Origin of the sequence: Streptomyces sp. NPDC001787 (assembly GCF_040297465.1) — a bacterium.
In the GTDB taxonomy this organism is placed as follows: Bacteria; Actinomycetota; Actinomycetes; order Streptomycetales; family Streptomycetaceae; genus Streptomyces.
In genome coordinates this window covers 343,255-441,116 of the sequence record NZ_JBEOZE010000004.1, presented here as the reverse complement: position 1 = coordinate 441,116, position 97,862 = coordinate 343,255, and the positions used below count along the sequence as shown (strand labels likewise).

At 70.9% G+C, this 97,862-nt stretch carries 79 protein-coding genes, 2 tRNA genes and 1 pseudogene (1 of these 82 running past the window's edge); 17 read left to right on the top strand and 65 right to left on the bottom strand.

The features are described from left to right. Positions 1–212 precede the first annotated feature (212 nt). On the top strand, positions 213–614 hold the full coding sequence (locus ABT170_RS08750; RefSeq protein ID WP_329943943.1) for a hypothetical protein: 402 nt from the start codon (positions 213–215) through the stop codon (positions 612–614). A 156-nt stretch (positions 615–770) separates the two neighbouring features. On the opposite strand, the gene ABT170_RS08745 is transcribed toward ABT170_RS08750, so the two are convergent. The 3 genes from ABT170_RS08745 to ABT170_RS08735 form a co-directional block, all read right to left on the bottom strand. Then, on the bottom strand, positions 771–998 hold the full coding sequence (locus ABT170_RS08745; protein ID WP_329943944.1) for a DUF6243 family protein: 228 nt from the start codon (positions 996–998) through the stop codon (positions 771–773). 229 nt (positions 999–1,227) lie between these two features. Beyond that, positions 1,228–1,431 (bottom strand): hypothetical protein, encoded by a 204-nt coding sequence (locus ABT170_RS08740; RefSeq protein ID WP_329943945.1) that lies wholly within the window; start codon positions 1,429–1,431, stop codon positions 1,228–1,230. A gap of 127 nt (positions 1,432–1,558) precedes the next feature. Next, positions 1,559–2,941 carry a glycine--tRNA ligase gene (locus tag ABT170_RS08735; protein WP_329943946.1) on the bottom strand — a complete coding sequence of 461 codons (1,383 nt, stop codon included), beginning with the start codon at positions 2,939–2,941 and terminating at the stop codon, positions 1,559–1,561. A 220-nt stretch (positions 2,942–3,161) separates the two neighbouring features. Between ABT170_RS08735 and ABT170_RS08730 the strand changes: the two genes are divergently transcribed. The 4 genes from ABT170_RS08730 to ABT170_RS08715 all read left to right on the top strand — a co-directional run bounded on the left by ABT170_RS08730 (position 3,162) and on the right by ABT170_RS08715 (position 6,500). After that, positions 3,162–4,175: a metal ABC transporter substrate-binding protein gene (locus ABT170_RS08730; protein WP_351865225.1), complete on the top strand. Its 1,014-nt coding sequence runs from the start codon at positions 3,162–3,164 to the stop codon at positions 4,173–4,175. A gap of 140 nt (positions 4,176–4,315) precedes the next feature. Beyond that, entirely contained in the window at positions 4,316–5,098 is a 783-nt protein-coding gene (locus ABT170_RS08725) for a metal ABC transporter ATP-binding protein (RefSeq protein ID WP_329943948.1), read from the top strand. Next, on the top strand, positions 5,098–5,997 hold the full coding sequence (locus ABT170_RS08720) for a metal ABC transporter permease (protein WP_329944143.1): 900 nt from the start codon (positions 5,098–5,100) through the stop codon (positions 5,995–5,997). Before ABT170_RS08725 ends, ABT170_RS08720 begins: the two co-directional genes overlap by 1 nt. Before the next feature lie 68 nt (positions 5,998–6,065). Then, positions 6,066–6,500: a Fur family transcriptional regulator gene (locus ABT170_RS08715; RefSeq protein WP_329943949.1), complete on the top strand. Its 435-nt coding sequence runs from the start codon at positions 6,066–6,068 to the stop codon at positions 6,498–6,500. Positions 6,501–6,626: 126 nt separating this feature from the next. On the opposite strand, the gene ABT170_RS08710 is transcribed toward ABT170_RS08715, so the two are convergent. The 4 genes from ABT170_RS08710 to leuA form a co-directional block, all read right to left on the bottom strand. Beyond that, positions 6,627–7,442 (bottom strand): isoprenyl transferase, encoded by an 816-nt coding sequence (locus tag ABT170_RS08710; RefSeq protein ID WP_329943950.1) that lies wholly within the window; start codon positions 7,440–7,442, stop codon positions 6,627–6,629. 21 nt (positions 7,443–7,463) lie between these two features. Beyond that, positions 7,464–8,210 carry a DNA repair protein RecO gene (gene recO / locus ABT170_RS08705; protein WP_329943951.1) on the bottom strand — a complete coding sequence of 249 codons (747 nt, stop codon included), beginning with the start codon at positions 8,208–8,210 and terminating at the stop codon, positions 7,464–7,466. A 116-nt stretch (positions 8,211–8,326) separates the two neighbouring features. Next, a complete protein-coding gene (locus ABT170_RS08700) occupies positions 8,327–9,031 on the bottom strand; it encodes a TerB family tellurite resistance protein (protein WP_351865220.1) in 705 nt (234 codons plus the stop codon). A gap of 204 nt (positions 9,032–9,235) precedes the next feature. Beyond that, positions 9,236–11,026 (bottom strand): 2-isopropylmalate synthase, encoded by a 1,791-nt coding sequence (gene leuA, locus ABT170_RS08695; RefSeq protein ID WP_329943953.1) that lies wholly within the window; start codon positions 11,024–11,026, stop codon positions 9,236–9,238. Positions 11,027–11,319: 293 nt separating this feature from the next. Between leuA and ABT170_RS08690 the strand changes: the two genes are divergently transcribed. Then, positions 11,320–12,396, top strand: a complete 1,077-nt coding sequence (locus ABT170_RS08690) for a M4 family metallopeptidase (RefSeq protein WP_329943954.1) — start codon at positions 11,320–11,322, stop codon at positions 12,394–12,396. Between the two features lie 40 nt (positions 12,397–12,436). Beyond that, entirely contained in the window at positions 12,437–12,703 is a 267-nt protein-coding gene (locus ABT170_RS08685; RefSeq protein WP_351865252.1) for a protealysin inhibitor emfourin, read from the top strand. Positions 12,704–12,768: 65 nt separating this feature from the next. Here the strand turns inward: ABT170_RS08685 and era are convergent, their stop codons facing one another. The 10 genes and pseudogenes from era to ABT170_RS08635 form a co-directional block, all read right to left on the bottom strand. After that, on the bottom strand, positions 12,769–13,743 hold the full coding sequence (gene era / locus ABT170_RS08680; RefSeq protein WP_266930531.1) for a GTPase Era: 975 nt from the start codon (positions 13,741–13,743) through the stop codon (positions 12,769–12,771). A 61-nt stretch (positions 13,744–13,804) separates the two neighbouring features. Then, positions 13,805–14,797 carry a WxL protein peptidoglycan domain-containing protein gene (locus tag ABT170_RS08675; protein WP_329943955.1) on the bottom strand — a complete coding sequence of 331 codons (993 nt, stop codon included), beginning with the start codon at positions 14,795–14,797 and terminating at the stop codon, positions 13,805–13,807. Between the two features lie 105 nt (positions 14,798–14,902). After that, the gene (locus ABT170_RS08670; protein WP_502970492.1) at positions 14,903–15,967 is read right to left on the bottom strand and encodes a WxL domain-containing protein; all 1,065 of its coding nucleotides are present in this window, start codon (positions 15,965–15,967) and stop codon (positions 14,903–14,905) included. Positions 15,968–16,194: 227 nt separating this feature from the next. Next, complete coding sequence (locus tag ABT170_RS08665) at positions 16,195–16,548, bottom strand: cytidine deaminase-like protein (RefSeq protein ID WP_329943956.1); 354 nt, start codon at positions 16,546–16,548, stop codon at positions 16,195–16,197. A 49-nt stretch (positions 16,549–16,597) separates the two neighbouring features. After that, positions 16,598–16,723: pseudogene (locus ABT170_RS08660) on the bottom strand (XRE family transcriptional regulator); the annotation flags it as partial. A 167-nt stretch (positions 16,724–16,890) separates the two neighbouring features. Beyond that, positions 16,891–17,244 carry an MmcQ/YjbR family DNA-binding protein gene (locus tag ABT170_RS08655; RefSeq protein WP_329943957.1) on the bottom strand — a complete coding sequence of 118 codons (354 nt, stop codon included), beginning with the start codon at positions 17,242–17,244 and terminating at the stop codon, positions 16,891–16,893. Continuing rightward, positions 17,241–18,524 (bottom strand): hemolysin family protein, encoded by a 1,284-nt coding sequence (locus tag ABT170_RS08650; RefSeq protein WP_329943958.1) that lies wholly within the window; start codon positions 18,522–18,524, stop codon positions 17,241–17,243. The genes ABT170_RS08655 and ABT170_RS08650 overlap by 4 nt, the downstream gene beginning before the upstream one ends. Beyond that, positions 18,521–19,018 carry an rRNA maturation RNase YbeY gene (ybeY, locus tag ABT170_RS08645; RefSeq protein WP_329943959.1) on the bottom strand — a complete coding sequence of 166 codons (498 nt, stop codon included), beginning with the start codon at positions 19,016–19,018 and terminating at the stop codon, positions 18,521–18,523. Before ybeY ends, ABT170_RS08650 begins: the two co-directional genes overlap by 4 nt. 12 nt (positions 19,019–19,030) lie before the next feature. Then, entirely contained in the window at positions 19,031–21,124 is a 2,094-nt protein-coding gene (locus ABT170_RS08640; protein WP_351865213.1) for a PhoH family protein, read from the bottom strand. A gap of 132 nt (positions 21,125–21,256) precedes the next feature. Continuing rightward, positions 21,257–22,360, bottom strand: a complete 1,104-nt coding sequence (locus ABT170_RS08635; protein WP_351865211.1) for a carbohydrate kinase family protein — start codon at positions 22,358–22,360, stop codon at positions 21,257–21,259. A gap of 410 nt (positions 22,361–22,770) precedes the next feature. Between ABT170_RS08635 and ABT170_RS08630 the strand changes: the two genes are divergently transcribed. Then, on the top strand, positions 22,771–24,129 hold the full coding sequence (locus ABT170_RS08630; protein ID WP_329943962.1) for an MFS transporter: 1,359 nt from the start codon (positions 22,771–22,773) through the stop codon (positions 24,127–24,129). On the opposite strand, the gene ABT170_RS08625 is transcribed toward ABT170_RS08630, so the two are convergent. The 7 genes from ABT170_RS08625 to hrcA all read right to left on the bottom strand — a co-directional run bounded on the left by ABT170_RS08625 (position 24,093) and on the right by hrcA (position 30,905). Beyond that, positions 24,093–25,085, bottom strand: coding sequence for an adenosine deaminase (locus tag ABT170_RS08625; protein WP_351865207.1), 993 nt, complete (start codon positions 25,083–25,085; stop codon positions 24,093–24,095). The genes ABT170_RS08630 and ABT170_RS08625 overlap by 37 nt on opposite strands. Before the next feature lie 116 nt (positions 25,086–25,201). Next, positions 25,202–26,110 carry a ribonuclease Z gene (locus ABT170_RS08620; protein WP_351865204.1) on the bottom strand — a complete coding sequence of 303 codons (909 nt, stop codon included), beginning with the start codon at positions 26,108–26,110 and terminating at the stop codon, positions 25,202–25,204. 14 nt (positions 26,111–26,124) lie between these two features. Next, positions 26,125–26,484 carry a histidine triad nucleotide-binding protein gene (locus ABT170_RS08615; protein WP_329943965.1) on the bottom strand — a complete coding sequence of 120 codons (360 nt, stop codon included), beginning with the start codon at positions 26,482–26,484 and terminating at the stop codon, positions 26,125–26,127. A 316-nt stretch (positions 26,485–26,800) separates the two neighbouring features. Continuing rightward, positions 26,801–27,547: a 16S rRNA (uracil(1498)-N(3))-methyltransferase gene (locus ABT170_RS08610; RefSeq protein ID WP_351865201.1), complete on the bottom strand. Its 747-nt coding sequence runs from the start codon at positions 27,545–27,547 to the stop codon at positions 26,801–26,803. Beyond that, positions 27,544–28,617, bottom strand: a complete 1,074-nt coding sequence (locus tag ABT170_RS08605) for a nitronate monooxygenase (protein ID WP_351865198.1) — start codon at positions 28,615–28,617, stop codon at positions 27,544–27,546. The genes ABT170_RS08610 and ABT170_RS08605 overlap by 4 nt, the downstream gene beginning before the upstream one ends. 131 nt (positions 28,618–28,748) lie before the next feature. Then, positions 28,749–29,888, bottom strand: coding sequence for a molecular chaperone DnaJ (gene dnaJ / locus ABT170_RS08600; RefSeq protein WP_266930555.1), 1,140 nt, complete (start codon positions 29,886–29,888; stop codon positions 28,749–28,751). Next, positions 29,889–30,905, bottom strand: a complete 1,017-nt coding sequence (hrcA, locus tag ABT170_RS08595) for a heat-inducible transcriptional repressor HrcA (protein WP_266930557.1) — start codon at positions 30,903–30,905, stop codon at positions 29,889–29,891. A 164-nt stretch (positions 30,906–31,069) separates the two neighbouring features. On the opposite strand from hrcA, the gene ABT170_RS08590 reads away from it, so the two are divergent. From ABT170_RS08590 to ABT170_RS08580, 3 genes are all read left to right on the top strand, one after another. Beyond that, entirely contained in the window at positions 31,070–31,801 is a 732-nt protein-coding gene (locus tag ABT170_RS08590; RefSeq protein ID WP_351865194.1) for an MBL fold metallo-hydrolase, read from the top strand. Positions 31,802–31,842: 41 nt separating this feature from the next. Continuing rightward, positions 31,843–32,661, top strand: a complete 819-nt coding sequence (locus ABT170_RS08585) for a DUF3097 domain-containing protein (RefSeq protein ID WP_329943969.1) — start codon at positions 31,843–31,845, stop codon at positions 32,659–32,661. 121 nt (positions 32,662–32,782) lie between these two features. Next, entirely contained in the window at positions 32,783–35,683 is a 2,901-nt protein-coding gene (locus tag ABT170_RS08580; RefSeq protein WP_351865191.1) for a type 1 periplasmic-binding domain-containing protein, read from the top strand. Between the two features lie 100 nt (positions 35,684–35,783). Here the strand turns inward: ABT170_RS08580 and hemW are convergent, their stop codons facing one another. The 4 genes from hemW to lepA all read right to left on the bottom strand — a co-directional run bounded on the left by hemW (position 35,784) and on the right by lepA (position 43,520). Next, on the bottom strand, positions 35,784–37,025 hold the full coding sequence (hemW, locus tag ABT170_RS08575; protein ID WP_329943971.1) for a radical SAM family heme chaperone HemW: 1,242 nt from the start codon (positions 37,023–37,025) through the stop codon (positions 35,784–35,786). A gap of 179 nt (positions 37,026–37,204) precedes the next feature. Beyond that, positions 37,205–39,148, bottom strand: coding sequence for a SpoIIE family protein phosphatase (locus tag ABT170_RS08570; RefSeq protein ID WP_351865187.1), 1,944 nt, complete (start codon positions 39,146–39,148; stop codon positions 37,205–37,207). A 257-nt stretch (positions 39,149–39,405) separates the two neighbouring features. After that, positions 39,406–41,295 carry an AMP-dependent synthetase/ligase gene (locus ABT170_RS08565; protein WP_351865184.1) on the bottom strand — a complete coding sequence of 630 codons (1,890 nt, stop codon included), beginning with the start codon at positions 41,293–41,295 and terminating at the stop codon, positions 39,406–39,408. Between the two features lie 350 nt (positions 41,296–41,645). Further along, a complete protein-coding gene (lepA, locus tag ABT170_RS08560; protein WP_329943974.1) occupies positions 41,646–43,520 on the bottom strand; it encodes a translation elongation factor 4 in 1,875 nt (624 codons plus the stop codon). A gap of 215 nt (positions 43,521–43,735) precedes the next feature. Here lepA and rpsT point away from each other — a divergent pair, with 215 nt between their 5' ends. Next, positions 43,736–44,002, top strand: coding sequence for a 30S ribosomal protein S20 (gene rpsT / locus ABT170_RS08555; RefSeq protein WP_030077886.1), 267 nt, complete (start codon positions 43,736–43,738; stop codon positions 44,000–44,002). Positions 44,003–44,441: 439 nt separating this feature from the next. On the opposite strand, the gene holA is transcribed toward rpsT, so the two are convergent. Then, positions 44,442–45,428: a DNA polymerase III subunit delta gene (gene holA / locus ABT170_RS08550; protein ID WP_266930570.1), complete on the bottom strand. Its 987-nt coding sequence runs from the start codon at positions 45,426–45,428 to the stop codon at positions 44,442–44,444. A gap of 83 nt (positions 45,429–45,511) precedes the next feature. On the opposite strand from holA, the gene ABT170_RS08545 reads away from it, so the two are divergent. Further along, on the top strand, positions 45,512–45,757 hold the full coding sequence (locus ABT170_RS08545) for a hypothetical protein (protein ID WP_329943975.1): 246 nt from the start codon (positions 45,512–45,514) through the stop codon (positions 45,755–45,757). Here the strand turns inward: ABT170_RS08545 and ABT170_RS08540 are convergent. From ABT170_RS08540 to ABT170_RS08460, 16 genes are all read right to left on the bottom strand, one after another. After that, entirely contained in the window at positions 45,754–46,296 is a 543-nt protein-coding gene (locus ABT170_RS08540) for a hypothetical protein (RefSeq protein WP_351865177.1), read from the bottom strand. The two genes, ABT170_RS08545 and ABT170_RS08540, sit on opposite strands and share 4 nt — an antisense overlap. Positions 46,297–46,360: 64 nt before the next feature. After that, complete coding sequence (locus tag ABT170_RS08535; RefSeq protein WP_329943977.1) at positions 46,361–47,245, bottom strand: YceI family protein; 885 nt, start codon at positions 47,243–47,245, stop codon at positions 46,361–46,363. A 219-nt stretch (positions 47,246–47,464) separates the two neighbouring features. Further along, positions 47,465–50,176, bottom strand: a complete 2,712-nt coding sequence (locus ABT170_RS08530) for a ComEC/Rec2 family competence protein (protein ID WP_351865174.1) — start codon at positions 50,174–50,176, stop codon at positions 47,465–47,467. Next, positions 50,173–50,898 carry a ComEA family DNA-binding protein gene (locus tag ABT170_RS08525; protein ID WP_351865171.1) on the bottom strand — a complete coding sequence of 242 codons (726 nt, stop codon included), beginning with the start codon at positions 50,896–50,898 and terminating at the stop codon, positions 50,173–50,175. Before ABT170_RS08525 ends, ABT170_RS08530 begins: the two co-directional genes overlap by 4 nt. Positions 50,899–51,674: 776 nt before the next feature. After that, a complete protein-coding gene (locus ABT170_RS08520; protein WP_329943980.1) occupies positions 51,675–52,520 on the bottom strand; it encodes a DegV family protein in 846 nt (281 codons plus the stop codon). 147 nt (positions 52,521–52,667) lie between these two features. After that, a complete protein-coding gene (locus ABT170_RS08515; RefSeq protein WP_351865168.1) occupies positions 52,668–53,441 on the bottom strand; it encodes a hypothetical protein in 774 nt (257 codons plus the stop codon). A gap of 228 nt (positions 53,442–53,669) precedes the next feature. Further along, the gene (gene leuS / locus ABT170_RS08510) at positions 53,670–56,543 is read right to left on the bottom strand and encodes a leucine--tRNA ligase (protein WP_351865165.1); all 2,874 of its coding nucleotides are present in this window, start codon (positions 56,541–56,543) and stop codon (positions 53,670–53,672) included. Positions 56,544–56,865: 322 nt separating this feature from the next. After that, positions 56,866–56,938 (bottom strand) — tRNA-Ala (locus ABT170_RS08505). Between the two features lie 125 nt (positions 56,939–57,063). Further along, positions 57,064–57,297 (bottom strand): hypothetical protein, encoded by a 234-nt coding sequence (locus tag ABT170_RS08500; protein WP_073216832.1) that lies wholly within the window; start codon positions 57,295–57,297, stop codon positions 57,064–57,066. Between the two features lie 427 nt (positions 57,298–57,724). Continuing rightward, positions 57,725–57,797, bottom strand: a tRNA-Ala gene (locus tag ABT170_RS08490). Positions 57,798–57,914: 117 nt separating this feature from the next. After that, positions 57,915–58,568 (bottom strand): histidine phosphatase family protein, encoded by a 654-nt coding sequence (locus ABT170_RS08485; RefSeq protein ID WP_329944146.1) that lies wholly within the window; start codon positions 58,566–58,568, stop codon positions 57,915–57,917. Next, entirely contained in the window at positions 58,565–58,996 is a 432-nt protein-coding gene (gene rsfS / locus ABT170_RS08480) for a ribosome silencing factor (RefSeq protein ID WP_053563007.1), read from the bottom strand. Before rsfS ends, ABT170_RS08485 begins: the two co-directional genes overlap by 4 nt. Positions 58,997–59,135: 139 nt before the next feature. Then, complete coding sequence (locus tag ABT170_RS08475) at positions 59,136–60,986, bottom strand: LCP family protein (RefSeq protein ID WP_351865160.1); 1,851 nt, start codon at positions 60,984–60,986, stop codon at positions 59,136–59,138. Between the two features lie 19 nt (positions 60,987–61,005). Continuing rightward, positions 61,006–61,623, bottom strand: a complete 618-nt coding sequence (nadD, locus tag ABT170_RS08470) for a nicotinate-nucleotide adenylyltransferase (protein WP_266930586.1) — start codon at positions 61,621–61,623, stop codon at positions 61,006–61,008. Between the two features lie 38 nt (positions 61,624–61,661). Beyond that, on the bottom strand, positions 61,662–61,823 hold the full coding sequence (locus ABT170_RS08465) for a hypothetical protein (RefSeq protein WP_266930587.1): 162 nt from the start codon (positions 61,821–61,823) through the stop codon (positions 61,662–61,664). Positions 61,824–61,907: 84 nt separating this feature from the next. Next, positions 61,908–62,060 (bottom strand): hypothetical protein, encoded by a 153-nt coding sequence (locus ABT170_RS08460; protein WP_198953220.1) that lies wholly within the window; start codon positions 62,058–62,060, stop codon positions 61,908–61,910. 111 nt (positions 62,061–62,171) lie between these two features. Here ABT170_RS08460 and ABT170_RS08455 point away from each other — a divergent pair, with 111 nt between their 5' ends. Then, positions 62,172–63,278, top strand: coding sequence for a M48 family metallopeptidase (locus tag ABT170_RS08455; protein ID WP_329943985.1), 1,107 nt, complete (start codon positions 62,172–62,174; stop codon positions 63,276–63,278). Here ABT170_RS08455 and ABT170_RS08450 read toward each other — a convergent pair. From ABT170_RS08450 to rplU, 12 genes are all read right to left on the bottom strand, one after another. Beyond that, on the bottom strand, positions 63,211–64,341 hold the full coding sequence (locus ABT170_RS08450; RefSeq protein ID WP_351865155.1) for an SCO2583 family membrane protein: 1,131 nt from the start codon (positions 64,339–64,341) through the stop codon (positions 63,211–63,213). The genes ABT170_RS08455 and ABT170_RS08450 overlap by 68 nt on opposite strands. Positions 64,342–64,558: 217 nt before the next feature. Continuing rightward, positions 64,559–65,179, bottom strand: a complete 621-nt coding sequence (locus ABT170_RS08445) for an SCO2584 family spore wall biosynthesis protein (protein ID WP_351865152.1) — start codon at positions 65,177–65,179, stop codon at positions 64,559–64,561. 321 nt (positions 65,180–65,500) lie between these two features. Continuing rightward, entirely contained in the window at positions 65,501–66,784 is a 1,284-nt protein-coding gene (locus tag ABT170_RS08440) for a glutamate-5-semialdehyde dehydrogenase (protein ID WP_329943988.1), read from the bottom strand. An 80-nt stretch (positions 66,785–66,864) separates the two neighbouring features. Further along, positions 66,865–67,353: a DUF8830 family protein gene (locus ABT170_RS08435; RefSeq protein WP_329943989.1), complete on the bottom strand. Its 489-nt coding sequence runs from the start codon at positions 67,351–67,353 to the stop codon at positions 66,865–66,867. A 130-nt stretch (positions 67,354–67,483) separates the two neighbouring features. Next, complete coding sequence (proB, locus tag ABT170_RS08430; protein ID WP_351865245.1) at positions 67,484–68,602, bottom strand: glutamate 5-kinase; 1,119 nt, start codon at positions 68,600–68,602, stop codon at positions 67,484–67,486. 214 nt (positions 68,603–68,816) lie between these two features. Next, positions 68,817–71,567 carry a CDP-glycerol glycerophosphotransferase family protein gene (locus ABT170_RS08425; RefSeq protein ID WP_329943990.1) on the bottom strand — a complete coding sequence of 917 codons (2,751 nt, stop codon included), beginning with the start codon at positions 71,565–71,567 and terminating at the stop codon, positions 68,817–68,819. Positions 71,568–71,915: 348 nt separating this feature from the next. Then, entirely contained in the window at positions 71,916–73,154 is a 1,239-nt protein-coding gene (locus ABT170_RS08420) for a glycosyltransferase family 2 protein (protein ID WP_329943991.1), read from the bottom strand. A 227-nt stretch (positions 73,155–73,381) separates the two neighbouring features. Next, entirely contained in the window at positions 73,382–75,439 is a 2,058-nt protein-coding gene (locus tag ABT170_RS08415; protein ID WP_443034317.1) for a hypothetical protein, read from the bottom strand. 226 nt (positions 75,440–75,665) lie between these two features. Continuing rightward, positions 75,666–77,165 (bottom strand): SDR family NAD(P)-dependent oxidoreductase, encoded by a 1,500-nt coding sequence (locus tag ABT170_RS08410; protein WP_351865145.1) that lies wholly within the window; start codon positions 77,163–77,165, stop codon positions 75,666–75,668. A gap of 347 nt (positions 77,166–77,512) precedes the next feature. Next, the gene (gene obgE / locus ABT170_RS08405) at positions 77,513–78,949 is read right to left on the bottom strand and encodes a GTPase ObgE (RefSeq protein WP_351865142.1); all 1,437 of its coding nucleotides are present in this window, start codon (positions 78,947–78,949) and stop codon (positions 77,513–77,515) included. A 145-nt stretch (positions 78,950–79,094) separates the two neighbouring features. Then, positions 79,095–79,352, bottom strand: a complete 258-nt coding sequence (rpmA, locus tag ABT170_RS08400) for a 50S ribosomal protein L27 (RefSeq protein WP_124268213.1) — start codon at positions 79,350–79,352, stop codon at positions 79,095–79,097. A gap of 14 nt (positions 79,353–79,366) precedes the next feature. Next, entirely contained in the window at positions 79,367–79,687 is a 321-nt protein-coding gene (gene rplU, locus ABT170_RS08395; protein WP_073723125.1) for a 50S ribosomal protein L21, read from the bottom strand. Positions 79,688–80,025: 338 nt separating this feature from the next. Here rplU and ABT170_RS08390 point away from each other — a divergent pair, with 338 nt between their 5' ends. Beyond that, on the top strand, positions 80,026–80,628 hold the full coding sequence (locus ABT170_RS08390) for an acyltransferase (protein WP_329943994.1): 603 nt from the start codon (positions 80,026–80,028) through the stop codon (positions 80,626–80,628). A gap of 80 nt (positions 80,629–80,708) precedes the next feature. Next, complete coding sequence (locus tag ABT170_RS08385; RefSeq protein ID WP_329943995.1) at positions 80,709–81,863, top strand: acyltransferase family protein; 1,155 nt, start codon at positions 80,709–80,711, stop codon at positions 81,861–81,863. 137 nt (positions 81,864–82,000) lie between these two features. Here the strand turns inward: ABT170_RS08385 and ABT170_RS08380 are convergent, their stop codons facing one another. Continuing rightward, positions 82,001–83,608 carry a glycosyltransferase family 4 protein gene (locus ABT170_RS08380; RefSeq protein WP_329943996.1) on the bottom strand — a complete coding sequence of 536 codons (1,608 nt, stop codon included), beginning with the start codon at positions 83,606–83,608 and terminating at the stop codon, positions 82,001–82,003. A gap of 173 nt (positions 83,609–83,781) precedes the next feature. Between ABT170_RS08380 and wecB the strand changes: the two genes are divergently transcribed. Further along, positions 83,782–84,873 (top strand): non-hydrolyzing UDP-N-acetylglucosamine 2-epimerase, encoded by a 1,092-nt coding sequence (gene wecB, locus ABT170_RS08375; protein ID WP_266930608.1) that lies wholly within the window; start codon positions 83,782–83,784, stop codon positions 84,871–84,873. A gap of 102 nt (positions 84,874–84,975) precedes the next feature. Here wecB and ABT170_RS08370 read toward each other — a convergent pair whose 3' ends face one another. The 7 genes from ABT170_RS08370 to ABT170_RS08340 all read right to left on the bottom strand — a co-directional run. After that, positions 84,976–87,588, bottom strand: a complete 2,613-nt coding sequence (locus ABT170_RS08370; RefSeq protein WP_329943997.1) for a glycosyltransferase — start codon at positions 87,586–87,588, stop codon at positions 84,976–84,978. A gap of 46 nt (positions 87,589–87,634) precedes the next feature. Continuing rightward, positions 87,635–88,918: a nucleotide sugar dehydrogenase gene (locus ABT170_RS08365; RefSeq protein WP_329943998.1), complete on the bottom strand. Its 1,284-nt coding sequence runs from the start codon at positions 88,916–88,918 to the stop codon at positions 87,635–87,637. Then, positions 88,915–90,543: a glycosyltransferase family 2 protein gene (locus ABT170_RS08360; protein WP_329943999.1), complete on the bottom strand. Its 1,629-nt coding sequence runs from the start codon at positions 90,541–90,543 to the stop codon at positions 88,915–88,917. Before ABT170_RS08360 ends, ABT170_RS08365 begins: the two co-directional genes overlap by 4 nt. After that, a complete protein-coding gene (locus ABT170_RS08355; protein ID WP_329944000.1) occupies positions 90,540–91,565 on the bottom strand; it encodes a Gfo/Idh/MocA family protein in 1,026 nt (341 codons plus the stop codon). Before ABT170_RS08355 ends, ABT170_RS08360 begins: the two co-directional genes overlap by 4 nt. Then, positions 91,562–92,680, bottom strand: a complete 1,119-nt coding sequence (locus tag ABT170_RS08350) for a DegT/DnrJ/EryC1/StrS family aminotransferase (protein ID WP_351865131.1) — start codon at positions 92,678–92,680, stop codon at positions 91,562–91,564. Before ABT170_RS08350 ends, ABT170_RS08355 begins: the two co-directional genes overlap by 4 nt. A gap of 330 nt (positions 92,681–93,010) precedes the next feature. Beyond that, positions 93,011–96,976, bottom strand: a complete 3,966-nt coding sequence (locus tag ABT170_RS08345) for an Rne/Rng family ribonuclease (RefSeq protein ID WP_351865128.1) — start codon at positions 96,974–96,976, stop codon at positions 93,011–93,013. A 227-nt stretch (positions 96,977–97,203) separates the two neighbouring features. Next, a protein-coding gene (locus ABT170_RS08340; RefSeq protein ID WP_329944003.1) for a TIGR03936 family radical SAM-associated protein crosses the window boundary here: on the bottom strand, positions 97,204–97,862 show its 3' portion. The gene runs 124 nt beyond the window's last position; only the last 659 of its 783 coding nucleotides appear in the window; its start codon lies beyond the right edge, outside the window — the gene reads right to left on this strand; its stop codon occupies positions 97,204–97,206.

The following is a 97,862-nucleotide window of genomic DNA, read 5'->3' as shown; positions in this document are numbered from 1 at the left end:
CGGCTGGACCACCACCGACAACGGCCAACTCTCCCCCTACAACCAACCCCAATACCCCGGCATGCTCGCCTCCCTCCTCATCCGCCAACTACGCGACGTAAAAGTCGTCGAACACCCGTAGCCCGTGAGCCCCAACCCCACGAGTCGCCCCCACGACCCCACACCCTGGGAGGAGAAAGCCTGTTGCTCGGCCTGTGTCAGTGCGCTGCGGCATGATGACCGCCGTGGAAACTGAGATACTGATAGATGTCTGGCAGCGGATTCTCGTCGACCCCCGCAAGTCCTGGGTGCTCTTCGAGCAGGGCACCTGTGTCGTGCTGACCGCTCCAAGTGGAGAGCTCGCTGAGCAGGCCACCGAGATCCTGAAACAGTTCGGCCAGGTGCGTGCCGGATCTCCGGCAGGAGACTTCGGAGTGATCGACCTCGCGGACACCGAGGGATGGGTCGTCACCGGTCACCACAACGACGTCCTCACCTATGTCGGCCCTGATGAGCCTCAAGACCGGTCCGAGATCGCCGTCGGACTGCTGGGACGCTCCAAGCGCCACCGGGACGGCACCGAACTCCACGTCGTCCACGTCGAGGACAGGCGAGGCCCGGCGGACTCGGCGTGAGTGCCTGCGCCCCGCTCATCGGCTGAGCACTCGGCGGTGACAGACGTGGGCCCGGAACACCTGAGTGAGGTGTTCCGGGCCCACGGACGTACGGGGACTCGTACGGGAACTCGTTCCGGATTCCTTACCGGAACCCGTACGGGAGTTGAGAGCGCGTCAGCTCGCGTCGGACGACGACGCGGACTCGCCCTGGGCGGGCTGGTCCGACTGGTCGGCCTGACCGGCGCCGGCGCGTTCGCGCATCTTGCGCAGCAGTTCCTGCTTCTTCTCCTCGGCCGTCTTGCGGTCGGCATTGCGTGCGGGGCCCGCACCCTGCTGTTCGGCGCGGGACAGCTTCTTGCGCTGCCCGCCGACGCCGAGGAGGTTGTTGCGGCTCTTGGCCACGGCGTTCTCCCATCATGGTGAGAAGTCAGGAATGAACTGATCTGAATCGATCCGGTGAGCGGCGGGAGGTCGTGCCCGCCGCGCTCTCACTCGTAGATCTGGAAGAACGACGACATGAGGGAACCGTACCTCGGCCGCACGGTGGCCAGCACCCGATTTCCCGCCGCACCGGGGTGTCCGGACACGCCGCCGAGTGGCCCGGCGGCCCGTTTGACCTGGTGGGGAGCGTTCAGACCGTCGGGTCGACCGTCGCCCGATGCTCCTGCGCCAGGTGCTCCTCGGCCTTCAGCCAGGGCAGGAACTGCGCTCCTCTGCGCCATCCGCAGGTGCCGCAGATCAGCTGCCGCTGCATCCCCGACTTGCTCACCTGGACGGTGTGTTCACGGCCGTGCTGGTCCCATCTGCTGACCTTGCTCGTGGTCATGGACGGCATGCGTGCCTCCTGGGGGGAGCGTGGGCCCCAGTGTGCAACGAAGCCCCCGGCTCCGTACACGGAACCGGGGGCTTCGCCGCTGTCGCGCGTGGGCATGCCGCCCGGGTGCCGGGGGCGTGCCCGGGGATCAGCAGCCGAGCAGACGGGCGCCCAGGTAGGACTGGATCTGGTCCAGGGAGACGCGCTCCTGCTGCATGGTGTCGCGCTCACGCACGGTCACCGCGTTGTCGTCCAGGGTGTCGAAGTCGACGGTGACGCAGAACGGCGTACCGATCTCGTCCTGGCGGCGGTAGCGGCGGCCGATGGCGCCCGCGTCGTCGAACTCGATGTTCCAGTTCTTGCGCAGGTCGGTGGCCAGGCCCTTGGCCTTCGGCGAGAGCTGCGGGTTGCGGGACAGCGGCAGGACCGCGACCTTGACCGGGGCCAGGCGCGGGTCGAGACGCATCACGGTGCGCTTCTCCATGACGCCCTTGGCGTTGGGCGCCTCGTCCTCGATGTAGGCGTCCAGGAGGAAGGCCAGCATCGCGCGGCCGACACCGGCCGCCGGCTCGATGACGTAGGGGGTCCAGCGCTCGCCGGCCTCCTGGTCGAAGTACGACAGGTCCGTGCCCGAGGCCTTGGAGTGCGCCTTGAGGTCGTAGTCCGTGCGGTTGGCGACGCCTTCCAGCTCGCCCCACTCGCTGCCGCCGAAGCGGAAGCGGTACTCGATGTCAGCGGTGCGCTTGGAGTAGTGGGAGAGCTTCTCCGCCGGGTGCTCGAACCAGCGCATGTTCTCCGGGCGCATGCCCAGGTCCGTGTACCAGTTCCAGCGCTGCTCCATCCAGTATTCCTGCCACTGCTCGTCCTCGCCCGGCTTGACGAAGAACTCCATCTCCATCTGCTCGAACTCGCGGGTGCGGAAGATGAAGTTGCCCGGAGTGATCTCGTTCCGGAAGGACTTGCCCATCTGCGCGATGCCGAACGGCGGCTTCTTGCGCGAGGTCTGCTGGACCTGGCCGAAGTTGGTGAAGATGCCCTGCGCGGTCTCGGGACGCAGGTAGGCGATGGAGCCGGAGTCCTGGGTCGGGCCGAGGTGCGTGGAGAGCAGACCCGAGAACTGCTTGGGCTCGGTGAACGTGCCCTTGTTGCCGCAGTTGGGGCAGTTGAGGTCGGCCAGGCCGTTGACCGGGGGCTTGCCGTGCTTCTCCTCGTACGCCTCTTCCAGGTGGTCGGCCCGGTAGCGCTTGTGGCAGGAGGTGCACTCGGTGAGCGGGTCCGAGAAGGTGGCGACGTGGCCGGAGGCGACCCAGACGTCGGGGGCCAGGATGACCGACGAGTCGAGACCGACCACGTCCTCGCGCGAGGTGACCATGTAACGCCACCACTGGCGCTTGAGGTTCTCCTTCATCTCCACGCCCAGCGGCCCGTAGTCCCAGGCGGCCTTCTGACCGCCGTAGATCTCACTGCAGGGGTAGACGAAGCCACGGCGCTTGCTCAGGCTGACGATGGTGTCGATCTTGTCGGCGGCCACGGTGCTCTCTTCATTACGACGGTGAAATTGGACAGGGGCGGCGCGGAGCGCCTCGATGGGGTGGTGCTCGTGTATCGGGCGCGGGCGAATGCCCAAGATTACCGGCGGGCGCACCCCCCGGATCAAATCGGTGGGGGGGTCCAGCGATCTTCCGGCACCGTTCCGGTCATCTCATCAGCCTTGTTGACAATCGTTTCCACTTTTGTTGAAAATGACTGTCATGAACGTACGCCGCCTCATACCCACCGCCGCCGTCGCCGGCGCAGTCGCCCTCGGCCTGACTGCCCTCTCGGCCTGCTCCACCTCCGATGCCGCGGACGGGAGCAACGACGGCAAGCTGAAAGTGACGGCGTCGTTCTATCCGATGCAGTTCCTGGCCGAGCGGATCGGCGGCGAGCACGTCGCCGTCACCAGCCTGACCAAGCCCGGGGTCGAGCCGCACGACCTGGAGCTCACCCCCCGCCAGATCGGCTCCATCAGCGACTCCGACTACGTCCTCTACCTCAAGGGCATCCAGCCCGCCGTGGACGACGCGATCAAGCAGTCCGGTGTGAAGAACACCGTCGACGCCGCGACCCTCACCACGCTGGAGAACCACGGGGCCCAGGTCAGCGGCCATGATCACGAGGGCGAGGAGGAGCACGGCCACGAGGGCGAGGAAGCCCACGGGGAGCACGAGGAGGGCGACGGGCACAACCACGGCGAGGAGGGCGGCGCCGATCCGCACATCTGGCTGGACCCGGTGAAGTACGCCGAGGTCGCCAAGGGGGTCGGGAAGTCCCTGCAGAAGGCCGACCCCGACCACGCCGCGGACTACGCCCGGAACACGACCGCCCTGGTCGACGAGCTGGGCGCGCTGAACACGGCGTTCGAGGCGGGCCTGAAGAACACCGCCACCAAGACCTTCATCACCACCCACTCCGCCTTCGGCTATCTCGCCGAGCGCTACGGGCTCACCCAGGAGGGCATCGCCGGCGTCGACCCCGAGGCCGAGCCGAGCCCCGCCCGGATCCAGGAGATCCACACCGTCGCCGAGAAGAGCGGGGCCACCACCGTCTTCTTCGAGACGCTCGCCAGCGACCGGACCGCCAAGACCCTCGCGAAGGACACCGGGCTGAAGACCGGCGTCCTGGACCCGCTGGAGGGAATCACCGGCAAGTCCAAGGGCGCTGACTACACCGAGGTCATGGAGTCCAATCTGGCGGCGCTCCAGAAGGCACTCGGCGCGAAGTGACAGACGTCACACTCGCCGTACCCGCTTCATCCGCCCCACCCGCCCCCGCCCTGTCCATCGCATCCGCTCCACCCGTCCGACCCGACTCACCTGTCCCATCCGACTCACCCGTCCCATCGACAGCCGCATCGGAGGCGCTCATGCCGGAGCCCGGGAGTACCGCAAAAGAAGCCGTGATCAGCCTGCGCGGCGCCATGGCCACCCTCGGCGCGCGCCCCGTGCTGCGGGGGGTCGACCTGACCGTCCACCGCGGTGAGGTCGTCGCCCTGCTCGGCGCCAACGGTTCCGGCAAGTCCACCGCCGTACGCTCCGTGATCGGCCAGGTCCCGCTCACCGGCGGCACCGTCGAGCTGTTCGGCACCGAGCTGCGCCGCTTCCGCCAGTGGGGCCGCGTCGGCTACGTACCCCAGCGCACCACCGCGGCGGGGGGTGTCCCGGCGACGATCCGCGAGGTCGTGGCCTCCGGGCGGCTGTCCCGTACGAAGCTGCGGCTGCCCGGCAGGGCGGACCGGGCGGCCGTCGACCGGGCCATCGAGCTCGTCGGGCTCACCGACCGCGCCAAGGACTCCGTGAGCGCCCTGTCCGGCGGCCAGCACCAGCGGGTCCTGATCGCCCGTGCCCTCGCCTCCGAGCCGGAACTGCTGATCATGGACGAGCCGATGGCCGGGGTCGACCTGGCCAGCCAGGAGATCCTCGCCTCGACCCTGCGCGCGCAGGTCGCCGCCGGCACCTCCGTCCTGCTCGTCCTGCACGAGCTCGGCCCGCTGGAGCCCCTGATCGACCGGGCGATCGTGCTGCGCGACGGCTGTGTGACGCACGACGGGCCGCCCCCCGAGGCCCTGGGCCAGCACGCGCTGCCCGGCCACGACCACGTACACCCCCACGCGGCTTCCGAGCCCGTCCGGACGGGACTGCTGACCTGATCATGCTGGAATTCCTGAACCCTCCCTTCATGCAGCGGGCCCTGATCGCCGCCGTCCTGGTCGGCATCACCGCCCCCGCCATCGGCATCTTCCTGGTCCAGCGCCGCCAGGCCCTGATGGGCGACGGCATCGGCCATATCGCGATGACCGGGGTCGGCCTCGGCTTCCTGCTCTCCACCAGCCCCGTCTGGATGGCCACGGCCGTCGCCGTGGCCGGCGCGGTCGTCATGGAGCTGATCCGCTGGTACGGACACACCCGCGGCGACATCGCCCTGGCCATGCTCTTCTACGGCGGCATGGCGGGCGGCGTGATGCTGATCAACATGTCCGACACCGGCTCCAACGCGAACCTGATGTCGTATCTCTTCGGCTCCCTCTCCACGGTCTCCGAATCGGACGTCACCGCGATCTGCGTCCTGGCCGCCTTCGTGATGCTGGTGACGGTGGGGCTGCGCAGGCAGCTGTTCGCCGTCAGCCAGGACGAGGAGTTCGCCCGGGTCACCGGGCTGCCGGTGCGCGCGCTGAACCTGCTGGTCGCGGTCACGGCCGCGGTCACCGTCACCGTCGCGATGCGGGTCGTCGGCCTGCTGCTGGTCAGCGCCCTGATGGTGGTGCCGGTCGCGGCGGCGCAGCAGATCTCGAAGTCGTTCAAGGTGACGTTCGTGCTGGCCGTCGTCATCGGCACGGTGGTGACCCTGGCGGGAACGGTGACGACCTACTACCAGGACGTTCCCCCCGGCGCCACGATCGTGCTGATGGCCATCGCCGCGTTCATCCTGCTGACCGCGCTCGCCACACCGCTCGCGAAACGGCGTGCCCGCGCGAGCACCGCGGACGAGGACGGGTGCACCCTGGAAGTACCGGCCGCCCGACCGGCATCGGACGACGTGCCGGTCTGACCGTGTCAGCGGGCCGGACTGGCACAATGGCCCGACGACACATGTACGGGCGACACGAGGAGGCACCAGTGGCCACGGCGCCGATCAGTGGCACGAACGCAGCCCCGGTACGCGGCCGGTCCACCCGGCAGCGCGCAGCCGTCGCGGCGGCGCTCGACGGGGTGGACGAGTTCCGCAGCGCACAGGAGCTGCACGATGTACTCAAACACCGCGGCGACTCGGTGGGGCTGACCACGGTCTACCGCACCCTGCAGTCCCTCGCCGACGCGGGCGAGGTCGATGTGCTCCGCACGACGGAGGGCGAGTCGGTGTACCGGCGGTGCTCCACCGGCGAACACCACCACCATCTGGTGTGCCGGGTCTGCGGCAAGGCCGTCGAGGTCGAAGGACCCGCTGTGGAGCAGTGGGCCGAGACGATCGCCTCCCAGCACGGGTATGTGAACGTCGCACACACCGTGGAGATCTTCGGGACCTGCGCGGAGTGCGCGCGGGCGAAGGAGTAACGAACCGACGAGGGGCGGGTCCGGGGTGCACCACACCCCGGACCCGCCCCTTTCTGTCACTTCCGGCCCGTCACTTCGGGCCCGTCACTTCGGGCCCGTCGCCTCCGGCCCGTCACCCGTGAGGTGTCACTTCTGGGGCGTCGCCTCTTCCGCCCCGCCGAAGCGGCGGTCCCGCTGCGCGTACTCCAGGCAGGCGCGCCACAGGTCCCGGCGGTCGAAGTCCGGCCACAGGACGTCCTGGAAGACCATCTCGGCGTACGCGCTCTGCCAGATCAGGTAGTTGGACGTGCGCTGCTCGCCGCTGGGGCGTACGAAGAGGTCCACGTCCGGCATGTCCGGGTAGTAGAGGTACTTCGCGAACGTCTTCTCGTTGACCTTCGACGGGTCGAGCTTCCCGGCCGCCACGTCCTCGGCGATGCGCTGCGCGGCGTCGGCGATCTCGGCGCGACCGCCGTAGTTGACGCAGAAGTAGAGCGTCATCCTGTCGTTGTCCTCGGTCTGCTCCTGGGCGACCTGGAGTTCCTGGACCACGGACTTCCACAGCTTCGGCATCCGGCCCACCCAGCGGATGCGGATGCCCAGTTCGTCCATCTCGTCGCGGCGCCGGCGGATGACGTCCCGGTTGAAGTTCATCAGGAACTTCACCTCGTCCGGCGAGCGCTTCCAGTTCTCGGTGGAGAAGGCGTACAGCGAGAGGTTCTTGACGCCCATCTCGATACAGCCCTTGAGAACGTCCATGACGACGCCCTCACCGACCTTGTGGCCCTCCGTGCGCGGGAGACCGCGCTCCTTGGCCCAGCGGCCGTTACCGTCCATCACGACGGCGACGTGCTTGGGCACCAGTTCGCCGGGGATCTTCGGGGGCGTCGCGCCGGAGGGGTGCGGCTCGGGGGTCTTGTAGGTGCGCCGGTTTCGGCCGCCGAGGATCCCGCGTACTGCCATGAGCTTCTCAGTCTCCCTGTGTCACTTCTCTACGTACCGCAGCGAGCGCAGTCCGCGCTCCAGATGCCAGTGCAGATAGGCGGACACCAGCCCGCTCCCCTCCCTGACATGACGCGCCTCGCACGCGTCCGCCGTCTCCCAGTCACCGGTGAGCAGCGCACTCAGCAGTACGAGGGCCTCCGCCGAGGGTACGACGCTCCCGGGCACCCGGCAGTCGCCGCATATGACGCCACCCGCCGCGACGGAGAAGAACCGGTTCGGTCCGGGCATTCCGCACTTCGCGCAGTCCTCGAAGCTGGGGGCGTAGCCGTTGACCGCGAGGGAGCGCAGCAGGAACGCGTCGAGGATGAGGTGGGGTGCGTGTTCGCCCCGGGCCAGGGTGCGCAGCCCGCCGACGAGCAGCAGGTACTGCTGGACCGCGGGTTCGCCCTCGTGGTCGGTGAACCGCTCGGCGGTCTCCAGCATGGCGGTGCCCGCGGTGTAGCGGGCGTAGTCGGCGACGATGCCGCCACCGTACGGAGCGATCGTCTCGCTCTGGGTGCACAGCGGGAGGCCGCGGCCGATCAGTTCGCTGCCGCGGGCGAAGAACTGGATGTCCACATGGGAGAAGGGTTCCAGGCGGGCGCCGAACTTGGACTTGGTGCGGCGCACCCCGCGGGCGACGGCGCGGACCCGGCCGTGGCCGCGGGTCAGGATCGTGATGATCCGGTCGGCCTCGCCCAGTTTCTGTGTGCGCAGCACGACGCCGTCGTCCCGGAACAAGCTCATGGCCCCATTGTCGCCCACCCAGGAGGCGCGGCGGGCGGGCGGTGGCCGCGAAGGGGCGCGGGCGGCCCTGCGAAGGCGTGCGGGCGGCCCTGCGAGGGCGTGGACGGGGCGGGGGGTTACGAAGGCGTGCGGGCTGCGGCGGCGAGGAGACGGGCGGTGTCGTCGGCGCGGAGCTGGAGCGCGCTGCCCACCGTGGTCAGCACCTCACGCTCCGCCGGGCTGTACGGGCCGTCGGCCAGCGCGATCCTGGCGCCCTGGAGCAGCACCGATTCCCGCCCGGCGGTGGCCAGGTGCGGCGCGAGGGGGCCCAGGACCTCGTGCAGCTCGATGGCGAGGGTGGCACCGCAGGCCTCGGCCGCGGGGTCGGCGCCGGGGCCGTGCCCGGTGTCTGCGGCGAGCACCTCGACGATGGTGAAGAGCTGTTCCTGGGTGCAGTCGTCCAGCCCGGCCTCGCGCACCGTGGCGACCGCGGTGTCCAGGACCGTACGGGAGGTGGTGCCACCGGCCGCGAGGACGCCCAGCGTGACCGTGTGCACGGCCTCGCGGAGCATCGCGGAGAACCGGGTGGTGGTGGGGTGGTCGAGGCTCTCGGTGGCGAAGTGCTCCCGGCAGACGGTGCATTCGACGACGGGGCCCGCGCTGCCGCGCCGCAGCAGCGGCACACCGAGCACGGTGAAGCGCCGACGCCCGTTCAGGCGACGGTAGTTGCGGTCGCCACCGCAGCCGGGGCAGAAGAACTCGCCGTCGCCGACGGCCTCCCAGGCGGTGCGGATGCCGTAGATGAACGGCCTCAGAGCGCGTTGTCCTTTGGCTGACCGCACGTCGCACACCTCCGTAACGCTCCGGCAACATTGCCGTGTGTTGGACGTGATGTTAGCCACATGCGTGATGTGACGTCAGCCTCCGGAGGCCACAACCCCCGGATATGGCCGAACCCCGCCCACCCTGGTCGGGTGGACGGGGTTCGCGGACCATACCGTTACGGGATCAAAGCGGACTCCCGTACGGGGGGTACGGAGACGGCGTCAGCGGGCCGCGCGGTTGACCGCGGAGACGACCGCCTTGAGCGAGGCGCGCGTGGTGTTGGCGTCGATGCCGATGCCCCACAGCACCTTGCCGTCGATCGCGCACTCGATGTACGAGGCCGCCTGGGCGCTGGCGCCCTCGCTCATCGTGTGCTCGGTGTAGTCCAGGAGCCGGGCGTCGATGCCGATGGCCTGCAGCGCTTCGAAGAACGCGGAGATCGGGCCGTTGCCGGTTCCGGTGAGCACGGTGTCCGCGCCGTCGACGGTGGCCTCGACGGTCAGTGTGTCCCTGCCGTCGGTGTCGGTCACGGTCTGACCGGAGCGGATCTGTACGCGGCCCCAGGCGTTCCGCGGGTTCGGCAGGTACTCGTCCTGGAACGTGGACCAGATCTGGGCCGGGGTGACCTCGCCGCCCTCGGCGTCGGTCTTGGCCTGAATGATCCGGGAGAACTCGATCTGCATCCGGCGCGGCAGGTCCAGCTTGTGGTCGTTCTTCAGGACGTAGGCGATTCCGCCCTTGCCGGACTGCGAGTTGACCCGGATGACGGCCTCGTAGGAGCGGCCGACGTCCTTCGGGTCGATCGGCAGGTACGGCACCGCCCACTGAATGTCGTCCACGCTCCTGCCCTGGGCGGCCGCGTCGGCCTCCATGGCGTCGAAGCCCTTCTTGATGGCGTCCTGGTGGGAGCCGGAGAAGGCGGTGTAGACCAGGTCGCCCGCGTAGGGGTGGCGCGGGTGGACCTCCATCTGGTTGCAGTACTCGCTGGTGCGCCGGATCTCGTCGATCTGCGAGAAGTCGATCTGCGGGTCGACGCCCTGCGAGAACAGGTTCATGCCCAGCGTGACCAGGTCGACGTTGCCGGTGCGCTCGCCCTGTCCGAACAGGCAGCCCTCGATCCGGTCCGCGCCGGCCATGATGGCCAGCTCGGCGGCGGCGACGGCGGTGCCGCGGTCGTTGTGCGGGTGGACCGACAGACAGACGAACTCGCGGCGGGACAGGTTGCGCGACATCCACTCGAACCGGTCCGCGTGCGTGGACGGCGTCGAACGCTCCACGGTGGCGGGCAGGTTCAGGATGATCTCGCGGCCCTCCTCGGGCTGCCAGACGTCACAGACGGCCTCGCAGACCTCCAGGGCGAAGTCCAGCTCGGTGTCGGTGAAGATCTCCGGGCTGTACTGGTAGCCGAAGATCGTCTCCGGGCCCAGGATCTTCTCGGCGTACTCCATGACCAGCCGCGTGCCGTCCACGGCGATCTGCTTGACCTGCTCCTTGGAGCCGCGGAAGACCACGCGCCGGAAGGTGGGGGCGGTGGCGTTGTACAGATGGACGGTGGCCCGGCGCGCGCCGACCAGCGACTCCACCGTGCGCTCGATCAGCTCCTCGCGGGCCTGTGTCAGAACGGAGATCGTCACGTCCTCGGGGATCGCGCCCTCTTCGATGATGGAGCGGACGAACGCGAAGTCGGTCTCGCCGGAGGACGGGAAGCCGACCTCGATCTCCTTGTAGCCCATGCTCACGAGCAGGTCGAACATCTCGCGCTTGCGGGCCGGGGACATCGGGTCGATCAGCGCCTGGTTGCCGTCGCGCAGATCGGTGGACAGCCAGCGGGGCGCCACGGTGATCCGGCTGTCGGGCCAGGTGCGGTCGGGGATGTCCACGGCGTCGTAACCGGCGTACTTGTGGACCGGCATCCCGGACGGCTTCTGCAGCTGCGTCGCGTTGGTGACGGGCGTGGGGCGGCCGACGGAATTACCGGAATCGGCTTCACCGGAGATGTTCGTGGCGGTCATGGCGTAGGGCTCCTCGGGTCCGGCAAGGGGAACGGCCGACTGTGTCGCTGCAGCACCAGACTCCGCGGGGAGGGGGTCGGCCTACGACTACAGGCCCTCGCCGCGGCAGCTAAGGAGAAGCAGCCCGAAACGCATGATGCGACGAGAGTAACCGGGAGACACCCGGGGCGTCGGCCCGTATCAGTATGCGGGACCGGGCATCCATGACGGGTAAACAGTGACTCATCACTCCATTTCGTCAATCACCGTCGCAACCAGTGACAGGGCGATCACAAAGTGCCACAGTCGTTTCCATGCAGCCCCGAACCGACGACGGGTTCCGCCCCGTCTTCTGCACCATCGTGCCGCCCCACCTCCTCGACAAGCTGTCGCAGTCCGACGACCCGCTTCTCGCCGATCCGGCCCGCCGCACCCTGGAGGCCGACGGATCCCGGCGCACCCGGCGCCGGATGGCCGCGCTGGCCGCCGCCCCCGTCGCCCCGCCCACCGCGGGAGCCGTGCCCACCAAGCCCGACCGCACCGTGTACGACTGCCGCCACGGCACGAACCTGCCGGGCCACCGGGTCCGCGCCGAGGGCGGGGAGCCCACCCAGGACGCCAGCGTCAACCGCGCGTACGCAGGACTGGGTGCCACGTTCGAGCTGCTGCTCACGGCGTACGGGCGCAGCTCGATCGACGGCAAGGGCCTGCCGCTGATCGGCTCCGTGCACTACGACGAGAAGTACAACAACGCGTTCTTCGACGGCGAGCAGATGGTCTTCGGGGACGGCGACGGCGAGATCTTCCTGGACTTCACCGTCGCCATCGACGTGATCGCCCATGAGCTGGCGCACGGTCTGACGCAGTACACGGCCAATCTGACGTACGAGGGCCAGGCCGGCGCGCTCAATGAGTCGGTCTCCGATGTGTTCGGCTCGCTGGTCAAGCAGTACTCCCTGGGCCAGACCGCCGAGCAGGCCGACTGGCTGATCGGCGCCGGGCTGCTCGCGCCCCGGGTCAGCGGGGTGGCGCTGCGCTCGATGAAGGCCCCGGGAACGGCGTACGACGACGATGTGCTCGGCAAGGACCCGCAGCCCGCCTCGATGGAGGACTACATCGAGACGGACGAGGACAACGGCGGGGTGCACCTCAACTCCGGCATCCCCAACCGTGCCTTCTACCTGCTGGCCACCGCACTCGGCGGCAACGCCTGGGAGCGGGCCGGCCAGATCTGGTTCGACGTGCTGACCGGCGGTGAGCTGTCGGCCGGCGCGGACTTCGCGGAATTCGCCCGGCTGACCGTGGCGGCGACGACCGAACGCTTCGGGGAGGGCGACGAGCACGAGGCGGTTCTCAAGGCCTGGTCGGAAGTGGGCGTGCCGACCGCTTGAGTCTCTCCCCCGCCCCGGCTAGACAGGACCCATGGACCCGATGCGCATCCAGGTGAGCCGGACCGGCGGATTCGCCGGCACCGCACGGCACCGTGAGGTCGAGACCACGGGCCGGCCGGACGCGGCCGAGTGGGAGGCCCTGGCCGAGGCGGCACTCACGGGCGGCCGGGACAGCCCGCCGGCCGGAGTGCCGGACGGATTCCGGTACCGCATCACGATCGGTGACCGGACCGTGTACTGCGCTGACCCCGATCTGACCGGGGCGCAGCGCACGCTGATCTCACGCATCCTCAAGGAGGGTGCGTGAGATCGGCCCTCCGCTGACAGCGGCATGCCCGGCGGGGCCTCCCGGCGGGAGCTTCCCCGGCGGGGTCAGAACCCCAGCTTGCGCAGCTGCTTGGGGTCGCGCTGCCAGTCCTTGGCGACCTTCACATGCAGGTCCAGGAAGACCGGCGTACCGAGCAGCGCCTCGATGTGCTTGCGCGACTTGGTGCCGACTTCCTTCAGCCGCTTGCCCTTCGGGCCGATGATGATGCCCTTCTGGCTGGGGCGCTCGATGTAGACGTTCGCGTGGATGTCCAGCAGCGGCTTGTCCGCCGGGCGGTCCTCGCGCGGCAGCATCTCCTCGACGACGACCGCGATGGAGTGCGGCAGCTCGTCGCGTACGCCCTCCAGCGCGGCCTCCCGGATCAGCTCCGCGACCATGACCATCTCGGGCTCGTCGGTGAGGTCGCCCTCCGGGTAGAGCGGGGGGCTCTCCGGCAGGAGCGGGGCGATCAGGTCGGCGAGCAGGCTGACCTGCTGGTCCTTGACCGCCGAGACCGGGACGATCTCCGCCCACTCGAAGCCGAGCTCCTCACCGAGGCGGGAGACGGCGAGCAGCTGCTCGGCGAGCGCCTTGGAGTCGACCAGGTCGGTCTTGGTGATGATCGCGATCTTCGGGGTCTTCTTGATGCCCGCGAGTTCCTTGACGATGAACTTGTCGCCGGGGCCGAGCTTCTGGTCGGCGGGCAGGCAGAACCCGATGACGTCGACCTCCGCCCAGGTGGTCCGCACGACGTCGTTCAGCCGCTCGCCGAGCAGGGTGCGCGGCTTGTGGAGGCCTGGGGTGTCGACCAGGATCAGCTGCGCGTCGTCGCGGTGCACGATGCCGCGCACGGTGTGCCGTGTGGTCTGGGGACGGTTGGAGGTGATCGCCACCTTCTGACCGACGAGAGCGTTCGTGAGGGTGGACTTGCCCGCGTTGGGGCGGCCCACGAAGCAGGCGAAGCCGGCCCGGTGGGGGGCGTTGTTCTCCGCGTGCTGCGCAGCAGCTTCTGGGTTCGGTCGAGCGCTCATGGCGACCATTCTCCCCGATCCCGGCGGCCCCGCCGCACAGCGGTCCGCGGCGGGGCTTGTCGCGGACGCCTCAGGAGGTACGCGCACGGCTCCGGCGGGCCCGTGTCCACAGCCCCGCACCGGCCGCGGCGATCACGCCCAGAGCCGCCACGACCAGCCAGGGAAGCGCGAAGTACGAGGCGGTCGCGGACTCCCGCGTGTCCCGGGCGGTGGCGGTGAGGCGGACCTCACCCCATTCCAGCTGGGGCGCGCCGGCCCAGGTCTCCGTCAGCCGCACCTGCTGGCGGGGCAGCAGTTCCGAGGGAATCCGCTTCAGGTCGCGGGCGAGCAGGGTGCGGCCGAAGAGGCCCTCGGCCCTGAGGGCGACCTGGGGGTTGAGGGTGACGTTGCCGCGGTTGCGCAGGGTGTACGAGATCACGGCGCGGCTCTTCCCGGTGCCGGGGACCAGTGGCCGGCTGTGTTCGACGCGGACGTCGTCGACGGAGAGCGCGGGCATGGTGGGCCCGTTGACCCGCAGATGGATCCGGGCGCCGACGGCCTGGCGGATGCCGACGGCGACGGAGCCGTCCCCGGCGGGGTCGACCCGTTCGTCGAGGGCGACGAGGGCGCCCGGGTGGTCGCCGGGTTCGGCGTCCTCGGGGACGGTGATGGTGACCGGGAGGGTGACCGAGCCGCGCGCCTTCACGGTGACCCGGTCGCGGTCGGTCTTCGCCCAGGCGCCGATGGAGCGCTGCTTCTCGTTCTGCGCGCGGACCGCGAACCCGCCGTCACGGGCGGTGTTGTACGCGTCGGCCGCGTACAGCCGGAAGGTGAGCGGCCGGTCGGTCTTGTTGGCGACGGTGACCCGGTCGGTGAGCGTGGCGCCGGGGTCGGCGGAGAGGTAGAAGTACGGCCGCACGGCGGAACGGGAGGCGGCCGGGTAGACGGACCAGCTGCCGTTGTCGGCGGCGTGGGCGCCGGGCGCGGCGGCCGTCGGCAGGGCGACCGCGACGGCGACGGCGACCGCCAGGAGCGGCACGGAGAGCCCGCGGGCGGGAAACGTGCGTACGGAGAGCTTGCGCACTGGGCGGAACCCCCAGGGTGGTGGTGGGCTGCGGTGGGTCGCGGACGGCGGTGGACGGTCCGGGTGCGTTCCCGGGCCGCCCACCGGTGGATCAGTACCGCGCCCTCAGGTGAGGGTGAGCGTCAGCACTCCGGAGTACGCGCCGGTGGCGGTGTACGCCGGTATGTTCAGCGCGAGCCGCGCGTCGACGGTGAACTCGCCTCCGGTGAAGGCCCCGTCCGGGGTGGACGCGAGCGTGGCGCCCGCGCCGCCGACCGTGCCCGCGGAACCGGCCGCGCAGGTGCTCGGGCTGCCCGGCTTCGTCGCGCAGACCGGGGTCCAGCTCAGCGCGCCGGCGCCGACGCTCGCGCCGCCGGGGCCCCGGAAGTCGGTGACCTTGCCGGTGAGGGACCAGCCCGCGGGGCCGCCGCGGTAGTCCTCGACCGTCACCGTCCGCAGGGAGCCGCGGGAGACGCCGCCCCGGCCGAAGTCGACCGCCGACATCTCGACGGCGTCCCCGTCCTGGACCATGGAGAGCGTGCCCGCCCGCACGGACGCGGTGAGCCGCTGGCTGCCGTCGGGGGTCCCGCCGCCGCCGTCCGTGGCGGTGATCGTCAGTGCGACGGGGGCGGGCGGATCGGTCACCGTGCAGGGGGTGTCCAGCTCCATGATGTAGCTGGTGTGGATGTTGTAGTCGCCGGGCGACAGCGTGATCTCACCGGGAGCGGTGACCAGGAACGTGCCCGTCATCGAGAACGACGGGAACGCTCCCTTGCCGGGAACGGGGTCGTTCTTCTTCGGCCCGGCGACGCTGACCTCGGCGGCCTGCGCACCGGCGACGGTGACCTTCCCGCTCGGCGTCATGATGTCGGCGGGCAGCGCGAGATCGACGGGGTTGCTCGCGGCGGGCTCGGCCACGGTGTACGTCACCGTGACGGTGTCCCCCACCTTCGGCGCCGCGTTGTCGACGGTGATCCGGGCGGTGGTCGTGCCGTCGATGGCCGGGATTCCGGCGATGGGCGGCGGGATGCAGTGGGTGGGGAAGTCCACCGCCGCGGCGGCCGTCGCGGTGGCCAGCGCGGGGCTGCCGAGCGCCCCCGTCCCGGCGACGACGAGTGCGGTGACGCCCAGCGCGGCGGCCCAGCGGCGCCGTGGGGCGGGGGTTCTTCGCCTGATTGCTCGTACGAACACGGGTGCCCTCCTGCGGGATACGGCGCAGCGGCTCTTCCGCGCCGGCAGGGGGCCATTGACGGGCCCGGCCGAAAAGAAGTCAATGGAGACGAATCGCGCCGACTGATGGCCCATCAGATGCTGGCATGATCCCGTGCCTCCGCCCGGCCCCGGCGGCGCGGGCGCACATTCCGGAGCGCGGGCGCACCTCCTCAGGCGCGGCACCCGCGCGCCGCTCCCCCGCGGGGTCAGCCCGCCGACACCCTGACCCGTACGGTGCCGTCGGGTCCGGCGAGCAGTACCGGGGTGTCCGGCCCGCCCAGGTCCCGTACGGCCGCCCGGTCCGCGTCCGAAGGGGTCTCGGCGGCGGAGACGACCGCCGCGGCCTCCAGGGAGGTGGCACCGCTGGCCACGGCCATCGCGACGGCGGTCTGCAGGGCGCTCAGCTTCAGCGACTCCAGCGCCACCGTGCCCGCGACATACGTACGCCCCGTCTCGTCCCGTACGGCCGCGCCCTCCGGCACACCGTTGCGGGCGCGGGCGCTGCGTGCCAGCGTGACGATCTTGCGGTCCTCGGGGCCGAGGTCGGTGGTCTCAGTCATGGCACGAGCATACGAAGGGTGCGGTCCCGGGCGCGGCGACGGGGTGTCCTCATCCCGGGACCGGGTACATCGAGCCGCGCCGGCCCTCCGGCGAGGCCGGCCACCGGAGCTTGCGCTCCGTGCCGGTGTCCGGCGGCGGGATGTGCAGCACGATCGCCAGGTCGGGGCGGGCCGGCGGCAGGGTGCGCGGGCGGTAGGACGGCGTGCGCGGGCGGGGCGGCGTGCGCGGGGCACGCGACCACCGCGCCCGGCCGCCGCATCGCCGGACGGGCCCGGTCCGTGGCTCTCGTGCCACGGACCGGGCCCGTCCCCTGCTCTGCGTGTCCCGCCCGTCCGCCCGGTCTACGGCCGGTCCAGCCGCAGCCGTTCCGCTCTCGGCAGGCCCGCCACGACCAGGTCGTACGAGTCCTCGATCAGCTCGCGCAGCATCCGGTCCGGCACACCGGAGACCGTCACCGTGTTCCAGTGGCGCTTGTTCATGTGCCAGCCGGGCACGATCGCGGTGTGCTCCTCGCGCAGCCGTACCGCCTCGTCCGGGTCGCACTTCAGGTTGACCGTCAGCGGACGCGCGTCCAGCGTGCTCAGCGCGAACATCTTGCCGAGCACCTTGAAGACCGAGGTCTCCGGGCCGAACGGGAACTCCTCCGCGCTCGCGTTGAACTCCAGGCAGAACGCCCTCAGCCGCTCCGGTGTCATTCCGCTCGCATCCCTTCGGGCTCCACCAGCACCGTGACGATCTTGTTCCGGCGGCCCGCCGGGGACTCCGCGGTCAGCCGGAGCTTCCGTCCGTCGGGCAGGTCGACCGGCGCCGAGGCTCCGGCGATCGGGACCCGGCCGAGCGCCTTGGCGAGGAGGCCGCCGACCGTCTCCACGTCCTCGTCGTCGTACTCGTCGATCCCGAACAGGTCGCCGAGGTCGCCGATGTCCAGGCGCGCGGTCACCCGGTAGCAGCCGTTCTCCAGCTCCTGGACGGGCGGGAGTTCGCGGTCGTACTCGTCGGTGATCTCACCGACGATCTCCTCCAGGATGTCCTCGATCGTGACGATGCCCGCCGTGCCGCCGTACTCGTCGATGACGACCGCGACATGGCTGCGCTCCTGCTGCATCTCCCGCAGCAGGTCCCCGGCGTTCTTCGTGTCCGGCACGAACGCCGCGGGCCGCATCGCCGTGGAGACCTGATCGGCCTCCGACTCCCGGTTGATGTGCGTCTTGCGGACCAGGTCCTTGAGGTAGACGATGCCGACGATGTCGTCCTCGTTCTCCCCGGTGACCGGGATCCGCGAGAAACCGGAACGCAGGGCGAGCGTCAGGGCCTGACGGATCGTCTTGTAGCGCTCGATGCAGACCAGGTCGGTGCGCGGCACCATGACCTCGCGTACGAGAGTGTCGCCGAGCTCGAAGACCGAGTGCACCATGCGGCGCTCGTCGTCCTCGATCAGCGACTCCGCCTCCGCGAGGTCGACCATCGCCCGCAGTTCGGCCTCACTGGCGAACGGGCCCTTGCGGAAGCCCTTGCCGGGCGTCAGCGCGTTGCCGAGGAGGATCAGCAGCTGGGGAATCGGGCCCATCACCCTGGCCAGCGGCAGCAGGACGTACGCCGCCGCCGTCGCCGTGTTCAGCGGGTGCTGACGGCCGATGGTGCGCGGGGAGACCCCGATGGCGACATAACTGACCAGGACCATCACCCCCATGGCGACGGCCAGGGCCTCCCAGGTCTCCGGGAATTCCTTCAGGCAGGCGTAGGTGACCAGCACCCCGGCCGACATCTCGCAGGCCACCCGCACCAGCAGGGCGACATTGAGATAGCGGGTCGGGTCGGCCGCGACCTGGGCCAGCTTGGCGCTGCCGCGCCGACCCGCCCGGACCGCCTCCGCAGCCCGGAAGCTGGAGGTGCGGGCGATGCCCGCCTCCGCGCAGGCCGCCAGCCAGCCGCCGACGACCAGCAGTACGGCGCCGGTGATGAGTGGGACGCTCACGAGACGGTGGGGGCGGGCGACGCGCCGGTGAGCCCGCGCTCACCGCGCCAGCCGTCGACGATGGCCGCCTGAAGGCCGAACATCTCGGCCTTCTCGTCCGGCTCCTCGTGGTCGTAGCCCAGCAGATGCAGCACTCCATGGACGGTGAGGAGCTGGAGCTCCTCGTCCATGGAGTGCTGTGTCTCCGCCTCTTCGCCCTGCTTCTTCGCGACCTCCGGGCAGAGCACGATGTCGCCGAGGAGCCCCTGCGGGGGCTCCGCGTCGTCCTTGGCCGGCGGACGCAGTTCGTCCATCGGGAAGGACATGACATCCGTCGGACCGGGGAGGTCCATCCACTGGATGTGGAGCTGCTCCATGGCATCGGTGTCCACCACGATCACCGAGAGCTCGGACAGCGGGTGGATCCGCATCCGGGCGAGTGCGTAGCGGGCGATGTCGAGGATCGCCTGCTCGTCGACCTCGGTTCCGGACTCGTTGTTGACATCGATCGACATGGTGCGCTGCGACTACTTCCCGTTGTGGCTGTCTCGGCTGTCGTACTTCTCGTACGCGTCGACGATACGGCCGACCAGCTTGTGCCGGACGACATCCTGGGAGGTGAGCCGGGAGAAGTGCACGTCCGGGACGTCCTCCAGGATGTCCTGGACCTGCCGCAGACCGCTCTTCGTGCCGCTCGGCAGGTCGACCTGGGTGACGTCACCCGTGACGACGATCTTCGAGTCGAAGCCGAGCCGGGTCAGGAACATCTTCATCTGCTCGGCGCTGGTGTTCTGCGCCTCGTCGAGAATGATGAAGGCGTCATTGAGGGTGTTGTGCGTCAGCAGGTAGTCCTGCGTGACATAGAGCGAGTCCTCGGCCGCCACCTGGATGCAGACGGCCTCCTCACGGCCCGCCGGCTCGATGCTGTCGATGAAGCGCATGGGCTGTCCGCCGCCCCCGGCAGCGTGGTACTTCTCCGCCTTGCGGGCGAGACGGAAGGGCTCGATGCCCTCGGGAAGGCGGATGTCGATGACATGGGCGTCGTAGCGGTGGTGCGTCTCCCCTCCACCGGCGGGCCCCGGTACCCGCCCTTCGGCGGCCCGGCGGGTGGACGCGACACCGCCCAGCGAACGCACGAGGGCGATCACATCGTCACGCAGCACGATCGACGCCGTCGTGTACTGGACACGGCAGGTGCGGTCCTCCTGCGGGACCGGACCGCCGTCGGCGTCGAGAAGGCCCTGGAGCAGTGCGAGCCGCACCTCGGCGGAGTTGTGCAGATAGCCGTCCGGGACGAACGTGGAGTGCGCCCGGGTCCCGAGGAGGTCCAGCTGCCGCAGGACCCGGGTGACCGGGTTGTCCAGCGTGACCACGTCGCCCGGCTCCTCGATCCGGTTCAGCGCGTCGCCCGGCCCGTCCCGGTGCCGCAGGGTGACGCCGGGGAGAGCGCCCTCCAGCGCTTCGGCCGGCTCCGTGTCCGCCGTGACGAACGAGGGCGTGGTGGATCCGGTCAGGCATCCGCCGCCGAGCAGCAGCCCCAGCGCGTACGGGTCCATCGGGACCTCGCGCTCCGGGAGGCTCACCGGTGCGGTCAGCATCGGCAGCTCGTAGCGGAGGGCGTGCCCGGCGCGGACGTTGCCGATCATCTCCTTGGTCTCCAGGACCCGCCACGGCTCGTCACCGCGGCGGTCGGAGGCCGCACGGACCGTCCACAGGTGTTCGCCGCAGCACAGGGTCCAGGACCCGTCCTGGGCGCTGACGCGGTAGATGTCCTTCTCACCCTGCGGGTAGACGCCGAGGACCGGGGTCGGCTCACCGTTGGAGCCGATGACCAGGTCGCCCACCCGAAGGCTTCCGATGGGGCGCCAGCCGTCCGGTGTGAGGACGTTGGTGAAGACCGGCTGCGCGCGCCCACGCATATAGGCCAGCGGCGCCACCTCGATCGTGCCCGCCGCCATCAGCCGCGGGATCGAGTCGGGGTCGAGCATGTCGTGCAGGGCGTCGTAGAGCGGGCGCAGATACGGGTCGATCTTGTCGAAGAGCGTGCCGGGCAGGAAGCCGAGCCGCTCCCCCGCCTCGACGGCGGGCCGGGTCAGGATGATCCGGCTGACCTGCTTGGACTGGAGGGCCTGGACCGCCTTCGCCATGGCGAGGTACGTCTTGCCCGTACCGGCGGGACCGATGCCGAAGACGATCGTGTGCTTGTCGATCGCGTCGACGTACCGCTTCTGGTTGAGGGTCTTGGGGCGGATGGTGCGGCCGCGGCTGGAGAGGATGTTCTGGGTGAGCACCTCGGCGGGTGTCTCGCCCTGGGGGTCTCCCTGTCCGTTGCCGCTCGCCCGGAGCATGGCGATCGACCGTTCCACTGCGTCCTCCGTCATCGGCTGCCCGGTGCGAAGCACCAGCATCATCTCGTCGAACAAGCGCTGGATCAGGGCGACATCGGCCGCCTCGCCCGTGGCACTGATCTCATTGCCCCGGACATGGATGTCGGCCGCCGGGAACGCCGTTTCGATCACGCGCAGCAGCGAGTCGCCCGATCCCAGGAGCATCACCATGGGGTGTGCGGCCGGAATCCTGATCTGGGCACGCGCCTGCGGCTGTGTGGGTGTCTGAGTCATGGGCCGGCCCTCGGGCCTGCGCATACCTCCCGTTGCAGGGTTCTCGCTGCTCGACAACCTCTGGATTACCAAGCCTACGACTCACCACCGACAACACCGAGAGGTTTTACCGCGCGTGGGAGGAGCGCCGGTTCACTGACGGAAGCCGATCGTCGGAACCGCCCGGCGCAGCGGCCAGGCGCGGGTGGCCGCGGGCAGCAGTTCCTCAAGGAAGGCGTACCGCTCCAGCGCGACCGGGTCCTGGTCGGCGCAGGTGCGCACCTGCTGCCACCACGCGGCGACCTCCGCCCAGCCCGGCGCGGACAGTGAGCCGCCGAACTCCTGGACCGAGAGGGCCGCGGTCAGCCCGGCGAAGGCCAGCCGGTCGGCCAGCGGCCAGTCGGCGAGGGTCCCGGTGACGAATCCGGCGACGAAGACGTCACCGGCCCCGGTCGGGTCGAGCGCGGCCACGGCGATGGCGGGCACCTCGGCGGCGGTGCCGGTCCGCGCGTCGATGGCGTAGGCGCCCTCCGCCCCCAGGGTGACCACGGCCAGGGGTACGCGTTCGGCGAGGGCGCGGGCGGCGGCGCGCGGGCAGTCGGTGCGGGTGTAGCGCATCGCCTCCTCGGCGTTGGGCAGGAAGGCCTCGCAGTGCTCCAGGTCGGGCAGGCTGTCCAGGTCCCAGCGGCCGGTCTCGTCCCAGCCGACGTCGGCGAAGATCCGGGCGCCGTGCCGGGCGGCGGCGGCCACCCAGGGTTCGCCGCGGCCCGGGGTGAGTGAGGCGACGGCGGCTCTGGCGCGCGGCGGGCAGTGCGGGAACGTCCGGCCGGGCACGGTGGCCGCGGCGGGGGCCGGGGCCTCGTGGCCGTGCGAGACCATCGTCCGCTCGCCCTCGTAGGCCATGGAGACGGTGACCGGCGAGTGCCAGCCCGGGACGGTGTGCGACATCGACAGGTCGATGCCCTCGCCCTGTTCGAGGGCGTCCCAGCAGTACTCCCCGTAGTGGTCGTCGCCGAAGGCCGCGGCCAGTGATGTGCGCAGCCCGAGCCGGGCGAGGGCGGTGGCCATGTTGGCCACGCCACCGGGGCTGGAGCCCATGCCGCGCGCCCAGGACTCGGTGCCGCGCACCGGGGCGCTGTCCAGCCCGGTGAAGATGATGTCGAGGAAGACCGTGCCGGTCAGGAAGACGTCGCAGGCGGGATCCTGCGGGGCGCGGAGCGCCAGCAGCGGGTCGATGCCTGGAATATCTGTGCTCACCGTGCGCTCCCCGGCCGTGGCGGATCTGGTCGCTGCGATTACCTGTGCGATCCGGCCAGTGTGCCCGATTCGCTCCTGTGAGCGGAGCGTCCGCGCCGCACTGCTCACGGCAACCCTGACCTGCATAAACATGCGCTGTTACCCGGCCCGGAAACGCATAAACACATATGTGACTCAGATCACATCGAAGTGGCTTTCGGTCGACTGGGAGCACTTGATACAAATTGGCCCGCGAGCACCGTTGGCGTCTGATTACCGACGAGTGCCCCATCTCCGCTCATTCCCCGCGTTGCCCTCCCCTGCTCCACCTCTGTCTTCACCCCTCGGCTCCGCCGTCGCGCTCCACCTCTGTGTCTTCACCCTCCCCGTATCGCCTCCCTGCCTTCTCAGGCATGTCTTCAGGAACGCCCATGTCCTCGCGCCCTCGCGCCGCGTGGCCCCTGGTCGCCGTGTTCACCGCCGGTTACCTCGCCGCCTATCTGCTCCCCACCATCGTCGGCCGGCTCAGCGTCTACCTGGGCCTGAGTGCCGCCCAGGCCGGCCTGGTCGGCAGTGCGCTGCTGCTGAGTTCGGCCTCCGCCGGTTTCACCCTGGCGGGCCGCGTCGAGCGGTGGGGGGCGCGGAGACCGGCGCGTATCGGACTGGTCCTGGCGATGGCGGGATTCGGCTGCGCCGCGCTGGCCGGGTCCGTCCCGCTGGTGGTCCTGGGCGCGATGGTCGGCGGGCTCGGCTCCGGTACGGCGACCGCGGTCGCCGCGGCCGGGATCGCCGCCCAGCGCGACCCGCACCGGACCTCGTCGCTCGGGCTGCTCACCGTCTCCGCCACCGCGGGCGCCCTCTATCTGACGATCCCGCACCTGGGCGGCGGTCACCGGCTGCCGTTCGCCTCGATCGCACTGGTCGCCCTGCTCGTCTGGCCCGCCACCGCCCGGCTCGGCGGCGACACGGCCGAGCTGAGCCCGGCACAGACCTCGGGGCGGCTGCCGCACCGGCGCTCCGGACTGGTGCTGGCGGGCGGCATGCTCATCTGGTCCATGGCGCAGAACGCCCTGTGGGGAGTGAGCAGCCGGATCGGTGTCGCGCAGGTGGGGCTGTCCGAGGTCACGGTCGGCGCGGTGTTCGCCGCCGCGCTCGGTGCGGGACTGCTCGGGGTGATGGGAGCCGGAGTGCTGGGGGCCCGGCTCGGCCGCGCGGTGCCGATCGGTCTCGGCACGATGATCATCGCGATGAGCATCGTGCTCAGCTCCTCGGCGCGGGACCTCGGTTCGTTCGCGGCCGGCGAGATCCTGTGGAACACCTTCTACCCGGTGGTCCTGTCGTATCTGATCGGCCTCGCCGCGTCCCTGGACGTGCGCGGGCGCTGGGCGGTCCTCGCGGGCTCCGCCTCCTCGGTCGGGGTGGCCTGCGGCCCGCTCCTGGGCAGCGTGCTCTCCGAACAGGCCGGGTACGCGGTGATGGGTCTGATCCTGGGGGCGGCCACGCTCCTGGTGGCCGCCCCGGTCACCGCCGTCGCGCTGCACACCGGTGGACGTCCGCTGGTGCCCGGTTCGGTCCGGCGGCGCGGCGGTGCCCCGGCGGCCCTGCTCGCCGCGACCACCGGTGGCCTGCCCGGCGCCGTGCCCAAGCTCGGCTCACCGGAACAGGCCGTCACGGAGATCGCGGTGCCCGCCCTGCGCCGCAGACGCCTGGGCCGCAACGCGTTCCGCGCGGCCGGTCCGGCGGGCGGTTCGGGTCAGTCGAACGCGTACGCCTCGACCTCGGAGAGGTAACGCGCCCTGCGCTCCTCGTCGTGGTCGAGGAAGGCCGCCTCGAAGGAGTTGCGGGCCAGCGTGCGCAGGTGCTCGTTGTCCAGGGCGAGCGCCTCGTGGACCGCGTGGAAGGTGTCTCCGACGTACCCGCCGAAGTAGGCGGGGTCGTCGGAGTTCACCGTGCAGAGCAGCCCGGCGTCCATCATGGCCCGCAGGGGGTGCTCCTCCAGGAGGTCGATCGCGCGCAGCCGTACGTTGGACAGCGGGCAGAGCGTGAGCGGCACCCGGTCCGCGGCCAGCCGCCGCACCAGCTCCGGGTCCTCCATGCAGCGCAGACCGTGGTCGACGCGCTCGACGCCGAGGATGTCCAGGGCCTCCCGGATGTACTCCGGCGGGCCCTCCTCCCCCGCGTGGGCGACCTTGCGCAGCCCGAGGGCTCCGGCGGCCTCGTAGACCTCGCGGAACTTGGCGGGCGGGTGGCCGGCCTCCGCGGAGTCCAGGCCGACGGCGCTGATCCGGTGCAGATAGGGCTTCGCGGCCTCCAGGGTCTCCAGTGCCGACGCGGCGGACAGGTCGCGCAGGAAGCACAGGATCAGCTGGGTGGAGATGCCGTGCGTCTCCTCGCTGCGCTCCAGCGCCCTGCCGAGGCCCTCGATCACGGTCCCGATCGGGACACCGCGCGCGGTGTGCGCCTGCGGGTCGAAGAAGATCTCCGCGTGCCGGACGCCCTGGGCGGCGGCTCGGGTGAGGTAGGCGTCGGCGAGCTCGGTGAAGTCGTCCTCGGTCCGCAGCACCGCCATCAGCGCGTGGTAGAGGTCGAGGAAGCTCTGGAGGTCATCGAAGAGGTAGGCGGTGCGCAGCTCTTCCGTGGTGGCGTACGGCAGCCGTACCCCGTTGCGTTCGGCGAGCGCGAAGGCCAGCTCGGGTTCGAGGGTGCCTTCGATGTGGAGGTGGAGTTCTGCCTTGGGGAGGTGCACGTCGTCTCGCTCACAAATGGTGGTGCTGATGTGTTCCGGGGACCGGGGGCGCCGGACTGTGTTCCGGGCCGGGTTCCGGGGCGCCGGGCCGTGGTCCGGAGGTGCCGGGCCGTGGTTCAGAGGTGCCGGGTGGGCACCGGGACCCTGATCAGGTCCCGGGCGACGGTCAGTTCGCCCTCGAACCCGGCGGCGCGGGCCTGGGTCTCGAAGAGCCCGGGGTCGTTGTACCGCTGCGAGAAGTGGGTCAGCACCAGGTGCCGTACGCCCGCTTCCTTCGCGACCCGGGCCGCCTGCCCGGCGGTCAGGTGGCCGTGGTCGGTGGCGAGCCGTTCGTCCTCGTCGAGGAAGGTCGACTCGATGACCAGCATGTCGCAGCCCTCGGCGAGCGTGTACACGCCGTCGCAGAGCCTGGTGTCCATGATGAACGCGACCCGCTGTCCGCGCCTGTGCTCGGAGACCTGGTCGAGGGTGACCGCGCCGAGTGCCCCCTCGCGCTGGATCCGGCCGACGTCCGGGCCGCGGATGCCGTGCTCGGCGAGCCTGTCGGGCAGCATGCGCCGGGTGTCGGGTTCGGTCAGGCGGTAGCCGTAGGACTCGACGGGGTGCGAGAGCCGGTGGCTGTCCAGGGTGTACGAGTCGGTGGTGGCCAGCACCCCGTCGGTGGCGACCGGGGCCTCGGTCAGCCGGACGGACTCGCGGTAGGCGGTCGCGTACCGCAGCCGCTCGAAGAAGTGCTGCCCGCTCGCCGGGTAGTGCGCGGTGACGGGGTGCGGGACCTGGTCGAGGTTGATCCGCTGGATCACTCCGGCCAGGCCCAGCGAGTGGTCGCCGTGGAAGTGCGTGACGCAGATGCGGTTGATGTCGTGCGCGGCGACACCGGCCCGGAGCATCTGGCGCTGGGTCCCCTCGCCGGGATCGAAGAGGATGCCCTCACCGTCCCAGCGCAGCAGATAGCCGTTGTGGTTGCGGTGCCGGGTGGGGACCTGGCTGGCGGTGCCGAGCACCACCAGTTCTCGTGCGGACATGGTGGGTGTATCCGTTATCCGGGGGGCCACTGGAGGCCGCGGCCTCCCAGTACGTGCGCGTGCGCGTGGAAGACGGTCTGGCCGGCGCCGGAGCCGGTGTTGAGGACCAGGCGGTAGCCGGTGCCGTCGATCTTCTCGTCGGCGGCGACCGCTCCGGCCTCGCGCAGCACGTCCGCGGCGATCTTCGGTTCGGCGGCGGCGAGCGAGGCGGCGTCCGGGTAGTGCAGCTTGGGGATGACCAGGACGTGCGTCGGGGCCTGCGGGTTGATGTCGCGGAAGGCGACGGTCGTGTCGCTCTCGCGGACGATGGTCGCCGGGATGTCTCCCGAGACGATCTTGCAGAACAGGCAGTCGGTCTGCGGCTCTCCCGCCATGGCCGGGCCTCCTCGCTCGTCGGTGATCGGTACACGCGCATGCTATCGGGCCCCGGCCCGCCCAAGGGGTCCGCGGCCGGTCGAACCGGATCGTCCGCGGCCCTCCGGTCGGACCCGGGGGCGGGGCCTCCGCCGCCTTCCCGCCGGACGGTGCCGCGGAGGTACGTCGCCGGGCGCCGCGTCGAGCGCGGTGCGCGGGCTCATGATCAGAGGCGGCCCATGACATGACGTCACCCTGCGTAACGCGTCTGACAGTCCGTCGCCGGCCGGGTCCGGCCCGGTCCCCGAAGCACCCGGACTCCGCCCTTCCGGAACCTCAGCCCCAGCGTCCGGTGCGGCCCAGCAGCAGGGCCGCCGCCGCCGTCCCCGCGGTGGAGGTGCGCAGCACGCTGCGGCCCAGCCGGCAGGTCCGCGCGCCCGCCTCGGCGAAGGCCGCGAGTTCCTGTGGCGAGACGCCGCCCTCGGGGCCGACGACGAGCACGATCTCACCGCGCGCCGGGAGTTCGGCGGTGGCGAGCGGTTCGCTGTCGCAGTCGCGGTCCTCGTGCAGCACGCCCGCGAAGTCCGCCGCGGCCAGCAGCGCGGCGACCTGCTTGGTCGTCATCGCCTCCGCGACCTCGGGGAACCGGACCCGCCGGGACTGCTTCCCCGCCTCCCGCGCCGTACTGCGCCACTTCGCCAGGGACTTGAGGCCGCGGTCGCCCTTCCACTGCGTGATGCAGCGGGCGGCCTGCCACGGGACGATCGCGTCGACGCCCGTCTCCGTCATGGTCTCCACGGCGACCTCGCCGCGGTCGCCCTTGGGGAGCGCCTGGACCACGGTGATACGGGGACTGGGCACGGGGTCCTCGTGGACCGTCGCGAGGTCCGTCACCAGGAGCCGGTCCTTGCCCTCGGCGGCCCGTACGACGCCCTCCGCCCACCGGCCCAGACCGTCCGTCAGGACGACGTCCTCCCCGGCGTGCAGCCGCTTCACGGAGACGGCGTGCCGCCCCTCGGGACCGTCCAGGACGAACTCGGGCCCGCTGGGCATCCGTTCGACGACGAAGACCGGTGCCGTCACTCGGCACTCCTTCCGCTCACCGCCACCCGGGCGGCTTCCAGTTCGGCGGCGAGCAGTTCGATCAGCTCCCCGGCGGGCAGCTCGCGTGCCATCCGGTGTCCTTGCCCGGCCCACAGTGCCATGCCCTGGGCGTCGCCGGTCCGGGCCGCCGCCTTGCGCAGCCCGCTGGTCACATAGTGCACCTGCGGGTAGGCGGCGGGGGCGTAGGGGCCGTGCTCGGTGATGAAGCGGTTGACCAGCCCGCGGGCGGGACGGCCGGAGAAGGCCCGGGTCAGGGCCGTCCGGACGAACAGCGGGTTGGTCAGGGACTGCTTGTGCACCGGATGCGCCCCGGACTCGGGGCAGACGAGGAAGGCCGTACCGAGCTGCGCCGCGTCCGCCCCGGCCGCGAGCGCCCCGGCGATCTGGGAGCCGCGCATCATCCCGCCCGCCGCGATGACCGGCAGCTGCACGGTCTCGCGGACCTGGGTGACGAGGGAGAGCAGCCCGATGCCGGTGTTGTCGGCCTGCGGGTCGTCGCGGTGTGTGGACTGGTGGCCGCCCGCCTCGACGCCCTGGACGCAAAGGGCGTCGGCGCCCGCCCACTGGGCGCACTGCGCCTCCTCGGCGCTGGTGACCGTCACGATGGTGTACGTGCCCGCCTTGGCGAAGGCGTCCAGGGTGTCGCGGGTGGGGCAGCCGAAGGTGAAGGAGACCGCGGGGACCGGGTCCTCCAGGAGGATCGCGACCTTGGCCTCGTAGCCGTCGTCGCCGCTGGTGTCCGGGTCGCCGAGCGGGGTCTCGTACCAGAGGACCTCACCGGCGAGCTGTTGGCAGTAGACCTCGACGGCGCTCGGATCGGCGAGCGCGGGCTGCGGCATGAAGAGGTTGACGCCGAACGGCCGTCCGGTCAGTCTGCGGACGTGCTTGATCTCGTTGTACATGCCGTCCGTCGTCTTGTACCCGGCGGCGAGGAAGCCCAGCGCGCCGGCTTCGGCGACGGCGCCGACGAGTTCCGGGGACGAGACGCCGCCCGCCATCGGGGCCTGCACGATCGGATACCGGCAGAGATCGGTCAACTCGGAGGACATGACCGCATCGTGCCATGTCCGGCGCACAGTGCCGAATCAGCCATGGGGCAGCGTGACCGGTATACCGCTGTACGCAGCACCGCCCGCCGGTACAGGACCGGCGGGCGGTGCGGTGACAGGGCAAGACCGGTTCAGCGGCCGTTGAAGGCGTCCTTCAGCCGGGAGAACAGCCCTTGTTGACCTGGCTGAAACTGGCCGGTGGGCCGCTCCTCGCCGCGCAGCTTCGCCAGTTCGCGCAGCAGTCGCTCCTGCTCCGGGTCCAGCTTGGACGGGGTCAGCACCTCGACGTGCACGATCAGATCGCCGCGACCGCCGCCGCGCAGGTGCGTGATGCCGCGCCCGTGCAGCGGAACCGACTGGCCGGACTGGGTGCCCGGCCTGATGTCGATCTCCTCCAGGCCGTCGAGCGTCTCCAGCGGCACCTTGGTGCCGAGCGAGGCCGCCGTCATGGGGATGGTGACCGTGCAGTGCAGATCGTCGCCGCGCCGCTGGAACACCGCGTGCGACAGCTCGTGGATCTCGACGTACAGATCACCGGCCGGGCCGCCGCCGGGGCCGACCTCGCCCTCGCCCGCGAGCTGGATACGGGTGCCGTTGTCCACACCCGCGGGGATCTTCACCGTGAGCGTGCGCCGGGAGCGGATGCGGCCGTCACCGGCGCACTCCGGGCACGGCGTCGGCACGACCGTACCGAAGCCCTGACACTGCGGGCAGGGCCGTGAGGTCATGACCTGGCCCAGGAAGGACCGGGTGACCTGGGACACCTCGCCGCGTCCTCGGCACATGTCACAGGTCTGCGCGGAGGTACCGGGGGCCGCGCCCTCGCCGCTGCACGTCGTACAGACGACCGCCGTGTCGACCTGGATGTCCTTGGTGGTGCCGAAGGCCGCCTCGGAGAGGTCGATCTCCAGCCGGATCATCGCGTCCTGGCCGCGCCGGGTGCGCGAACGGGGTCCGCGCTGCGAGGCCGTGCCGAAGAACGCGTCCATGATGTCGGAGAAGTTGCCGAAGCCACCGGCTCCGAAACCGCCCGCGCCACCCGCGCCGCCGGAGGCGGAGAGCGGGTCGCCGCCGAGGTCGTAGACCTGCTTCTTCTGCGGGTCCGACAACACCTCGTAAGCGGCGTTGATCTCCTTGAACCGCTCCTGGGTCTTCGGGTCCGGGTTGACATCCGGGTGCAGCTCGCGGGCGAGCCGCCGGAATGCCTTCTTGATCTCGTCCTGAGATGCGTCGCGGCGCACGCCGAGTACGGCGTAGTAGTCCGTGGCCACTTACGACTCCGCCAGGATCTGTCCGACGTAACGTGCCACTGCGCGTACCGCTCCCATCGTTCCGGGGTAGTCCATGCGGGTCGGTCCGACCACGCCGAGTTTGGCGACTGCCTCGTCGCCCGAACCGTAGCCGACCGCGACGACGGACGTGGAGTTGAGGCCCTCGTGGGCGTTCTCGTGCCCGATACGTACGGTCATGCCCGAGTCCGTTGCCTCACCGAGCAGCTTCAGCAGGACCACCTGTTCCTCCAGTGCTTCCAGCACCGGCCGGATCATCACAGGGAAGTCGTGCCCGAAGCGGGTGAGGTTGGAGGTGCCGCCGATCATCAGCCGCTCCTCCGTCTCCTCGACCAGCGTTTCGAGAAGGACGGAGAGCACCGTGGAGACGGTGGCCCGGTCCTCGCTGTCGAAGGATTCCGGCAGCTCCTGCACCAGCTGCGGGACGTCCGTGAAACGGCGTCCGACGACCCGGCTGTTGAGCCGGGCCCGCAGATCGGCGAGAGAGGTCTCGCCGAACGGCGCGGGGCAGTCGATCATACGCTGTTCGACCCGGCCGGTGTCGGTGATCAGCACCAGCATCAGCCGGGCGGGGGCCAGCGCGAGCAGCTCCACGTGCCGCACCGTCGAACGGGTCAGCGAGGGGTACTGCACCACGGCGACCTGCCGGGTCAGCTGCGCGAGCAGCCGCACGGTCCGGCCCACGACATCGTCGAGGTCGACCGCGCCGTCGAGGAAATTCTGAATGGCCCGGCGCTCCGGCGAGGAGAGCGGCTTGACGCCCGCGAGCCGGTCGACGAAGAGCCGGTAGCCCTTGTCCGTCGGGATGCGCCCCGCACTGGTGTGCGGCTGGGCGATGAAGCCCTCGTCCTCCAGCACCGCCATGTCGTTGCGGACGGTGGCCGGGGAGACCCCCAGCTTGTGCCGTTCCGTGAGCGCCTTGGAGCCGACGGGCTCCTCGGTGCCGACATAGTCCTGGACGATGGCGCGCAGCACTTCGAGTCTGCGTTCGCTGAGCATCGCGCACACCTCCAGCTGTCGTCTCCGGTGTCTGCCTGGCACTCTGTGCGTTCGAGTGCCAGCAATCCCCCCGGCCAGTGTACGGGGGCAGGGTGCCCCCCAGGCAAGGGCGACCGGCCACGCTACCCCGGGACCGCGCAGGTCGTTGCCGATAGCGTCGCCGCATGGACGTCTCTTGGGAAGAGTTCGGCTGGGAGCGGTTGGGCCGCGGAGTGGGCCGGCGGCGGCTCCCCGGGTGGGATGCGACGGTCGCGCTGGTGGCCGGAGCGGACGGCGCGCTGCTCTACGACACCGGGTCGACGCTGCGCGAGGGGGTGGAGCTGCGGAACCAGGCGGAGGGGCTGCTCGGGCGGAGAGTGACACATATCGCACTGAGTCACCCCCATTTCGATCATGTGCTGGGCACCGCGGTGTTCGCCGGGGCCGAGGTGTACGGATCGGCCGGCCTCGGCGCCCTCCTCGCGCGCGGGGCGGAGGAGCTGTGCGCCTCCGCCGTACGCCACGGAGTGCCCGAGGAGGAGGCCGCGCAGGCGGTGGACGTCCTGGTGGCCCCGCGCCACGAGGTGTGCGGGGAGCGGACGCTCGACCTCGGCGGCGGGCGGCAGGTCCTGCTGGCCGACGCCGGGCCGGGGCACACCGGCCACGATCTGGCGGTGCTGGTGCCCGGCGCGGGCGGGGAGCCGGCCGTGGTGCTCTGCGGTGATCTGGTCGAGGAGTCCGGCGAACCGCAGGCGGGCCGGGACGCGGTCACCTCCCGCTGGCCCGCCGCGCTGGACGGTCTGCTGGCGCTCGGCGGCGAGGACGCGCTGTACGTACCGGGGCACGGGGCGGTGGTGGACGCGGCGTTCGTACGGGCGCAGCGGGACCGGCTGGCGGAGCGCTTCGGCGTGTCGTGACGGACCCCGGGGACGGGCCCGGCCGGCCTTATCGTCGTGCCATGCGCAGCTACCAGCCGGACCTGACCCCGCCGTGGAAGAAGTCCGCCCCCGTCCCGGAGGTCCCCGCCGAGCCCGATCTGGTCGTGGAGGAGGTCTCCACCGGTTTCTGCGGTGCCGTGATCCGCTGCGAGAAGACGGCCCAGGGCCCCACGGTCACCCTGGAGGACCGCTTCGGCAAGCACCGGGTGTTCCCGATGGAGCCGCGCGGCTTCCTGCTGGAGGGCCGGGTGGTCACGCTCGTACGCCCGTCGGCGGCCGGTCCCGCCCGGCCCGCGCGTACGGCCTCCGGCTCGGTGGCGGTGCCGGGTGCGCGGGCGCGGGTGGCGCGGGCCGGGCGGATCTATGTGGAGGGCCGGCACGACGCGGAGCTGGTCGAGCGGGTGTGGGGCGACGACCTCCGGATCGAGGGCGTGGTGGTCGAGTATCTGGAGGGCATCGACGACCTCCCGGCGATCGTGCGCGCGTTCTCGCCGGGGCCCGATGCCCGGCTGGGGGTGCTGGTGGACCATCTGGTGCCGGGTTCCAAGGAGTCCCGGATCGCCGGTCAGGTGTCGGACGCCGATGTGCTGGTGGTGGGCCACCCGTACATCGACGTCTGGGAGGCGGTGAAGCCTTCCTCGGTGGGGATCCCCGGCTGGCCGGTGGTGCCGCGCGGGCAGGACTGGAAGACGGGTGTGTGCCGGTCGCTGGGCTGGCCGGAGAACACCGGTGCGGCCTGGCAGCACATCCTCTCCAAGGTGCACACCTATCGGGATCTAGAGCCACAACTCCTGGGCCGCGTAGAGGAATTGATCGATTTCGTCACCCTTCCGGCCTGACGCGCCGGGGCCGTTGACGAGGATCCGATACCGATCCCGGTGAACACCTGCGCCGCATGAGTACCGTCGGCTATTGAGGAGAGGAGAGGGGCACGGCGGGCGACGGGGAGGCACGGGGGCTATGACGCGCGAGGTCTGGCAGGGCAGTGCGGAGAACGAGGCGGCCTCCGCCGTCTTCCACCTGATGCAGCACCTGATCGACCAGTACAAGGTCAACCGGCCGGTGATGCCGCTGGTGGTCGCCCAGGCGGCCGACGCCGATGTCGGGCCCGAGACCGACGACCGGGTCGAGCAGATCGTGCGCCAGATCCACGAGGCCAACGCGTTGCGCAGGGTCCCCGTGCGGCTGCTCGACGGCGACTCCTCGAAGGCGTACGAGGCGGCGCTCGACATGGTGCGCACACTGACCGAGGAACCGTGGGAGACCCGGAAGAACTCGCAGTACAAGCCCTTCTCCTTCCCCCGCTCGCGCCTCCTCGGCGCCATCGAGCAGGCCACCGCGACAGTCATCTCCCAGCCCGGCGGCGGCTCGGCGCGCGGGCGCGAGGAGAGGATCCTGGAGCAGCTGGGCCAGCTGCGCTGGCGGACCGGCCGGCCGCGGAGCAGCGACCCGTGGTACTCCCTGCGGAACTCGGTCCGGCCGGAGACGTTCGCGGGCGCCGCCTTCATCGCGGCGCTCACCGGGGTGCTCGGCGAGATCAGCTGGCTGCTGACCGCCGTGGTGGCGGCCGCCTCGCTGCTCGGTCTGGCGGTCGTACGGCTGCTCAGCAACGCCGCCCCGCCGCTGCTGTGGCTGCGCCGGGCCAGCCGGTGGTTCGCGACCACGTCCTCGCTGGCCGCGTCCAGTACGGGGCACCCCTCGGACGGCTGGTCGCGCCTCTCGCCCAGCGGCTCCTGGCGGGTGATCCGGGCACGTGCGGCGGCGGTCGCCGAGCGGGTGGCCGACGCGCACCAGGACGACCACCCGGGCGTCGAGCACGCGCGCCAGTTCCATCTGGAGCTGCGGGTCCAGGCGCTGCTGGAGGACCTGCTGCACAACTACCGCCCGCACACCCTGGACTGGCGGCGCAGCAAGCGCACGGTCCCGCCGGTGGTGTTCCTGCCCAGGGCCACCCATGACAACGGCGGGATCCTGCTGATCAACGCGATCAACAACGTACGTTCACGGCGCAGCGAGGTGGACCCGCTGCTTCTGCTGGCCTCCCTGCCGGCCGCCCAGATCATGCGGCACACACCGCCGCTGCCCCCGGAGCAGCCCCCGGCGAACAGCGCCGCGGGTTCCGCGGCGGCGCGGGCCCGTTACGACCGCTGGGTCGACACACTGAGCCTGGGCCAGTCCCCCGTCGCCGCCGCGACGCTCGCCTGGGTGCTCCGGCTGCCGCTGTCCACGGCCAAGCTGACCCATGAGCACGCGCACGCGGAACTCGTCACCTGCCGGGTCGGCAGGACCTGGGCCTGGTGGCTGATGTCGCGGACGGCCGTCGTGTTCGTCCTCGTGGGCAGTCTGCTGGGGACCTTCCTGTGGAGCGTGCACTGGCAGAACGAGTACTGCCACGGACCGCTGACCGACCGCAACACGGACGCGATCTGGAGCGGGTCCGGTGACGACAGGGAGTGCGTCGGTGTGGCCACCTCCCCCGAGGTGCTCTTCGCCCGGGGCAACGACCTGGGGCTGAACGGGGTGGGCAAGGGCATCACCTTCGAGCGGATCGAGCGGGCGATCCGCGAGGAGAACGCCGACATCGAGCCGGGTGAGAACTTCGTGACCGCCGTCTACGCGGGTCCACTCACCGCCAGGAACGGCGACGAGAGCCTGACCCGCAAGGGACTTGAGGAGCTCACGGGTGTCTATCTCCTCCAGCACGCCATGAACAAGACGGTACGGGGGCCCGTCAAACTGCGGGTCCTCACGGCCAACGGCGGCCAGGACATGCTCCGCCAGATGACCGCGGTGAAGAAGATCGTCGAGGTGGCCGAGCGGGACCCGAGCGTCGTGGGCGTGGTCGGCTTCGGCCGCAACACCCAGGAGAGCGAAACCGCCACCGATCTGCTCAGGACCGCCGGGCTCGCGCTGGTCGACACCACCAATTCGAGCAGCGATCTGCCCCTCACCCACCCGAACTACTTCGGCCTCGCCGCGACCGACGAGGAACAGGCGTACGCGCTGGGCCTGGTCGCCCGGCAGATCGCCGACAGGCTCAGGAAGAAGAAGCTCACCCCGCACGCACTCGTCCTGTCCCGGGCACTGCGCAACGGCGACAAGGACAGGTACACGGCCGAACAGCGCGATGCCGGACGGAAGATGCTCAAGAAGGCCGGCTTCGACGTCGGCGACGACGTCACGTACAAGATCTCCGGCGGCGCCGGCCTCAACGGCCCGGTGACCAGCCTGTGCGAGCAGAAACCGGTACCGGACGCCCTGTACTTCGCCGGCCGCGTCGAGGACGTCCCGAACCTGATGAAGGAGCTCTCGGAGAACACGGGCTGCTCCGGCAAACCCATGACGGTGTTCACGGGGGACGACCTGACGAAGGGCACCTTCGAGGACAGCACGGCCATCGCCAGGAACGTCACGCTCTACCACAGCTCGCTGGCCCCGCTGGACAAGGGCGGCAACCCCGGGTTCTACCGCGATGCCCGCAGGTCGCTCGGCGCCCTGCACCCCGACAAGGAACTGAAGGCGCTGCCGACGGGCACGCCCGCGCACGACGACGAACTGTTCGCCAGCGGGCAGACCATCATGGCCTACAGCGCGACGGCCGCCCTGTACAACGCCGCCGCCCGCGGTGACACCCGCAGGAGTGCCGCGGAGACCTGGGCGACGCTGCACACGGTCGAACTCAACAACATGCCCACCGGGACGATCACCTTCAGCAGGGAGAAGGCCTCCGTCTCCGAGAACATGCACGGCCTCAACATCATCAAGGTGGTCCGCCCCGGGCCGGAGGCCGTGCGGACCGTGCTGTGCGGCAAACCGGCGGGGATACCGACGGCCCTGACGGCGAAGGACTGCAAGCCGTAGGGGCCCGCGCGGCTTCCGGGCTTCCGGGCTTCCGGGGCGGACTGTGGGGCCGTGTGAGCGGGGCGTGGGGCCGTGGGAGCCGTGAGGGGCCGTGGGGGCCTCAGTCCACCAGGTCCCGCACCACCGCGTCGGCGAGCAGCCGTCCGCGCAGGGTGAGGACCGCGCGCCCCTCCTCGTACGGGCCGGTCTCCAGCAGCCCGTCCGTGAGCGCCCGGCGCGACGCGGCGAGGCCGTCCGGCCTGAGCAGCGACAGCGGGCAGCCCTCGCGCAGCCGCAGTTCCAGCAGGATCCGCTCGACCCGGCGGTCCTCGTCGGCGAGGATCTCGCGCCCGGCCCCGGGTGAGCGGCCCTCGGCCAGGGCCTGTGCGTACGCCCCCGGGTGCTTCACGTTCCACCAGCGCACGCCGCCCACGTGGCTGTGCGCGCCCGGCCCGGCACCCCACCAGTCGGCGCCGCGCCAGTACAGCTCGTTGTGCAGGCAGCGGCCTTCGGGCGTCCGGGCCCAGTTGGACACCTCGTACCAGGAGAAGCCCGCGGCGGCCATCGCCTCGTCCGCGATCAGGTACCGGTCGGCGTGCGCGTCGTCGTCGGTCATCGGGATCTCGCCGCGCCGGATGCGCCGGGCGAGCTGGGTGCCCTCCTCGACGATCAGGGCATAGGCCGACACATGGTCGGGGCCCGCGCCGATGGCCGCGTCCAGGGAGGCCCGCCAGTCGTCGTCGGACTCGCCGGGCGTGCCGTAGATCAGGTCGAGATTGACGTGGTCGAAGCCCGCCGCCCGAGCCTCGGCCACACAGGCTTCGGGGCGCCCGGGGGTGTGTGTACGGTCCAGGATCTTCAGGACGTGCTGCCGGGCGCTCTGCATGCCGAAGGAGACCCGGTTGAAGCCGCCCTCCCGCAGCTCGGCCAGATAGGCGGGGCCGACGGACTCCGGGTTGGCCTCGGTGGTGATCTCGGCGTCGTCCGCGAGTCCGAACTCGTCACGGATCGCCGCCAGCATCCGTACGAGATCGGCGGCGGGCAGCAGCGTGGGGGTGCCGCCGCCGACGAACACGGTCCGGACCGGCCGGGGGTCCTCGCCCAGGACCTTGCGGGCCTGGCGGACCTCCTCGATCAGGTGCGTGGCGTAGTTGTCGCGGGAGGCCAGGGCTCCACCGGAGCCGCGCAGCTCGGTGGCGGTGTAGGTGTTGAAATCGCAGTAGCCGCAGCGGGTGGCGCAGTAGGGCACATGCAGGTAGAAGCCGAGCGGGCGGCCGGCGGCGCCTTCCAGGGCGTGGCGGGGCAGCGCCCCGTCGTCGGGCACGGGCTCACCATCGGGCAGTACGGAAGGCATACCGTCCATTGTCACTCGCCGCCGGACCGCCCCCGACCGGCCGACCCGTCCGGCCGCCGTCCGGTGCGGGGCCGACAGACCAAGGGGCCGGGGGCCGGGGGTCAAAGGGTGCGGGCCGAGGGTCGGGGGACAGGGGTCGGGGGTGCGGGCCGGTGGTCGGGGGTGCGGGCCGGGGCCCCCGGCCGTCCTCAGTCGGCCCGGAGCACCATCAGGGCCACGTCGTCGTCCGGCGGCAGCTCGGCGAACTCGTGGACGGCCCGTTTGATCCGGTCCGCGATGGTCTCCGCGGGCAGCCCCGCGCAGCCGGACAGCACCCGGGCGAGCCCGTCCCCGTCGTCGAACAGGAGCCGCCCCGAGCGCCGCTCGGTCACCCCGTCGGTGACGCAGAGCAGCGCGTCACCGGGCGCCAGATCGAAGCTCTGGCTCTCGTACGCCACGTCCTCGACGACGCCGAGCAGCACCTGGGGATCGGCGGCGGGGCGCACGGAGCCGTCGGGACGCAGCAGCAGGGGCAGCGGGTGGCCCGCGCTGGCCACGGTGCAGCGCACCCCGCCGTCCGGGAGCGGGACGATCTCCCCGTACAGCAGGGAGAGGAACCGGGACTGGGAGCCGTCCTGGAGCTGCTGCCCGCCGGCCGCCGCGACCATCAGGGCCGCGGCCTCGGCGGCCTCCATGGCGTCGTCGAGGAGCAGCCGGTTGAGCCGGTCCAGGACCTCGCCGACGCCGAAGCCCTCCCGGGACAGGAGCCGCAGCCACGGGCGGGCGAGCCCGGTGACGACCGCGGCCTCGGGGCCGCTCCCCTGGACATCGCCGAGGACGAAGCACCAGCGGTCCCCGGGGCACGGGAAGATGTCGTAGAAGTCGCCCCCGACCACACCGTCGTCGCTCGGCTCGTAGACCAGTGCGCTGGTGACTCCGGGGATCTCGGCGACCTTGCTGGGCAGCAGGCCGCGCTGGAGGATGCGGCTGATGGTGGCCTGCCGGGTGTAGGCGCGGGCGGCGCCGACGGCGAGGCCGAGGCGGCGTACGAAGTCCTCGATCAGCGCGACCGCCTCGTCGGGCACCCGGGAGACGCCTTCCCGGCCGACGAGTACGGCGCCCAGCGAACGGCCGCCCGTGGTGATCCGGAACGCGAGGGCGGCCCCGTCCCGGGCGCCGGGCTCCGTGGCCGGCTCCCCCGCGAAGGCGCCGTCGCCGGTGGGCCACGGCACGGACACGGGTCCGGAACCGGCGCTGCCGGGCAGCCGGAGGGGCTCCTTCTCCAGCACCGTCCGCAAGGACTCGGTGCCGGTCTCGTCGCAGTGCCAGACGCGGGCGAGCCGGGGTGCCGCGGCAGGCCCCGCGCCCTCGCTCTCCAGCCAGATCGCGCACCAGTCGGCGAGCCTGGGCACCAGCAGCTGACCCGCTATGGCCGCCACGAGGTCCTCGTCGAGCTGGCCCGCCAGCAGGTCGGACGCCTCGGCGAGGAAGGAGAGCGCGCCCCGGCTGTCCCAGCCCGCGTCGTCGCGATCGGCGCGCCCCGCGGCGGGGGCGAGGATCTCGGCGGCCCGCAGACCGCGCAGCAGGGTGTCCTCCTCGGACGGGAGGGGCGGGGCGGTCCAGCCGTCGACGGGAAGGCGGGCCCAGACGGTCTTGCGGCCGGTGCGGTAGGTGATGCCCCAGGCTTCGGCGAGCGTGGCGACGAGTTGCAGTCCGCGGCCGTACTCGGCGGGGTCCGGCCGCTCGGTGGGTGAAGGACCGGCCGCGGTCCCGGACGGCTCCCCGCTCACCGCGCGGGCCGGGTGGTGGTCGGTGACCTCCAGCAGCAGGGCCGCGGGCTCCTCGTCGCCCGCCTCCTCCAGACGCAGGACCAGGTCGACGGTCGTGCCCGCGTGCACGACCGCGTTGGTGACCAGCTCGTTGGCGACGGTCACCGCGTCGTCGGCCAGCCGGTCGGTGAAGCCCGCGGCGGCGGGCACCCCGGTCCCGGTCCACTCGGCGAGCGCGGCGCGCACGAACTTGCGCGCCGCGGACGGGGCGAGAGGTATTCCGGGCAGGCTCGTGCAACTGACCAGGCGAGGGTCGTCGAAATGGCCGGCACCGGTGGTGCCGGGACGGTGAACGATGTCCCGCTGCAAGGGAATGGGCCCCACGGTGCGGCTCCTACCGGTCTGACGAAACGCCGCCGACAACAACGACAGCGTGACAGACCGAGCGCGTACATAAGCACCGAGTTACCGAAGTGGGCAGAAATTCGAGCACGTGCGAACGTAATGCGACACAAAGAGGAACGTCGCGGACCGGACGGACGGCAGACCCGTGCACAGTCTGCCGTTCCCGCCCGCACCGCCGTCATCCCCCGCCACACGCGTACCGCCGCACGGCCACCCCGCGCCGTGCGGCGCGGGCGTCACGCTTCGCGCGAGCCCGCGTACATCTCCTCGATGAGCGGCTTGTACGCGCGCTCGACGACCGGCCGCTTCAGCTTGAGGCTGGGGGTCAGTTCGCCGTGCTCGACATCGAGGTCGCGCGGCAGCAGACGGAACTTCTTGATGGTCTGCCAGCGCTGAAGGCCCTCGTTGAGGCGCTTCACATAGCCCTCGATGAGCTCGACCGTCGCGGGTGCCGCCACCACCTCGGCGTACGACTTGCCCTCCATGCCGTTCTCGGCGGCCCAGCCCAGGATGGTGGGCCCGTCGAGGGCGATGAGCGCGGAACAGAAGTTACGGTCCGCGCCGTGCACCAGGATGTTGGAGACGAACGGGCACACCGCCTTGAACTGGCCCTCGACCTCCGCCGGGGCGACGTACTTGCCGCCGGACGTCTTGATGAGGTCCTTCTTGCGGTCGGTGATCCGCAGATAGCCGTCCACGGACAGCTCACCGATGTCGCCGGTGTGCAGCCAGCCGTCCGACTCCAGGACCTCGGCGGTCTTCTCGGGCTGCTGGTGGTAGCCCTGCATGACGCCGGGACCGCGCAGCAGGACCTCGCCGTCGTCCGCGATCCTCACCTCGGTGCCGGGAAGCGGCTTGCCGACGGTGCCGGTGCGGTAGGCCTCGCCCGGGTTGCAGAAGGATGCGGCGCTGGTCTCCGTCAGACCGTAGCCCTCCAGGATGTGGACCCCGGCCCCGGCGAAGAAGTAGCCGATGTCGGGGGCGAGCGCCGCCGAACCGGAGATACAGGCGCGCAGCCGGCCGCCGAAGGCATCACGGATCTTGGCGAAGACGAGCGCGTCGGCGACCTTGTGCTTGGCGCCGAGCGCGAAGGGGACGGACGCCTTGCCGGTGCGCCGGAAGTTGTCCTGGGAGACCTTCGCGTACTCCCGGGCGACGCCCGCCGCCCACAGGAAGATCTTGTACTTGGCTCCGCCACCGGCCCGCGCCTTGGAGGCGACCCCGTTGTAGACCTTCTCGAAGATCCGGGGGACGGCGGCCATATAGGTCGGCTGGACGACCGGCAGATTCTCGATGATCTTGTCGATCCGGCCGTCGATCGCGGTCACGTGACCGACCTCGATCTGGCCGGAGGTGAGGACCTTGCCGAAGACGTGCGCGAGGGGCAGCCAGAGGTACTGCACGTCGTCCGCGGTGATGAGACCGGTCGCCACGGTGGCCTTGGCCATGTACGACCAGTTGTCGTGCGGAAGCCGTACGCCCTTGGGACGGCCCGTGGTGCCCGAGGTGTAGATCAAGGTGGCCAGCTGGTCGGCCGTGATGGCGGAGACCCGCTCGGTGATCGCGTCCGGGTGCTTCGCCAGGTGCTCGGCGCCCCGGGCCTCCAGCTCGGCGAGAGTGAGGATCCAGCCCTCCGGGTCGTCCTCGGCGGGCTCGACGCCCTCCGGGTCGATGACCACGACGTGGCCGAGGCCCGGGAGATCGGCGCGGGCCTCACGGGCCTTCGCCAGCTGCGCGGCGTCCTCCGCGATCAGGACCCGGCTGGAGGAGTCCGCCAGGATGAACGCGGACTCCTCGGTGTTGGTGGAAGGGTAGATCGTGGTGGTCGCACCGCCCGCGCACATCACACCGAGGTCGATGAGGACCCACTCCACCCGGGTGGAGGAGGCGAGCGCGATGCGCTGCTCCGGCTGCACCCCGAGCGCGATCAGCCCGGCGGCGATCGCGTAGACCCGCTCGGCGGCCTGCCCCCAGCTCAGCGACTTCCACTCGTCGCGCCCCCCGCCCGAGGCCGCGGGCACCGGGTAGCGGTACGCCTCCCCGTCCGGGGTGGCCGCCACGCGGTCGATGAAGAGAGTCGCCACAGAGGGCGGTCGGTTATCGATCAAGGTCTGTGTGTCGCTCACGACGCGTCCTCCGGGCCTGCGGCATTGCTTCGACCGGCTTCTTGGTATGCGGCTGCTGCTTCTGCTTCTTCTTCTGGCTGCGGTTCCTGCTTCTCGTCCTGCGCGTGCTGCTGACTCCCGTGCGCCGTCCGCGCCGGCGCACCGGCTCGGGCGTCCCGTCCGGCTCGGGGGTCCCGTCCGGACACGCTTGTTTAACTGGCGAGTAACCAACGAGTCGTGATCAGGGTAAGGCGCGCGGGACCGCCGCGTAAGAGGCAATGGGCCGCCGCTTCATAACGAACGGGCCCCCGTGCCGCAGGGTTCTGCGGCACGGGGGCCCGTTGGGCTACTCATCGGTACGAACCGGGGGGCTACTTCTTGCCCTTGGCCTCGCCGGCCGACTCGTCCGTCGAGAGCACGGAGATGAAGGCGTCCTGCGGGACCTCCACATTGCCGACCATCTTCATCCGCTTCTTGCCCTCCTTCTGCTTCTCCAGCAGCTTCCGCTTACGGGAGATGTCACCGCCGTAACACTTGGCGAGGACGTCCTTGCGGATGGCGCGGACGGTCTCACGGGCGATGACCCGGGAGCCGATGGCCGCCTGGATCGGCACCTCGAAGTTCTGCCGCGGGATGAGCTTCTGCAGCTTGGCGACGAGCCGCACGCCGTACGCGTACGCCTTGTCCTTGTGCGTGACCGCGGAGAACGCGTCGACCTTGTCGCCGTGCAGCAGGATGTCGACCTTGACGAGCTGGGCCGACTGCTCGCCGGTGGGCTCGTAGTCGAGCGAGGCGTAACCGCGGGTCTTGGACTTCAGCTGGTCGAAGAAGTCGAAGACGATCTCGGCGAGCGGCAGGGTGTAGCGGATCTCGACCCGGTCCTCGGACAGGTAGTCCATGCCGAGCAGGGTGCCGCGCCGGTTCTGGCACAGCTCCATGATCGCGCCGATGAACTCGCTGGGGGCCAGGACCGTGGCGCGCACGACGGGCTCGTGCACCTTGTCGATCTTGCCCTCGGGGAACTCGCTCGGGTTGGTGACGATGTGCTCGGCGCCGTCCTCCATCTCGACGCGGTAGACCACGTTCGGGGCGGTGGCGATGAGGTCGAGACCGAACTCGCGCTCCAGCCGCTCACGGACCACGTCGAGGTGGAGCAGCCCGAGGAAGCCGACGCGGAAGCCGAAGCCGAGCGCCGCGGAGGTCTCCGGCTCGTACACCAGGGCGGCGTCGTTGAGCTGGAGCTTGTCCAGCGCCTCGCGCAGGTCCGGATAGTCCGAGCCGTCCAGCGGGTACAGCCCCGAGAACACCATCGGCTTGGGGTCCTTGTAGCCGCCGAGCGCCTCGGTCGCACCGTTGCTGAGGGAGGTGATCGTGTCACCGACCTTGGACTGCCGGACGTCCTTCACACCGGTGATGATGTAGCCCACCTCACCCACGCCGATGCCGTCGGCCGGGGTCATCTCCGGGGAGGAGACACCGATCTCCAGCAGCTCGTGGGTGGCGCCCGTGGACATCATCCGGATGCGCTCGCGCTTGTTGAGCTGGCCGTCGACGACACGGACGTAGGTCACGACACCGCGGTACGAGTCGTAGACCGAGTCGAAGATCATCGCGCGGGCGGGGGCGTCGGCCTTGCCGACCGGGGCGGGCACGTCCCGGACCACGCGGTCGAGCAGGGCGTCCACCCCGACGCCGGTCTTCGCCGAGACCTTGAGGACGTCCTCCGGCTGGCAGCCGATGAGGTTCGCCAGTTCCTCGGAGAACTTCTCGGGCTGCGCGGCGGGCAGGTCGATCTTGTTGAGCACCGGAACGATGGTGAGGTCGTTCTCCATCGCCAGATAGAGGTTGGCGAGCGTCTGGGCCTCGATGCCCTGCGCCGCGTCGACCAGCAGGACGGTGCCCTCGCAGGCGGCGAGCGAGCGGGAGACCTCGTAGGTGAAGTCCACGTGGCCCGGGGTGTCGATCATGTTGAGGACATGGGTGCTGCCCTTGCCCTCCGCGGTGGTCGGCGCCCAGGGCAGACGGACCGCCTGGGACTTGATGGTGATTCCGCGCTCGCGCTCGATGTCCATCCGGTCGAGGTACTGAGCGCGCATCTGCCGCTGGTCGACCACACCCGTCAGCTGAAGCATCCGGTCGGCAAGGGTCGACTTGCCGTGGTCGATGTGCGCGATGATGCAGAAGTTGCGGATCAGCGCCGGGTCGGTACGGCTCGGCTCGGGCACGTGGAGAGGAGTCGCGGGCACGCAGGGTCCTGATTCTTGAGACGCCGAACGCCGTGTCTCGGGTCGATGTCGGGTCGGTCGGATCAATACGTAGCTTCCATCGTCCCATGGTTGCGGGGCAGGGAGCGGTTTGGGCCGGTCATAGGGTGGCTGGTACCGTTGACAGCTGTGCCTCGTGGCTCTCACGAGCGGCGTGGCGCACATCGAAGATCCAACGAACCTGAAAAGGCTCTTTCGTGGCGAACATCAAGTCCCAGATCAAGCGGAACAAGACCAACGAGAAGGCGCGCCTGCGCAACAAGGCCGTCAAGTCGTCGCTCAAGACCGCGATCCGCAAGGCCCGTGAGGCCGCCGCTGCCGGTGACGTCGAGAAGGCCACCACGGCCGTCCGCGACGCCTCCCGTCAGCTCGACAAGGCTGTCTCGAAGGGTGTCATCCACAAGAACGCCGCCGCCAACAAGAAGTCGGCGCTGGCCTCCAAGGTTGCCGCTCTCCAGGCCTGAGCTTTCTGATGTGAACGCCGGTACGGACCCAGCGGGCCCTCTCTCCCGCTCCTGACCGGCACCCCGCGCCGCACACCGAACCTGCGTTCGCCACGCGGGTGCGGCGCACACCAGTGTGAACCGGAAGCCCCGGTCGTCCGTCCTCCCCAGGACGGCGACCGGGGCTTTCGCGTGGGCGCGCGGCTTTCGCGTGAGCGCGCCGCTTGCGGCTTGCGGCTTGCGGCTTGCGGCTTGCGGCTGCGCATCCGGGGCGCCGTGACCGGTGCCACGGTTCCTGGTACTGCGACCGGTCCCGTCCCGATGACGTGGGACCGGTCCCGGTCCTGGCGCTGTGGGACCGGTCCCGGTCCTGGCGCTGTGGGACCGGTCCGTTCCTGGTGAGCCGTGGGACCGGCCCCGTTTCCCGGTGACGTGACCGGCAGACAGCCGGGAGGGGCGGCTAACGCCCTGACCGCGCCGCCCGTGCGATCGCCACGACGGCCTTCTCCAGGGCGTACTCCGGATCGTCCCCGCCGCCCTTGACTCCCGCGTCGGCCGCCGCGACGGCCCGCAGGGCCACGGCGACCCCGTCCGGAGTCCAGCCACGCATCTGCTGACGCACCCGGTCGATCTTCCACGGCGGCATGCCCAGCTCACGGGCGAGGTCGGCGGGCCGGCCGCCCCTGGCCGAGGACAGCTTGCCGATCGCCCGCACTCCCTGGGCCAGCGCACTGGTGATCAGGACCGGCGCGACCCCGGTCGACAGCGACCAGCGCAGCGCCTCCAGCGCCTCTGCGGCCCGTCCCTCGACCGCCCGGTCGGCGACGGTGAACGAGGACGCCTCGGCGCGGCCCGTGTAGTAGCGCCCGACGACCGCTTCGTCGATCGTGCCCTCGACATCGGCGACCAGCTGGGACGCCGCACTGGCCAGCTCCCGCAGATCGCTGCCGATGGAGTCGACCAGGGCCTGGCAGGCCTCGGGTGTCGCGGAACGCCCCAGTGCCCGGAACTCGGACCTCACGAAGGAGAGCCGCTCGGCCGCCTTGGTCGTCTTCGGGCAGGCCACCTCTCGCGCCCCGGCCTTCCGCGCGGCGTCCAGGAGGCCCTTGCCCTTGGCGCCCCCGGCGTGCAGCAGGACGAGGGTGATCTCCTCGACCGGCGCGTTCACATACGCCTTGACGTCCTTGACGGTGTCGGCGGAGAGATCGTGCGCGTTGCGCACGATGACCACCTTGCGCTCGGCGAAGAGCGAGGGGCTGGTCAGCTCGGCGAGCGTGCCGGGCTGCAACTGGTCGGAGCTGAGGTCGCGGACGTCCGTATCGGCGTCGGCGGCACGGGCCGCCGCCACCACCTGCTGCACCGCACGGTCCAGGAGGAGGTCCTCCTGGCCCACGGCGAGCGTGACGGGGGCGAGCGGATCATCGGCAGAATTCTTCCTGGTGGCCATCGCGTTCCAGCATCCCACGCCCCACTGACAGCACGGGGCCGCCGGGGTCCCGCGCACCCCTCCCCGTACCGGAGAATGGGCAGGTGAGCGATGTGAGACATGTGCTGGTGCTGCCCGACCGCGATGCCGCGGAGGAGGTGGCCGGAGAGCTCGCCGACCGTTTCGGGGTGAGTGAGGAGCCACAGCTCGTACGGGACGCGCTGGCCGGCGAGGACGACGCCGAGGACGCCCAGTGGCTGGTGGTCGTGGAGGACCCGGGCGGGCGGCTGGACTCCGCCTCGCTCGACGCGTTCGCCGCCGAGTACGAGGGGTGGCTGGAGGCTCCTTAGGGCGTGTCCGTCCCGGGCCGCTCGGCCGCGTGCTCGCCGAGGAACGCGCCCGCGTGGGCGGCGGCCTCCTCCTTCGTGGCATGGCACGTGGTGTCGTCGGTCCCGCCGCGCGTCCCGTCGGCGCCACGCCCGGTCCACCGCCAGCCGCCGGACACCGGGTCCGGCACCAATTCCGCGGTGCCGCCGCAGAGTTCGACGGCGCTCGCCCGCGCGGCCACGGGCCTGTCGATGGCATCGGGCCACTTCTTGCGGGCACCCTGCCGGGTGATGCCCCAGGCGGCGCCCATCTGCTCATAGCTCGCGCCGTAGGAACCGGCGGTCCTCGCCGCCATCGCCGTCAGCCGCTTGACCTCGGCGTCCACCACCTTCCAGGTGGCGAGAACCGACAGGGTCACATCAATGGGGTCCGCGTCCCACATCCGCTGCTCGGGAAGCCCGGTGGCTCGGGCGCGCATGGCCGAGGCGAGCGGGTTGAGCGCGTCCAGGAGGGCGGTGCCGAGGGCTGCCTGTTCCGCTTCGGTGATCTCCGACGTCGTCATAGCGACAACCATAGTTACCAAATGCGAGACGGGTAACCATCGTTCCCATTTGGCATATGCCAGTTCAGCTCTTGGGGACGATCTGGATGTCCATGTCGATGGAGATACTGGAGCCGACCGCGGCGATTCCGCGGGCGAGCATCGTCTGCCAGGTGAGGGTGAAGTCCTCACGATGCAGTTCGGTGGTGGCGCGACAGGCGGCGCGAACCTCCCCTTCCAGTCCGTTGCCCACACCGAGGTACTGGGTGTCCAGCGTCACCGTGCGGCTGACGCCGTGCAGTGTGAGCGCACCCGTGACACCCCAGCGGCTCCCGCCCCGGTGAACGAAGCGGTCGCTGTAGAACTCCAGGGTCGGGAAGCGCCCGACATCGAGGAAGTCGCTTGAGCGCAGATGGTCGTCACGCATCTGGACGTTGGTGTCGATCGACGCGGCGTCGATGACCACATGCATGGCGGAGTCCTCCATGCGATCGGCGATCCGTACCGCGCCGGCGAAGTTGTTGAACCTGCCGTGGATACGGGCCATGCCGATATGACGTGCCGTGAAGCCGATCTGGGAGTGGCTGGGCTCGACCTCCCACTCGCCGGGATCGGGCAGCTGCGGGGGCTGCGCCACCTGGAGGGTCACATCGCCCAGGCTCGCGTGCCCGTCCTCGGAGACGACGGCCGCCCCGTGGAACGGCGTGAACCCCTCGGCCGTGACCGCCAGCCGGTAATCGCCCGCCGGAACGGTGGCCAGGACCGTGCCGAACGGATCGGTCTCACCGGCGACGACCTTGCGCCCCGCACTGTCGGTCACGACGTACTCGGCCTGCCGCACCGGCTCGTTGACGGGGTCCAGCACCCGACAGCTGAGCACACCCGCGGACCGGGGCACCACGATCCCGGCGAGGGCTCCGCCGCGCACGGCGCCCGTCTGACTTCTGTTTCCCAGCCAACGGCCGAACATCTCTCACGCACCCCAGTGACGGTTCACACTTCGGGGCCCCTGCCGGCAGGACGTCGTTGTCGGAGCAGCGGCCCGCCGACGAGCATGCATTCGACCACTGATGCGACGTTCGAGGCAAACGGAGGTCTCGGAGTGGGTTGTACGGAGGAATCACCGAAGGTCCCAATTGACTGTTCCGCCGCCGACTGCCCCTTTCGCCGGTGACCGTCACTCGCGACATCATGAGCGGCCCACCGCCCGCAGCTCCTTCCCGGCCCCCGTCACGGCGATGGCGCCGTCCCTGTCGGTACGCAGCACCCTCGCTCCCCCGGCCCTGAGCGCGTCGACCGTACGGGCAGACGGATGGCCGTACGGGTTGTCCGCGCCGCAGGAGATGAGAGCCAGCCCCGGCCGTGCGCTGCGCATCAGCGCGGCGTCCTGGAACGCGGAACCATGGTGCGCCACCTTGAGGACATCCACCCGCGGCAACGCCGGATGGCTCCGCAACAGCCCCTGCTGGGACGGAGGTTCGAGATCTCCGAGGAGCAGCAGCGTCGGCCCTCCCGCCACCCGGACGTACAGAGTCACGCTGGAGTCGTTCGGCTCCTCCGTCACAGCGCGCGCCCCCGTATCCCCAGGCACCGGACGTCCAGGCACCGCGCCTCTTGACACCGCAGCACCCGTCATCGCCTCCACCGCCTCCATCGGCACCGCCGGCACCGCTCCGGCCGGGCCGCCGCCGCCCGGCCAGAGAACGCGCCAGTCGAGCGGTCCCACGCGGCGGTGCTCCCCCGGAACGGCCCGCACCAGCGGAACTCCCGCCAAGGCCGCCGTCCTCCGGACGAACGCGGCCTGCTCCGGTGGCTCGTCGAGGCTCGTCGTCTGGATCGCGCCCACCGTCCGGCCGCGCAACGCGCCCGGCAGCCCACGGACATGGTCGGCGTGAAAGTGGGTGAGCACGAGCAGCGGCACCCTGGTGATCCCCAGATCCCTGAGACACCGGTCCACCGGCCGGGGATCGGGTCCGGTGTCGACGACCACCCCCGTGCCCTCCCCCGCAGCGAGCACCATGGCATCGCCCTGCCCGACGTCGCAGAGCGCGAAGGCCCAGTCGGACGGTGGCCAGCCGGTCAGGATGCGGGTCAGCGGCACCGGCCGCAGCAGCGCGAGGACCAGAAGCAGCGCGGCGGAGGCGCAGACCCACGGATGGCGGGCCAGCCGCCGGGCGGACAGCGCGACCAGGCCCGTGACTCCGGCGAGCAACGCGGCACCGGCCCATCCTCCGGGCCACTCGGCCTCCGCTCCGGGCAGGCCCGCCCCGGTCCGGGCCACGGACGCGATCCACCCGACCGGCCACCCCGCGACCGTGGCCAGCACCTCGGCCACCGGCATGGCCACCGGGGCCACCGCCAGCGCGGCGAACCCGAGAACCGTCGCGGGCGCCACCGCGAACTCGGCGAGCAGGTTGCAGGGGATCGCCACAAGACTGACCCGCGAGGCGAGCACCACGACCACGGGCGCGCACACCGCCTGGGCGGCGGCGGCAGCGGCCAGCACCTCGGCGAGCCGGGGCGGAACCCGTCGCCGCCGCAGGGCCGCGCTCCACCGGGGCGCGAGCGTGAGCAGCGCGCCCGTGGCCAGCACGGACAGCAGGAATCCGTAACTGCGCGACAGCCATGGGTCGTACAGCAGCAGAAGCAGAACAGCCGCCGCCAGGGCGGGAATCAGCGATCTGCGCCGCCCCGTTCCGATGGCGAGCAAGGTGATCATGCCGCATGCCGCCGCGCGGAGGACGCTCGGTTCGGGGCGGCAGACAACGATGAACGCGAGTGTCAGAGCACCGCCGATCAGCGCGGTCGACCGCAGGGAGAGGCCCAACCGGGGCGCCAGACCGCGTCGTTCGGCACGAAGAGAGGTACCGGGTGGTCCGATGAGCAGAAAGAGAAGAACCGACAGGTTGGCTCCCGACACGGACAGCAGGTGGGTGAGGTCGGTGGCTTTGAACGCCTCGTGCAGGTCGGGCGTGACCCTGGAGGTGTCGCCGACCACGAGACCCGGGAGCAACGCCCGCGCGTCGGCGTCGAGCCCGTCGGCGGCCCTGCGCAGCCCGGCGCGCAGAGTCCCCGCCGTGCGCTGGAGAGGCGACGGGTCCCCGGTGATCCGGGGTGGCGCCTCCCCCTCCACCCGCAGTACGGCGGCGATGCGTTCCCCCGCGTGCGACGGCGGCGCGAGGCGGCCGGTGAGGCGAAGCCGAGTGGAGGGCAGCAGTCGCCGCCAGGGCGTCACGGCGTCGCCGGGCGAGACCATGACGAGGACCGGCGTGCTGCCCCGGGTGACGGCACCGTCCGCAGCGGTGACCCGGATGACCTCGGCGTCGAGCAGCAGTGTCACAGGGGTGCTGCGCTCACCGCGGACCTGCGGCCGGGCCTGCCGGGGATCGGAGGTGATGGTCACCTCCGCGTCCACCCGCGCGTGCGACAGCGCCAGAGCGGGAACGGGTCCCCGCCGCACATCCGCCCCGTGCAACCCGGCGGTTGCCGCCCCCGCGGCCGCGCACAGCAGGACGGCTCCCACGGCGGCGACCCCCGTCCGCCTCGGCCGGTCCACCGAAGCTTCCCGCTCGTCCCCCGAGGCCGGTCGGCCGCCTGGAGCCGGTCGGTCGCCTGGAGCCGGTCGGCCCGCCGGTGCCGGCCTTCGCGACATGGCCAGGAGCACCAGAGCCACGCCGCCACAGACCGCGGCTGCTCCCGCCGTCCATCTCCCCGGCGCTCCGAGGCCGAGCGCCGCAGCGGCCCAGACCGCCAGCGCGGGCGGAACGAGCCGCAGATCGGCCGCCCCTTCCTGCCGGGGGTCCGGGATGCCCAGCCGTCGCCCCGACGCCCGGTGAAGGCCGATGCCCGCCCCGGGAGTCACCTCGGGCTCCGTCCCGGGCACCGCCTCGCGACTGCTCATGGCCGGACCAGCGGCTCAAGGTCCGCGAACCGGCGGTCGCCGATCCCCCTGACCTGACGGAGTTCGCCGACGGAGCGGTAACCGCCGTGCTCGGTGCGGTAGTCGACAATGTGCTGCGCGAGGACGGGGCCGACCCCGGGCAGGGTTTCGAGCTGCTCCGCGCTCGCCGTGTTCAGGCTCACCGGCACTGTCGCCCCCGGCGGCCCGGCAGGCGTACCCCCGCCGCCGCCCGGTGTCCCGGAGCCGGGCTGAACAGCGACCGGTCCCACCACCACTTGCTCACCGTCCATGAGAACCCTCGCCCTGTTGATGCCGGTGACATCCGTTCCCTCGCGCACGCCCCCGGCAGCCTTCAACGCGTCGGTGACCCGGGAACCCACCGGCAGACTCCGGACACCCGGCCACCGCACTTTGCCGCTCACATCGACGACGATCCGCCCGCCCGCCTCGGCTGCGGCCGGCTGTCCCGGGCCCGTCCCCATGGGCGGCGCGGCGGCGTCGGAGCTCGATGGCTCCCGCACGTCCGCCGATACCGCTTCGCCTCCCTTCATCAGCTCGGGAGCACGCACGGGCTGCGGGCGGACGGTCCAGAAGTGCATCGTGGCGAGGACTGCGGCTCCGACCAGCACTACGGCGAGCGCGGCGAACGTCTTCGGCTCCAGTCCGCATCGAAGCCGCAGCCAGAGCGGCAGCCTGTCGCGGAGTGCGAGCACCGCCCCCATCCGCCGTGACAGGCGCGTGCCCCGTCCGGCGGAGGGTGCGAGGGGTGGAGCGGCACCGGGACGGTCCGGAGGCGCCGAACCCCGTAACGGCCGTGTCCCTGTCCGCGTCCGCGGACCCGTCTCCGGTCCGGGCCGCGCCGAGGCCTCCGTCACCGGACCCGCCTCCGCAGGCCGCCCGCGCGCCCCGTCATAGGCGCTGATCAGCAGCGCGTCCGCCCGACGGCGCGAGGCTGCGGCAACGTCTGCGGCTTGTCCGCGGGGCGACCGCCGCCGGCCATGACGGGCACCGGGTCCTCTGCCCGCCGCGCCACTGGGCCCCCTGCCGGGACCATGCCGCGCGCGACCGGAACCGGAGGCAGGACCGGAAGCAAACCCGGGAGGACGTAAGGAATCAGGAGCAGGACCATCGGCAGGACCAGTACCTGGACCTGGACCTGGACCTGGACCTGGACCTGGACCTGGACCTGGACCTGGACCGGGATCAAGTGCGGGATCGAGTGCGGATAAAGAAGTCGACGGGGAAACAGAAGTCGGCGTGGATGCGGGAGTCGACGGGGAAGCGGTGGGCGCTTGAGGTGATCGAAGGGCCATGCCTCACGACGTTAGACACATCCGGCCGAACCCGCCGAGCAGCCCCGATTCCCGTGGATAACTGCCCAGTTGTGGATAACCTCGCCACTCCTCCGGGTGCATCTGCCTCCCGTTCCGCCTCCAGCTCCCCTCCAGTTCCCCCTCCGGGCGACCCCGGTTCGGCGGAAGTCACCGGCCCAGCGGCCTCAGCGCGGTGAGATCACCACGCCCAGCAGCCCCGGCCCGGTATGTGCCCCGATCACCGCGCCCACCTCGCTGACGTGGAGATCGACCAGTCCCGGAATGCGCTCGCGCAGCCGCTCGGCCAGCGCCTCGGCGCGGTCCGGCGCGGACAGATGGTGCACGGCGATGTCCACCGAGCCCACTCCGGCCCGCTCGGCGACGATCTCCTCCAGGCGTGCGATGGCCTTGGACGCCGTCCGCACCTTCTCCAGCAGTTCGATCCGGCCGTCGTCCAGCTGGAGGATCGGCTTCACCGCGAGCGCGGAGCCCAGCAGCGCCTGTGCGGCTCCGATGCGGCCGCCCCGGCGCAGATAGTCGAGCGTGTCGACATAGAAATACGCGGAGGTTCCCTCGGCCCGTTTCTCCGCCGCCGCGACCGCCTCGTCCAGGCTGCCGCCCGCATCCGCCGTCTCCGCCGCCGCCAGGGCGCAGAATCCCAGGGCCATGGCGACCATTCCGGTGTCCACCACGCGTACCGGCACAGGGGCGTCCTTGGCCGCGAGCAGCGCGGCGTCATACGTACCCGAGAGCTCGGCCGACAGATGCAGGGAAACGATGGCGGTCGCCCCGGCCTCCGCCGCGGCCCGGTACGCCGCGGCGAAGACCTCGGGGCTGGGCCGCGACGTCGTCACGGAGTGCCGTTTCTGCAACGCCAGGGCCAGCGACCGGGCCGAGATCTCGGTGCCCTCCTCCAGCGCCTGATCCCCCAGGACGACGGTCAGGGGCACTGAGGTGATGCCGTGCCGTTCCATCGTCTGGCGCGGCAGATGGGCCGTTGAATCGGTGACGATCGCGACATGGCGGGACATGAGCCGGAGGTTACCTTCCGGGACGGGGGCGCGGCAGCCCGGCCCCGGCCCACTGACCGGTCGAGGCTGCCCCGGAACGCATCCTGCCACTCCCGCCCGCCGGGGACATCGCGGGCCCCGCCTGCCGTGCCGGGCGTTGCGGACGTGTCAGTTGGTCGTCTCCGGCCTGGCCGACTTCTGCCAGGGGTAGCCCGTCTGCAGTCGTGGGTCCGGCGCGGTGATCGCCTGTGGTCCCTCCGCGTGGGCCGGGCCGGGCCAGTTCTCCTCGGCCGTACTGCCGCTCATGGGCCCGGCTCCCGTGCCCGTGGCCGCGCCCATGCCCGTCCCGGAGGACTGCGAGGACCGAGAGGGCTGTGCGTGCTGCGTCTGCGGGTCCTCCACCGTCCAGTGCCGCAGCGCTCCCGCCTCGACGTCGATCTGCGCGTTCAGCGCGTCCAGATCGTCCTCACTGAACCGCTGTGCGCGGTCGCGCGCCGCCCACCGCAACGAGTCCGCCGAGTGCGTGATCCGCTCCGTGCGTTCCTTCAGCCTCGGCAGCAGCGCGGCGACCGTGGCCCGGTCCGGCTCACGCTCCAGCCGCTTCAGCTCGTCGTCGAGCTCGCGTCCGTGCACGCTGAGCCGCTGGAACAGTCCCAGCGACTCCGAGAGCGAGGCGTCCTCGGCCAGGCCCGCCTGCAGCGCTTCCTGCGTCGCCCGCATGGACGTGCGCAGATCGAGCCGCAGTTGTGCGAGTGTGCCCGCGACGCCGACCTGTCCGAAGCTCTTGGCCCGCAGGGTGGTGTCCTCCACCGTGCGGCGCGCCTGTGTGATCGTGCGGTCCACGCCACGCTTGGCCGCGCCGATCGCCTTGACACCGGCGTATACGCCCAGCGCGACGAACGCGACGAAAAGAAGCGCCACGATCGTGATCACGGCTTCCATGAACGCCCCTCGGTAGGTCGATGCGGCTGCCGGTACCGGTGCCCCCCTCCACCGTAAACGGAACGGGCAGGCCAGGGGTTCCTTCGGAACCCCCAACCTGCCCGTAGGGGAATGCCCTGACCGTGCGCTGAGCCCATCACGAACCGTGCGGCGCGGTCATCGCCAACCGTGCCGTGCGGTCATCGCCAACCGTGCGGCGCGGTCGTCACAAGCCGTGCGGCGCGGTCATCACGCGGGGACGATGTTGACCAGTTTGGGTGCGCGGACGATGACCTTGCGGATCCCGGCCCCGTCCAGCGCGGCGACGACCGCCGGGTCCGCCAGCGCCAACGCCTCCAGATCCGCGTCCGCGACCGCCGGGGACACCTCCAGACGAGCCCTGACCTTGCCCTTGACCTGCACGACACACGTCACGGTCTCGTCCACCACATACGCCGGGTCCGCCACCGGGAACCCCTCGTGCACCACCGACGCCGTGTGCCCCAGACGCCGCCACAGCTCCTCCGCCACATGCGGCGCCAACGGCGCCACCAGCAGCACCAGCCGCTCCGCGACCGACCGCGACAGCGGACCCCCCGCCTTCGTCAGATAATTGTTCAGCTCCGTCACCTTCGCGATCGCCGTGTTGAAACGCATCTGGGCCATGTCCTGACCCACCCCGTCGATCGCCTTGTGCAGCGCACGCAGCGTCTCCACACCCGGCTCCGCGTCCACGACCGTGACCTCACCGGTCTCCTCGTCGACAACATTGCGCCACAGCCGCTGCAACAGCCGGTACTGCCCCACCACCGCACGCGTGTCCCACGGCCGCGACACATCCAACGGCCCCATCGCCATCTCGTACAGGCGCAGCGTGTCCGCCCCGTACTCCGCGCAGATCTCGTCCGGGGTGACGGCGTTCTTCAGGGACTTGCCCATCTTGCCCAGGACCCGGCCGACCTTCTCGCCCCGGTAGTAGAACGCCCCGTCACGCTCCTCGACCTCGGCGGCCGGGACCGCGATGCCACGGCTGTCACGGTAGACGAACGCCTGGATCATGCCCTGGTTGTACAGCTTGTGGAACGGCTCGCTGGACGAGATGTGGCCCAGGTCGTGCAGCACCTTGGACCAGAAACGCGCGTACAGCAGGTGCAGCACCGCGTGCTCGGCGCCACCGATGTACAGGTCGACACCACCGCCCGGCCGGCCCTCGCGCGGCCCCATCCAGTACTCCTCGATGGCCGGGTCGACCAGCTCCCGGCTGTTGAACGGGTCCAGGTAGCGCAGCTCGTACCAGCAGGAACCCGCCCAGTTCGGCATCGTGTTCGTCTCGCGCCGGTACTTCCGCGGACCCCTGCCGTCCCCCAGGTCCAGGGTGACGTTGACCCAGTCCGCGTTCCGCGACAGCGGCGGCTCGGGCCTGCTGTCCGCGTCCTGCGGGTCGAAGGTCCGCGGCGAGTAGTCCTCCACCTCCGGCAGCTCCAGCGGCAGCATCGACTCCGGCAGCGGATGCGCGATGCCTTCCTCGTCGTACACGATCGGGAACGGCTCGCCCCAGTACCGCTGACGGCTGAACAGCCAGTCCCGCAGCCGGAAGTTGACCGTGCCCTCACCCACACCCCGCTCCCGCAGCCAGCCGGTGATCCGCGCCTTCGCCTCGACGACACCCAGACCGTCCAGCGAGACCTCCCCGTTCGAGGAGTTCACCAGCTTCGCGTCGGACGAACCGAACGCGTCCTCCCAGGTGGAGGGGTCCGTGCCCCGGCCGTCCGACGGCTCCACCACACACCGCATCGGCAGTTCGAAAGCCCGCGCGAACGCGAAGTCCCGGGCATCATGCGCCGGAACAGCCATGATCGCGCCCGTGCCGTAACCCATCAGGACGTAGTCCGCGACGAAGACGGGCACCTTCTCGCCGCTGACCGGGTTCACCGCGTACGCACCGGTGAACACACCCGTCTTGTCCCTGGCCTCCGCCTGCCGCTCGACCTCCGACTTCGCCGCCGCCTGCTTCCGGTACGCCGTCACCGCCTCCGCCGGGCTCCCGTACCCACCCGTCCACACCGGCGGCGTACCCTCCGGCCACGCGGCCGGAACGATCCGCCCGACCAGATCATGCTCCGGGGCCAGCACCATGTACGTCGCACCGAACAGCGTGTCCTGCCGGGTCGTGAACACGGTGATACTGCCCGCACCGTCGACCGGGAAGTCCACCCGCGCACCCTCGGAACGCCCGATCCAGTTCCGCTGCTGCAGCTTGATCGCCTCGGGCCAGTCCAGCCCGTCCAGATCATCCAGCAGCCGGTCCGCGTACGCGGTGATCCGCATGTTCCACTGACGCAGCTTCGCCTTGAACACCGGGAAGTTCCCACGCTCGGAACGCCCGTCCGCCGTCACCTCCTCATTCGCCAGCACCGTCCCCAGCCCCGGCGACCAGTTCACCGGCGCGTCCGACGCATACGCCAGCCGGTACCCGCTCAGGACCTCCGCGCGCTCGACGGCGCTCAGCTCACCCCACGCACGCCCGTCAGGCGTCGCACGCACCCCGCCCTCGAACTGCGCCACCAAATCCGCGATCGGCCGCGCCCGGTCAGCCTCCGAGTCGTACCAGGAATTGAAGATCTGCAGGAAGATCCACTGGGTCCACTTGTAGTACTCGGCCTCGATCGTCGCGAACGAGCGGCGCTTGTCGTGGCCCAGGCCCAGCCGGCGCAGCTGGGCCTTCATGTTCTCCATGTTGGCCTCGGTGGAGACCCGCGGGTGCGTGCCGGTCTGCACGGCGTACTGCTCCGCGGGCAGCCCGAAGGCGTCGAAGCCCAGGGTGTGCAGGACGTTGTGGCCGGTCATCCGCTGGTGGCGGGCGTAGACGTCGGTGGCGATGTAGCCCAGGGGGTGGCCGACATGCAGACCCGCGCCCGAGGGGTACGGGAACATGTCCATGATGAACTTCTTCGGCTTCGCCGCCAGCTCCGGGTTGTCCGCCAGGTCGCCGGTCGGGTTCGGCGCCTCGTACGTCCCCTCGGCGTCCCAGAAGTCCTGCCAGCGTGCCTCGATGTCGGCGGCCATCGCCGCCGTGTAGCGGTGCGGCGCGGCCGTCTCGGCTGCGGAATTCGTCTCGCTCATGATCCTCAAAGCTCCATCGATCGTCATCTGCCGGCGTCCACGTCTACGGACACGCGTCTACGGAAACGAAAAATCCCCTCGCACAGGAGGGGACGCCGCGCCGATTCCGACCAGGCATTCTCACCGGTCGGGACTGATCAGCGCGGCTCACTAAGCAGAAGGCGTACGGCACGCATGGCGTCAGGGTACCGCACGGGCCCGGAGCCGTGCCGGGAGCGACCGGTCCGTGGACGCTCCGCCGGGGTCACCGCAGATGCCTCCGGCGCCGCGGGACGACAACGAGAAGCGGGCCATCCGATCCGGATGACCCGCTTCCTTACTGTGGAGCTAAGGAGAATTGAACTCCTGACCTCCTGCATGCCATGCAGGCGCTCTACCAACTGAGCTATAGCCCCTTGTTGTCCGCCGCCCGGTTTCCCTTGGCGACATCGAGAACATTACACGGTCCCCCCGGTCCTCCACCAAATCGTTTCCCATCTGAACCGTTATGCCCGAATTTCACTCAGGCTGCCATGAAGGTTCAGGCCGTCGCGAAGGAGTAGAAGCGCTTGAGGGTGCAGTGTTCCTCCAGGAGCCGCCCGTAGATCGGCTCCCCTTCCAGCTCGCGATAGGTCTCGATGGGGTCGCCTTTTATGATCAGCGCCCGCGCGCACTCCTCGCACCAGTACTGGTACTCCGGATTGACCGGGTCCATGTCCCTGACGATGGGCGTACCGCTGCCGCACCAGTCGCACTTACGCCTGTGTGCACCCATCAGTCAGCTCCAGCTGTGGCCGCAGGCCGTACACACGTATGAGACCCCGCCGTCGCCACCCAGCACTTGGGCCACGTGGGACGCACCGCGGGACGGGCAGCCGGGGCGGGATCGGTCTTCGGGAGTTACGGAGCCGGCGGGCGGGGCGGGAACAACGGGCAGGTCGGGGACCTGTTCGCGACTCGCAGGCATCGCGCTCCCTCCCGATCGGTCCATCGCCCCCTCCGGCGCTCCGATTCTGCCATGACCCCGCAAGAGGGTCAGCCCGCGAACGGGCGGAGAGCGGACGAAGGGCGGACGGGAACAGTCGGAGTGCGGGTAGGAGCGGTCGCGGTACGGGCGGGTGCAGTCGGGGTACCGACGGCATACGGGCAGCACCGGAGGCATGCAAAAGATCCCGCCCCTGAAAGGGACGGGATCTTGACTGTGGAGCTAAGGAGAATTGAACTCCTGACCTCCTGCATGCCATGCAGGCGCTCTACCAACTGAGCTATAGCCCCGCTGTCCGCTGTGTTTCCCTGCGTTTCCGCGCTGCGAACAAGAAGAACTTTAGCGTGCGACCAGCCAGAAAGTGAAATCCGGCCGGTGCCGCCCCGGTACGGCCCGCGGGCACTGGCCTAGTCGTCGTCGCCGAGCACCGGCTCGGGCAGCGTTCCGGCGTTGTGCTCCAGCAGGCGCCAGCCGCGCGCACCCTCGCCCAGCACGGACCAGCAGCAGTTGGTGAGCCCGCCGAGTCCTTCCCAGTGGTGCGCTTCCAGGCCCAGCAGCCGGCCGATGGTCGTCCTGATCGTGCCACCGTGGCTGGCCACGACCAGCGTGCCCCCGTCGGGCAGCTTCGCGGCGTGTTCCAGGACGACCGGGGCGGCCCGGTCGGCGACCTCGGTCTCCAGCTCGCCGCCGCCCCTGCGCACGGGCTCGCCGCGCTTCCAGGCCGCGTACTGCTCGCCGTACTGTCCGACGATCTCCTCGTGCGTCAGGCCCTGCCAGGCGCCCGCGTACGTCTCGCGCAGCGCGGAGTCGTGGGCGACCGGGAGGCCGGTGACGGCGGCGAGCTCAGCGGCCGTGGCCGCCGCCCGCCGCAGGTCAGAGGCGACGATCGCGTCCGGCTTCAGCGAGGCGAGCAGCCGGGCGGCCCGACGGGCCTGCCCGACGCCGGTCTCGGTGAGCTCGATGTCCGTGGAGCCCTGGAAACGGCGCTCCAGGTTCCATGCCGTCTGGCCGTGTCGCCAGAGGACGATCCTGCGGCCCCTGCCGCTGCTGCTGCCGTTCAGCTCGGGTCACCTTCCGTGCCGCCGTTGAGCTGGGCGTGCTCCTCGGCCTTGCCCCGGGTCTTGACGGCGTCCTCGGGGAGCGCGATCTCGGGGCAGTCCTTCCACAGGCGTTCGAGCGCGTAGAAGACACGCTCCTCGCTGTGCTGGACGTGGATCACGATGTCGACATAGTCGAGAAGGATCCAGCGGGCGTCGCGGTCGCCCTCACGGCGCACCGGCTTGGCGCCGAGCTCCTTCTGCAGCCGCTCCTCGATCTCGTCGACGATCGACTTGACCTGGCGGTCGTTCGGAGCCGAGGCCAGCAGGAAGGCGTCGGTGATGGACAGCACATCGCTGACGTCGTAGGCGATGATGTCGTGCGCGAGCCGGTCGGCGGCCGCCTGAGCGGCGGCGTTGATGAGCTCGATGGAGCGGTCCGTGGCGGTCACATGCAGGCTTTCGTCGGCGGTCAGATCAACCTCTAGGGTCTCACGGACCGCCGACAGCCCCTACTGCGATCTGCCGCCGCGCTCTGCGGAGGCCGGCGCGGGGCGCCGGCCTCCGGGCCGTGCGGTCCTCCCCGCTCCCCTACTTGATCTTGTAGTCCTGGCCGAGCACGACCGTCACGTCCGCGTTCGCGGCGGGTTTGCCCTGCTTCACGTCCTCCTCGGACAGCCCCAGGGTCTTGGCGACCTCCGTCGCCTTCGCCCTGTCCTCGGGGGTCCGGTACCGCACCTCGGACGACGTCTCGGCGTCGGCCTTCCCGCCGTCGACGTAGGAATAACCACCGTTGACCAGCTGAACCCGGGCACGGTCGCCGGCAGCCGCGTTCCCGGTGGCGTTCCGGACGCCGACCCGGACCGGCGCGCCCTCTTCAGGGGCCTTGACCGCGCCGCCCAGGATGTCCTTGACGACGCTTTCCGTGGCCTCGTCGGAGAGGGTGCCGTCGTCCTGGACCGGCAGGAGCTCCGTCTTGTAGTCCCCTACCTTGGCGTGCCCCGCCAGTTTGGCCAGGGAGGCGCCCAGGTCCTGCTCGGGCAGTGACGGGTCGAGGATCTGCGCCAGCGTCTCCACGGTGACCGTCGCGGCCTTCGGGTCCTCGGAGAGCTTGCGCAGCACACCCCGTACGACCGCGCCGAACCGCATCAGCTGCTTCGCCTCGGGCTCGCCCTCACCCCGGTAGGTGGCGTACGCGACGGCCATCGGACCGCTCAGCGTCTGGGCCTCGCCCCTGTTCACGAGAGGAGAGGCGCCCTTCTTGGCATCGGGCACATCGGTGTCGGTGTCGATCTCGATGTTGCCGACCAGCTCGACGAGGTTTTCCAGGTACGGGGTGTCCAGCCGCCACGTACCGCTGATCCTGGTGCCCAGGAGGCTGTCTATCGACTCACGGGTGCCGGTGCTGCCGTCGTCCTCGACGGACTTGCCCAGCGTGGTGGTCGTGGCGCCGTCGTCGGAGGCGACGGCGAGCGAGTTGGGGAGCAGGACGGTGGTGCCCTGCTTCGTGGTGGTGTTGTCGACGAGCAGCGCCGTGGAGGTGCCGCCCTTCTTGGTGTCGTGCAGATGGACCACGATGACGTCCCGCTGCTGCGGGCCGGCGGTGGTGCCGTTCTTCCCGTCCGAGCCGGAGAGGCCGGGCAGCATGTCCGCGGACCAGAGGTAGCCGACCCCGCCGACGAGTACGAGGGCGGCGACGACGATCAGCGCGACCATCCGGTTGCGGCCCTTGCGCCGAGCTTCCTCACGCCGTTCGCTGCGGCTCTCGGTGAACTTCAGCCAGTCGATGACGTCTTCGGAGTCCTCGTCGGGCTCCTCGATGAACGAGAACTGCTCGGTGCGGTAGTCGGCGGCGGGACGCCGCTGCTCCGGCAGCACGAGCTCCGGTTCCGGTACCGGATCGTCGGCGGGTTCCTCGGCCGGCCGGGCGGGCGCGGAAACGGGAGCGGCAGCAGGGGCCGGGGCCTGCGCCTGGGACGGGGCGGCTCCCTGATGCGGGATGTTCCACTGCTCGGCGGTGTCGACCGCGACGGGCTGCTGGGCGGTGCCGTGCCCGTAGTCGGTGTAGTTCCCGTAGCCGTACCCCTGATCGGCACCCTGTCCCTGCTGGGGCTGCTCCGCGTAGGGGTCGTACTGCTGGGGATGCCGGGCGTACTGCGACTGGTGCGGGTACTGAGGGTGTTCCGGTTGCTGCTGCTGCTGCGCTTGCTGGGGCTGGCCGTACGGGTCGTAGCCGTACCCCTGGTCCGGAACCTGACCCTGCTGGAACTCCTGACCCTGCTGGAAGCCCTGACCCTGTTGGAACTCCTGGCCCTGCTGAGGGGCGTAGGGGTCGTACTGCTGCTGCCCCTGCTGCTGGTACACCGGTTGCCCGTACTCGTCGTAGCCGACGATCTGCGGCTGCTGGTAGTACGGGTCGTACGGGTTCTGTCGGTCGTTCACCGGTGCCCCTCTCCGTGGCTCATTCGCCGCGGTACAGCTGGCGCTTGTCGATGTAGCGGACCACGCCGTCCGGCACCAGGTACCAGACCGGATCCCCCTGCGCGACCCTCCCGCGGCAGTCGGTGGACGAGATCGCCAGTGCCGGAACCTCCACGAGGGAGACCCCGCCCTTGGGCAGTCCGTCATCCGTGAGCACGTGACCCGGCCGGGTCACACCGATGAAGTGGGAGAGCGAGAACAGCTCCTCCGCGTCCCGCCAGGTGAGGATCTGGGACAACGCGTCGGCGCCGGTGATGAAGAAGAGGTCCGCGTCGCCATGGACCTCGCGCAGGTCCCGCAGCGTATCGATCGTGTACGTCGGTCCGCCACGGTCGATGTCACTGCGGCTGACCGAGAACTGCGGGTTGGACGCCGTGGCGATGACCGTCATCAGATAGCGGTCCTCGGCCGGGGAGACCTGCTTGTGGCTCTTCTGCCACGGCTGCCCGGTGGGGACGAAGATGACCTCGTCGAGATGGAACTGGGCGGCCACTTCACTGGCCGCCACCAGGTGTCCATGATGAATCGGGTCAAAAGTCCCGCCCATCACGCCGAGTCGGCGCTTGACGCGGCCGGTAGGCACTTCCTGCTCTCCCATGCGTGCAGAGCCTACTGGCACGGTTGTACGCCCCCGGCTCAGCGGTCGCGGTTGAAGCGGGTGGTGACCCACAGCAGGAACAGCAGCGCGAAGAGCGCGCCACCACCGGTCAGGTAGGGGTTGAGGCTTTCGTGGTTGCCGCCCTCGCCACCCTCGGAGGCGAGAGTGACCAGCTGGTGTGCGGTGCTCGTGAGGCTCATCTTCAGCAGGACCTATCGATCGGGAGTCGGAAGGAAGACGTCGGGCACATCGTATGCGGGCGCCCCGGGCACGCTCACGCCGACTCAGTCGTTGTTGTCGTCGTTGCGGTATCCGCGCAGCAGGAACCAGGCGAGCAGGGCCGCTCCGACGATCGAGACGAGCAGCACGATCCGCAGGGTGTTGCCCGGCCCCTGCTCCTCGGATGCGGCGGCGAGCAGTGCGACGGTGTGCGGCATTTCGGGCGCTCCTCAAAGTTATCCACAGCCCCCCGCACACCGTAGCGCCAGCACATACGCTGGGATTTGTCAGGGGGACGGGCGACGTCTCGTACGAACAGGGGGCCATCCATGACCGACAGCAGTCACGAGAACGTGCCGAGCAGGCAGCGCAGGCGATTCCCGGGAATCTCCTCCCGGGCGTACGAACACCCGGCGGACCGTTCGGCGCTGGTCGCCCTGCGCAAGCTGAGCGGTTTCGACACCGTGTTCAAGGCCCTGAGCGGGCTGCTTCCGGAGCGCAGTCTGCGACTGCTCTTCCTGTCCGACTCCGTCCGGGTGAGCGACGCTCAGTTCTCCCACCTCAACGACATGCTGCGGGACGCCTGTTACATCCTGGACCTGGAGAAGGTCCCGCCGATGTATGTCAACCAGGACCCTCAGCCCAATGCCATGTGCATCGGGCTCGACGAGCCGATCATCGTGGTGACGACGGGTCTGGTGGAGCTGCTCGACGAGGAGGAGATGCGGGCGGTGGTGGGCCACGAGGTGGGCCACGCCCTCTCGGGGCACGCGGTGTACCGCACGATATTGCTCTTCCTCACCAACCTGGCACTGAAGGTGGCCTGGATTCCGCTCGGCAATGTCGCGATCATGGCGATCGTGACGGCGCTGCGCGAGTGGTTCCGCAAGTCCGAGCTGTCCGCGGACCGGGCCGGGCTGCTGGTCGGTCAGGACCTCAAGGCCTCGATGCGGGGTCTGATGAAGATCGCCGGTGGCAATCACCTGCACGAGATGAACGTGGACGCCTTCCTCGCGCAGGCCGACGAGTACGAGAAGGGCGGCGACCTGCGCGACTCCGTGCTCAAGATCCTCAATGTGCTGCCCCGGACGCACCCGTTCACCACGGTGCGGGCCGCCGAGCTGAAGAAGTGGTCGGAGACCCGCGACTACCAGCGGATCATGGACGGCCACTACCCGCGGCGCGACGAGGACAAGGACACCTCGGTGACGGACTCGTTCCGGGAGTCCGCCTCGCACTACGCCGAGACGGTGCGCACCAGCAAGGACCCGCTGATGAAGCTCGTCGGCGACATCGCCGGTGGTGCGGGAGACCTGGGCGGCAAGCTGCGCGACAAGTTCACCGGCGGAGGCAGCGGCGGCGGTCCCGCTAAGGGGTCCGAGGGGTCCGGCCGCCCTCAGGACCCTGAGGAGGGGCCGGCGACGGCTGGGAGCTGATCGCCAGCGTCCCGCACAACGCCCCCGCGGGCCGGCCCGTGGTGTACGGGTCGGTACCCGCCGGGCCGCGGCCGTCCGTCCGTTCCCCGGCGAGCAGCGGACGCAGCGCCCCCGCGGCGTCCGCCGAGCAGGACTGCGGCCCGGCCCGCACATGGGCCTCGCGCAGCTCCGTCCGGTGCAGCCGCAGGTCCTCCCGGTCGAACCGGAAGTGCAGCTCGCGGCGCACGGTGAACAGGGAGGCGTCGCCCGTCTCGTGGGATGCCCCGGCGGCGGAGCGCAGGGCGTACGTGAAGGTGTGGTCCGAGACGACTTCCAGGGTGCCGCCTTCCGCCTCGGCGTAGGAGAGGGTGCCCCGGACCCGGACCTGCGGGTCCGCCAGCTCCGCGTCCGCCGGGTCGAAGCGCACCAGCCAGCCGGTGGCGGCGTGCTGTCCGTCGTCGGCGGGGGTGCTCATGCTCCGCTCGAACTGGGCCGTCTGGTCGGGGTCGAGCAGCTGCTCGACGGGGCGCAGGGCGTGACCGCCCAGGACGTCGGGGTTGAGCGAGGACTCCACCAGGTAGTCCTTGGCCGTGGCCAGGGCAGCCGTCACCTGGCTGTCCGAGAAGTTCTGCGTCCGCCGCACCGCGGGGAAGTTGATGCCCTCGGCGCCCGTCGGGTATTCCGCGGCGGGGCTTGTCGCGTAGAGGCGTTCGGGGGTGCCGCCCGGCACGGTGCCCCGGGGCGCGAGGGGGACCACGGTGGACCGCAGGGTTTCGGCGCGCCGGGCGGCGGGCTGGGGGTAGGGGTGGCGGAACCCTGTGTAGACGGCCAGGGAGAAGGCCAGGGCGATGAGTACGACGAGGGCTATGACGGCCCTGGAGCCGCTCCGGGAAGGGCGGGAGGGGTGTCCGGGAGGGAGGGAGCGGACCGCGCGGGCGTGCTCGCCCATCCGTTCCCGGGCGGAGAACTCCTGCAGCCGGGCAGCGCGGACGAACGATTCGTCGAAGACGAGGGAGCGGTACTCGTCCTCGCCGCCCGCGGGGTTCTCGGGCGGGCCTTCGGGGGGATCTCCGCGGCCTGTCATGACTTCTCCCGATCTCCACACCACCGGCCGAGATCGGTGTGCAACGGTCTGCTTCGGCCTGGAGGCGTACGGCAGTGAGAAGCCCCCTCGGAAGAGGGGCCATATCTTCAGGGTAGGTCGATCGGCCCGGACGTAAACGCGGAGGCGGGAGGCAACCGGCGGGGAGACGGTGGGGCGAACGGGTGAGGCGACGGGTGAAGGCCCCGCGGGGACGGGTTCAGGGGGTACGCGGTACCGCGGAGACCGCCGGGCGGGAGTGGTCGGCCGAGGCGGAGGGAGCGGCACCGGGCCTCTCGAACCCCGGTTCGGCGGCACCGGGTTTGTCCACGCCGCTGGTCACCGGCGGCGGGAGCGGCTCGCCCCGGCCGGGCGAGGAGCCGCGGTAGACGGCGGTGAAGGCCAGCGCGACCATACCGATGCCCATGACCAGGGCGAGCAGCCAGGCCACCGGGCGGTGCCAGCGTGCGGCGCCCCGGTACGGGCGCAGGGAGCCTCCGTGGCGCCCGTAGGGGCCTCTGTCGGCCTCGTCGCCGTAGTCGGGGTCCAGCGGGTCCCCGTACGCCCTCCCGCGGCCGTACGCGCCGTCCCGGCCGTAGTCGTCGTAGAGGTCGTCGTCCATGGGGCCGGCGCCGCGGCGTGACCGGGCCGCTTCGGCCTCGGCACGTGCCTGTGCGGCGGCGAGCAGTCTCTCGACCGCGGTGGGTTCATGGACCGGTGCGGCCCGTACGAAGTCCTCGTCGAACACCACGGCGGCGAAGTCCTCGTCCGCGCCCCCGCGGTCGTCGTCGTCGGGCTCCCAGCCGTCCGGGAACGGCTTGCCCCCCACGTCGTCCGGCACAGCTTCAGCGTAGCCCCGGTGGGGCGGTTTGGGCAGGGACCACCGCAAACTCACCCGTCCCGTCCACCCCGTCCGCCCCACCGGACGCCCGCAGAATCACGGGGCCCGACGGAATACCGCTCGTGCGCCCGCCCGGGTGACGCCGCGCACGCCCCGGGCGGATACCCACCCGCCCGGGTGACGCGTCCGCACGGGCACTGACACCCAGGGCCGGGGTCCGCGAGCCCCAGGACCCGCGAGCCCCGGGGTCCGCGAGCCCCAGGACCCGCGAGCCCCGGGGTCCGCGAGCCCCAGGACCCACGAGCCCCGGCCCCGGAAGCTCTACCTGATGTGGCCGTCGCCCGTGACGATGTACTTCGTCGACGTCAGCTCCGGCAGCCCCATCGGGCCGCGGGCATGCAGTTTCTGCGTGGAGATACCGATCTCGGCACCGAATCCGAACTGTCCGCCGTCCGTGAAGCGCGTGGACGCGTTCACCGCGACCGTCGTCGAGTCGACCAGTTGGGTGAAGCGGCGGGCCGCTGCCTGCGAGGTGGTCACGATCGCCTCGGTGTGGCCCGAGGACCAGAGCCTGATGTGCGCCACGGCCGCGTCCAGCGAATCCACGACCGCCGCCGCGATGTCGTACGAGAGGTACTCGGTCTCCCAGTCCTCCGCCGTCGCCGCCACCACCGTGGCCCTGGAGCCCTCCGCGTGGGCGAGCACCCGCTCGTCCGCGTGCACGGTCACTCCCGCCCCGGCCAGCGCGTCCAGGGCGAGCGGCAGGAACTCGGCGGCGATGTCCTGGTGGACCAGCAGCGTCTCGGCCGCGTTGCAGACACTGGGGCGCTGCGCCTTGGAGTTGACCAGGATGCCGACGGCCATGTCCAGGTCCGTCGAGGCGTCGACGTAGACGTGGCAGTTGCCGGTGCCGGTCTCGATGACCGGGACCGTGGACTCCTCGACGACCGTGCGGATCAGCGAGGCGCCCCCGCGCGGGATGAGGACGTCGACCAGGCCGCGGGCCCGCATCAGTTCGCGTACCGAGTCACGGCTCTCCCCCGGCACCAGCTGCACCGCGTCGGCCGGGAGGCCCGAGCCGCCGACCGCGTCGCGCAGGACCCGTACGAGCGCGGCGTTGGAGGCGTACGCGGACGACGAACCGCGCAGCAGCACCGCGTTGCCGGACTTCAGGCACAGGGCCGCCGCGTCCACCGTCACATTGGGCCGGGCCTCGTAGATGATCCCGACCACGCCGAGCGGCACCCGGACCTGGCGCAGGTCGATGCCGTTGGGCAGGGTCGAACCGCGCACCACCTCGCCCACGGGGTCGGGCAGCGCCACCACGTCCCGTACGTCGGCGGCGATGGCACGGATCCGCTCGGGCGTGAGGGTGAGCCGGTCGATGATTCCCTCGCTCGTCCCGGCCTCGCGGGCGCGGGCGACGTCCTCGGCGTTGGCCTCGACGATCTCCCCCGTGCGCACCTCCAGCGCGTCCGCGATCGCCAGCAGCGCGTCGTCCTTGGCGGAGCGCGGAAGTGGCGCGATGTCGGCGGCTGCGGCGCGTGCCCGGTAGGCGGCCTGCGCGACCGGGGACATGTTGTCGTACGGCGAAAGCGTGGTCATGCCCGCAGAGTAGTGCGCCCACTGCGGGCATCCGTCACGTATCCCGTGATGCGAGACAACCGCCCCGGGAGGTGGTCCGGTCAGTACGGGTGCACCCCGACCGGGGCCGCGGGCGGCGGCCCGTAGCCCTCGGCGACGCGCTGGTGGTACGTCTCCCGGTCGATCACTTCCAGCCCGACGATCTCCCAGGGCGGCAGCTTGGCGCTGGAGCGGTGCTCGCCCCACAGGCGCAGGGCCACCGCCGCCGCGTCGTGCAGATCGCGGGCCTCTTCCCAGTAACGGATCTCCGCGTGGTCGTTGGCGTAGCGGCTGGTCAGCAGGAAGGGATGGTCGTGCGCCAGCTGTTCCAGGCCACGTCTGACCTCCTTCAGCGGCGTCTCCGTGCCCGAGACGGAGAGGGTGATGTGCCACAGCTTCGACTGGGTGTGCTCCTCCTTCACCGTCACCGGTACCTGCTCGGCGGTGCGGTCGGCGGCCACGCTCCTGTCGAAGTCGGCCCCCGCTCCGACGCTGGTCAGGGCTCGGCTGCCCGTTCCGCGGGGCGGCGCCCCCGGGCGCGCTCGTCTCACCGGCGGCCTCCTGTGAATGTGTTGCTGTGCTGTACCCCTGGTGTCCCCGCTACAAAGTTGACCAGTCCGAGGCCCGGCTTGGGGCGGTTTTGGTGAAGGTCTCTGCCCCGAAGCTGGACTTTCAGCCGTTTCAGGGGGCGAGCCGGGGTGCGAGAACGACCAGATCGTCCCTGTGTACGACCTCGCGTTCGTAGGCGGGGCCCAGTTCCCTGGCCAGATCGCGCGTGGAGCGTCCGAGCAGCTGGGGGATTTCCTTGGCGTCGAAATTGACGAGGCCGCGGGCGACGGGCCGGCCGCTCGTGTCGCGCAGCTCCACCGGGTCACCGGCGGTGAACTCGCCCTCCACGGCGGAGATTCCGGCGGGCAGCAGCGAGGTGCGGCGCTCGACGACGGCCCGTACGGCCCCGTCGTCGAGGGTCAGCGCGCCCCGCGGGGTCGAGGCGTGGGCCAGCCAGAGCAGCCGGTCGGCGGAGCGGCGCCCGGTGGGGTGGAAGTACGTACCGGTGTCGCGGCCCGCCAGGGCGTCGGCGGCCCGGCTGGCGGAGGTGAGGACGACCGGGACTCCGGCGGCGGTGGCGATCCGGGCGGCCTCGACCTTGGTGACCATGCCGCCGGTGCCGACGCCCGCCTTTCCGGCGCTGCCGATCGTGACGCCCGCCAGGTCCTCGGGTCCGCCGACCTCGGCGATCCGGGAGGTGCCCGGGGTGCTGGGGTCGCCGTCGTAGAGGCCGTCCACGTCGGAGAGGAGGACCAGCAGGTCGGCGTGGACGAGATGGGCGACGAGGGCGGCGAGCCGGTCGTTGTCGCCGAAGCGGATCTCGTCGGTGGCCACCGTGTCGTTCTCGTTGACGACGGGGAGGGCGCCCATGTCCAGGAGCTGGTCGAGGGTGCGGTAGGCGTTGCGGTAGTGGGCGCGGCGGCTGGTGTCGTCGGAGGTGAGGAGCACCTGGCCGACGCGTACGCCGTAGCGGGCGAACGAGGCGGTGTACCGGGCGACGAGCAGTCCCTGCCCCACGCTCGCGGCGGCCTGCTGGCGGGCCAGGTCCTTGGGCCTGCGGACGAGTCCGAGGGGGGCGAGTCCGGCGGCGATGGCACCGCTGGAGACGAGAACGATCTCCCGTTCGCCGCCGCTGCGGACCTTGGCCAGTACGTCGACGAGTGCGTCGACCCGGTCGGCGTCCAGGCCTCCGGCCGCCGTGGTGAGTGAGGAGGATCCGACCTTGACGACGATCCGGCGGGCTTCGGTCACTCCCGGCCTTGCAGCTGTCACGTGCTTCCTCGCTCTGGCTCGCCCGGTGGATCCTCGGACCGGCCGCGGCCGCCGTGACGCTGTGCCGGGGCCGCCCCCGGCACAGCACAGTACGCGAGGGGCGGCCCCCCGCGCCGCCCGTTCCGTCCGGTGGACAGGGACGGGTGGGCGCGGGGTCGGGCGCCGGCGGCGGGAACGGCCGGTCCGGGCCGGGTCAGCTGTCGTTGACGCTCAGCATGCGGTCGACGACCCGGGCCGCGGCGCGGCCGTCGGAGGGCTCGCAGAAGTCGACCCGGAACTGCGCGTACTTCTCCTTGTACTCCTCCGTCACCGCGTCGATGTTCCGGATCGCGGCGACCAGGTCCTCGGAGGTCTTGATCAGCGGGCCGGGGGCGCGCGAGGTGAAGTCGAAGTAGAAGCCGCGCAGGGTGTCGCGGTAGTGCTCCAGGTCGTACGTGAAGAACAGCATCGGCCGCCCGGAGTGGGCGAAGTCGAACAGCACCGAGGAGTAGTCCGTGATCAGCACATCGGCGATCAGGTAGAGGTCGGCGATGTCCGGGTAGTACGTGACGTCCCAGACGAAGCCCTGTCCGGCGCCGGGGATGCTGTCGAGGACCTTGTGGTGCTTGCGGTACAGGAGCACATGGTCCTCGCCGAGCTCCCGCCGGGCCGCGTCGACGTCGATCTGGTTGTCCAGCTTGAAGCGGCGTCCGCCGTAGCGCTGGTCGTCGCGCCAGGTGGGTGCGTACAGGACGACCTTCTTGCCGGCGGGGATGCCGAGCTTCTCCCGTACCGCCGCCGCGCGCTTGACCCGGTCCGGGGCGTGGAAGACGTCGTTGCGTGGGTAGCCCGCCTCCAGGACCTCGCACTCCAGCCGGAAGGAGTTGGTCATGATCGGGGTGGTGAAGGAGTTGGGCGTGATGAACAGGCTGTACTGGCGCGAGCGCTGCGGCAGGCTCGCGATGTAGGCCAGGTTGGCCTTCGGGGTGCCGAGCAGGTCGGCGCCGATGCGCTTGAGCGGGGTGCCGTGCCAGGTCTGGACGACGACCTGGCCCTCGCGGCGGACGAACCACTCGCGGATGCCGCCGTTGGTGACGACGTAACGGCTGCGCGCCAGCGCCTCGTACCACTCCTTGCTGCCCCACTCCACGCCGCGTACGCCCGGCGGCAGGACGACCTGCTGGTCGTGGACCATCGCGATGTGCTCGACCTCGGTCCCCCGGCGCACCAGCTCCTCGTAGACGGCGCGGGGCGAGTCGGAGAACTGCTTGCCGCCGAAGCTGTTGTAGAGCACGGCCTCGCGCAGCGGCAGCTCGCGCTGCTCGGGGGTGTACACGTCGCGCATCAGCCGCTGCCGGTAGGCGCCGCGGAGTTCGGGGTCGAGGACCGCGCCGGACTCCACGAAGATCCGGTCGAAGTCGAGCCGCTCCACGGTGTACGTGCGGTGCGCGCCGCGGTGGGTCAGCGGCAGCGTGCCGACCAGGTCGGGGCGGATCGTGACGGGGATGTCGCGGGTGTGGTCCCACTCGGTGCGGGCCCGCAGGAAGGGCAGCCAGCGCCCGGCGCGCAGGGGCAGCGTGCCCTCGTACGCGGGCATGGTGTCCGGTGTGACGCGGGCGGTGAAGCGGCCGTCCGCGAACTCGGCCGGCAGCGGCCGGTCCTCGTTGCGGCCGGTGTGACGCAGGATCAGCTTCATCGATTCGGCGGGGCCGGTGTAGGTGCCGGACAGCACCAGTTCGCCGCCGCTCGACCACTCGACGCCGTCGACGACGGGCTGGACGCACCGCAGCTGCGGGGTGAAGTTGCCCGCGCCGTCGGTGACGACGGCGAATTCGAGGCCGCCGGGCAGCGGGTGGACACCCGTGGCCGGCTTGCGGCCGATGGTGGCGCGGCGCGTGGTGCCGTCCGCGAACACGATCAGCGCGCGGTACTTCCTGGCGCGGCCGGGGGTGACCCCGTCCACCGGGAGGTCCGCGAAGGACAGCCGGGCGGTGTGACGGAGCCAGCCGTCGCTGCCGGTGGCGCCCTGCTCCAGCGGGAGGTCGGTCACGTATCCGGTGGCCTCGTGGTCGATGCGCAGCGCGGTGGGCTTCTTGCCCGTGGCGCGGGAGCGCAGGGTCACGGTGAGGGTGTCGGCGTCCGCCTCCTGGGCCTCGACCTCGGCGGGCACGACGTCCACCGTGAGCTTGAGCCGGTTGCGGTCGAAGCCCGCGACGAGCCGTACGCCGTCGTCGAGCACATGGACCTGGCTGTGTCCGGCGGCGCCCGCGTTGTTCTTGGTCACGCTGCCGACGGACATGCCGCCGGGGCGCGGGATACCGACGCCCAGACGCCAGGTGCCCGGCTGCCACTGGCCGCGGGTGCGCAGGCGGGACGGGTCGATGCCGATCTCGAAGCCCGACCAGTCGTAGTTGTGCAGGGCGCCCTTGGCCTCGGCGGTGGCCTTGGGCTCCAGGACGGTGCGCACGCGCAGCGGCAGGGTGCTGCGGCTGCCCTGGCGGCGCAGGACGGCCACGCGGAGCGAGCGCCTGCCCGTCGCGGAGGGGACGTTGGGGATGTAGGCGTACCCGTGGACGACCAGCTTGCCGTCCTTCCAGGCCAGGTCCAGCAGCTTGCCGCGGACGGGCAGCTCGCTGCGGTTGAAGTTGCGCACCGTGGCGGGCAGCGAGGAGTTCTCCACACCGGGCAGTTCGATGCGGGCCCGGCGCAGGCCCCGTACCGAGAAGGCGCCGGGGTTCTCCCGCTCGTAGTGCAGCAGGTCCACGAGCTCGTCACCGCGCCCGCTGGCCGCCAGGTGCCACTTGACCCGGGCCATCGGCGAGAACTTCCGGACCAGCTTCGGGGCGGCCTGTGCCAGGAAGTCCTTGGCGGCGCTGTGGAATGCGGGGCGCTCCTCGACCGGGGTCTCCGGGAAGTACTTCATGAGCCGGCTGAGCTCTTCGGGAATCGCTTCGAGGGACGCCACGGCGGGAGGGCCTTTCCGGGGGGACGTGCAGAGATGAACCCCTGGAATACGGGGCGTAAATGAGACGCCTACAACGGTCTCATGGTTGCCCCACAGTATGACGTGACACCAGTCACAGGATCGACCCGCCCCCGGGTCCGCCCCGGTCCCGCCCCGGGGTCGTTTCCGGGTGCCGCTCCGGGTCCCGTTCCGGCCCTGCTCCGGGGTCCGTTCCGGGGTCCGCACCGACCCTGCTCCGGGTCTTCTCCGAGGTCCGTAACGGGTCTTCTCCGGAGCCTTCTCCGGGGTCCGTAACACGCCTTCTCCGGGGTCCGCCCCGATCCGGGACGGCCCCCCGGGCGCCGGGTGTCAGGCGCGGTGCGCCCGTGGTGCGCGCAGCGCCGCCAGCACCGTCCTGCGGGCCTTGCGGACCACCCGCCGGGCGAAGGACACGGAGGGCCGTCGCTCCGGCGCTTCGATCCGTCTGCCGCCGACCCATTCGGTCACGGTCACCTCGTAGGCCTCGTCGGGCAGCCCGGAACCGTCCCCGAAGTGCGGATAGGCCAGGTACAGCCGGGCCGGGCCCGTCCTGCGCACGAGTTGCGGTTCCTCCTTGGCCCGCAGGAAGCGCAGGACGTCGAGCAGCAGGTCCAGTCTTCCCGTCGCCACGCAGACCAGCCGGAGCCGCTCCTGGGCCTTGAGGCGGCGCGCCAGCCCGGGGGTCCAGTAGGCCTTCATCAGCGGGGCCGCGAGCGCCATCTTCTTCCGGTGGACCGCGGCCGACTGCTTCAGCATCTTCGGGCCGAACTGCGGCAGCAGTGTGATGACGAACGGGCGGACCATCAGGGCGTCGCGCCGGGGCCCGGCGGGCACATGGGCGGCGATGAGCCTCATGAGCGCCCTGGCCGAGTCGAAGCGCAGGACGTAGGTGCCGCTCTTGGTCACATGCTTGCCGTCGTCACGGCCCACCAGGTAGTAGCAGGTGTAGTCGGCGACGACCGAGACGCCGTTGCCCCGCAGGTACGCCTCCATGGTGAAGAGGGCGTCCTCGCCGGTCTTCAGCTCCTCGTCGAAGCTCATGCCGAGCCGGGTGAGGAGCGCGCGCCGGAACAGCTTCTGGGCGCTCAGGGTGAACTTGATGTTGGAGGAGTACACATCGGCGCGCTCGACGGTCTCCTTCCACATCGACTTGGCCGCGCCCCGGTTGACGCCGACGATCTTGCCGAGGACCACGTCCGTGCCGGCCCGGTCGCCCATCGCGACCATGCGCTCCAGGGCCTCCTCGCCGAAGTAGTCGTCGGCGTCGAGGAAGAAGACGTACCGGCCGCGGGCGAGCCCCAGGCCGACGTTGCGGGGCCCACTGGGCCCGCCGGAGTTCGGCTGCCGGACCACCCGCATGGGGATGTCCGTCCGGGCGGCGAACTCCTCCAGATACTCCCCCGTACCGTCCGTGGAACCGTCGTCGACGGCGACGATCTCCATGCGCCCGGCGCCGAGCGTCTGCGCTTCGACGGACTCCAGGCAGCGGATCAGGTAGGGCATCGCTTCATAGGCGCCGATGATCACGCTGACATCGGGCTCGCTGGTCCTGTTCGGCATTTCGGCCATGTGCACCTGTTGATTTGATCACGATATAGGCCAGATTGTCCGACTCTCACACCTGATGTGCATGGATATATGACGAACGGCCCGTGCATCCCTCCAGGGGGAGAGATGCACGGGCCGTTGCCGGGGTTGCGTCGTTTTCGGCCGACACGGACAGTTTGGCCAGGTGTTGGTCAGGCGTTGGCCGGCTGTTCAGCAGGGGTTTGCCCGCGGGCCGGGGATGCCTCGGCTCAGCGGCCCGCCACCGCGTCCGCGTCCGCCGCGGTCCCGGCCTCGGCCAGAACCTCCGCCTCGCCGGTCCCGGCGCCGCTGGAGGCCGCCTCCCGGTCGGGCAGTGCCGCACTCTGCTCACCGAGGCGCTGCGCGACGCCCGCGTTGCGCGCCTCGGCCTTGGCGGCGAGGGAACGCACAGCGGCGTTGAACTGCTCCATGGAGGTCGGCTCGTCCGGGCCCAGGAGGTAGCTCTTCAGCTCGCGGCGGGCTCCGGCCAGCGAGTCCGCCGCCGGGTCGGTGACCGCTGTCAGCAGTTCGCCGATCTCCTCGGCACCGTTGGAGAGGATCACGGCGGCCCGGACGGCGGTGTTCTGCCGCTTGAACTCCTCGGCACCGAGCTCGGCGGAGTCGGTGACCGCGTACGGCTTGCCGCTCGCGATGAAGTCGGAGACCACGCTGGAGATGTCCGACACCATCGCGTCGGACTCGTTGAAGCAGTCGTACAGCTTCGGCTGCGCGCCGGACACCGTCCGGTGCTCCCACCAGCCGAAGGAACGCCAGTAGGCGTCGTTCCACTCGGCCCGCAGGGCGGCCGTCTCGGCCTCACGGGCGGGGTCGGCGAGCGAGACCCGCGACTCCTCGGCCTCGTCGCCGCCGGACCGGCCGGTCGCCGTCAGCGCGGCGAGACGCGCCTCGATCCGCGCCAGCTCGGCCTTGGCCGCGCTCTGCCCGGCGGCGGCCGAGGCCGCCTCCTTCGCCCAGCGGGGTTCGGCGGCGCGCCGGGTGGCGGCCTTCTCCAGCATGGCCTTGATCCGCGCGTCGACGGCCTTGGCCCTGGCGCTGCGGATGCCCGTGAAGGGGTGCGGCTTGTAGATGACGCGGACCGGCCGGTCGGCGGCCACCAGCCGCCGCACGATGTTCTCGCCGGCCAGCAGCAGCGAGGTGTTGCCCGGGTTGTCGTCCCAGCCCTCCCAGGTGGGGGCGTACAGCACGGTCGGGACGGGGTTCTTCGTCGTACCGGTCCAGCTCTTGATCGGCGCCAGCTGCGGGCGGCCGACCTCGACGATGTCCTCGTCGCGGATACCCACGTCGGCCAGGGCGTACCGGTCGCGTCCGGCCCGGCCCGCGGTCCACACCTCGTCGTACACCTTGGAGTACGGGTTGACGCTGGCCAGCTTGTCGCTGTCGCCGTGCCCGATGAAGACATGCTTCATGGTCGGGACCCGCAGCATGTGGATGTTCTTGCCGACGTTGGCGGGGTAGAGGCAGACCCGGACGGTGGAGAGGTCCAGGTTCATCAGGTGGGTGCCCGCGGGCATGCAGATCACCGGTACGCCGGTCTCGGCCAGCTGCGGCACCAGGCTGCGCTCACGCATGATGATCAGCGGGCGGCCCTCGACCTGCGCCATGGTGTCGAGCCACATGTTGCCCTGGTACGCCGACTCGTTCGAGCCGGAGAAGTAGAGCACGACGCTGGGCTGGTACTCGCGCATCCAGGTGTCGACGGCCTTGAGCACGGCGGCGGCCGACGGCACCAGCCGGCCGCGGCGCAGGTACGGGACGAGCACCGCGTTGTACAGGACGGCCAGCACCAGGGTGATGCCGGCGCCGACGTAGCCGACGAGGTCCCTGCCGGTCTCGGCGGCGACCAGTATCCCCGCCATGGCCGGGATGTCCAGGTGGAGCATCTTCTCGGCGGAGCGGTGCAGCAGCGTGTTCGGCGGCGCGTCGGGGATGCGGACGGCGTGCAGGTCCACATTGCGGGTGACGACCGGCATGGTGCGGCGCAGCTTGATCAGGGTCGTCAGGGCGCCGTGCGGAGCCTGAAGTCCGTAGAAGACCAGGAAGCAGGCGACCGCCGTGTAGAACAGCGGCTCCTCCGCGAGGTCCAGCCGGGCCAGCAGCAGGATGAGCATCAGCTGGCGGAGCAGGAAGCGGATGGGCAGTCCGGCCCGCACCTTGCCGAGCCGGTTGACCAGATAGCTCCCCCTCTGATGCAGGTACCAGTCCGTGATGTACGTGACAGCGGTGGCCGCCGCGAAGAACCAGATGTTGGGGAGAAGGGCGGCGACCATGACGCAGGGATATCCCAGCCCCATCAACAGTGCTGCCGCCAGTTCCGACCTGCTGCCCACACGGGCCAGGCGAATGGCTGTCGAGATCACGAAGAACCTGCTCCAGGGGGGTGCCGGTTAATTCACGTATAGAGGGAAATGTGAAGGTGCGGCTTCACGCACTCGGGCCTCCGCGGTCGCACAAAGCGATCACAGAGGCCCGAAAAATCACAATTGTCAAGAATTATTACACATCTTCTTGACGATCAAGCACCGAGGCCAGCGCCTGCTCGAACCCGGAGGATTCGGCGGCACCGCGCGTCGGGTCCTGCTGCCGTACGTCGATGACATGGCCGGTCAGCTCGGAGAGGAGGACGTCCAGCGAGGTGCGCGCCACCGCCTCCGAGGAGAGCAGCGAGCCCTCGGGCTCCTGGCCGAACGCCTTGGTGCGCATCGGCGTCGCGGTCCGTTCCGGATTGACGCAGTTGACGCGGATGCCCTCGCCCGCCCACTCGTCGGCCAGCGCCTGGGTGAGGTTCACCATGGCGGCCTTGGTGGAGGAGTAGAGGCTGTACTCGGCGCGGCCCCGGGTGTAGCTGCTGGAGGTGTAGAGCAGCAACTGGCCCTGGGTCTCCGCCAGATACTTGTACGCGGCGCGGGCGATCTGGACGGGGGCCAGGTAGTTGACGTTCAGCGCTTCCTGGATCGTGGTGTTGTCGGTCTCGGCCAGCTTGCCGATGCGCAGCACGCCCGCGGTGTTGATGACGTAGTCGACGCGGCCGGTCTCGGCGTACGCCTTGGAGAGCGCGTCGTCGACGTGCTCCGGGTTCTCGACGTGCGTACCGGTGGTGGAGCGGCCCAGCGCGTAGACCTTCGCCCCGTACTGCTCGGCCAGCGTGGCGATGTCGGCGCCGATGCCGTACGAGCCGCCGAAGACGACGAGGGTCTTGCCGGAGAGCAGCTCACGGTAGGCGGCCTCGTCGGCCTGGCGCGGGGCGGCCGTGGAGGCCAGCTGGAAGAGCTTGTCGGTGATGAAGACGTCGACCGGCTGGGTCACCTTCATGTTGTACTCGTCGCCCGCGACCACGTAGATCGGTACGTCGGGGAGGTACTTCAGGACCACCGAACAGTCGTCGGTGGCCTGGAAGTTGGGGTCGCCCGCCGCGATCCGGTACGCCTTGCGGATCGTCGAGAGCTTGAAGGCCTGCGGGGTCTGCCCGCGGCGCAGCCGGGACCGGTCGGGGACGTCGGTGATGAACTCCCCGTCCTCGCCATGGGTACGCGTCACGATGATCGTGTCGGCGGAGGGGATGGCGACGTCGACGGCCTGGTAGCGGTCGAGCGCGTCGACACAGTCCTTGATGACGCGCTGTGACAGCAGGGGGCGGACCGCGTCATGGAAGAGGACATTGCGGTCCTCGCCCTCGGCAAGGCCCTCGCCGAGGGCCTTGATGGCGCGCTCGGTGGTCTCGTTGCGGGTGGTGCCGCCCTCGATGATCCGGGTGACCTTGGTCAGTCCGGCCTTGGCGACGATCTTCTCGACGTCGGGCACGAACCCGGGCGCCATCAGCACGATCACATCGTCGATGCCCTCGGCGTTCTCGAAGATGGTCAGCGTGTGCTCGATGACTGCCTTGCCGGCGATCTTCAGCAGCTGCTTGGGGATCGACAGTCCCACGCGCTGACCGGTACCACCGGCGAGCACGACTGCTGTGGTCCGGGGCTTGGCTTCATGCGGCACAGACACAGACGACCTACCTTGCTATGACGGGGGAACAGTGTGATGGTCGCACTCTCCGTGACCGTCTCGCAAGGCGGACGTCGGTCGCCGCATGCCGTACGGAAACCCGCAGTTCACTGCCTGGCCAGGGAGGTTGGGCTCCGCCGGACCGGTACACGGGGTGACCGAATCCACAGAGGTGTTGCGCAATCCGCACATCTACCGCACGGACAGCGTCCGCCACCAGGCATTTTCCCGGTGCGGTACGTCGCCGGGCGGGCAGCCGCGCGGGTCCGGCGGCGGCCGGACCGGGCGGGCCCGGCACGCGTCACGCGCGGCGGGCCCGTCCGGAACGCGGACGCGGGCCGTCCTCCTCAGAAGGGGTCGAACTCGTCGTACTCCTTCTGCGCGTCGTCCCGCTCGGCGGTGCGGTCCCGGCGGCGCTGCGCGGCGGGGCGCGGCTCCTCCAGGCGGTGGTCCTCGCCCCGGCGGCCCAGCATCTCGGCGCCGGCCGTCACGGTCGGCTCCCAGTCGAAGACGACCGCGTTCTCCTCGGGGCCGATGGCGACGCCGTCGCCGGCTCGGGCACCCGCCTTCATCAGGGCGTCCTCGACACCGAGGCGGTTGAGCCGGTCCGCGAGGTAGCCGACGGCCTCGTCGTTGTTGAAGTCGGTCTGCCGCACCCAGCGCTCGGGCTTCTCGCCGCGCACGCGGTAGATGCCCTCGTCGTCCACGGCCACGGTGAAGCCCGCGTCGTCGACGGCCTTCGGGCGGATGACGACCCGGGTCGCCTCTTCCTTCGGCTTGGCGGCGCGCGCCTCGGCGATGATGCCCGCGAGCGCGTACGAGAGCTCCTTGAGGCCCTTGTGCGCGATGGCCGAGACCTCGAAGACGCGGTATCCGCGGTCCTCCAGCTCCGGGCGGATCATGTCGGCGAGGTCCTGGCCGTCGGGGATGTCGACCTTGTTCAGGACGATGACGCGCGGCCGGTCGTCGAGACCGCCGTACTGCCGCAGCTCCTCCTCGATGATGTCGAGGTCGGAGACGGGGTCGCGGTCCGACTCCAGCGTGGCGGTGTCCAGCACGTGCACGAGCACCGAGCAGCGCTCGACGTGGCGCAGGAACTCCAGGCCCAGCCCCTTGCCCTGGCTGGCTCCGGGGATGAGGCCGGGGACGTCCGCGATGGTGTAGACGGTCCCGCCGGCCGTCACCACTCCGAGGTTCGGCACGAGGGTGGTGAACGGGTAGTCCGCGATCTTCGGCTTCGCCGCGGAGAGCACGGAGATCAGCGAGGACTTGCCGGCGCTCGGGTAGCCGACGAGTGCGACGTCGGCGACGGTCTTGAGCTCCAGGACGATGTCCCGGTCCTCGCCCGGCTCGCCGAGCAGCGCGAAGCCCGGCGCCTTGCGGCGGGCGGAGGCGAGCGCCGCGTTGCCGAGGCCGCCGCGGCCGCCCTGGCTGGCGACGAAGGTGGTGCCCTGGCCGACCAGGTCGGCGAGCACATTGCCCGCCTTGTCGAGGACGACGGTGCCGTCGGGCACGGGCAGGACCAGGTCCTGGCCGTCCTTGCCGGAACGGTTGTCGCCCGCACCGGGCTGGCCGTTGGTGGCCTTGCGGTGGGGGCTGTGGTGGTAGTCCAGCAGCGTGGTCACGGCCTGCTCGACGACGAGGATCACATCGCCGCCGCGCCCGCCGTTGCCCCCGTCGGGGCCGCCGAGCGGCTTGAACTTCTCACGGTGGACGGAGGCGCAGCCGTGGCCTCCGTTACCCGCGGCGGCATGCAGCTCGACGCGGTCCACGAAGGTGGTCATGGTTGGTGCCTCCAGGTACAGCGGAAAAATACGGAATTGTCTCTGTCGTAACACGCCGAGGGCGGACCCGCTTCCCCGTTTGCCGGGAAAGCTGAGATCCGCCCTCGGAAGGTGCTGTGTGTCGCTCCGCGTGCGCCGAAATGGATCAGGCGGCGAGCGGAACGATGTTCACGACCTTGCGGCCACGGTGCGTACCGAACTCCACCGCACCGGCGGTCAGCGCGAACAGCGTGTCGTCGCCGCCCCGGCCGACACCCGTGCCCGGGTGGAAGTGGGTGCCACGCTGGCGGACCAGGATCTCACCGGCGTTGACGGCCTGACCGCCGAAGCGCTTCACGCCGAGCCGCTGAGCATTGGAATCGCGCCCGTTCCGAGTGGAGGATGCGCCCTTCTTATGTGCCATGTCTCCTCAGTCCCTTACTTCGCAGCCGCGGGGATACCGGTGACCTTGATCGCCGTGTACTGCTGGCGGTGACCCTGGCGACGGCGGTAGCCGGTCTTGTTCTTGTAGCGAAGGATGTCGATCTTCGCGCCCTTGTGGTGGTCCACGATCTCGGCCTGGACCTTGATCCCGGCCAGGACCCACGGGTCGCTGGTGACGGCGTCGCCGTCGACCACGAGCAGCGTAGAGAGCTCTACGGTGTCGCCGACCTGGGCGGTGGGAATCTTGTCAACCTCGACGATGTCGCCGACAGCAACCTTGTGCTGGCGACCACCGCTGCGCACGATGGCGTACACGCGGATCTCTCTTTCGCTCGGAACGGATCCCCTGATGCCAGCCGCTCGCACGGGCCGGGGCCCGGGACGATCCGGAAGGATGAGCGGCCTCTCCCGTACGGAAGGCGCGAACGCCGACCGGGTCCGGAAGGGATGTGCTCAGGGGTAGGTGCGTACGGAAACACACCGAGGGTCAAGGTTACGGGGCGGGGTTCGGGGGGTCAAACCGGGTCCCGGCCGCCGGGGGACCGGGTCGGCCGCGGCTCCGTACACCGGGCGGGGGCGCCCTCGCCCACGGCCGCCGGAGCCCGGGATCGTAAGCTCTCCCAGCACACCAGCTCTCCGGAAGGCACACGCGCGTGAACTACAGGGTCCAGCCCACCGCCCAGGTCGACGAGACCGCCGAGATCGGCGACGGCAGCAGCGTCTGGGAGCTCGCCCAGATCCGTGAGCGGGCCCGCCTCGGCAAGGGCTGCGTCGTCGGCCGGGGCGCCTACGTCGGCACCGGCGTGCGGATCGGCGACAACGTCAAGCTCCAGAACTACGCCCTGGTCTACGAGCCCGCAGAGCTCGGCGACGGTGTCTTCGTCGGCCCCGCCGTCGTCCTCACCAACGACCACAACCCGCGCTCCGTGGACCCCGAGGGCAACCAGAAGCGCGGCGGCGACTGGGAGGCCGTCGGTGTGAAGGTGGCCGAGGGCGCGTCGCTCGGCGCGCGCTCCGTCTGCGTGGCTCCGGTGCGGATCGGACGCTGGGCGATGGTGGCGGCCGGAGCGGTGGTCACCAAGGACGTGGCGGACTTCGCCCTGGTGGTGGGCGTACCGGCGCGGCAGATCGGCTGGGTGGGCCGCAGCGGGGTGCGCCTCGTGGAGCGCGCCGGCGAGCCGGGCGTCTGGGAGTGCCCGCAGAGCGGTGCGGTGTACGAGGAGAAGGACGGGGTTCTCGGCGAGCGAGCCGCGTAACGGCCCAAGGCGGGTCGCCTTTCGATCTCGATCCGACGTGTTCAACCCCGATAGCGACAGGTTCGGCCGAGGATGAGGCAGTGAACTTTCCTTCTCTGTCTGCCAAGACCGATGCTCATCCGCCGGACGAGGCGCGACCGGAGATTCCGGCCCCCGGTGCCGCCACCCCTGACGGCACCGGGGGCGCCCCCAGGACCCCGGCGCCACGGCTCTACGCGCTCGACGCGCTGCGGGTCGTGGCGGCGCTGGCCGTTCTCGCGTTCCACTTCGCGGGGATCGACAAGGCGACCGCGGTCAACTGGGGCGAGAGCCCCCGCGAGCTGTTCCCCTGGCTCTTCCCCTTCGCCAAGTATGGCTCCTACGGCGTCCAGCTCTTCTTCATCATCAGCGGCTTCGTGATCTGCCTGTCGGCCTGGGGCCGTACGCCGGGGCAGTTCGTCCGTGCCCGGTTCCTGCGGCTCTTTCCCGCCTACTGGTTCTCGGTGGTCGTCGCCCTCGCGCTGTACCGGCTGCTGCCGGACCCGGTCCGCGAGTCCCCCAGCTTCAGCGACGCGCTGACGAACCTGACGATGTTCCAGGTGCCCCTGAAGGCACAGCACATGGTCGGTGCCTACTGGACGCTCTGGCTGGAGCTCTGCTTCTACCTGGTCTTCCTGGTCGTGCTGATCAAGGAGATCAACTTCCAGCGCGTGTACATCTTCTGCTGGTCGTGGCTGATCCTTTCCGTGCTGCTCCAGCAGGGCCCCGCCGTACCGCTCCTCACCACGCTGGCCCCCGCGCTGAACACCTCGCTGTTCGTCGCCGGGATCACCATGTACCTGATGTACCGCTTCGGGCCCGACCTGAAGCTGTGGCTGCTCCTCGGGATGAGCTGGCTGACCATGCAGAGCGACCTCGTGGAACACGGGGACCGGCTGCGGGACGACCTGGGGTTCGACCGCAGCCCGTATGTGGCCCTGGCCGTGGTGACGGTCTCCTACCTCCTGGTGCTCGCGGTGGCGCTGCACCGGCTCGACGGGGTGCGGTGGCGCTGGCTGGCCACGGCGGGGGCACTGGTGTACCCGCTGTACCTGCTCCACGAGGAGCTGGGCTGGGCCCTGATCCGTACCCTTTACGGGCATCTGGGCGCATGGCCCACGCTGGCCGTCACCGTGCTGGTTCTGCTGGTGCTGTCCTGGCTGGTGCACCGCTGCGTGGAGCGGCCATCGGTCCGCTGGCTGCGCACGAGGCTGTGACCCCCGGCCGGCTCCCCCGATGACGCGAGAACGGCGTGCGGACGGCCTGCGGGCGGCGTGCGGACGACATGGGAAGGGCCCTGTACCGGGATTCCGGTACAGGGCCCTTCCCATGTCGTGTCAGCCGGAGCAGGGGCTCACGCGTGGGCGTCCGTCCGGGTCTCCGAGGCCGCCGCGGGCACCTTGGGGCGGTCCGGCAGCAGACGGCTGTAGATGCCGTCGAGAACCTCGGCCTGCGCCTCCCAGGTCCACTTCTCCAGCAGCCCCGGCTTGTCGTAGGCGGCCCGGTAGCGCTCGGGGTCGGCCAGCACGGCCTTCACCGCCCGGACGTAGTCCTCGGTGTCCTGGGCGCGGAAGACCTCGCCCTGGCCCGTCGACTCGACCATCTCGGACATCGTGCGGATGTCGCTGACGATCTGCGGGAGCCTGGCCTGCGAGTACTCGAAGAACTTGTTGCTCAGCGCCAGCTCGTGGTTGGCCAGGTGATGGAGCGGGCTGACGGCCGCGTCGGCCGGGGCCACGAACTCGGCGACCTGCCAGTGCGGGACGAACGGCAGGAAGTGCACCCGGTCGCCGACCCCCAGCTCGTCGACGAGCTTGCGGATCGTGGCGGTCGCCGCGTACGGCTTGCCCGGCGGCACGGAGACCATCGCGACATGCACGTCCGGCATGCGGGTGAGGCCCTCGATGATCGTCTCGACCCCGCGGACCGGGTTGATGCCACCGACGTACGCGAGCAGCGGGGTGTCCGCGCCGACACCGCACAGCTCCCGCAGGTCCGGTACGGGGTCGGCTCCGGCGACCTCGTCCGCGCCCGGGGAGAGCACCGGGGCGTTCAGCACGACCGTCGGCAGTGCGGACAGGCCGTGGCCCTCCTTGAGCAGCTCCGCGAGGGCCGGGGAGACCGTGATCACCGCGTCGGCGAACACGGCGTGCTCCTTCTCCCACGCCACATGGCCGGGCAGCCAGCGGCCGTGGCGCGGGGGCAGGCCGGGGACGTACTCATGGGCGTCCCAGACGAGCTTCACGGGCCGGCCGGCCGCGCGGGCGCGCACGGCGGCGCGGGCGCCGACGCCGAGCATCTTGAAGTCGTGGGCGTGGATCAGGTCGGGCTTCAGCGCGTCGATGTGCTTGGCGAAGGCCAGCTCGAAGTCCCACAGGTTCGGCATCAGACGGCGCCAGGAGCGCTGCTTCATCAGCGTCTGCCACATGGCGGTCGTGGTCCGGTCCAGGGAGGCGTCCAGCATGGACCGGCGCTTCTGCAGGTTCGTCGTCTCGCGGGCGCGCAGCGCGACCCACTTGCTGTAGATCTTGGCGCTCACCCGCGGCACCAGCAGGCGGGCCTTGGAGCCGCCCGCGCTGCGGCCCGGGTGACCGGCCCTGGCCGCCTTCTCGGCCGCCTGCCGGAAGCTCAGGTCCGAGCGCCACGCCTTGGCGGCCTGCACCCGGTAGCGCGCCACCTGGGGCGAGCGGTAGGCGAGCGGGCGGCGCGGGAACGGGCGGCGCATGTCGTGCCGGCGCGGGTTGAGCGGGGTGGGCTTGGGGATCAGCCGCACCTCGGCGCTGCCGACCTTCCAGGAGTGCTTCTCGCTGTCCGGCGAGACTCCGAAGAGCACGACGTCCCAGCCGGCGTCCGCCGCGGACCGGGCCGCCTTCTGTACCCGGGAGTCACCCCTGACCCCGTTGTCGACGAGCATGACCACTCGACCCCGGGGCTTGTGCCGCGTGGTGCTTTCGGGCTCCATGTACGCGCCTTTCCTGATAGCCGCCGTCACGGCCTTCTCCCCGCCGCAGACATACCGCAGCCAGCGAGCATACCGGCCCCCCGGGACCCTGCGGTGACCGTGCCCCGCAAGGCTCCACGTACCATCGGACCCGGCCCGCAACGGGCCCGGCAGCCTCCAAGGAGAAGAACAACGTGAAGGTCCTCAGCGTCGTCGGGGCCCGGCCCCAGCTCGTGAAACTCGCCCCCATCGCCGCGGCCTTCGCCGGCACGTCCCATCAGCATGTCATCGTGCACACCGGCCAGCACTACGACGCCGATCTGTCCGATGTGTTCTTCGACGGGCTCGGCATCCCCGCCCCGGACGTCCACCTGGGCGTGGGCTCCGGAAGCCACGGGGTGCAGACCGGAGCGGTGCTCGCCGCCATGGACAAGGTGCTGGAGGACGAGCGCCCGGACTGGGTCCTGGTCTACGGGGACACCAACTCCACCGTCGCCGGCGCGCTGTCCGCGGTGAAGATGCACCTGCCGGTCGCCCACCTCGAAGCGGGCCTGCGCTCGTTCAACCGCCGGATGCCCGAGGAGCACAACCGGGTCCTCACCGACCACTGCGCCGACCTGCTGCTCGCCCCCACCGAGGAGGCCATGCGCCACCTGGCCAATGAGGGGCTGGCCGGGCGTTCCCGGCTCGCGGGCGACGTGATGGTCGACATCTGCCTGCGCATCCGTGACGCGGTGGCCGCCGGGGAGCACCCCGCACCGGCCCTGCCCGAGGGCATCGACCCGGCCGCGCCGTTCCTGCTTGCCACGCTCCACCGGCCGGACAACACCGACGACCCGGAGCGGCTGTCGGCGATCCTGGCCTCGCTGGCCGCCCTTCCGGTGCCGGTGGCGCTGCTCGCGCACCCGCGTCTGGTGGCGCGAGCCGAGGAGCACGGCATCAAGCTGGAGCAGGGCAACCTGCACGTCGGCCGCCCGCTGCCGTACGCCGGTCTGGTCGCCGCCGTGGTGGCCTCGGCCGGTGTGGTCACCGACTCGGGCGGTCTCCAGAAGGAGGCGTTCCTGCTCGGCCGGGCGTGCACCACGGTCCGCCCGGAGACGGAGTGGGTGGAGACCCTGGAGGGCGGCTGGAACGTCCTCGTCCCGGACCCGCACGAGCTGCCCGCGGACGAGTTCGCGGCGCTGGCGACCCGCCCGGCCCCGGAGACCGAGCGCGGTACGCCCTACGGCGAGGGCACCGCGGCCGTACGGGTCGTGGAGCTGATGGAGGAGGCGCTGCGCGGCTGACCAGGGCCACCGGCGTACGAGAAGGGGCTCCCCGGCGGCCGTTGCCGGCGGGGAGCCCCTTTGTCATGTCCTGGCGCGAGGACGGGCGTCCTCGCGTGCCGGTCAGCGCCTCAGGAAACCGTCCAGGGCGCGGGCCGTGGCGGTGCCGTCGTGGTACTCCCGCGCGAACGCGGCCGACTCGGCGCCGATCCGGGCCGTGCCCTCACGGTCGGCGAGCAGCGCCTCCATGACCGAGTCCAGCGTCTCCGGGGTGGCGTTGACGATCGGCGGGGTCACTCCGCACGCCGCGATCGACTCCTTGTCGAGGTGGGCGACCACCGGCTTGCCGGCGGCCATGCCCTCGCAGGCGAACGTCCCGTACGTACCGATGGCGAACTGGTCGATGATGATGTCCGCCTCCATCACCAGCTCCCGGACCGTGGCCCAGGAGACCTTCTCGGCCAGCCGGAAATCGATCAGGCCGCGGTCGTGGAGGTCCTGGAGCACCGGCAGCACCCGGTCGGTGCCCTTGGTCCAGCGCGCCGAGGGGGCGTGCAGGACGACAGGGCGTTCGCGCTGCATCACCGGCCGGTCGCAGGCCCATGCCTCGACGTCCACGACGAGCGGTGCCCAGGTGGCCATCGGCAGGTCGAGCAGCAGATCGGGCGTGGTGACGAAGACCGGGAGCCCGCTCTCCCGCGCGATGCGCCGGTTCCGCTCCGCGATCGCCGCCAGCTTGTCCTCGTAGCCCTCGGGGGCGTCGAGGAAGAGGGAGTACGGGTTGCGCTTCCGGTGCTGCGCGGGGTCGCGGACCTCGCTGCCGTGGGCGAGCAGCGCGACCTTCAGCCCGCCGTTGAGGAGCGCGGGCAGGTCGCCCTCGATGCTGTCGCCGTTCAGTCCGCCGAAGACGGGGCGGAAGGCGTCGGCGATGAGGTGCGTGTAGCGCGGCACGATCCGCTGCACCTGTTCGAGCTGGACATCGAGGTTCTTGAGGGACTTGCCGTCGACATAGACGTCGGCCGGGTACTCGTGCGTCTGCGCGGTGCGGTGCTTGACCACTTCCGCCGAGACGTCCGAGCGCTCACGGGTGACGGCCTGCGCGAAGGCGGCGAGCTGCCCGGCGTAGTTGGCCGGGCCCAGACCGAGCTTGACCGGGGTCTTGCCGAGCGGCGTCCAGCCCCGCTCCAGCTCCTCGCGCGGCTCCTCGTCCTCCTCGGTGTCGGTGACCGCGCGCTCGACGGCCCCCCAGGAGAAGCCCGCCGCGGGCGCGGGCGGGGTGAGGCCCGAGATCTCGCTGTAGAGCGCCATCAGGCCCTCGCACTGATGCTCCCAGGAGAGCTCGGTGAGGATGGGCTCGGTGATGTGCTCCTTCATCTCCGCGACATTGGCGATGCCGCGGGTGACGGCCTCGACGAACGAGGCGGCGTCGCCGGAGACGAACACCTCGCCGACGCCGTGCTCCCGTACGAACGCGCTGAGGGTCTTCACATCGCTGGCGATGATCGGCAGCCCCGCGTGCAGGTACTCGGCCGTCTTGGTCGGCAGGGACAGCTCGTAGTTGATCGTCCGCTGGGAGCAGATCAGACCCAGGTCCGCGGTGGAGAGGTAGTCCGCCACCTCGTGCTGGGCCACGTAGGGAACCACATGGATGCGGTCCCGTACGCCGGTCTCCTCGGCGAGTTCCAGCAGTCTGACCAGCTCCGGGCTGCGCTTGCCCGCGACGACCGCGAGGTGGTAGCCGGGCAGCTCGGCCAGACCCTCCACCGCGGTGCCGAGCCCGCGCTCGGAGGAGATCCAGCCGGAGTACACGAGCAGCGGGACGCTGTCGTCGAGGCCGCAGGCCTGCCGGACCGACACACGTCCGGCGGCGCCGCCGATGGTCTCGCGGATCGGGGTGTTGCGGACCACGAGAGGCGTCTTCGCCAGCGCGTAGTCCTGCTGGATGACCTCGGCGATCTCCGGGGAGACCGTCACCACGGCGTCGGCCTTGCCGATGAACTCCTTCTCCACGGCGGGGAAGGCGGTGGTCATCAGCGGCTGGGGCCACTCGACGCCCGCGACGTACTCGTGCGCGTCGTACAGCCAGGCGCACCTGCGGCCGCTCGCCCGCAGCCGGGCGGCAGCCATGGCACCCAGGTTGATCGCGGTGATGTCGTTGGCGTGGATGACGTCCGGCGCGAGCTTCTCGATGACCGGGCCGAAAGCCAGGTCCAGGTCGAGCAGGGCCGGCCAGTCCTTGCGCCAGTCGCCGGTGGGCTGCTGCTCGGGCTTGCGCCGCTGCTCCCACTTGTAGGCCTTCAGCCGCAGCTTGTGCGCGCCGCGGCGGGCCCGCACCACGGCCTTGAGCCCGACGGCAGCCGGACCGCCGATGGCCGTGGACTGGCTCAACCACCCGATCCTGGCGGTCTGTTCACGCACCCAGGTGCCGTGCGCGGCACGCAGCTGCTCCAGTCCCGCACGGTCCTTGATGCCGAACTGCGTCAGATGCGCGCGGGCGCCGCCCTGGACGGCGCGGGCCGCCACCCGTCGCTTCATATGGGCGGCGACCGGTACACGTACGACCTTGACCGGTCCGAACCAGGAGCGCTCGGTGTGCTTGGAAGGGCTGCGGCCGATGAGAGTGACGTCCCAGCCGGCGCGAGCAGCGGCGAGCGCCGTCTTCTGCACCCGGGAGTCCCCAGTGATGCCGTTGGCGACGATGACGGCAAGTTTGGGGCGGGCGACAGATGTTGACATGCTTCAATCCTTACACGACAAACTGAGCTATCCCGGACATATTAGGTCAACCTCCGATAACAACGCGGCGAACACCTTCCCAGCGGGCCGGATCCGTCGTCCGCCGCCCGTCGACCAGGACGCGGACGTCCGGCAGGTCGGCGGCGGCCAGCTCGCGGTATTCGGCGTGGTCGGCCTGGAGGACGGCCGCGGTGACGGTCTGGCCCTCGTGCGGGACGAGGCCGTGCGCGGTCAGCTCCTGGGGGGTGTACATCGGGTCCGAGACGAACGGCACCGCGCCGCGCGCCTTCAGCGCCTCGACGACTCCGAAGACACCGGAGAACGCGGTCTCCTTGACCCCGCCGCGGTAGGCGGCGCCCAGCACCAGCACACCGACGCCGTCCAGGTCGCCGTAGGCGGCGGCCAGCAGGTCCACGGCGTACTCGGGCATCGCGGCGTTGGCCTCGCGGGCCGAGCGCACGACGGTCGCCTCCGGGTCGTTCCACAGGTACATCCGCGGGTAGATCGGAATGCAGTGGCCGCCGACGGCGATACCGGGCTGGTGGATGTGGCTGTAGGGCTGGCTGTTGCAGGCCTCGATGACCTTCTTGACGTCGATGCCGCTCCGGTCGGCGAACCGGGCGAACTGGTTGGCCAGACCGATGTTGACGTCGCGGTAGGTGGTCTCGGCGAGCTTGGCGAGCTCGGAGGCCTCCGCCGTACCGAGGTCCCACACACCGTTGGGCCGCGGCAGGTCCTCGCGCTCGTCGAAGTCGAGCACGGCCTCGTAGAACTCGACACCGTGCCGGGCGGACGCCTCGTCGATGCCGCCGACGAGCTTGGGGTAGCGGCGCAGGTCGGCGAAGACCCGGCCGGTCAGCACCCGCTCCGGGGAGAAGACCAGGTGGAAGTCCTCGCCCGGGGTGAGTCCGGAGCCCTCGGCGAGCATCGGCGCCCAGCGGGTACGGGTGGTGCCGACCGGCAGCGTGGTCTCGTAGCTGACCAGGGTGCCCGGCTTCAGCCCGGCGGCGATCGCCTTGGTCGCGGCGTCCATCCAGCCGAAGTCCGGGGTGCCCTCGGCGTCCACGAAGAGCGGGACGACGACCACGACGGCGTCGGAGACGGCGACCGCGGCCGTGGTGTCCGTCGTCGCGGAGAGCAGACCGGCGCCCACCGTCTCCTTGAGCATGACGTCGAGGTCGTGCTCGCCGGGGAACGGCTCGGTGGCCGCGTTGACCAGCTCGACGACCTTCTCGTTGACGTCCGCGCCGATGACCGTGTGGCCCTTGGCTGCGAACTGCACGGCGAGCGGAAGTCCGATCTTGCCGAGCGCGACTACACAGATGTTCATCGGGTTTGCTTCCTCTTCCGGCCGGACAGCTTGCGGCGCAGCCGCGCCAGCATCCCGGGCCTGGTCTCCCACAGCGGGGCCGTCGTGATCACGAGCCGGCCCTTGGTGTTCGGATTCGCGGCGACGCGATAGGGGACGGCCCGCCCCCACCGCCGTGCCAGTGGCATCGGCAGCCCGTCGGTGCGTACGGGGATCTCGTACGTCGAGCCCGCCACATCGGCGTAGACCCGCACACCCCGCTTGGCCTTGACGGGCTGGATCGGGATGCGGGCGCTCAGCAGGGTGCCGCGGCCCCCGCCCGCGGGCTCCCTGACGAACTCTCCGACGGCCTCGGGGCGCCGGGTGTCCTTGGGCATCCTCAGCGCCCCCGGCTTGTCGGCGCTCTTGGGCATCGCGCCCTGCGCCAGGGCGACCACGGCCGAGGACGTGTCACCGATGATCCCGAGCCGCAGCCTCAGGGCGAGGGACAGCTCCGCCCCGTCCTGCTCCCACGCGGCCGACTCCAGCTCCGTGCTCTTCGAGAGCCTGCCCGGTACCGCCTCGCCGAGCACCTCGTAGAAGCGGTCCTCCAGGCCGACCGCGTCGTCCCGGAAGCCGGGGTAGGCGGCGAAGGCCCGCCCGCCCTCCAGGAGGAACGGCGGGGCCCCGTGCTCGGTCTCGTCCGCGATGGCGCGGCTGAGCTCCTCGACGGCGCCGCGCATGGCGAGCCCGAAGCGCACCCGTCGCGTCACCCCCGTACCGTCGCGCAGGCCGTCGGTGTAGTACGCGTCCAACAGGGCGGCCAAGCCCTCGCACACCAGGCGCTTGGTGCCGGTGTCGAGGGCGGGGAAGTCCTTCTGGAGGAGCTTGGACAGCTCCCAGTCGAAGTGCCGTTTGAGCACGGCGTCGCGCCGCGGTCCCGGTTCGATGAGACCGGCCGTGTGCTTCATGATCTTCGCGGTGCACCGCAGCCGGGCCAGATGATCGGCCCGGTAGGTGATGTTGCTCGCGTCACCGCGCTTGACCGCGTAGTAGTACGTGTAGTCGGAGAGCACCGAGATCCTGCGGGCCCGGACGCACGCCTCGATCGTGAACGGCTGGTCACTGCCGACCGGCAGGTCCTCCGGGAACCGCAGGCCGTGCTTCTCCACCAGTTCGCGGCGGAAGAGCTTGGTGTTGGCCAGCGTGAACGGAAGAGCCGATGTGTAGAGGCTGATATCCGGATCGTTCCCGGTATACAGCTTCTGGTGGACATAACGGCCGTTCGTCCCGACCATCTTGCCGACGACCACATCGGAATCGTGCTTGTCGGCGCAGGCCACCATCCGTTCCAGCGCCTCTTCACCGAGGTAGTCGTCGGAACCGATGAAGTAGACATAACGCCCGGTGGCGAGGTCCAGGGCCCGATTACTGGGAGCGGCCGGCCCGCCGGAATTCTCCTGGTGAATAACCTTGACCGTATCCGGATAAAGCGCCGCGAAACGGTCCAGTTCGTTACCGCTGTCGTCGGTGGACCCGTCGTCCACCGCGATCACTTCGAGCCGCTCGCGTCCGATGCTCTGCCCCACGAGCGAATTCAGGCACTCGGTGAGATACGGCATGGTGTTGTAAACGGCTACGACGACGGTGACAGCCGGTTCGGTCAACTGGCCACACCCTCGAACGGCGCGTCCAGGTCCTTCAGCGACACCGCGAGTCCGGTCGACGCCGATTCGAGCACGGCGGCGGCCACCTCCACGGTACGGAGCCCCTGGCGCAGGGTGCAGATGTCGGACGACTTCCCCTGCACGGCGTCCCGGAACAGCTCGTGCTCGACGAGCAGCGGCTCGCGCTTCGGGATGGCGTAGCGGATCATGTCGCCCTCGGAGACCCCGCGGAACGCGCGCAGCGCCTCCCACTCGGTGGTCACCGACGCGTTCGAGTGGAACGTGAGGTCGGCGGTGAGGGTGTCGGCGATGAAGCAGCCGCGCTCACCGGTGACCGAGGTGAACCGCTCCTTGAGCGGGCTCAGCCAGTTGACCAGGTGGTTGACCATCGTGCCGTCCGAGAGCTGGCCCACGGCGGAGACCATGTCCTCGTGCGGGCGGCCGGACTTCGACACGGTGTGGGCCGCGATCGAGTTGTACGTCTGACCGGTCACCCAGCCCGTCAGGTCGATGTCGTGGGTCGCGAGGTCCTTGACGACGCCGACGTCGGCGATCCGGTGCGGGAAGGGACCCTGCCGCCGGGTGACGACCTGGTACACATCACCGAGTTCGCCGGCCTCCAGACGGCTGCGCAGCGAGCGCAGGGCCGGGTTGCAGCGTTCGATGTGGCCGACTCCGGCCACCAGGCCGCGCGCCTCGAAGGCCTCGACGAGCCGACGGGCGCCCTCCACGGTGTCCGCGAGCGGCTTCTCGATCAACGCGCAGACACCGGCGTCGGCGAGCTGCAGGCCGACTTCCTCGTGCAGTCCGGTGGGGCAGGCCACGACGGCGTAGTCGATGCCCAGGGCGATGAGTTCCTCGACGGTCGACAGGACGGGGACGCCCTGCGCCCAGCCGTTCTTGTCGCCCATCGGGTCGACGACGCCGACCAGGTCCACACCCTCCAGGCCGGCGAGCACCCGGGCGTGGTGGCGGCCCATGGAGCCGAGCCCGATGAGGCCGGCCTTCAGTACGGCGCTCACAGGTTCTCCCCCAGCGCGTTCACGGCGGCGGCGATGCGCGCCAGGTCGCCCTCGGTGAGCGAGGGGTGCACCGGCAGCGAGACGACCTCGGCGGCGGCCCGCTCGGTCTCCGGCAGGTCCCAGGTGCGGCCGGCCTTCTGGTCCGGCTCCCAGTAGGGCTTGAGCCGGTGGATCGGCGTCGGGTAGTAGACCGCGTTGCCGACGCCCGCCTCGGTGAGCTTCGCCATCGCGGCGTCCCGGTCGCCCCGCACCCGGATCGTGTACTGGTGGTAGACGTGACGGGCGCCCTCGGCGACCGGCGGCGTCACGACGCACGGCGCGGTGATGTGCGCGTCGAGGTACGCCGCGTTGGCACGGCGCTGCTCGGTCCAGGCGTCCAGCTTGGTCAGCTGTACCCGGCCGACGGCGGCGGACACATCCGTCATACGCATGTTGGCGCCGACGATCTCGTTGGCGTACCGCTGCTCCATGCCCTGGTTGCGCAGGAGGCGCAGGGTGCGGGCGGTCTCCGCGTCGGCCGTGGTGACCATGCCGCCCTCGAGCGAGTGCATGTTCTTGGTGGGGTAGAAGCTGAAGGTGCCGCCCGCGCCGAACGCGCCGACGGGGGTCCCGTTCAGGGCCGCGGCGTGTGCCTGGCATGCGTCCTCGACCACGGCGAGCTTGTGCTTGTCCGCGATGGGCATGAGCTTGTCCATCGCCGCCGGGTGACCGTAGAGGTGCACGGGCATGATCGCGGCGGTGCGCGGGGTGATCGCGGCCTCGACCGCGGCCGGGTCGAGGCCGAAGCTGCCCGGCTCGATGTCGGCGAAGACGACGTCGGCGCCGACGAGGCGGACCGCGTTCGCGGACGCGGCGAAGGAGAAGGAGGGGACGATCACCTCGTCGCCCGGACCGATGCCCAGGGCGAGCAGCAGCAGGTGAAGTGCCGAGGTGCCCGAGTTGACGGCGACACAGTGCCGGCCGTCGACCAGGTCCGAGAAGCCTTCCTCGAAGGCCGCGACCTCGGGCCCCTGCACCACGCGGCCGCTGCGCAGTACGCGTACCGCGGCCTCGATCTCGTCTTCCCCGATGACCGGGCGGGCAGCAGGAATCGGCTGCTCGTTGATGCTCGTCATGGACGTCCTCCTTGAACACCGCAAGAGCTCTTAACAGGCAGAGGTCTGGGGTGCGGGACGTCTCACGAGGCCGCGCCTAACCCCACCGGCACAATGCCGACGCCCTGCCGAGGATTCTGGGTCCGGTCTGTCCGCCACCGGGCCGGTCACCGATTGTAGTTTCCGTTCAGAACCGCTACAGGCCAGCAACCGCCGTCACATTATCAGGGATTTCTCAGGCGATTTCGGGCCCGTTAACCCGTGCTTGCATCAGTTCTGAAACAAAGCACGTGTCCCGCCCCGAAGGCTTCGGGGCGGGACACGTGAGATGAACTGCCGGTTACGGAATCATCAACTGCCGGACTCCGCGCCCTCCGCGGACGGCGCCGAAGCGGTCACGGAAGGCGACGACTGCTCTGCGGCGACCGTCTTCTTCGTGGCCTTCTTCGCCGTCGTCTTCTTCGCGGTGGTCTTCTTCGCGGCCGTCTTCTTCGCGGCGGTCTTCGTGGCGGTCTTCGCAGCCGTCTTCGTGGCGGCGGCCTTCTTGGCCGGCGCCTTCTTGGCGGTCTTGCGCGCCGTCTTCTTCGCCGGTGCCTCGGCGGCCGGTGCGTCGGCTGCCGGTGCCTCAGCGGCCGGCGCGTCCGCAACCGTTGCCTCGGACCGCTCGCCCTCGGCCGGTGCCCCGGACTCGGGGGTACCGGACTCGGGGGTACCGGACTCGGGGGTACCGGTCACGACCACGACCGCCTGCTCCTCGGCACCCGCGGGCGAGCCCGCCGGAGCGGTGACCTTACGGGTCACCCGGCGCCGGGCACGCGGCGGGGCGGCCGGGGCCTCGGTGACCTCGGGCGCGGGCGCCTCGACGACCGGGTCCTCGGCGGCGACCGGCTCCGCGGTGGGCTCGGCCGGCCGGACCGGCTCCGCCGCCTCGGCCTGCTTCGGCGAACCCGCCGGGGCGGACGCCTTCCGGGTCGCCCGGCGACGCGTCCGGCCCTGCGGTGCCGCCTCGGCCTCGGGGGCCGCAGCGGCCACCGGGGTCTCGACGACCGGCTTGGGCTCGGGCTGCGCCTCGGTCACCGGGGCGCTCTCCGCCGGAGCGGTCTCCGCGACCGGCGCCGGAGCGGCGGCCTTCGGCGCACCGGCCGGGGCCGACACCTTGCGGGTCGCACGGCGACGGCCGCGTCCACGCGTGGCGGCGGCCTCCGCCTCGGCCGGGCTGCTGTACAGCTCCTCGTCCGCGACGAACTCCGGCTCGGGCAGCGCCACCGGGGCGGCGACCTCCGCGGCCAGCTCGGCCTCGGTCTCCTCCGCGTGCTCGGTGCCGTGCTCGTGGTGCTCGGCGAACTGACCGTGCTCGTGCTCGTGCTCCTGGCCCGCGCCGCCGCGACCGCGCTTCTTGGAACGCTTGCCACCGCCGCCGCCACCGGCGGACGTCGGCTGCTCCATGTGCACGATCACACCGCGCCCGTTGCAGTGGACGCAGGTCTCGGAGAAGGACTCCAGCAGACCCTGGCCCACCCGCTTGCGGGTCATCTGGACCAGGCCCAGCGAAGTGACCTCGGCGACCTGGTGCTTCGTACGGTCGCGGCCCAGGCACTCCAGCAGTCGCCGCAGCACCAGATCCCGGTTGGACTCCAGCACCATGTCGATGAAGTCGACGACGACGATGCCGCCGAGGTCGCGCAGCCGCAGCTGACGCACGATCTCCTCGGCCGCCTCCAGGTTGTTCTTGGTGACGGTCTCCTCAAGGTTGCCGCCCTGACCGGTGAACTTTCCGGTGTTGACGTCGACCACGACCATGGCCTCGGTCTTGTCGATCACCAGCGAGCCGCCGCTGGGCAGGTAGACCTTGCGGTCCAGCGCCTTCATCAGCTGCTCGTCGATCCGGTACGTCGCGAAGACATCGACCTCGGAGGTCCAGCGCGACAGGCGCTCCGTCAGATCCGGCGCGACGTGCGAGACATAGCCGTGGATGGTCTCCCACGCGTCGTCGCCACTCACGATGACCTTCGAGAAGTCCTCGTTGAAGATGTCGCGGACGACCCGGACGGTCATGTCCGGCTCGCCGTAGAGCAGCGTCGGCGCGTTGGAGCTGCCGCTGTTCTTCGACTTCTTCTGGATCTCCTCCCACTGCTGCTGGAGCCGCTCGACATCACGGCGCAGCTCGTCCTCGCTCGCGCCCTCGGCGGCGGTGCGCACGATGACGCCCGCGTCCTCGGGGACGATCTTCTTGAGGATGGTCTTCAGCCGGGACCGCTCGGTGTCGGGCAGCTTGCGGCTGATCCCGGTCATCGAGCCCTCGGGCACGTACACCAGGTAGCGGCCGGGCAGCGAGACCTGGCTGGTCAGGCGGGCGCCCTTGTGACCGATCGGGTCCTTCGTCACCTGGACGAGGACCGACTGGCCGGACTTGAGAGCCGTCTCGATACGGCGCGGCCCGTGGGCCATGCCGAGCGCCTCGAAGTTGACCTCACCGGCGTACAGGACGGCGTTGCGGCCCTTGCCGATGTCGACGAAGGCGGCCTCCATGGACGGCAGAACGTTCTGCACCTTGCCCAGGTAGACGTTGCCGACGTAGCTGGTGGCCTGCTCCTTGTTGACGTAGTGCTCGACGAGCACGTTGTCCTCAAGGACGCCGATCTGGGTGCGCTCGCCGCTCTGGCGGACGACCATCACCCGCTCGACGGCCTCGCGGCGGGCCAGGAACTCCGCCTCGGTGATGATCGGGACGCGGCGGCGGCCCTGCTCACGGCCTTCGCGGCGGCGCTGCTTCTTCGCCTCCATACGGGTCGAGCCCTTGATGGACTGGACCTCGTCGAAGCCGGTGCCGGGCTCGCGCTCTTCCTTCTTGCGGGGCTCCCGGACCTTGACGACCGTACGCTCCGGGTCGTCCTGACCGTTGTCGGCCTCGGCGGAGGCGTCACCGCTGCGACGGCGGCGGCGACGGCGGCGACGGCTGCTGCTCGAACCGGCGGCCGAGGAGTCGTTGTCCTCCTCGTCCTCCGCCTCGTCGGCGTCCTGCCCCTGGTGCTCGTCCTCGGCGGAACGGTCGGAGCGGTCGGAACGGTCGGCGGGTGCCTCGTCGCTGTGCTGCTCGGCGTCGTCCGCGTCGTTGGTCTCACCGCGGCGACGGCGGCGGCCACCACGACGGCGACGGCGCGAGGGCCGGTCCCCGTACTCGTCGGTGTCGTCGCCCTCGCCCTCGTGCTCGGCGTCCGCACCGGTCTCGGGCTCGTCCTGCTCGTGCGCGGGCTGCTCGACGGGCTCCTCCACCGGGGCGGCGGGAGCGGCGGTCTGCTCGGGCTCGGCGGCCTCACCGCGACGGCGGCGACGGCGGCGCGAGCCGCCCTGCGGCGCGGCCTCGGAGGCCTCGGCCTCGGCGGGCGCGGCCGGCTGGGCGGTCTCGGCCTCGGCGGTCAGCTCCTCCTCGGCCTCGTCGATCTCGTCGTACGGGGTGACCGGACCAGCGGCGGCAGCGGCGGCGGCAGCGGTCTCGGGGGTCTGGAACATCGGCTCGGCGAAGACCGGCGCCTGGAAGACCGCCACGGCGGGGCGCGCGGCACGGCGGCCCTTGCGGGTGGGCTCCTCGGTCTTGCCGGTGAACTCCGGCCTCCCCGCGGCGGCGGTGGCACGACGGCGCTGACGGCCGCGCGGTGCGGCTTCCTCGACCTCGGCGGTCTCGGCGGCCAGCTCCTCGGCGACGGCCTCGGGGAGGCTTTCGCCGGTCTCGGCGGCCAGTTCCTCGGTGGTGGCCTCGGTGGGCTGCGGGGCTCCGGCGGGAGCGGTGGCCTTGCGCGTGGCACGGCGGCGGGCGCGCGGCGCGGGAGCCTCGGGCTCCTCGACCACCTCGGCGACGGGCGCGGCCACGGGCTCGACGACCTCGACGGCGCTCTCCACGGCCTCGGCGCTCTGCGGCGCACCGGCGGGAGCGGTGGCCTTGCGCGTGGCACGGCGGCGGGCACGCGGCGCGGGAGCCTCGGGCTCCTCGACCACCTCGGCGACGGGCGCGGCCACGGGCTCGACGACCTCGACAGCCGCCTCCGCGGACTGCGGCGCACCGGCCGGAGCCGTCGCCTTACGGGTCGCACGGCGACGGGCACGCGGCGCGGGGGCCTCGTCCGGCGCGGTGTCCGTGCTCGCGGAGACCTCGGCCTCGACGGCCGGCGTGCTGTCCTCGGTGCCCGTGCCCGCGGCACCCGCGGTGGGCGGGCCCGCGGGGCGGGAGGCCGCGCGGCGCCTGCGGCGCGGCGGCAGCTTGTCCCCGGGGGTGTTGTCTTCGGTGTTCCCGGTCGTACCGGGTTCGTTCGGCTCACTCATGCGGGCGGTTCTCCCGTCACGCTCCCGGGCGCCGCGCCTGATTCCGGTCCGGCACGGTCCGCTGATACGCGGTACCGCCGTCCGGGGCGCGGGCGCCGCACGGGAGCTGATGTCTGGCTCGCCGGTTCCGTACGCGTTGTACGCACGGCCTGGCGAAAGTCTTCTGGTCAGTGCGCGGCCCGACCCAGGTGGCTCCCGAGTCCAAGGGCTGCGCTACGACGACCGCCTTACGCGGATCCTGTACCTTCCGGCGCCGTCGCGACGGCTGCCTGGGCGACCGCTGGTTGAGCGGTCGGGGCTGCCTCGCGGTCAGGCGCGAGCGGGTCGGTCACCGTGCCGGACTCCTCGTCGAAGAGCCCCTGCTCCAGCCTGGTCACCGCTGCGGCAACCGGCGGCGCGAGGTCGGCCACAGCTCGGAGACCGGACAGGACGTCGTCGGGTCGCACGGCAGGTGTCACGTGCCGAACAACCAGCCGCAGTATCGCACAGGGCCTGTCCCCGGGCCTATCAGGCTGTGGATCAAGAGCCTGCAGGTCGGCGACGGCCGCACGGGCGTCGAAGGTCCGCATCCCGTTCTTCGCGCGGCGCTGGACCTCGACGGTCCCGGCGTCGTTGAAGGCGGAAACGGCCCTGCCGGCGTCCTCGGGCGTCACTCCGTCGAGGCGCATCTCCCAGACGGACGCGGTCAGCCTGTCGGCGAGACCCGGGGTGCGGGCCTCCACCGCGTCGGTGATGTCGAGCCCGTCCGGCAGCGACTCGTCGAGCAGTGCGCGCAGCACATCGGGGTCACGCGCCTCGGTGAGGGCGATCTCCAGGAATTCGGCCTCGCTGCCCGTGCCGGTGGGGGCGGCATTGGCATACGACACCTTGGGGTGCGGGGTGAAAC

What these genes read in the sequence shown, in the direction of transcription:
- ABT170_RS08580 (WP_351865191.1), top strand. Translation starts at nt 32,783, where the DNA reads ATGACGCGCGAGGTCTGGCAGGGCAGTGCGGAGAACGAGGCGGCCTCC.
- ABT170_RS08420 (WP_329943991.1), bottom strand. Translation starts at nt 73,154, where the DNA reads ATGGCCGAAATGCCGAACAGGACCAGCGAGCCCGATGTCAGCGTGATC.
- rpmA (WP_124268213.1), bottom strand. Translation starts at nt 79,352, where the DNA reads ATGGCACATAAGAAGGGCGCATCCTCCACTCGGAACGGGCGCGATTCC.
- ABT170_RS08605 (WP_351865198.1), bottom strand. Translation starts at nt 28,617, where the DNA reads ATGTCCTCCGAGTTGACCGATCTCTGCCGGTATCCGATCGTGCAGGCC.
- ABT170_RS08450 (WP_351865155.1), bottom strand. Translation starts at nt 64,341, where the DNA reads ATGACAGGCCGCGGAGATCCCCCCGAAGGCCCGCCCGAGAACCCCGCG.
- ABT170_RS08585 (WP_329943969.1), top strand. Translation starts at nt 31,843, where the DNA reads ATGCGCAGCTACCAGCCGGACCTGACCCCGCCGTGGAAGAAGTCCGCC.
- ABT170_RS08500 (WP_073216832.1), bottom strand. Translation starts at nt 57,297, where the DNA reads ATGGGTGCACACAGGCGTAAGTGCGACTGGTGCGGCAGCGGTACGCCC.
- leuS (WP_351865165.1), bottom strand. Translation starts at nt 56,543, where the DNA reads ATGAGCGAGACGAATTCCGCAGCCGAGACGGCCGCGCCGCACCGCTAC.
- ABT170_RS08630 (WP_329943962.1), top strand. Translation starts at nt 22,771, where the DNA reads ATGTCCTCGCGCCCTCGCGCCGCGTGGCCCCTGGTCGCCGTGTTCACC.
- ABT170_RS08535 (WP_329943977.1), bottom strand. Translation starts at nt 47,245, where the DNA reads ATGTTCGGCCGTTGGCTGGGAAACAGAAGTCAGACGGGCGCCGTGCGC.
- ABT170_RS08455 (WP_329943985.1), top strand. Translation starts at nt 62,172, where the DNA reads ATGACCGACAGCAGTCACGAGAACGTGCCGAGCAGGCAGCGCAGGCGA.
- ABT170_RS08615 (WP_329943965.1), bottom strand. Translation starts at nt 26,484, where the DNA reads ATGGCGGGAGAGCCGCAGACCGACTGCCTGTTCTGCAAGATCGTCTCG.
- ABT170_RS08520 (WP_329943980.1), bottom strand. Translation starts at nt 52,520, where the DNA reads ATGTCCCGCCATGTCGCGATCGTCACCGATTCAACGGCCCATCTGCCG.
- ABT170_RS08730 (WP_351865225.1), top strand. Translation starts at nt 3,162, where the DNA reads ATGAACGTACGCCGCCTCATACCCACCGCCGCCGTCGCCGGCGCAGTC.
- ybeY (WP_329943959.1), bottom strand. Translation starts at nt 19,018, where the DNA reads ATGTCGATCGATGTCAACAACGAGTCCGGAACCGAGGTCGACGAGCAG.
- ABT170_RS08740 (WP_329943945.1), bottom strand. Translation starts at nt 1,431, where the DNA reads ATGCCGTCCATGACCACGAGCAAGGTCAGCAGATGGGACCAGCACGGC.
- leuA (WP_329943953.1), bottom strand. Translation starts at nt 11,026, where the DNA reads ATGACCGCCACGAACATCTCCGGTGAAGCCGATTCCGGTAATTCCGTC.
- recO (WP_329943951.1), bottom strand. Translation starts at nt 8,210, where the DNA reads ATGAGCTTGTTCCGGGACGACGGCGTCGTGCTGCGCACACAGAAACTG.
- ABT170_RS08640 (WP_351865213.1), bottom strand. Translation starts at nt 21,124, where the DNA reads ATGACTCAGACACCCACACAGCCGCAGGCGCGTGCCCAGATCAGGATT.
- ABT170_RS08690 (WP_329943954.1), top strand. Translation starts at nt 11,320, where the DNA reads ATGCAGCCCCGAACCGACGACGGGTTCCGCCCCGTCTTCTGCACCATC.
- ABT170_RS08515 (WP_351865168.1), bottom strand. Translation starts at nt 53,441, where the DNA reads ATGGAAGCCGTGATCACGATCGTGGCGCTTCTTTTCGTCGCGTTCGTC.
- ABT170_RS08685 (WP_351865252.1), top strand. Translation starts at nt 12,437, where the DNA reads ATGCGCATCCAGGTGAGCCGGACCGGCGGATTCGCCGGCACCGCACGG.
- ABT170_RS08620 (WP_351865204.1), bottom strand. Translation starts at nt 26,110, where the DNA reads ATGTCCGCACGAGAACTGGTGGTGCTCGGCACCGCCAGCCAGGTCCCC.
- ABT170_RS08345 (WP_351865128.1), bottom strand. Translation starts at nt 96,976, where the DNA reads ATGAGTGAGCCGAACGAACCCGGTACGACCGGGAACACCGAAGACAAC.
- obgE (WP_351865142.1), bottom strand. Translation starts at nt 78,949, where the DNA reads ATGACCACCTTCGTGGACCGCGTCGAGCTGCATGCCGCCGCGGGTAAC.
- ABT170_RS08350 (WP_351865131.1), bottom strand. Translation starts at nt 92,680, where the DNA reads ATGACGAGCATCAACGAGCAGCCGATTCCTGCTGCCCGCCCGGTCATC.
- ABT170_RS08525 (WP_351865171.1), bottom strand. Translation starts at nt 50,898, where the DNA reads ATGGGGGCGGTGCTCGCACTCCGCGACAGGCTGCCGCTCTGGCTGCGG.
- ABT170_RS08540 (WP_351865177.1), bottom strand. Translation starts at nt 46,296, where the DNA reads ATGACGACGTCGGAGATCACCGAAGCGGAACAGGCAGCCCTCGGCACC.
- ABT170_RS08590 (WP_351865194.1), top strand. Translation starts at nt 31,070, where the DNA reads ATGGACGTCTCTTGGGAAGAGTTCGGCTGGGAGCGGTTGGGCCGCGGA.
- hrcA (WP_266930557.1), bottom strand. Translation starts at nt 30,905, where the DNA reads ATGCTCAGCGAACGCAGACTCGAAGTGCTGCGCGCCATCGTCCAGGAC.
- ABT170_RS08710 (WP_329943950.1), bottom strand. Translation starts at nt 7,442, where the DNA reads ATGGCAGTACGCGGGATCCTCGGCGGCCGAAACCGGCGCACCTACAAG.
- ABT170_RS08415 (WP_443034317.1), bottom strand. Translation starts at nt 75,439, where the DNA reads ATGGTCGCCGCCCTTCTCCCCAACATCTGGTTCTTCGCGGCGGCCACC.
- ABT170_RS08655 (WP_329943957.1), bottom strand. Translation starts at nt 17,244, where the DNA reads ATGACACCGGAGCGGCTGAGGGCGTTCTGCCTGGAGTTCAACGCGAGC.
- ABT170_RS08440 (WP_329943988.1), bottom strand. Translation starts at nt 66,784, where the DNA reads ATGACCACGCTTTCGCCGTACGACAACATGTCCCCGGTCGCGCAGGCC.
- nadD (WP_266930586.1), bottom strand. Translation starts at nt 61,623, where the DNA reads ATGGGAGAGCAGGAAGTGCCTACCGGCCGCGTCAAGCGCCGACTCGGC.
- hemW (WP_329943971.1), bottom strand. Translation starts at nt 37,025, where the DNA reads ATGGACGGTATGCCTTCCGTACTGCCCGATGGTGAGCCCGTGCCCGAC.
- ABT170_RS08725 (WP_329943948.1), top strand. Translation starts at nt 4,316, where the DNA reads ATGCCGGAGCCCGGGAGTACCGCAAAAGAAGCCGTGATCAGCCTGCGC.
- holA (WP_266930570.1), bottom strand. Translation starts at nt 45,428, where the DNA reads ATGGCCACCAGGAAGAATTCTGCCGATGATCCGCTCGCCCCCGTCACG.
- era (WP_266930531.1), bottom strand. Translation starts at nt 13,743, where the DNA reads ATGGTCGCCATGAGCGCTCGACCGAACCCAGAAGCTGCTGCGCAGCAC.
- ABT170_RS08530 (WP_351865174.1), bottom strand. Translation starts at nt 50,176, where the DNA reads ATGAGCAGTCGCGAGGCGGTGCCCGGGACGGAGCCCGAGGTGACTCCC.
- ABT170_RS08665 (WP_329943956.1), bottom strand. Translation starts at nt 16,548, where the DNA reads ATGACTGAGACCACCGACCTCGGCCCCGAGGACCGCAAGATCGTCACG.
- ABT170_RS08750 (WP_329943943.1), top strand. Translation starts at nt 213, where the DNA reads ATGATGACCGCCGTGGAAACTGAGATACTGATAGATGTCTGGCAGCGG.
- ABT170_RS08365 (WP_329943998.1), bottom strand. Translation starts at nt 88,918, where the DNA reads ATGAACATCTGTGTAGTCGCGCTCGGCAAGATCGGACTTCCGCTCGCC.
- ABT170_RS08370 (WP_329943997.1), bottom strand. Translation starts at nt 87,588, where the DNA reads ATGTCAACATCTGTCGCCCGCCCCAAACTTGCCGTCATCGTCGCCAAC.
- ABT170_RS08465 (WP_266930587.1), bottom strand. Translation starts at nt 61,823, where the DNA reads ATGAGCCTCACGAGCACCGCACACCAGCTGGTCACTCTCGCCTCCGAG.
- ABT170_RS08380 (WP_329943996.1), bottom strand. Translation starts at nt 83,608, where the DNA reads ATGGAGCCCGAAAGCACCACGCGGCACAAGCCCCGGGGTCGAGTGGTC.
- ABT170_RS08460 (WP_198953220.1), bottom strand. Translation starts at nt 62,060, where the DNA reads ATGCCGCACACCGTCGCACTGCTCGCCGCCGCATCCGAGGAGCAGGGG.